The sequence below is a fragment of the Cobetia sp. 4B genome, from assembly GCF_018831605.1.
Taxonomy (GTDB): domain Bacteria; phylum Pseudomonadota; class Gammaproteobacteria; order Pseudomonadales; family Halomonadaceae; genus Cobetia; species Cobetia amphilecti.
Genome location: NZ_CP059843.1, coordinates 3,680,472 through 3,795,814, shown reverse-complemented (window position 1 = coordinate 3,795,814; position 115,343 = coordinate 3,680,472). Strand labels below are relative to the sequence as shown.

The following is a 115,343-nucleotide window of genomic DNA, read 5'->3' as shown; positions in this document are numbered from 1 at the left end:
GGCCCGCTGACGATGTATTCCGGCAGCGGCCTGACCTCACAGAACCGCACCAGCGTCAGTGGGCTGGTGGCGTTGCTCGACAGCATGTATCACCGCCCGGCGCTGTTCCCCACCTTCGTGGCGGGCCTGCAGGCACCGGTCAATGGCCCGATGCGCTTCATCCGCCGTGGCAGCGAGACCTTCCGCAATCACGTGATGGTCAAGACGGGCACGCTCAACAACCCGGTGCCGGTGCGCGCCATCTCGGGATACTTCCGCACGCAAAGTGGCCGCTGGGGCGCCTTCGCGGTGATGGTCAACGGCCGGGCGGCGGTGCCTTATCTGTCCTGGCCGCAGGTGCTGGATCCGGTCGCCGAGGACCTGACCGCGATGATCGAGCGTAACTGAGCTCCTGATCGCGAGCGCATGACACGAAAGCCCCGCCAATCGGCGGGGCTTTCGTGTTCATGGCCTGAGTGACAGACACAAAAAACCCCGCCCGAAGGCGGGGTGGTCCTCCACACGCCCGGCATGGCTGAGGGGAGGGCACTCGGGACGCTCGACAGGGCGCAACGAGATAACAAGAGCATAGCGTTGTGTGACGGCGTTGGCTAACGCCAAAATCGCTATTGCACCGCAACAATCAAGGACTTGAAGCGTTTTTGGCGCTGCGAGGGCAAATTTTCCGTCGCGGGTCGTGCGTCGAGTGTCTTCAGCGCGTCGGGTCGAGCAGCACACGACCGCTGACGCGTCCGTCGATCATCGCCTCGGCGCGTTCGGCGAGGCCTTCCAGGCCAACCGTCTCGAGCTGCATCTGGGTGTGCATCTCGTCCGGCAGGTCGGCCAGACGCTGCCAGACCTGTTGGCGGCGCTCGGCATTGATCATGACGCTATCGACGCCCAGCAACGAGACACCGCGCAGGATGAACGGCATCACGCTGGTGGGCAGGTCGGCGCCCGCCGCGAGGCCCACGGCCGCCACCTTGCCATCGTAATTCATCTGCGCCAGCAGATTGGCCAGCACCTGGCCACCGGCGGTATCCACGGCGCCTGCCCAGCGGCTCTTTTCCAGCGGACGGCCCTTGTCCTCGAAATCACTGCGCAGATGGACTTCGCTCGCGCCCAGTGACTCGAGCCATTCGCGCTGTTCGGCCTTGCCGCTGACCGCGTGAACCTCGAAGCCTTGCCCGGCCAGCATCTGCACGGCCCAGCTGCCGACCCCACCGGTGGCGCCGGTGACGATCACCGGGCCCTGCTCGGGCGTCAGGCCGGCTTCCTCGAGACGCATCACGCACAGCATGGCGGTCAGGCCGGCGGTGCCGAAGGCCATGGCCTGCTCGGCGCTCAGATTGGCAGGACGCTTGACCAGCCACTCGGGCTTGGCGCGCATGCGCTCGGCCAGGCCGCCCCAATGGCGCTCACCCACGCCCCAGCCGGTCAGGAGGACCTCATCGCCCGGCTGATAGTCAGGCGAGTCGGAGGCCTCGACGCGTCCCGCGAAATCGATGCCCGGCACGAAGGGCAGCTCGCGAACGATCTTGCCACGGCCGGTGATGGCCAGCGCGTCCTTGTAGTTGAGTCCGGAACGCTCGATGACCACCGTGACAGGCAGGTCAGGTAGCTGATCATCGGAGAGGTCGACGACTCGGGCGCGAGGTGTCTCTTCGTGCAGCATCAGTGCGCGGGACATGGCTGTCTCCTTGTGGATGGCGTTGGTGTTGGCGGTCTTCCTGCTTGAAGGTGTCACGGCGTCTGATCGAGACGCGTCATTTCACAGTGCCTGCAAGCGACGCTGTGGGGAAGTCTCGCGATATCGACATTGGGATGAGACTGACGCAACCGGGGCCAGCCGGATGTGCGGCTGGCCCCAGGAACAGGAGGCGCTGGCTAGATGAAGCTGCGCACGGTGGCCAGCCCGACCAGCGTCATCAGCACCGTGTAGGGCAGCGCCATCCACACCATGCGCCCGTAGGAGAGCCTGACCAGTGGCGCGATGGCAGAGGTGAGCAGAAAGAGGAACGCCGCCTGGCCATTGGGAGTCGCAACGCTGGGCAGGTTGGTGCCGGTGTTCACCGCGACCGCCAGCGCATGGAAGTGCTCGCGGCTGATATTGCCGGCCACGAACTCGTTCTTGACCTGGGTGATGTACACCGTGGCCACGAAGACATTGTCCGAGATGGCCGAGAGCAGCCCGTTGGCCAGAAACAGCGCGCCGGCCTGTTCCTCGATGGGCAGACTGAGTACCCACTGGATGAACGGCTGGAACAGATGCTGCTCGTGGATGACCGCGACGATGGTGAAGAACACCACCAGCAGCGAGGTGAAGGGCAGCGATTCCTGGAAGGCGCGGCCGATCTGATGCTCATCAGTGATGCCGTTGCCGGCGGTCAGCAGGATGATCACCGCCAGCCCGATCAGCCCGACCTCTGCCATGTGCAGTGCCAGCGCCAGGACCAGCAGCACGGCCACCACGGCCTGCACGATCAGCGCGGCGCGCTCCCGCGGCGTGCGCCGTGAATCCTGATGATGATCATAATCCTCGAGAATGCGTCGTACGCTGGCGGGCAGGCGTTGGCCGTAGCCGAACCAGCGGCCACGCTCAAGCAGCACGCACAGGGCGAGGCCGGCGAAGAAGGTCGGCACGGTGACCGGCGCCATGGCGAGGAAGAAGTCGATGAAGTCCCATTCGGCGGCCTTGGCGATCACCAGATTCTGCGGCTCGCCGATCATGGTGCTGACGCCTCCCAGCGCGGTCCCCACCGCGCCATGCATCAGCAGCGAGCGCAGAAAGCCGCGGAAATCCTCGAGGTCTTCACTGTGCACGGCCTCGACGCTGACATCGTTGGCATGGTCATGCTGGGTATCGAAATGCTTGCCCGAGGCCACCTTGTGATAGACGGAGTAGAAGCCCACCGCGATGCCGATGATCACCGCCGTCACCGTCAAGGCATCGAGAAAGGCGGACAGCAGGGCGCTGGAGAGACAGAACATCAGCGACAGCCAGGTCTTGGAGCGCACGCCGAGGATGATCTTGGTGAAGGCATACAGCAGCAGCGGCTTCATGAAGTAGATGCCGGCCACCATGAACATCAGCAGCAGGATCACCGGCAGGTTGCGCTCCACCTCCTGCATGATGGCCTCCGGCGAGGCCATGCCGATGACGACGGCCTCCAGCGCCAGCAGACCGCCCGGCTGGAGGGGATAGCACTTGAGTGCCATCGCCAGCGTGAAGATGAATTCCCCCAGCAGCAGCCAGCCGACGATCACGCCACCTTGCGGACCGCTGAACCACAGCAACAGCGGATTGGTGATCAGAAACAGGCACATCAGCTGCTTGTACCAGCGTGGCGACTGGCCGAGGAAGTTGCGCGCCAGTCCGCGGCTGAGCGTCTGGCGTGTGTCGTGTGATAGCGAAGGCATGGGCAGTTCCCGGCGTTGATTTGTTGTTGTTGGAGGACGGGATCGGCAATGCCGCTTCAGCGCGTGCTTTGCTATCATCGCCGCCGTCATCGAGCGCCTGGCGGTATTAGAGCACGCCCGTCGATGAGGTCTCGGGTAGCCTTTGGTCGTGAAAATCGCGCAGGCAGCGCTGCGCTGTCGCTGGCCGGTGTGCTGCGAGCTCTCCCGAGGCGTGTTGCTGGCAGACGTCGTCCGATTGAAAGATCGGCCTTTGCAGCCTCCGTGCTGCTTCTGTACGAGACCCGAAGATGAAATCACGGCATACCGGCTTGACCCACCTCAAGCATTCCGCGCGTTACTCGCTCAAGGGCCTCAAGGCCGCCTGGAGCAACGAAGAGGCCTTCCGCCAGGAGATCGTGCTGTGCGCCTTGCTGCTGCCGTTTGCCTGGTGGATCGGCGACTCGCATGTCGAGTGGCTGCTGCTGGTCGGCTCCACGCTGATCGTGCTGATGGTCGAACTGCTCAACTCGGCGGTGGAATCCGCGATTGACCGCATCGGCCCGGAATTCCATGAACTGTCCGGGCGCGCCAAGGACATGGGCTCGGCGGCGGTGATGATCAGCCTGATCTTCGCTGGCCTGACCTGGGGTACCTTGCTCTACGACAAGCTGTTCGGCTGAGCGCCCAAGCCCCGACCACATCAATGAAAGGGGTCGGCGGGCAGGCCGTGTCATGTGCCTGCGGCCTCCGTTATGCTGAGGGCTGGATCGAAGGAGACGACCATGCCCCAGCCATCCCCCGCGCAGTCCCGCCCACTGTTGCCCGCTGATTTCCTTGCGCCGTCATCGCTGCTCGCCGAGCAGTCGGCTGACAGCCGTGCCACGCTCGAGAGCGCCCTGCACGCCGCTCAGGAGCGCCTCGAAGAGAGCCTGACCCAGGCTGAGAACCTCAGCGAGATGCGTGGCGATGACAGCTCACCGCTGGCGAGCTTTCTGGCCCTCGATGAGCGTCAGCGCAGCCAGCTTGGGCGTCTTATCACGCTGTCCGACTTCGCGCTGGAGACGTTGTGCCGCCGCCCTGAACTGCTGTCCGAGCTGCTCGAGAGCGGCGAGCTGGAGCGCGCCTTGCCGGTCGCGCAGCTCACTGAGCGCCTCGCCGCCGGTCTCGCCAGCGCCGATGATGAGAAGGCGATGCAGCAGGTGCTGCGGCGCTTCCGCCAGCTGCGCATGCTGGGCATCGTGTGGCGCGACCTCAACGGCGCCGACATGTGGCAGACCGCGGCGGCAGTCTCGCACCTCGCCGAAGTCACTCTCGAGGGCGCGCTTGGCTGGTTGGAAGCCTCGCTTGAGCCGCGTTACGGCCGCCCCGCGCCGGACCGCTTCGGCGAGCCGCAGCGGCTGGTGGTGCTCGGCATGGGCAAGCTGGGCGCCGGCGAGCTCAACCTCTCCTCCGATATCGACCTGATCTTCGCCTTCCCCGACAAGGGCGAGACATCGGGCGGTCGCAAGTCATTGGATCATCAGGAATATTTCACGCGTCTCGGCCAGAAGCTGATTGCCGCGCTGGACGCGATGACCGCCGATGGCTTCGTGTTTCGCGTCGACATGCGGCTGCGTCCGCTGGGGGACGGCGGGCCACTGGTCGGCAGTTTCTCGATGCTGGCCAGCTACTATCAGGATCAGGGCCGCGAGTGGGAGCGTTACGCGATGCTCAAGGCGCGCCCGGTGGCGGGCAGCGTCGCTGCCGGCGAGCGCCTGATCGCGCACCTGCGGCCCTTCGTCTATCGCAAGTATCTGGATTTCGGCGCCATCGAGTCGCTGCGCGAGATGAAGGCGATGATCAATCGCGAGGTCAAGCGGCGCGGGCTGTCCGACAACATCAAGCTCGGCTCCGGCGGCATTCGCGAGGTGGAGTTCGTCGCCCAGGCCTTCCAGCTGATTCGGGGCGGACGTGAGTCGGAATTGCAGGTCACCTCGCTCAAGCAGGCCTTTGCGCGCCTGCCAGCCCTGGGCTTGCTGCCGCAGGCGGTCGTGGATGAGCTGGTGCCGGACTACGTCTTCCTGCGCGATCTCGAACACGCCCTGCAGGCGCAGGCCGACCGCCAGACCCAGACACTGCCGCTGGACCCGCTGGGCCGCGAGCGTCTCGCGCTGGCCATGAAACTGCCCGACTGGGAGGCGCTCACCGCGCGTCTGGAAGAGGTGCGCACGCGCATCCGCCATCATTTCGACAACGTGATCGCCGCGCCGGAAGACGACGAGGCCGAGCAGGGTGAAGGCCAGCAGGCGCTGGATGAGTGGCGAGCACTGTGGCGTGGCGAGCTGACGGCGGATGAGGGCGAGGCACTGCTCGCCGAGAGCGGCTTCGAGAGTGCAGCCGAGAGCTTCCGGCGTCTCGACAGCCTGCGGCGGTCACGTGCGGTGCAGGGCATGCAGCGCATCGGCTTTGATCGTCTCGATGCGCTGATGCCGCCATTGCTGCAGGCGCTGGGCTCGGCGGCGGGCGACCCCGAGAAGCCCGGCGAGCACGATGCCAGCCGAGTGCTGGAGCGCGTCTTGCCGCTGATCGAGGCGGTGCTACGCCGGACGGCCTATCTGGCGCTGCTGCGCGAGAATCCGGATGCGCTGGCGCAGTTGATGCGCCTGTGTGCGGCCAGCCCGTGGATCGCCGAGCAGCTGGCGCGCTATCCGGTGCTGCTCGATGAGTTGCTGCACCCGCATAACCTGTACTCACCCGCCGACAAGACGCGCCTCGCCGATGAGCTGCGCACCGCGCTGTCGCGCATTCCCGAAGATGATGAAGAGGCGTTGCTCGAGGCCTTGCGGGTGTTCCGCCATGCCCAGGTGCTGCACGTGGCGGCCTCCGATATCGCCGGTGCCCGCCCGTTGATGAAGGTCAGTGACTATCTGACCTTCATCGCCGAGGTGGTGCTGGAACAGGTGCTGGCGATGGCGTGGAAGACCCTGACCCGCAAGCATGGCTTCCCCATCGGGCGCGATGGCCAGCCGATCACCGGCGACAGCCTGAGTGGCAGCTTCGTGATCGTCGGCTACGGCAAGCTGGGTGGCATCGAGCTGGGCTATGGCTCGGACCTGGATCTCGTCTTCCTGCATGATGCGGCCAGCAAGGGCCAGACGGACGGCCCGCGGCCGCTGGACAACCCGCTGTTCTTCACGCGTCTGGGGCAGCGCATCATCCACCTGCTGACGGCGGTGACGCCGGCCGGTGCGCTCTACGAGGTCGACATGCGCCTGCGCCCGTCGGGCAATTCGGGGCTGCTGGTCTCGAGTCTGGCGGCCTTCCGGGACTATCAGCTCACGCAAGCCTGGACCTGGGAGCATCAGGCGCTGGTGCGCGCGCGGGCCGTGGCGGGAGACCCGGCGCTGGCGCTGGCCTTCGAGGAGGTGCGCCGTGAGGTGCTCGGTCAGCAGCGGGACGAGAAGGCGCTGCGTCAGGAGGTGATCGCCATGCGCCACAAGATGCGTGATCACCTGGGCAGCAGCGCCAAGGACCGCGAGGCCGGCCAGTTCCATCTCAAGCAGGACGCCGGCGGCATCGTCGACATCGAGTTTCTCGCCCAGTACTGCGTGCTGGCGCTGAGTCATCAGGTGCCTGCTCTGCTCGAGTGGAGCGACAACATGCGGCTGCTGGAAACCCTCGAGTCCTGCGGGCGGCTGCCGGGCGAGCAGGCCGGTGAGCTGCGCGAGGCCTATCTGGCCTACCGCGATGTCAGCCATCGGCTGGCGCTGGAGAAGCACGGCAGCCTGATGCGGCTGGAGCAGCACCCGATGATTGCCGCCCACCGTGAGCGGGTCATCATCCTCTGGCAGGCACTGCTGGGCGAGGTTCAGGTCAGTCACGAGGAGGTTTAACGCCAAATCAATGCTCGCAATCCCCTGTCGCTGTCCCCAGAAAGGGTGCACCAGACAACGTTGACAGGGGAGGTCAGCATGATGGAGTGGATTGCGAATCACTCGAAAACCATCTCGGCGATAGCCAGTATCGGCTCGTTCTTTATCTGGCTGGTCTACGCGCAGCTGCTGTATCACAACTTCCGTCGCCAGCGTCGCCCGCGAGTGCTGATCAATCGCGGCAAGTCCAAGGGTATCGACAGTCTGTGCATCGTCAGCAACATGAGTGCCGAATCGATCTTCATCGAGCACATCATCGCCCGTCTGGATACCAGTCATGGCAGCCTGCTGATGGATGTCACCGAGTTCGAACGCAGCTATCAGGAAGGTGACGAGCAGCGCAAGGATGCGCAGGACGGTGACAGTGAACAGCTCGCGCAGGAGGCTTCCAGCAGCAGTGAATGGCGTATCTCCGATACCACGCGTCAGGGGCCGCTGGGCTCGGGCGACTTCCTGCATATCGGGACTTTCTCTGAAGTCATCGAGCGCATGGCGCGCCGCAATGGCATCTCGCTCGACGGTCACTGGCCCAGCAATGAGCAGCTGAAATTCCAGCGCCTGACACTGCGCATCATCGGCATCTACGGCAGTGAGGACCATCCGATCGGCGTCGAGCGTGCCTTCCGCCTGCACGATGCCAATGGAGAATGTGCGCTGGTACCGGAGCGCTGGGATTCCAATCGCCTGTCATCACGCAGGCAGCGTCACAAGTTGCGCAAGCTTTTGAATCGCATCAGTGGGGAGGACATCAGCAAGCAGTCCACCTTCCAGCCCCCGAGTGACGAGGAGTCGCGCAACAAGGCTTGATGAGCGCGGGCGCCTGAGCCCAGAAATCCATGAACCATCGGACAGATGAGTGCTCGGGCGCACGCCAGCGGTGGCTTCACACTGTCAGGGCGACGAGGATGGGGTAGGCTTTCCAGAGCCCCACTCACGGAGAGTCTTCGGATGCAGGAACGCGTCACGCCCTTTCAGCTGTTCATCCTGGTGCTGTCGATCTATGTGATCGGCGCCATGGTGGTGGACCTTGTCTTTGTGTTGTCACCGCAGGTCCAGCGGTTGCTGGAATACATGGACTATGTGGTCTGTCTGTTCTTCTTCATCGATTTCTGCAAGCGCTTCGCCAGTGCCAAGAGCAAGCGTGAGTACATGAAGTGGGGCTGGATCGACCTGCTGGCCTGTATTCCGGCGGGACTCTTCCAGGGCGCGAGGCTGTTTCGTGTGGTGCAGGTGCTGCGGGTGCTGCGCGCCATCAAGTCGATGGAAATGATCTGGAAGCTGCTGTTCCGCAACCGGGCCGAGGGGGTCTTCGCCTCGGCGGCCACCGCCACGGTGCTGCTGGTGGTGTTCGGTGCCCTGACCATGCTGATGGTGGAGACACCCAATCCCGACAGCCCCATCAATACCGCCGAGGAGGCGCTGTGGTGGGCAGTGGTGACGGTGACCACCGTCGGCTATGGCGACTACTATCCCATCACGACGCTCGGTCGCGTGGTGGCGGTGCTGCTGATGGTCGGGGGCGTGGGGCTGTTCGGGAGTTTCGCCGCCTATATCAGCTCGATCTTCATCGAGGATGACAGCGAGCAGGAGGCCCGGGCGGCGCGTGCCCAGCGCGACATGACGCGGGCGCTCTATCATCAGATCAGCGAGCTGACGACGGAGGTGCGCGAGCTGCGTGAGCGGCTGGATCAGGTCGCGCAGGAGCGGGGCGAGTCACTGGCTGAGCGCGAGCGCCACCGCGAGGCGCTGCATCGCCAGGTGAATGAGGAGATGGAACAGCGTCTTGGGGATGCCGCTCCGCCAGACAGGGAGGACCCCGCCGGCGATCGTTGAGCCGGCAGGCAGGCAACAAAAAGCCCCTGACACCGTGAGGTGTCAGGGGCTTTTTTCGGACTGTCATCAGGCCTCAGGCAAGCAGGCACAGGCGCTGCGACTGCCGTGCATGACGCGGGGGATGATCAGTCGAAGTTGCGCGAGTAGAAGATCTCGAGCATTTCACGACGCAGACGGCCTTCGATGTTGGTGGCTTCCTCGAAGGTCAGCTCGCGACGCGAGGTGCCGAAGAGGTAGTTGTCCAGCTCGAAGTCCTTGAGCAGCATCTTGGTGTGGAACATGTTCTCTTGATACACGTTCACATCGACCATCTGGTAGGCACGCTTGGTGTCTTCCGCCAGGTAATCCTGGATGGAGGTGATGTCGTGATCGATGAACAGCTTCTTGCCATCCACGTCGCGCGTGAAGCCACGTACGCGGTAGTCCATGGTCACGATATCGGAATCGAAACTGTGGATCAGATAGTTCAGCGCCTTCAGCGGGCTGATCATGCCACAGGTCGAGACATCGATATCGAGACGGAAGGTGCTGATGCCGTTGTCCGGGTGGGACTCGGGATAGGTGTGCACCGTGACGTGAGACTTGTCCAGATGGCCGACGACCGTTTCCGGCAGCGGGCCCGGGCCCGGCGCGGTCTGGGACACGTCCTGCTCTTCCAGCTCGTGCTCGGCGATCAGGATGGTCACGCTGGCACCATGCGGCTCATAATCCTGGCGTGCGATGTTCAGCACGTGGGCACCGATGATGTTGGTGACATCCTTGAGGATCTGGGTAAGACGCTCGGCATTGTAGAGCTCATCGATATAATCGATATACGCCGTGCGCTGCTCTTCGGTCTGCGCGTAGCAGATGTCGTAGATATTGAAGCTCAACGAACTGGTGAGGTTGTTGAACCCGTGAAGGCGGAGTTGATCGCTCACGTCCAGGCCTCCTTGAAATGGGAGGGTGGTATGACATCCGATGCGCCATTGCAATGGGGCAGAGGCAGGCATCGGGCCGAAGAGGACATCTCGAAAGGCCCGTCCCGAGCGCTGGCAGCATGACTCACCGGGAGCATTGCGTACCATCTTTGCCACGAGACGACCGGTGAGACGACCGGTTTGAGGGGCGTATTATGCACAGGCAGGGCTGACACGCCAGCGACAATTCCCGCCGATCCTGGCGAGACGTCGTCAGTGGTGCGCTCCCTCCCGCCGTCGGCGGGGCCTTGAGCGGCGGGAGGGCGAGGCGTGATCATGCCGCGATGTCGATGACTTCGTAGGAGTGAGTGATCTCGACACCCCCGGCGCTCAGCATCAGGGAGGCGCTGCAGTACTTCTCGGCGGACAGCTCGACGGCACGCTTGACCTGGGATTCCTTGAGGTTGCGACCGGTGACCACGAACTTGACGTGAATCTTCGTGAACACGCTCGGCACGCTATCGGCGCGCTCGGCGCTCAGTTCGGCGTGACAGTCGGTGACCTGCTGGCGGGCCTTTTCCAGAATCTGGATGACATCGAAGCTGGTGCAGCCGCCCAGCCCCATCAACAGCATTTCCATCGGACGCGGACCAGTGTTGCGACCGCCGTTGTCCGGATTGCCGTCCATGACCACGCTGTGGCCGCTGCCGGATTCGGCGAGGAACTGGCGACCATCGGTCCATTTGATGCTGGCGTTCATTGCCATGTCGGAACTTCTCCTTCTGATAAGTCGTTGATGCGCCACCGGCCCGGAGCTAGTGGCTATAAAGGCCAGGAGCTACAGGAATAAGGGCGCGGTGAGCACGATGGCGCACAGGGTAGCATTGTCATCGGCGTGCCCGGAGGAACGTCCAGCGCTGAGCTTATATCGCGCTGGCTCAGGCCCTGGCGTGGCTCAGCAACTCATCCAGCTCGGCCAGACGCTGTGGGGTGCCGACATCGATCCAGGCGCCGCGATGATGCAGGCCGCGCACCTCGCCATGCTGCATGGCCTCACGCAGCAGCGGCGCCAGCTTGAAGACGCTGTCAGGGCCCTGGTAGGCCGGCGTCTCGGCGATGGCGCGGCGGATCAGGCGTGGTGACAGCCACGACACGCCGGAGAAGGTCAGCCGGCTGCCGGCCTGCTCTTCCTGCTCATCTTTCTCGTTCTTCTCGTCCTGTTCGTCACTCTCGGCGCCGGCTTCATCCTTCACTATCCCCGTCGGGGTGAGTAGGAAGTCCCCCCGGGGATGATGTGGCGGGTTATCCACCAGCACCAGCCCCGCCAGCGCCTGGGGTTGATCGGCAAGCGGGGCCAGTGAATGGCTCGCCAGCGCCTGGATGGTCAGCAGCGTGAGGTCGACGTCACACCAGACATCGCCATTGATCAGCAGGAAGGGCGTGTCATCGCCTGCGTCCTGCGCCAGCGCATCGGAGAGTGACAGGGCGCGAGCGATGCCGCCGCCGGTTTCCAGCGGCGTCTCCTCGCGCGAGAAGATCAGCGTCAGGGAGCGCTTGCGGCCCTGCCAGCAAGCCTCGAGCTGGCCCTGGGCATTCGGCTTCGCGGCGAAGTGGCTCAGAATCCTGTCGGCCAGGTGGCCGACATTGATGACGACCTTGTCCACATCGATCGCTTCCAGGCGCAGCAGATGGTGCTCCAGCAACGGCAGCCCGGCGACTTCCAGCAACGGCTTGGGAGTGTGGTCGGTCAGCGGGCGCATGCGCGTGCCGAAACCGGCCGCCAGAATCATCGCGCGCATCAGTGGCTCCCTGACTCGTTGTCGGCATTTGCTGCGTTTTCCTTGCTTTCCCCACTTGCCGCAGCGCTCTTCGCGGTGTCAGCGGCGGCCGCATTGCGCTGCAGGCGGGCAGCGCGATCGGCGAGGGCTGCCAGCTCATCGTAATCATCGAGGTTGATTTCGGGGCGCTCGCCATTGGCGAGACGCAGATCGCGCGCCTCGCATTCCTCGGCCAGGCGCAGCGACAGCGCCGGCGTCAGCACCTCATCCAGCCAGTGGGTGAAGGAGATCAGTTCCGGGCAGAAGGCCAGGCCTTCGCGCAGGTGGCCGAGGAAACGCGGCATCAGCGTCAGGTAACGGGGCTTGGCGTCCCGCAGCGTCAGACGCGCGAAGATGCCGAGAATCTTGAGATTGCGCTGCACGCCCATGCGCTCGACGCTCTGGCGGTATTCCAGCGGGCTCGGTGCCGGCAGTCCGGCCGCGGCGTAGCGTGGCAAGGCGGCCAGACGCGCCTGCTCGATCCAGCGCGCCATGGCGGGTTCCGGCCAGCGCCAGTGACGGTCGCGCAGCAGCGAGATCAGATCGTAGTTCTCGGGGCCGCTGACGGCGTCCTGGAAGTCGATGATCCACAGCCGGGACTGATGCTGGGATGCCGACTGATGCAGGAACAGGTTCTGGGCATGGAAGTCGCGGTGCACGGTCACCACCGGTTGCGCGCTGGCGGCCGCGAGCAGTTGGTCAGTCAGCTTGCCCCAGGCGGCGTAGCGGCGGTCATGCGGCATGTCGAGCAGCTGGCCGAGACACCACTCCGGAAACAGCTCCATTTCTGCGGACAGGCGGGCGTCGTCATAGGCCGGCAGGTTGCCGGGCGGCAGCTGATGCAGCTGCTCGAGCAGCCCGATGGCTTCGCCATAGTAGTGGTCGGCGTGCTCGGTGCTGGTCAGGGCGGTCATCAGCGGGGTGTCGCCGAGGTCTTCCAGCTCCAGAAAGCCGAGTGACTCGTCGAAGGCGAAGACCTCGGGCAGCGGCAGGCCGGCGTCGCGCCATTGGCGGGCGATGGCGACGAAGCCGTGGCTGTCTTCCTTCTCGGGCGGGGCGTCCATCAGGATGCGCGCCGGCGTGGCCGGGTCGAGTTCCTCGAGGTGCAGGCGGAAATAGCGGCGGAAGCTGGCGTCGTCAGCCACGGCGCTCATGCGCACGGCCTCTGGCGTGAGGTCGTGGCGGGCGGCGGCCCAGGCGTGCAGCGCCTGGCGGCGGGCGTCGGATGTCATGGGGCTTGGGCTCCTGTCGGCGTGTGCGGGGCCGGCTGTCAGTTGACGCCTGTGCCGCGGCCCCGCATGCTGTCGTGTGGTGACGAGAAGGCAGGCGGAACCGGCAAGCAGGAAGGCCGGTTGCTGGGCCTGTATAATACCGATTCCCCCAGCCAAGGACACAGAGCAGCCATGGCCCAGCGCAGCCATTCATCCCATCCGGGCAAGCCGACGACCGCTCCCGGGCGACGTCAGCGTCGCTTCGCGACTCCCTCTCTGTCTGCTCATTCCCGGCAGGCACCGATAGCCCGATTGGGCGATGACCGCCCGGTCTGGCAGCTCAAGCCACTGGTTTTCCGTCTGTTGTGGACCCTGGCGCCTCTGGCCGCCGGCGCCCCTCTGATGGCACAGGCCGCTCCGCCCGAGCCCCTGTCAGCCAGTCAGCTCGACTGGCAGCCCTATGATGAGGTGCCGCAGGGCAAGCTGTGCTCCGGGCGCTATGTCACGCCGGCCTACCGTATCGAGGCGGGCGACACGCCGGAGCAGGTCACGACCTCGGCCGACAAGGCCAACTACGGCAACGATGGCGTCGCCACCCTGATGGGGGAGGTGGTGCTGCGCCGCGGCGATTCCCAGCTGGAATCGCCCGAGGTCAGCGTCAACGAGGCACGTGACACCGCCACCGCCAAGGGGCCTGTCACCTATCGCCAGCCCGGGGTCCTGCTGCGTGGCGACGACGCGCGGGTCTCGCTCAACAGCGATGCGGCCAGCGTCGACAACGGCCACTACGTCTTTCACGAGCAGCACGTGCGTGGCGACGCGGTGCAGCTGGCGCGTCTCGAGGATGGTCGCTACCGCCTGAAGGATGCCAGCTTCACCTCCTGTGAGCCGGGCAACAGCCTGTGGCGTCTGGTCGGCAGCGACATCACCATCGATCAGGACTCCGGCTGGGGAACGGCCAAGCATGCGCGCATGGAAATGGGCGGCGTGCCGGTCTTCTACTGGCCCTACGTGCGCTTCCCGGTCGATGACCGTCGCCACACGGGCCTGCTGTGGCCGCAGTTCAGCTACACCAGCTCCAGCGGCTTCGATTACGCCCAGCCGATCTACCTGAACCTGGCCCCCAATTACGACGCTACCCTCACGCCGCGTTACATCTCCGAGCGTGGCGAGATGCTGGAAGGCGAATTCCGCTATCTATTGCCGCGTGGCGATGAAGGCAGCATCGAGGGCGCCTGGCTCGCCGATGACGATGGCGGCAGCGACCCCGACGATGACGAGGAAGACCTGATCGGCGAGGACCGCTGGTACATCAACTACCAGCATGCTGGCCGCTATGATGCCCGTACCGACTACCAGTTGAAGTACGGCGCCGCCTCCGATGGCAATTATTTCGACGACTTCGGGCGCAACTTCGGGGAAACGGAAACCGATAGCCTCGAGCGTCTGGCACAGCTCGATTACCACGGCGATGTCTGGGACCTGCAGTTCAAGGCGCAGGGCTACCAGCGCATGGACTACCCGCTGGATAACGATGACAAGCCGTTCTACCGTCTGCCGAGCCTGACCGCGGATGGCCGCTGGAGTCAGTCCAACGGCTTCTACGAAGAGTGGAATTCCAACGCGACCTACTTCTGGCGTGATGTCGATGAGACGGATACCGACATCGACGAAGACCAGGCCGCCAATGGTTCGCGCCTGCGTCTGGCGCCGGCGCTGGGCTGGCGCAGCGATCAGAGCTGGAGCTTCATCGAGCCGCGCGCGCAGCTGGTCAGCCTGTCGTACAGCCTGGATTACGGTGACCGCGAGACGGACCGCAGCACCAGTCCGTCCGCCACCATCCCGGTACTGTCGCTGGACAGCGGCCTGATCTTCGATCGCGAGACCGAATGGTTCGGTGACGGCTATACCCAGACGCTGGAACCGCGCCTCTATTACGCCTACGTGCCGGAGGTCGACCAGTCCGATCTGCCCGACTTCGACACCTCGGAAGATGCCTTCAGCTGGAATCAGCTGTGGTCTCCGTACCGCTTCAGCGGGGGTGACCGCGTCGGCGATACCAACAAGGTCTCCTACGGCGTGTCGTCACGCTTCATCAGCGATGAAAGCGGCCGTGAACGTCTCAAGCTGGGCGTCGGCCAGTCGAGCTACCTGTCGGGCCGCAACATCGACATGGACGGTGATCCGGACAAGACCTCACGCTCCGACTTCGACAGCTACTCCGATTACTATCGTGCGACGCGTGACCGCTCGCCGGTGGTCTTCCAGGCCGATGTGGTGCTCAACGACCAGTGGACCGCCTCCCAGGCCGTGTTCCAGGATTTCGATCGTGGCGTGACCGAAAGTGCCCAGACCTCGCTGCGTTATCGTGCGGAACAAGGCACGGTACTGAACTTTGGCTTCAATCGTGAGATCGAAGGCTTCGTGCCTTACGACGATGAGGACGCGGATGACGTGCTGGGCTATACCCGCAACGAGTGGGATTTCTCCTTCGCGACGCCGATGAGCGAGAGCTGGTCGCTGCTGGGCCGCTACATGTATGACAGCACCAATTCCCGTTCACTGGAGAAGGTGTTGGGCGTGCAGTACAACGATTGCTGCTACGGCGTGCAGGTCACCTGGCGTGAATGGCAGGATGACAACGACACCGCCAACACCATCTCGGATGACGAAGAGAAGAATGGCATCTTCCTGACCTTTGAATTCAAGGGCTTGGGAGGCGTCGGCCAGAGTGCTGACAGCTACCTGGAACAGGCCGTGCCGGGCTATCGCAACGCGGGCTTCTGAGTCGCCGCGCCAGGCCGTGAATGACGCCAAGGCGCCGCCGCAGGGCGGCGCCATCAACATTTTTACGCCGAGAGAACATGTGATGCGCAAGACCCTGATTGCCCCGCTGGGGCTGGCATTTGTGCTGGCGAGTCTGCCGGCCGGTGCCGCCGAGTTGCTCGACCGCGTGGTTGCCGTGGTCAACAAGGACGCCATCATGCAAAGCGACATGGAGCAGCGCGTCACCCAGGCGAGTCAGCAGTTGCAGAGCCGTGGCATCAACCTGCCGCCGCGCGACGTGCTGGAGCGTCAGGTTCTTGATCGTATGGTCAACGAGCAGATTCAGCTGCAGCTGGCGGAACAGGCCAACCTCAGCATCGACGATACTCAGCTCAACGCCACCCTGCGCGGCATCGCCAAGGACAACGGCATGAGCCTGGAAGCCTTCGCGGACAAGCTCGAGCAGGACGGCATGTCACTGGCCCAGGTGCGCGATCAGGTGCGTCGTGAGCTGCTGGTGCAGCAGATCCAGCAGCGCAGCGTCGCCAGCCGGGTGCGGATCTCCGATCGTGAGATAGACCGTTATCTCAATCAGCAGAATGTCGGCAGCGACGTCCAGTACCATCTGGCGCACCTGCTGGTGGCACTGCCCCAGGAGCCGACGCCGGACCAGGTCAAGGCCGCGCGCGCCAAGGCCGACAGCCTGCGTCAGCAGATCGAGCAGGGCACCGATTTCGCTCAGCTGGCTGCCGCCGAATCCGCCGGCAGTCAGGCACTGAGCGGCGGCGATCTCGGCTGGCGCTCCGGCGGTGAGCTGCCGACGGTGTTCGCCGATGTCATCCCGAACATGCAGGCCGGTCAGGTCTCCGAGCCGCTGCGCAGTGCCAGTGGCTATCACCTCGTCAAGCTGATCGAGAAGCGTGGCGCGGGCAAGGCGTTGATTTCCCAGACGCGCGCACGCCACATCCTGATTCAGCCCAACCCGAACCTCAGCGATCAACAGGCGCTTGAGCGTGCCGAGTCCATTCGCCGCCGTCTGCTGGGGGGCGAGGACTTCGCCGCGCTGGCTCAGGAGTTCAGCGACGACAAGGGCAGCTCCCTCAAGGGTGGCGAGCTGGGTTGGGTCAGCCCGGGCCAGACGGTCTCCTCCTTCGAGACGGCCATGAATGGCCTGGACGTGGGCGAGATCAGCCAGCCGGTCAAGAGCCGCTTCGGCTACCACATCATCGAAGTCGAGGAGCGTCGCCAGCAGGATGTGACCAACTCCAGCCAGCGTGACAAGGTGCGCAAGACCCTGTTCCAGCGCAAGCTCAATGATGAGCTCGAAGCCTGGCAGCAGCAGGTGCGTGCCGAGGCCTACGTCGACAACCGTCTCGATGAGCAGTAAGTCCGTGTGGAGCAGCGAGACACCGTCATGAATCGTCGCGAAGAGACTGCGCCCGCCATCATCGCCCTGACCGCCGGTGAGCCGGCGGGCATCGGCCCGGAACTGCTGGTCATGCTCGCCGGTCAGGCGGAAGCGTTCCCCGCGCAGCTGGTCGCGGTGGCAGACCCCGCCTTGCTGGTCAGTCGTGCCCGCCTGCTGGGACTGCCGCTGGTGGTGCATGAGCTGGCGCCGGGTGACCCGCTGCCGCCGACCCGCAATGGTGAGCTGGCCGTGTGGCCGGTGCCGCTGGCAGTGCCCAGCGAGCCGGGCGTGATTGATGCGCGCAATGGCGATCATGTGCTGGCGATGCTGGATGTCGCCATCGCCGCCTGCCAGGCCGGTCATGCCAGTGCGATGGTGACGGCGCCGTTGTCCAAGGCCGCCGTGATCGAGGCCGGGCATGCGGGCTTCACCGGCCACACCGAATACCTGCGCGATGTCTGCGGGGTCGAGGAAGTGGTCATGATGCTGGCGTGCCCCGGGCTGCGGGTGGCGCTGGCCACCACGCACCTGCCGCTGCGCGAGGTGGCCGATGCCATCACGCCCGAGGGCCTGACGCGGGTGATGAAGATCCTCGCCAAGGACCTGACGCGCTACTTCGGCTGTGCCGCACCGCGCATCGCGGTATGCGGGCTCAACCCGCATGCCGGCGAGGGCGGGCACCTGGGGCATGAGGAGATCGAGGTGATCTCCCCGACGCTCGACGCCCTGCGCGCGACCGGCATGCAGCTGGATGGCCCGCTGCCGGCTGATACCCTGTTCACGCCGCGGCATCTGGAGGGCGTGGATGCGGTACTGGCGATGTACCACGACCAGGGCCTGCCGGTGCTCAAGTATGCCGGCTTCGGTGAAGCCGCCAACATCACGCTGGGCCTGCCGATCGTGCGTACCTCCGTGGATCACGGCACGGCGCTGGACCTTGCCGGCAGCGGACGTGCCGATGTCGGCAGCCTGTTGCAGGCCGTGCGTGTCGCCATCGAGATGGCAGCCGCCGCGCGAGCCTGAGATAATCCCCGCATCACTCGGGCGTGACCGCATGGCGGCACGTCAGGCGTGCGCCACAGCGTGGCGTCTCGCTACCCCAGTCATTCGACCATCGAGGATGGTCTCGCCGCCCCGGTCTGCCTGTGTCCCTGCAGGCCATGGCGGCGTCTTGTTGTCGGGAATCCCGACGGATTCCCAGGAGGAAGGTCAGTCCCATGTCCCAACATTTCCCCGCGCATCGCGCTCGCAAGCGTTTCGGTCAGAACTTTCTGCAGGACCTTGGCGTCATCTCTCGCATCGTGAATGCCATTCGTCCCGCGGAAGGCGAGCGCCTGGTCGAGATCGGCCCGGGGCAGGGTGCCTTGACCGGCCCGCTGCTGGAAGCGGCAGGCAAGCTGGAAGTCATCGAGCTGGACCGTGACCTCATCCCGGGTCTGCGCGTGCAGTTCTTCAACTACCCGGACTTCGTCATCCACGAAGGCGATGCCCTGCGCTTCGATTTCCCGGAGCTGGTCGGTGATGGCCCGGCACTGCGCGTGGTCGGCAACCTGCCGTACAACATCTCCACCCCGCTGATCTTCCACCTGCTGGAAGCACGCGGCGCGATCTCCGACATGCACTTCATGCTGCAGAAGGAAGTCGTCGAGCGTCTGGCCGCGGAGCCGGGTGGCACCGACTGGGGCCGCCTGTCGGTGATGACCCAGTATTACTGCGCAGTGGAAAATCTGTTCCTGGTGCCGCCGAGCGCCTTCTTCCCGGCGCCGAAGGTGGATTCCGCCATCGTGCGTCTGGTGCCGCACCGTGAACTGCCGCATCCGGCCAAGGACGAGAAGCTGCTCGCCGTCATCGTGCGCGAAGCCTTCTCCCAGCGCCGCAAGACGCTGCGCAACAACTTCAAGGGCCGCATCGATGCCGACCAGCTGACCGCGCTGGGCATCGATCCCTCGCGTCGTCCGCAGACGCTGACCGTCGCTGAACTGGTGATGATCAGCAACCACCTCAGTGAGCAGGGCATGACGGTGGACAAGGCCGACAAGGCTCCGAAGAAGCGTCCGCGCAGCAATGTCGGTCACGGTGCGCCGGCAGCCGACAGTGCCAGTGATAGTCATCGCGATAGCGACAGTGGCGAACGTCTCGATGCCGAGAGCGATGCCAAGGGCGACGCCCGCAACGCCAGCGACCACGACGCATGAGTAGCGTGGCGGACATCCGTATCGACGCCGTACCCGAGTACTGCGCCGACGAGAGTCGTCCGAGCGAGAACCGACACGTGTTCCGCTACACCATCACCGTGCACAACGGGACGGATGAGACCGTGCAGCTGCTGGCGCGCTACTGGAAGATCACCCAGGGCAGCGGCGATGAGCAGGAAGTGCGTGGCAAGGGCGTGGTCGGCAAGCAGCCGCTGATCGCGCCCGGCGAGAGCTTTCGCTATACCTCGCGCGCCGTGCTCGACATGCCGGTCGGCGTGATGCAGGGGGCCTATACCTTCTGTGACGCGACCCATGCGCGCACCTTCGAGGTCGCCATCGCACCGTTCCGTCTCGCCGGTCCGCATCAGGTTCACTAGGGTGGCCGCGTGACGCAGCGTTTCGTATTCAAGACAGCAAGTCAGGCCGCCACGGCGGTCAGGGAGTGGGCATGACGCAGTGGGCGATTGGCGATTTGCAGGGCTGCCATCAAGAGTTCGAACTTCTGTTGCAGCGCCTCGATTTCACGCCGGGGCGCGATGTGCTGTGGCTGGCGGGAGACCTGGTCAATCGCGGGCCGGGCTCGCTGGAGTGCCTGCGTCTGGTCAAGTCGCTGGGCGATGATGCGCGGGTGGTGCTGGGCAACCATGACCTCCACCTGCTGGCGGTGGCCGAAGGTTTCAGCCGCCACAAGCGCTCCGATACGCTGACGCCGATTCTCGAGGCGCCGGACCGTGAGGAGCTGCTGGACTGGCTGCGTCGTCAGCCGCTGATGGTGGATGCGCTGGTCGGCAATCGCCGCACGGTGATGAGCCATGCCGGCGTGTTGCCGAGCTGGACGCTGGACCAGGCGGCCGGATATGCCCGTGAAGCGCACGCCGTGCTGGCGGGCGACGACTATCGAGGCTTTCTCGGCGAGATGTACGGCAATACGCCGGACCGCTGGCAGGAGGATCTCGAAGGCACGCCGCGCCTGCGCTGCATCGTCAATGTCTTCACGCGCATGCGCTTTCTGTACAGTGATGGCCGACTGGATTTCGCGGCCAAGGAAGGGCTGGATAGCGCGCCGGAGGGGAGCCGTCCCTGGTTCCAGTACCCGCGTCCCGAAGGGGCCTGGGATGACTCACCGCGCCTGCTGTTCGGTCACTGGGCTGCTCTGGAAGGCGAGACACCGGCGGCGCGTCAGGATGTCGAGGCGCTGGACACCGGCTGCGTGTGGGGCGGTGGCCTGACGGCGCTCAATCTCGAGACGGAAGAGCGCGTCTTCGAGCCGGCGCTGACCTCGCGCTGAGCGCCCTCCCGTCGTCAGTGACAGCAGGTCTGCCGTCGCTGGCGAATGCCTTTCCCTTACTCAACAAGCGGAGTCCGCATGAGTTTCGAACATCTTGATCTCGCAACCCTCAGTGACTGGCGCCAACGCGACCCGTCGCTCGTGGTACTCGATATCCGCGATCCGCTCAGCTTCACGCAAGGGCGTATCCCGGGTAGCCGTCATCTGGACAACGCCAGTGCCGGTGCCATCCTGGAAGACACCCCGCGCGACAAGCCGCTGGTGGTGGTCTGCTATCACGGCCATTCCAGTCAGCAGGCCGCCGCCTGGCTGGCGGGGCAGGGCTTCGAGAAGGTCTATTCCCTCGATGGTGGCTTTACCCAGTACCAACTGACGCATGGCGATGACGTCGAGAGCGGTAGCTGACGCCGCCTGCACGTGACTGCCATCACTGGCCTTACTTCCTCGCTTTCCTCATTCAGCTTTGTATCTCGTGCCGCAGGGCAAGGACATTCGCATGACTCAGACGACGCCTTCTTCACTGACCGATTCGCGTGACCGCCTGTTGAGCGGGCTTGAGGTCTATCGCGTGGGCGGCGCGGTGCGTGATGCGCGCCTGGATTGGCCGTGGCACGAGTGTGACTTCGTGGTGGTGGGCGCGACGGTGGAAGACATGCAGGCGCGTGGCTTCCGACCGGTCGGGCGGGACTTCCCGGTCTTCCTGCATCCGCAGACCCAGGAGGAGTACGCGCTGGCGCGTACCGAGCGCAAGTCCGGCCACGGGTATGTCGGCTTCAGCGTGCATGCCAGCCCCGATGTGACGCTGGAAGAGGACCTCATTCGTCGCGACCTGACCATCAATGCCATGGCCGAGCCGCTCGATAGCACGCCGGGGCAGGGCGAGGTGATCGACCCCTACGGTGGCCTGGCGGATCTCGAGGCGCGTGTGTTGCGTCATGTCTCGAGCGCTTTCAGCGAAGACCCGCTGCGCGTATTGCGCGTGGCACGCTTTCTGGCGCGCTATCAGGGGCTCGGCTTCACGGTCGCGGAGGAGACACGGCAGATGATGGTCGCCATGGTCGAGAGCGGCGAGGTCTCGCATCTGGTGGCCGAGCGGGTCTGGAAGGAGACCGAGAAGGCGCTGGGCGAGGCCAGTCCCGAAGCCTATTTCCAGCTGCTCGATGAGTTGGGAGCGCTGACGGTGCTGATGCCGCCACTGACCCGCGATGCCGAACAGCTCACAGCGGCACTGGCGCGGCTGGACCGCCTGCCGCGTCAGCTGGTCGATGAGGCGGAGATGGTCTGCTGGCGCATGGCGCGCCTGGTGGAGCACCTGTCACGCGACGAGATCGATGCCCTGGCGCAGGACTTGCGCCTGCCCAGCGCCGTGCGTGACACCGCCCAGCAGGCGCGTCTGTGCCGGGAATTGAACGAGGCCTCGCGGCGTGAAGGTGGCGTGAGCGCAGCCGATCTCAAGGCCTGGCTGGATGGTGTCGATGCCTGGCGGCGTAGCGAGCGCCAGTCGGTGCTGGTGGCCCTGCTGGCCGTCGAGGACAAGGGGTTGGCACGGTTGGGCAATGCCGTCTGGCAAGCCGCGACGGCGGTGTCGCCGCAGTCTCTGGTCGAACAGGGCCTGAAAGGGGCGGAGATCGGGCGTGCGCTCAGTGAGCAGCGTCAGCAGGCCATCGAGCAGGCGCTGAGCGAATGGCAGGCCATGCCGGAAGTGCACGCGCCTCATTGCGGCTGCGGACACAGTCACTGATCACCTGACCTGGGCAAATGACCCCGAAAGCCCCGGCCCTGCGCCGGGGCTTTTGCGTCTTGGCCGCAGGAAGGGTTTTGTGAGGGAGAGCGTGCTGTTTATGGGCAGAGCGTGTTTTTCATGAGCGGAGCGCAGCGTGTGAGCAGAGCATGCTTACAGACGTGGCTCGCTGCCATCGCTCAGGCGGCGCAGATTCAGTGCATGACGAATCACGATCAGACTGGCGAAGACCAGAATCACGCCGCTCATCTGCGGCGCCAGCCACAGGCTGAACAGGGGCGCCGCCAGTCCGGCCACCAGCGAGGCGATGGCCGCCGTACGCAATCGCCAGGCCAGCCCGACCCACAGCGCGGCGCAGCTCAAGGCGACGCCAGGCGCCAGCATCAGCAGCACGCCAAAGGCAGCGGCCACGGCCTTGCCACCGCGATGGCCACGGTGCCACAGCGGCAGGCTGTGGCCGATCAGCACGGCCAGCCCGATCAATCCCAGTGCCCAGGGCGGCAGCGAGAGCGCCAGCCCCAGCCAGAGTGCCGGCATGCCCTTGGCGGCATCGAAGACCAGCACCAGGGCGGCGGGCAGCGCGCCATGCAGCCGCAGCACATTGGAGAAGCCCGGATTGAAGGAGCCCGCCAGGCGTGGGTCGGGCAGCCCCAGTCGCTGACAGATCCACACCGCGCCCAGCACCGAACCGCTGGCATAGGCCACGGCCATCAGCAGGCTCAACTGTTGCCAGCTGGCCAGTTGCGCGGCCCACTCGATCAGGCCCGTCAGCATGATGTCGACTCGCTGCGTGTCCGAGGTGTCGCACACAGGCAGGGAGAGAGGGGCAGGCAGCTTGGCCAAGCAGGGGCCGGGTGCAGTAGAATCAGTCGCATGATGGCGGGGCCTTGGGCGTCGTTTTTATTCGTTCATTCGACAAGCATAGAGGTAACGCCGTGGATCGTGTGCTGATCGAGGCTCTGGCCGTGGAAACCGTGATTGGTGTCTATGACTGGGAGCGTACCATTCGCCAGCGTCTGGTGATGGATCTGGAAATGGCCACGGATATTCGTGCCGCAGCTGCCGACGATGACCTGACGCACACCCTGGACTACGCCGCCATCAGCGCGCGCATCCAGACCTTCGCCGAAGAAAGCCGCTTCGAGCTGGTGGAAACCTTCGCCGAGCGCCTGGCAGCGCTGCTGCGTGAAGAATTCGGCATTCCCTGGCTGACCATGACGGTGCGCAAGCCGGGCGCCGTGCCGGAAGCCGCCGCCGTTGGCGTGCGCATCGTGCGCGGCAGCCTCGAGACCACCTCGGATGCGCCGGCATGAGTCTGGTACTGATCTCCATCGGTAGCAATATCGAGCGCGAGCATCATGTACGGGTCTGCCTGGATGCGCTGGAGGCGACCTTCGGCAACCTGACGCTGTCCTCCGTCTACGAGAGCGAGCCGGTGGGCTTCGTCGACGGGCGCAACTTCCTCAATCTGGTCGCGGGTTTCGAGAGCGACTGGAGCGTCGGCGAGTTGCAGGCCTGGTGCAAGCAGCTCGAGCTGGCCAATGGTCGCCTCAAGAACAGCGCCAAATTCAGCCCGCGTACCCTGGATCTGGACCTGCTGACCGTCGGTACCCTGACCGGGGAGGTCGATGGCGTGATGCTGCCGCGCGATGAGGTCGATCGCAATGCCTTCGTGCTGCTGCCGCTGGCCGAGTCGTTCGGCGAAGAGCGCCACCCCGTCACCGGCGAGGATTACGCTTCGCTTTGGAAGGCGTTCGTGGCCGCCGGGCGCGCCGAACAGCAGCCGCTATGGCCGGTGGACTTCAGCTGGCGCTGCCGGATGATCTCGCGCGCCGATGCCACGGTCTGACACTGCTCTCTGATGTCTCGGTCTGACACCATCAGGCGCCACGTCGCCGGTGTCAGTGTCCGGCGGTGAGCATGACTGGCCCCTCAATGACAACGCCCTGCCGATTCTCATCGGCAGGGCGTTGTCGTCTGGCAGGGCGCTGGCGTCTGGCAGGACTGAGCCTCAGTCCTGCGCTGTGCTCGGGGCCGCCAGGCTGTCCAGCGGCCAGCGCGGCACGGCCTTCATCGGGCCGGTGTCCTGCTCACCGGCATTCAGGCGCTGCGCGCCCACGTAGGCGATCATCGCGCCGTTGTCGGTGCAGAAGCGGCCACGCGGGTAGTAGGCGCGAGCGTTGCGCTTGGTCAGCTCATGGCTCAGGCGCTCACGCAGGCGGGTGTTGGCGCTCACGCCACCGGCGACGACCAGACGCTTGAGGCCGGTCTGGTCCAGCGCGCGACGACACTTGATGACCAGGGTGTCGACCACGGCTTCCTCGAAGGCGCGTGCGATATCGGCGCAGTGCTGCTCATCCAGATCATCCGCGGCCTTGGCCTTCTTGAGCGTGACCATGGTGTGGGTCTTGAGGCCGGAGAAGCTGAAGTCTAGGCCCGGGCGGTCTGTCATCGGGCGCGGGAAGCGATAGCGTTTGGGGTCGCCCTGTTCGGCCAGCTTCGCGACCTGCGGGCCACCGGGGTAGGGCAGTTCCAGCATCTTGGCGGCCTTGTCGAAGGCTTCGCCGGCGGCGTCATCCACGGACTCGCCGAGCAGCTCGTATTCGCCCAGTCCGCGCACCGCGACCAGCTGGGTGTGCCCGCCGGAGACCAGCAGCGCCACGAAGGGGAATTCGGGCGCGTCGTCTTCCAGCATCGGCGCCAGCAGGTGGCCTTCCATGTGGTGGACGCCGAGCACCGGCACTCCCCATGCCTTGGCGAGCCCATGCGCGGTGGACGCGCCGACCATCAGCGCGCCGACCAGGCCCGGGCCTGCGGTATAGGTGATGGCATCGATGTCAGCGGCCTTCAGCTGCGCCTCATCCATCACCTGCTGGATCAGCGGCAGCAGCTTGCGAGTGTGATCACGCGACGCCAGTTCCGGCACCACGCCGCCGAACTCGGCGTGCATGGCGATCTGGCTGTAGAGGGCATCTGCAAGCAGGCCCTGGTCCGTGTCGTAGATGGCGACGCCGGTCTCGTCGCAGGAAGTCTCGATGCCGAGCACACGCATGGCTGACTCTCAGGAAATATCAGAAGTAGAGGGCGGCACGACCAGCGAGGCTGCCTGAGCGAGCCCGAGAGGCGTGTGTGCCGTGAATGCGCGACATTCTACTGGCTGTGAGCACGGGTGTCGCGCCAGCTGGCGTTGAGGCAGAGAGGATTTCCGGTTTCCGCGTTTGCAAAGCCGGGGGCGGGTGTCTAGAATATGGCACTCTGCAAGACTGGGTCGTGCATCCGACCACCCCGCAAAAGCTCCCCGAATCATGATTCCAGCCAGCGACGGCTACCCTCACCGGTGGTGTCGCAGGCGACTGATTGATGCTGGATCGACCTGCAGGTGGCGGTTTACCGTCGCTGGCTGGTGGCTCCTGAGGAGTGGCTGCACCGGATGTGCGTTCAAACCGAACTCATGATCTCAAGGTAGGTGAGTGTTTAATGCCTTCAGTTAAAGTACGTGACAACGAGCCGTTCGACGTCGCCCTGCGCCGTTTCAAGCGCTCCTGCGAAAAAGCCGGTGTTCTTTCCGAAGTGCGTCGTCGTGAGCACTACGAGAAGCCGACAGCTGTTCGCAAGCGTCAGCAGGCGGCCGCTGTAAAGCGCCACGCCAAGAAGGTTCAGCGTGAGCGCAAGCGTTTCGAGCGTCTCTACTGATCCGTACTTTTGGGGAGTGATATTCTGCTCTCTGGAAGGACACCAAGCGGCTGCCTCACGGTGGCCGCTTGTTTTTGTCTCTAGTGGTCCGTTTGTTCTCGAGCCGTGTGCCGTTGCCTGGCGCATGTCGCTAACTCGAGGAATGGCCTGACCCGAAGGTAGCCGCTCACTTTGCTGAGCCGACACTATCTTGCGGTCAGTCCGTTTTTCCACGACTTCTGGCGAATCATGGCTGGTCTCATCCCCCAAGGCTTCATTGACGATCTGCTGGCCCGCACCGACGTGGTCGAGGTGGTGGGTGAGCGCGTCCAGCTGAAGAAGGCCGGCAAGAGCTATGTCGGCCTCTGCCCGTTCCATCAGGAAAACTCTCCCTCGTTCAACGTCATCCCGGACAAGCAGTTCTATCACTGCTTCGGGTGCGGGGCGAGCGGCAGTGCCCTCAAGTTCCTGATGGAGTTCGATCGCCTGCCGTTCCCCGAGGCCGTGGAGCAGCTGGCCTCGCGGCTGGCGCTTGAAGTGCCGCGCGAAGGCGGCAACCAGAGTCCGCACGAGCGCCGTGAGCGCCAGCGTCGCGAGCAGGCCCGCGAAGAGGGCGTCAATCTGCTCGAGGCGGCCGCGGACTTCTATCGTCAGCGCTTGACGGAACCGGCCGCGCAGCCGGCGCGTGAGTATCTGGAAGGCCGTGGTCTGTCGCGTGAGGTCATGCGTGATTTCGGCATCGGCTTCGCGCCGGAAGGCTGGGAGCACCTCAAGCATCACCTGAGCAAGCTGGGTGTCAGCGAGGATGTGCAGATCGAATACGGTCTGCTGATCCATCATGAGGAAAGCGGTCGCCGCTATGACCGCTTCCGCGATCGCGTGATGTTCCCGATCCGTGACTGGAAAGGCCGCACCATCGCCTTCGGCGGTCGCGTGATGGGCGACGCCAAGCCCAAATACCTGAATTCTCCCGAGACTCCCGTCTTCCACAAGGGACGCGAGCTCTACGGTCTGTTTGAAGCCCGTGAGGCGAATCGCAAGCTGGAACGCATGCTGATCGTCGAAGGCTACATGGACGTGGTGGCATTGGCGCAGTACGGCATTCGCAATGCCTGCGCGACCCTGGGTACCGCGACCAGTGAGGAGCACCTCAAGCGCCTCTATCGCCTGGTCGATGAGGTGGTGTTCTGCTTCGACGGCGACAAGGCCGGTCGGCAGGCGGCGCGCCGCGCGCTGGAGACCGTGCTCGAGGTCATGATCGATGGGCGTCAGGCGCGCTTCCTGTTCCTGCCGGAAGGCGAGGACCCGGATTCCCTGGTGCGCAGCGAGGGTCAGGAGGCATTCGAGAAGCGTGTCACCTGCGCCTCCGGGCTCTCCGAGTTCCTGTTCGAGCAGGCCGCGGAAGGACGCGACCTCAAGCGCATGGAGCAGCTCGAGCGGTTCGTGACCCAGGCGCTGGAGTGGATCTCGCGCGTGCCCGAAGGGGTGCTGCGCTCGCTGCTGCTCAAGGAGCTGGAGCGGCGCAGTGGTCTGGAGCGTGAGCGGCTGGATGCCATGCTGGTGGAACGCGCCGCGGCGCGTGAAGCCCAGCAGGCACGGCTGCGTCAGCACCAGCAGCTACGTCAGCACCCTCAGCAACAGCAGCGTTCGCAACCGCAACAACGTCAGTCCGGCGCGACACACTCGGCACCGCGCTCAACGTCCGCTGCCAGTCCTCAGGACGGTGCGACGCTGAGTGACGCGCAGGACGAGTGGTCGTCGCTGGAGGCGATGGCAGATGCCGGTTTCGGCGACAGCGAGCCCGATGGCTGGCAGCCCGATGGCTGGCAGCCGGATGACTGGCAGTCGCATGGCGAGTTGCCTGCGGGGCAGGGCGCTCAAGCTTCGCGCGCGACGCCGGCCAGGTCTCAGAAGCGCACCTCGGTCAGCATGCTGACGCGCCTGTTGCATCTTCTGGTGCACGAGCCGCAGCTGGTCGCCGAGCTGCCTGACTCCAATGAGTGGATCGAAGGCGCGGGCGAGCCGGCCGACAGCGAGGATGCGCAGCTGTTGAACGATGTGGTGCGTCTCTTGAAGGCGGGGCAGTATCGTTCGCCACAGGTGCTGTTGGCGCACTTCCTCGGCACCGCACAGGGACCGAGGCTTGAGCAGCTGGCAGCCCGGGAATTGCTGATTCCGCGTGACGTGCGCAGCGAAGAGCTGAAGGGGCTGGTGGAGCATTGCCAGCATCAGCAGGCGCGCACCACGCCGGAAGCGGAATATCAGGCCTTGCTGGCCAAGGAAAAGCGTGGCGAGAAGTTGTCGGCAGAAGAGAAGCAGCGGCTGATGGCCCTGCTGATGGAGCTGGCAACACGGCGCTGACGCAGTCTCGGTGCCAGGAAGGCCGACAATGGTGGAAATGCCGTGAGAGCTGAGGCGATGGCGCAGGAAAATACGCCCCATGGCCTTGAAAGACGCACTCATGCCCACTATTTAATGAGGTAGCTCCCGATGCGGACTGCCGCAACGTAACCGATAACGCTAACACACCTGGATGGTCCGGCAAATACGCCGCTGGCAGCATCTCCTGATGGCACGCTATACTGGTGCGCTTGATGCTCTCTTCGTCCCTATACCGGCGCCATGCTCACTCGCTGAGCCGCGTCGCGTCCAGGTGCTTCATTCTTCTTCGTCGAGATAGGGGTTCTATGGCTGGTAATGCGCAGCAGCAGTCGCGTCTCAAGGAGTTGATCGCGCGCGGCAAGGAACAGGGTTACCTGACCTATGCCGAGGTCAACGATCACCTGCCCGAGGATATCGCTGATCCCGAACAGGTGGAAGACATCATCAGCATGATCAACGATATGGGCATCAAGGTCGCGGAAGAAGCGCCCGATGCCGATACCTTGATGATGTCTGATTCCTCCACTGACGAGTCTGCCGCCGAAGAGGCCGTTGCCGCCCTCGCCGCGGTGGAAAGCGATGTGGGACGCACCACCGACCCCGTCCGCATGTACATGCGTGAGATGGGCACCGTGGAACTCCTGACCCGCGAAGGCGAAATCAAGATCGCCAAGCGGATCGAGGAGGGCACGCGTGAGGTGATGTCGTCGCTGGCATTCTTGCCGGGGGCAGTCGACTCCATCCTGGAAGCCTACGACGGCACTCTGGGCGAAGACGGCGGACGTCTGTCCGATCTCTTCTCCGGTTTCATCGACCCTGACGAAGGCGTGCCGGGTGTCGCTGAAGTCGAAGTCGAGGAAGTCGAAGAGATTCCCGAGGGCGAAGAGTCCGAAGGCGACGAAGACGAAGACGACGATTCCGCCTCTGAAGGTGGCCCGGACCCCGAGCTGGCCCGCGTCCGCTTCGAGCAGATCCGTGAGCAGAACGAGGCGACCAAGGCCGCCATCGAGAAGTACGGTTCCGGCTCTGCCGAGGCGAAAGCCGAACAGGACCGTCTTGCCGAGCTGTTCTCGCCGATCAAGCTGGTGCCCAAGCACTTCGAGCGTCTGGTCGGTCAGGTTCGCGTGTCCGTCGAGCAGGTGCGCGAGCAGGAAAAGGTCATCCTGCAGATCTTCGTCAAGCGCGGCAAGGTGCCTCGCAAGAGCTTCATCAAGGCCTTCCCGGGCCACGAGTCCGACATGGACTGGTTCGACAGCTTCATCGGTGGCAGCAAGAAGTACGCCGACAAGCTCGAGCCGTTCCGTGCCGACGTGCTCCGTGCCCAGCGCAAGATCGCCTTCGAGCAGGACATGGTCCAGCTGCCGGTCAGCGAGCTCAAGGAAGTGAACCGTCGCCTGTCGATCGGTGAAGCCAAGGCGCGTCGTGCCAAGAAGGAAATGGTCGAGGCCAACCTGCGTCTGGTCATCTCCATCGCCAAGAAGTACACCAACCGTGGTCTGCAGTTCCTGGATCTCATCCAGGAAGGTAACATCGGTCTGATGAAGGCCGTGGACAAGTTCGAGTACCGTCGTGGTTACAAGTTCTCGACCTACGCCACCTGGTGGATCCGTCAGGCGATCACTCGCTCCATCGCGGACCAGGCGCGCACCATCCGTATTCCGGTGCACATGATCGAGACCATCAACAAGCTGAACCGTGTCTCGCGTCAGATGCTGCAGGAAATGGGTCGCGAGCCGACGCCGGAAGAGTTGGGCGAGCGTCTCGAGATGCCGGAAGACAAGGTGCGTCGCGTGCTCAAGATCGCCAAGGAGCCCATCTCCATGGAGACGCCGATCGGTGACGATGATGATTCGCACCTGGGTGACTTCATCGAGGACGGCACCATGGTCTCGCCGATCGACTCCGCCACCGGCGAAGGTCTGATCGAAGCGACCCGCGGTATCCTGTCCGGCCTGACCGCACGTGAAGCCAAGGTGCTGCGCATGCGCTTCGGTATCGACATGAACACCGACCATACCCTCGAGGAAGTCGGCAAGCAGTTCGATGTCACCCGTGAGCGTATCCGTCAGATCGAAGCGAAAGCGCTGCGCAAGCTGCGTCACCCGTCACGTTCCGAGTCACTGCGTTCCTTCATGGAAGAGTGATCTGAAGCGCTCGGGGCCACACCTCGACTGCTGGCCCCGCTGACAAGACAACGCCCGCCCCCATGCGAATGGGGGCGGGCGTTGTCGTTTGTGGGCTTTACGTTACGGGTCTTTCTCTACGGGATGTGTCGCCTTCAGGTTTGTCTTTACGGACCTTGCCACCTTCGAGCTGTGTCGTTCCAGAGCTGCGTGATGTGCCCTGGGGGTTATCAGGCGCCGTGGCGCAACTGGTGAGACGAAGGCGTTGCCGCCACGCTGAAGACGACACGGCCCTTGATGCACTGACGGGAGACCGGCCCCATCTGCTCGCTGCTCAAGCCGTCGGGGTGCTCGCCACGTAGCCACAGGCGGCCGTTGTCGTCGATGCGATGCAGGCGCTTGACCAGCTGGCCGAGCCTGGGATGTTCCACCACGACGGTGGCGCCGGGCGTCAATCGCCAGCGACTGGGCCAGCGCATGCTGATGATGAGGCTGTGCTGCGGGAGACTGGGGGCAAGACTATGACCGTGCAAGCGGTAGCTACTGAACCAGCGCATGTGAGGCTCCTTGAGAATGAGGGCATGACACGGTCAAGATCCTGTCGGTGCTTTCCTGTGGCAGTGGCGATAGTTGAATTGTATCCACTGCTTAGTAAAATATAATCATTCTCATTTGATGTCCAGCCGTTTTCCGTCAGTGCCTCGCGCAATGGCTATCGAGAGACGGTTGTCTAGCGCAGCGTGTCGAGCAGAGACTGTTGAGAGAAGACTGTCGAGCAGAGACTGTCTCGCGAAGCCTGTTGAGAGTAGAAACGAAAAAAAGCCGCGGCTCTGGTGAGCAGCGGCTTCTGGGAGAGTCACGGGTCTGTCTGTCTCTTGCGCTTCGTGCTGTGCTTCATGTCATGTCACGTCACTTCGCGTTGTTTCATGGGGCAGGGCGAAGTGACGGTCGTGCGACAGGTCATGCGCGCAGCTCGGCAAGAGGGTTTTGCTGCCGGGCTCAGTCGTTGGCGTTGAGCTCACGCAGCAGGGCGCGGCGCTGGCGGCCCATGCGGATCGCCAGCAGCACGATCTCGATCACGGCGATGGCCATCAGGGTGTAGCCGAACAGTTCGGTGACTTCCTCGGCGGCATTCTTGACCGAACGCAGGTAGGAGTCCCCCATCAGGGTTTCCCAGAATTCCGAACGACCGTAGAGGCGTGAGAAGACGTAGGTCGCCAGGAAGCCGGCGCCGAACAGGCCGAACGCGAAGCTGCGTCCGAAGTGCTCGAACTCGGCAATGAAGCGGCTGCGGTTGCGCCATACGCCGATGATGACCGGGATCGCGACCACGCTGACCAGGAACTGCCAGCTGCCATCGCCGATCATGCCGTCGAGCAGGGCGTCCTGTTCACGGATCAGGGACGCCGCGAACAGGCCGAACAGCAGCAGGCTGATGGTGCGCAGGTCCGGCAGGCGTGAATGCACCAGCCACATGGTGGCTGCGCTCAAGGCCAGCAGAGTGCTCTGCATGTGTTCTGTCCAGCTGGCTTCGCTGAAGCCGACATCACCGAAGTGGTGGGCATCATGCATGACCAGCGACATCATCGCGGCCACCAGCGGCGCATAGATGGCCAGGCGCAGGCAGGCTTGCATGAAGAGCGAAGTGGGCTTGCGCCCATACAGCGGCTGTTCGGCGCTGATGGGGAGCGGGACAGCGTTATGGTGCTGGGTATGCGAAGTCAGGCGAGACAAGGGACTCTCCGGACAGTCCATGGACTGCCTGTCAGGGTGAGGGTGTTGTTTGCCTGCTCATTATAACGATGCAAAGGTGCTCAGTTAATATTCTGGTAAGAAAACTGTGAGATTCCATTTCAGCATCGATGTTGCGCCGAGCGGAAATGTTCGTCAGCTCTGACGTAACCGATCCCGCTCGGCTTCCTCGACGATCCAGTCATGCACGGCCTGGATGCGGCCATCATCCAGGGTGCCGTGGGGATGGACGATGACGTAGCGCTTGCCGGTCAGTACCCGTTGCGCGAAGGGCGCGATCAGCGTGCCGCGCGACAGCTCGTCGGTGATCAGCGTGCGCCTTGCCATCGCGACTCCCATGCCGGCGATGGCAGCCTCCATCGACAGGTGGTTGCGGTTGAAGGTATAGCCACGCTGAACGTTGATCTCGGGCGCGCCGATGCTGGCCAGATAGAATTCCCACTCGGCGTGATCGTGGCTGCCGCGCCAGGCGGTGATGTCGTGCAGCAGCGGATACCAGGCGAGGTCCTCTGCGCTGCGCAGTGGCGGGCGGCCGCGCATCAGGCCGGGATGGCAGACGGGGAAGATCTCCTCTTCCATCAGATCGGTGACCTGCATGCCCGGGTAGTGGCCGTCGTTGAGGTCGACCGCCAGCTCGAAGTCACCCTCGCGCAGCGGTGAGTCACTGTCCTCGGCGCGCACGTGCAGCTCGATATCCGGAAAGCGTGCCTGCAGGCGCGGCAGTCGGGGCGCCAGCCATTTGGAGAGAAATGACGGCACCGAACGCAACCTGAGCACACCGCTCATCAAGCCGCTGCGCAGCCGTTTGACCTCCAGTCCCACCGCGCTATAGGACTGCTCCACCACGCGCGCCAGTCGCGCGCCTTCCCCTGTCAGCTCGAGTCCGCGTGAACGACGCAGAAACAGCTTGAAGCCCAGCCGCTCCTCCAGCTGCTTGATCTGCTGACTCACCGCGCCGGTGGTGACGTGCAGTTCTTCTGCCGCGCGCGTGAAGGAGCCATGACGCGCGGCGCAGGCGAAGACCTGCAGCCAGGCATGGGTCTGACCATTCAGGTGGCGCAGGCTCGGTGTGGTGGCGGGCGTGCCGGTCGCCGTCGGCGGCACGACGGGGCCAGTACCAGGCGTGTTGTCGAGGGAAGACGTCATGGGCGGGTCTCATGCAAGCGCTGGAGGCAGATAGTGAGGGAGAAGCCGCGATGGCCAGACGCAGATGGCGGTGATAGCTAAAGGCATCAGGGCACAAGGTGGCGCGAAGAGCATAGTTTACGCCGTTTTTGATGCATAGAGTTTAGTCAGGCTAAACCCACGACCAATTTTTATGGTTTGTCGCGTCCCGCCCCCATCCATCATCATTGCCTCATCCACTGGCAGGCGCTCAGGCGCGGCGAGTTTCCGAGATGAGGTGTTGTCATGTCCATCAGTGTATTTGATCTCTTCAAGGTCGGTGTCGGCCCCTCCAGCTCGCACACCGTCGGCCCGATGCGTGCTGCCGCGCAGTTCGTCGAGACCCTGCGCTCGCGTGACCAGCTGGAGCGCGTGGCGCGCATCGAGGTGCAGTTGCATGGTTCGCTGTCTGCCACCGGCGTGGGCCACGGTACCGACAAGGCGACCATCCTCGGCCTGATGGGCGAGCTGCCGGAAACGATCGACCCTGCGATCATCGACCCCTGCATCGAAGAGCTGCTGGAGTCTCAGACACTGCTGCTCGACAACCGCATCGCGGTGCCCTTCGTGTGGGTGCGTGACATGCAGTGGCACGATGCGCCGCTGCCGTATCACCCCAATGCCATGCGTCTGATCGCCTACGGCCACCGCGATGAGCTGTATCGCAATGTCTATTACTCGGTGGGTGGCGGTTTCGTGGTCGACGAAGTCGAGGCCGCGCGTGACCCGCTGCTGGAAGACGAAAGCCTGCGTCTGCCGTATGAATTCAACACCGCCAATGAGCTGCTGGCGCTGTGTCGCATGCACAAGATGCGCATCAGCGAGCTGATGATGGCCAACGAATGTGCGCTGCGCAGTGAGACCCAGGTACGGCGTGGGCTATGGCGCATCTGGGAAGTGATGAACGAGTGCATCGACAACGGCCTGACGCACGAAGGCGTGCTGCCCGGCGGGCTCAACGTCAAGCGCCGTGCCAAGCGTCTGCATGCACGTCTGCTGGATGTGGAATCCAGCAAGTCGATCATCACCTCGACCTTCTCGGCGATGGACTGGGTCAACCTGTTCGCGCTGGCGGTCAATGAAGAGAACGCGGCCGGCGGTCGCATGGTGACGGCGCCGACCAATGGCGCGGCCGGCATCATCCCAGCGGTGCTCAGCTATTACATGAAATTCCAGGAAGATGCTCGCGAGGAGGACGTGGTCGACTTCCTGCTCACGGCAGCCTCGGTGGGCATCCTGTGCAAGAAGAACGCCTCCATCTCCGGCGCGGAAGTCGGCTGTCAGGGCGAGGTGGGCTCCGCCTGCGCCATGGCGGCTGCCGGGCTTGCCGAGCTGATGGGCGCGACGCCGGAGCAGGTCGAGAACGCGGCGGAAATCGGTCTCGAGCACAATCTGGGACTGACCTGTGACCCGATCGGCGGCCTGGTGCAGATTCCCTGCATCGAGCGCAATGCGATTGCCTCGGTCAAGGCGATCAATGCCGCCCAGATGGCGATGTGTGGCGATGGCGATCACTTCGTCTCGCTGGACAAGGCGATCCGCACCATGCGTGACACCGGCCGCGACATGCAGGACAAGTACAAGGAGACCTCCAAGGGCGGTCTCGCGGTCAACGCCATCGAATGCTGATACGACCGCTAGCCACTGGCAGGTTCCGTGACCTGGACTGGATTGAGTCTGACTGAATTGAGTCTGCGTGACTTGAACCGGCGCGATGTGAACCTGTGTGATGTGAGCCTGAGTCGAACTGCCATGACTTTCCGCCGGAGGCCTGCCGCCTCCGGCCAAACCCGTTGTCTCTTGTCAGGTACATGATCTCCGGCCAGAGGTCATGATCTCGGCAACCCTCGTTGACGCCTCTTCGGCGCGGTATTCCGCGACGGACAGGCGTCTTTTTTATGGCGGGAATTGCGCTCATCTCGACTGTTCGGCTCGGTTTGGCGGGGGAATCTGCCAGCCTTGAGATGTCTCGGGAGGGCTGCGTTGTAAAGAAGTCGCTGATATATCGGCTATTGGTCGAGTGAGCGCGCTTGCCGCTGGCAGCGCGCCTCTCGCTGTTCTAGTTTACGTTAACGTCAGTTGCGCTGATCGCAACGATGGAGCGTATCGAGGGCCTGTCGTTGGCGCCTGTTGATGCTGCGTATCGATGACGAGCCGCGATGTTGCGGGCATCCGCGCTGACGAACAGCCCTCATGTCTCTTGGAAGACACAGACCACCGGCTTGCCGGTCAGGACGGAGTACTGACATGCCATCACCGCCCATTCAGGGGCCGCGTGCCAGCGGGGGCGCATCAGCGACGGCCCCGATTCTCGAGACGCGTGGCTTGAGCAAGGATTTTCGGGGTTTCACGGCCGTCGACGACGTCAATCTCCAGGTGCAGGAAGGGCATATCCATGCCCTGATCGGCCCCAATGGCGCCGGCAAGACGACAGTCTTCAATCTGTTGACGCGCTTTCTACCGGCCACCCGCGGCGAGATTCTCTATCGCGGCAAATCCATCACTCGCATGAAGTCGCATGAGATCGCGCGCCTGGGGTTGGTGCGTTCCTTCCAGATATCGGCAGTGTTTTCCCAGATGACGGTGCTCGAGAACGTGCGGGTCGCCCTGCAACGCCCCCAGGGCACCTCGTTTCATTTCTGGAAGCCGGAACGCAGCCTCGACAGCCTGAACGAGCAGGCATTGCATCTGCTGGAGCAGGTAGGGCTGCGCGATGACGCTCACCGTGTGACCGCCAGTCTGCCCTATGGCCGCAAGCGCGCGCTGGAGCTGGCGACCACGCTGGCGCTTGAGCCCACGCTGATGCTGCTGGATGAGCCGACCCAGGGCATGGGCGCCGAGGATGTGGACCGTGTGGTCGAGCTGATCCGTGTCGCGGCGCGGGGCCGTACGGTGCTGATGGTCGAGCACAACCTGAGCGTGGTCAGCCGCCTGTGCGATCGCATCAGCGTGCTGGCGCGCGGGCGGGTGCTGGCGGAGGGCGACTACGCCAGCGTATCGGCCAATCCCGAGGTTCGTGAAGCGTATCTGGGCAGTGAAGCGCCCGAGTCCACGGCGGATGAGCACAAGGAGGTTTCATGACGGTGGTTATGGAGCAGGCGACGGACAGGCAAGCCTCGGCGGCCGACTCGCCGCTGGGGGAAGAGCAGCTCTGCCTGCGCGAGCTGAACGCCTGGTACGGCGAGTCCCATGTGCTGCATGGCGTCAACATGACGGTGCGGCGCGGCGAGCTGGTGACCTTGCTGGGTCGCAACGGGGCCGGACGCAGCAGCACGCTGCGCGCGATCATGAACATGGTCGGCCGGCGTAGCGGCGACATCCTCATCAAGGGGCAGGACAGCATGGGGCTGGCGCCGCATCGCATCGCTCATCTCGGTGTCGGCTTCTGCCCCGAGGAGCGTGGCATCTTCGCCAGCCTGAGCGTCGAGGAGAATCTGCTGCTGCCACCGCTGGTCAAGAGCACAGGACATGACCAGGGCCGGAGCCAGGGCCAGGGCCAGGGCATGTCGCTGGATGAGCTCTATGCGCTGTTCCCCAATCTGCATGAGCGACGCACCAGTCAGGGCACGCGCCTCTCCGGTGGCGAGCAGCAGATGCTGGCGCTGGCGCGCATCCTGCGCACCGGGGCGGACCTGCTGCTGTTGGATGAGATCACCGAGGGGCTGGCGCCGGTCATCAACCAGAAGCTGGCCGAAGTGCTGATGATGCTGAAGGCGCGCGGCATGACCATCGTGCTGGTGGAGCAGAACTTCCGCTTTGCCGCACCGCTGGCCGACCGTCATTACCTGATGGAGCACGGCACCATTCTGGAAGAGATCAGTGCGGCCGAGTTACCGGCCCGCCACGAATATCTGCACAAGGTACTGGGGGTCTGAGCTCCCGCTCGGGCTGAGCTGCACAGGGCTGGCCGCCATGCACGGCCTTGCACTCGCCAATCTGAAGTCCGTACGTCTCGCCACAACAATCACAATATTGCCGGGTAATCCGGTCTGGAGATGTCATGCACGCCACCGCTTCATCCAACGCCACCGTTTCATCCAACGCCACCCCTGTCGCGTCACCGTTGTCACGCCGCATCACGGCGGCCACACGCCGGCGCCTGTTGCCGCTGTCCGCGCTCATGATGGGGTCCCTGCTGTCGGCGGGAATCGCGCAGGCCGACATCAGCGACGGCGTGATCAAGATCGGCTATCTGGCCGACATGTCGGGCACCTATCGTGACCTGGCCGGCCCGGGCGGTCTCGATGCGCTCAAGATGGCCGTCGAGGACTTCGGCGGCAGCGTCAACGGCATGCCGATCGAGGTATTGAGTGCCGATGACCGCAACAGCGCCGATGTCGGTGCCAATACGGTGCGCGGCTGGATCGATCAGCAGAATGTCGACATGGTCGCCGGGCTGGTGGCCTCATCGGTGAGCATCGCGGTGACGCGGATTCTCGCCGAACAGGACACGCTGGGTATCGTTTCCGGCTCGGCGGCTTCCAGCATCACCAATGAGCATTGCACGCCCAATCATGTCCACTGGGTGTATGACACCTATCCGCTGGCGCACGGCACGGCCAAGGCGATCGTCGATGAAGGCGGCGACAGCTGGTTCCTTTTGACCGCGGACTACGCCTTCGGTCATGCCCTGGAAGGCGATGTGGAAAAGGTGGTGAACGAGAACGGCGGCACCATCGTCGGCAAGGTACGTCATCCATTCCCGACCAGTGATTTCTCCTCCTACATCCTGCAGGCGCAGGGTTCCGGGGCCAAGATCGTCGGGCTGGCCAATGCCGGGTCGGACACCGTCAATGCGTTGACCACGGCGAGTCAGTTCGGCGTGGTGCAGGCCGGGCAGTCGCTGGCGGGGCTATTGATCTTCCTCAATGACGTGCATGCCCTGGGGCTTGAGGTCGCGCAGGGGCTGCAGCTCACCACCGGCTGGTACTGGGACCTCAATGACGAGACACGTGCCTGGTCCCAGCGCTATCACGAGCGCAATGAACGCATGCCGACCATGGTGCAGGCCGGCATCTACTCCAGCACCCTGCATTACCTGAATGCGGTCGCGGCCACCGGCAGCGATGACACCGCCACCGTGCGCGCCAGAATGGGCGAGACGCCGGTCAACGACATGTTCGCCAACAACGGCACCATCCGTGCCGATGGGCGCATGGTGCATGACATGTATCTGGTCAAGGTCAAGGCGCCCTCCGAATCCCAAGGCGAGTGGGATGTCTATGACGTGATCCGCACCATTCCCGGCGCTGAAGCCTACCGACCGCTGGCGGACAGCCAGTGCGAGCTGGTCAAGGGCTGAAGCCGAACGTCAGTCGAGTCGCTGAGGCGTATGACATGGCGCTGCCGGTCGGATGATCGGCAGCGCCGAGCGGCTGACGCGAATGGGTGCTGAAAAGGAATGTGCGGATGACCATGATTTTTGGAATACCCCTGATGGTGCTGTTCGGTCAGCTGATGCTGGGGCTGATCAACGGTGCCTTCTATGCATTGCTGAGCCTTGGGCTGGCGGTGATCTTCGGTCTGTTGCGCATCATCAACTTCGCGCATGGTGCCCAGTACATGCTGGGCGCCTTTGCGGCGCTGCTGGGAGCGCAATATCTGGGGCTCAACTACTGGACGGCGCTGATCGTGGTGCCGCTGGTGGTGGGTGCCCTGGGCATCGTGGTCGAGCGTCTGCTGCTGCGGCGCATCCAGCACCTTGATCACCTCTATGGCCTGTTGCTGACCTTCGGGCTGGCGCTGATCTTCGAGGGCACGCTGGTGAATCTATTCGGTGTCTCGGGGTCGAGCTATCCGATCCCCGAGGCGCTGAGTGGCGGCTTCAAGCTGAGCTTCATGTTCCTGCCCACCTACCGCGCCTGGGTGCTGGTGGCGGCGTTGGTGGTCTGCTTCGGAGTCTGGTTCCTGATCGAGCGCACGCGCCTCGGTGCCTATCTGCGCGCGGGAACCGAGAACCCGGAGCTGGTGCAGGCCTTCGGCATCAATGTGCCCTTGATGGTGTCGCTGATCTACGGACTCGGTGTGGCGCTTGCCGCCTTCGCCGGCGTGCTGGCCGCGCCCTTGTATCCCGTCTCGCCGACCATGGGCTCGAGCCTGCTGATCGTGGTGTTCGCGGTGGTGGTCATCGGCGGGATGGGCTCGATTCTCGGCGCCATCCTCACCGGGCTCGCGATGGGGCTGATCGAGGGGCTGACCAAGGTGTTCTATCCCGAGGCCGCCAATACCGTGATCTTCGTCGTGATGGTGATGGTGTTGATGCTTCGCCCTGCCGGGCTGTTCGGAAAGGAGGCCTGACATGGCCGTACTGCAACAGGATCACCAGGCCGCGCGTGCAGGCAGCGCGCCGCGCAGAATCACCCCGCTGGGCGTGCTGTATCTCGTGCTGTTCCTGCTCGGGTTGCTGGCACCCTGGGTCGCCTATCCCGTCTTTCTGATGAAGATTCTGTGCTTTGCGCTGTTCGCCAGCGCCTTCAATCTGCTGCTCGGCTTCGTGGGGCTGCTGTCCTTCGGGCACGCCGCCTTCCTGGCCACGGGCGCCTATATCACCGGCTTCTTGCTCGCGGAATATCCGGGCCTGAGTCCGGCGCTGGGCATCGTGGCCGGTACGCTCGGCGCGGTAGTGCTGGGGACGCTGTTCGGGGCGCTGGCCATCCGGCGGCAGGGCATCTACTTCGCGATGATCACGCTGGCCCTGGCCCAGATGATGTTCTTCTTCTTCATCCAGGCGCCGTTCACCCACGGGGAAGATGGCCTGCATGGCGTGCCGCGCGGTGAGCTGTTCGGCGTGTTCGATCTGGCGAACAACCACACCCTCTATTACTTCGTGTTCGCGATCTTCGTGGCGGCCTTTGCCCTGATCCGGCGCGTGGTGCATTCCCCCTTCGGTCAGGTGCTGAAGGCCATCCGCGAGAATGAACCGCGCGCCATCTCGCTGGGCTATCACACCGATGCCTACAAGCTGGTGGCCTTCGTGCTGTCGGCGGGGCTGGCAGGCCTGGCGGGAGCGACCAAGACGCTGGTGTTCCAGCTCGCCTCGCTGGGTGATGCCAGCTGGCACATGTCGGGGGAGGTGATCCTGATGACGTTGCTGGGCGGCGTCGGCACGCTGCTCGGGCCACTGGTGGGCTCCGGGCTGGTCATCGGGCTGCAGCACCAGTTGGCGCAATCCGCGCTGGGCGATTGGGTCAGCGTGATTCTGGGCGCCATCTTCGTGGTCTGCGTGCTCAGCTTCCGCAGCGGCATCATCGGGGAATGTCAGCGCTGGATCGCGCGTCGTCAGCAGCGGGAAGAAAAATGAGTGGCGAGAAGCGAGAAGCGAGAAGCGAGAAGCGAGAGGGGGGAAGCAAGACAGTGTGAGTGGCCCATCGTGCTCTGAAGCAAAGACATCAATGACTTGTCGCTGTCTGCAGGCATAAAAAAAGTCCACCCCAAATAGGGTGGACTTAAATGCCATTGTATATCGAGGGGGATACGCCGGTCCCGGATCCTCGACTCAGCAATGAGCACGCCATGCGAGATAGCCGCCATTTGCCATCTCGTTGTATAGATTGCATGCCCGATGCCAGTTTTTCAGTATCATCAATAAAAACAATGGCTTGAGGTATTGATGCCTGTTTGCGGGCTGCCAGGTGGCGGTCAGATGAGTCGAAGCGTGCGCGCTGCTGGGCGATTCATGGTGCGTTGCAGCATGGTTATGCACCAAATATGTGCCGTTTTTCGAGCATATACGTACGTCATCAAGAACTTATGTGGCTTGCGGGTGTGGATAGCGGGTGTGGCTAGCAGGCATCGTCTGTCCGCTGGCACTGTATCTGTACCTCGCCGCCTGCTAGACGCACAGGCCACACCGTCAATGCGAGTGTGTCGTCGTCCAGACATTGGCCATCACTGAGTCGATAGCGCTGCTTGTAGAGTGGCGAGATCACCAGTGGCTCTCCGGCGTGATCGCCCAGCAGGCCGCGGGCAATCACGTTGGCGCCTGACACCGGATCATGATGGTCGATGGCGAACAGCGTGAGGTCGTCGCTATCGGCTGTGGCCGGCAGCGTGAACAGGGCGATCTGGCGGGCCTGGCCGTCCGCCTCAAGCCAGGCGGCCACGCCGGAGCCCGGCACCAGGTCCTCGCGCTGGCAGAGTGTCACCCAGCGTAGCGGCGTCTGTGCCGCGGCAGTGGTGTCCTGTGTTGCAGAGGACGGGCTGGAGAGCGGATCGGTAGATGTCGTGGCGAGTGCAGGCGATGTCATGAGCGTACCTCCGTGGCCAGGTGGGTCGTTGACTGAGGCTGATGTTCTGCCACTGCTTCGCGGGCACCACCGTCGCTGATGATCAGGTTGCCACTGGCCAGTTCATCGCGGCTGGCGGGGCGAATCTGGTCACGCTCGACGATATTGACCACGTCAGGGTCCGGGCGCTGGTCATTCACGTAGCTGCGGAAGCGCTTGAGTTTCTCGGGGCTCTTGAGCGCATTGGCCCATTCGCATTCGTAGCGGTCCACCACCTGCTGCATCTGCTCTTCGAGCGTCTCGCCGAGCCCCAGGCTGTCCTCGAGAATCACCTCTTTCAGATAGTCGAGGCCGCCTTCGAGGCCCTCGCGCCAGACGGAGGTGCGCTGCAGGCGGTCGGCGGTGCGGATGTAGAACATCAGGAAGCGGTCGATGGTGCGGATCAGACTCTCGTCATCCAGGTCGGTCGCGAACAGCTCGGCATGACGCGGGCGCATGCCGCCGTTGCCGCAGACGTAGAGGTTCCAGCCGTTCTCGGTGGCGATCACGCCGACATCCTTGCTCTGGGCCTCGGCGCATTCGCGGGTACAGCCGGAGACGGCGAACTTGAGCTTGTGCGGTGAACGCAGGCCCTTGTAGCGGTCTTCCAGCGTCAGCGCCATCGCCATGCTGTCCTGCACGCCATAGCGACACCAGGTGCTGCCGATGCAGGATTTCACCGTGCGGGTGGACTTGCCGTAGGCGTGGCCGGTCTCGAAGCCGGCGGCTATCAGCTCGCTCCAGATGTCCGGCAGTTCATGCAGCTGGGCACCGAAGAGGTCGATGCGCTGGCCGCCGGTGATCTTGGTATAGAGGTTGTAGCGCTTGCCGATCTCACCGATGGCGATCAGCTTGTCCGGCGTGATTTCGCCGCCGGGGATGCGCGGCACCACGGAATAGGTGCCGTTCTTCTGCATATTGGCCATGAAGGTGTCATTGGTGTCCTGCAGCGGAATGTGCGAGGACTCGGTGATCGGCGCGTTCCAGCACGAGGCCAGAATCGAGCCCACCGCCGGCTTGCAGATCTCGCAGCCCAGGGCATCCGGATGGCGGCCGTGGCTGGCCATCAGCTCGGCGAAGGTCTCGATGCCTTCGACGCGCACCAGCGAGTAGAGCTCCTGACGCGTGTGCGCGAAGTGCTCGCACAGTGAGCGGTCGACCTCGACGCCGCGACTTTCCAGCTCGGCATCCACTACCTTCTTGAGCAGCGCCGCACAGCCTCCGCAACCGGTGCTGGCCTTGGTGCAGGCCTTGATGGCGCCCAGATCACTGTTGCCGGCATCGATGGCGCTGCAGACATCGCCCTTGGAGACGTTGTGGCAGGAGCACAGCGTGGCGCTGTCGGGCAGGGCATCCGCGCCCAGCGTGATGGCTTCGCCACTGGCATCCGGCAGGATGAGTGCCGCCGGGTCCTTGGGCGCCGCGATGCCATTGGTGACGTACTGCAGCAGGGTGTCGTAGCGTGAGTTGTCGCCGATCAGCACCGCGCCCAGCACCTGCTTGCGGTCCTGCGAGACGATCAGGCGGCGATAGACGCCGTCGGCCTCGTCACAGTAGCGATAGCTGATCGCGCCCTCGGTCTTGCCGTGGGCGTCACCGATGGAGCCGACATCCACGCCCAGCAGCTTGAGCTTGGTGGACATGTCGGCGCCCTGGAAGCGGAAGCTCTCCTGAGAGGCGTTTGCCGCATCGCCAGCGCTGGCGGCCAGCAGGGACGCCACGCCGCGGGCCATCTGATAGCCCGGCGCGACCAGCCCGAAGATGCGCGATTGCCACAGAGCGCACTCGCCGATGGCGAAGATTTCCGGGTCCGAGGTGCGGCATTCGTCATCGATGATGATGCCGCCGCGCTCGCCGATCTCGAGGCTGGCGCTGCGTGCCAGCGCGTCCTGAGGACGGATGCCGGCGGAGAACACGATCAGGTCGGTCTCCAGATACTCGCCATCGGAGAAGTTCATCCGCCACTGATGGTGCTCGCCGGGCACGATGTCGGTGGTGGCGCGATTGAGGTGCACCCCCACGCCCAGCGCAGTGATGTGTTGCTTGAGCGCAAGGCCGCCATCCTCATCCAGCTGCACCGGCATCAGGCGTGGCGCGAATTCGACGACATGCGCTTCCAGGCCGAGTGACTTGAGGGCGTTGGCGGCTTCCAGCCCCAGCAGGCCACCGCCGACCACCACGCCGTGTGTCTTGCCATCGGCGGCAGCGCGAATCTGATCAAGATCTTCCAGGGTGCGGTAGACCAGACGATTGCTGGCGGCAGCCTCGCTTCCCGGCTCACCGAGGCCCTGGATGGGCGGCACGAAGGGGGTCGAGCCGGTCGCCAGCACCAGGCTGTCGTAGGGGTAGCGCCCGCGCGAGGTGATGACATGGCCGCCATCGCGGTCGATGGCGGTGACACACTCGTCGAGGTGCAGGGTGACGCCCGCCTTGCGGTAGTCGTCGGCGGTGCCGAGCGCGAGAGATTCGGCATCACGCCCGGTGAAATACTCCGAGAGATGCACGCGGTCGTAGGCGATGTGGCGTTCTTCGCCGAAGACATGAATCTGGTAGTGCGCGGTGGCACCCAGTGCGATCAGCTGCTCGACGCAGTGATGGCCAACCATGCCATTGCCGATGATGATCAGGTGTTTCATGCGGCCTCCTCGAAGGTGTCAGGGGTGTTGTCGTTCTTGTCTGTGGTGTCGCGATCACGATGCTGGTCTGTCATGTCTTGAATGCCCGGCTTCCCACTGGGGTCATCGGGCGCCGTCGGCGGGCCGTCCTGGGTCAGACGTGCGAGGGCTTCTGCCGGCATCAGCAGGAGGTCTTCGCGAATCCGGGCCAGTGGCGTGCCGGCCTTGAGCGCTTCGAACAGAGCGTTGCCGGCACTGACGTCGCCGTAGAGCACCACGCCGACCAGGCGCTCCTCGCGCAGCAGCAGTCGGCGGTAGTCGCCCAGGGCGTGGTCCTGATAGACCAGCACCTCGTCATTCGGCTGGGGGGCAAGCTCGCCGCAGCTGTAAAGGTCGATGCCGCTGACCTTGAGACGCGTCGCCAGTGGCGCATTGCGATAGGGCGGAGTCGGTTGCACGAGAAGCTGGCGGGCGAGCACTTCGATCTGCGCCCAGATGGGCTCGATCAGGCCGAAGGTCTCGCCATCCACCTCACAGCATTCGCCCAGCGCGTGAATGTGCGGATCGCTCGTGAGCAGATGGCCATCGACCTGGATGGCGCGCTGACAGGCCAGCCCCGCAGCACGCGCAAGCTCGATTTCGGGACGAATGCCGGTGGCGGCGATGGTCAGTCCGGCGCGCAGTTCGCGGCCATCCGTGAGGCGCACGCCGCTGATGCGGCCCGCCGGGGACTCGAGCCACTCTTCAAGGCGCGCGCCGGTGATGATGTCGAGGCCACGCTCGCGAAGCTCCTGCTCCAGCAGTCCGGCCGCGATCTGATCCAGCTGACGGTTCATCAGGCGCTCGCTGCGCTGCAGTAGCGTCACCTGAAGGCCACCCTTGCGCAGGCCCTCGGCGGCCTCGAGCCCGAGCAGCCCGCCGCCGATGACCAGTGCGCCGGCGCCCGCCTGCCGTCCGGCAAGGCAGGCGGCCTGCATCTGCTCGACATCCTTCAGATCGCGAAAGCCCATCAGTCCCGGCGGCCAGTCATTGGCGGACGACGCCTCTGGCAGGTGAGCGGGCAGAGGCAGGGGCAGCGCCGGACGTGAGCCGGTCGCGATCACCAGCCGCTGATAGGGGATGCGGCCACCGCTGGCGGTCTCGACACAGCGGGCGGCGCGATCGATCTGGCTGACGGGGTCGGCGCTGATCCGTGTGATGCCGTGCCGCGAGAACCAGTCGGCCTGCTGGCTGATCAGGCCGTCGGTTTGTGTCTCACCGGCCAATAGCGGCGAGAGCTGAATGCGGTTGTAGGGGAGGTGGGGCTCCTCGCCGATCACCGTGACCGGCCAGGGCAGCTGCTGATCAGGGCTCAGCGAGACCAGCTGTTCCAGCAGCTTCTGTGCCGCCATGCCGTGGCCGATGATGACCAGTGCTGGCGTAGGCTCGCGGGTGGTAGATGACGGATGCATTCTGCCTCCTTGCGCTGACGTTCTGGACGCATAAAAAAAGCGCCTGCTTGCCGCCGTGATGATCACGACGTCAAGCAGGCGCCTTTGCCTGGAAGATGAGGGCTAAGCATTGGATAGCGAGTTGCAGCGTCAGGTGACGATGTCGCTGTCACCCGCAACTGCGGCAGGTCTGGCGGACCGTTGGCTGCTGCATGTCACTCATCGGAGTGATGTACTGCGAGACCTGCGATTCGGGGTCGTCATTGACCCAACCTGCCGATACTCAGGCGAATTCGGTGCCGCTTCAGAGAAAGTCGCTATTTTTCATTCACTTGCAGTTGCAGAGGCTCGAGGCGAGGTCTTGGCATGGTCGAGCCGGTCGCGGTTGCGGGAGGCATCAAGGCAGGGATTGGTGCAGTCGCATGCGCTGATGCACATGGCTGGTGCGTCAGCGGTGCCTGGCGCTGGCCGTCTCGCGCTGTTCGCCTCCTGCATCGGTAGCTTATGACAGCCAAGTTGTTGTTATTTCTGATGATTGGTCAGGGTTGGTCTGTTAAGTGCGTCTGTCAGGTCATTGGTGTGATACCTGATTGAGGGTTCGCGACTCGGCAAGCTTCACTGTTGCGAGACTCGCGAACCGGCCAACGGCGGCTCTTCAATCATGCACGCCATGTCGACGTCTCGAAGACGAGATTGCGCACCCATCGGCATGACGAGACCGTATCCACCGTCAGTTTTCCTTGTCAGTCTGCAGGGCAGACCAGGACTGACAACGACAGGCAAAGGCGCCTGATGACCGCACATTACGTGGCGGGTCATCAGGCGCCTTTTTTCATGCTTACTGCACCAGGGAGTGATGTCGATGCAGGCCAGCAAGCCCCAGAGCACAAGTGAGTCTTCCACCTGCAGCACCTCGACGACCTGCCCGTATTGCGGTGTCGGGTGTGGCGTATCGCTTGAGCTGGAAACCCAGGTGCAGGAGGGCGGTGAGCTCAAGCGCAGCATCACCGCCGTCAGCGGCGACAACGACCATCCGGCCAATTACGGGCGTCTGTGCGTCAAGGGGTCTGCGCTTGCCGAGACACTGTCACCCAGCGGCCGCCTGACGCAGCCTCAGATACGCGACGCCGCAGGCGTGCTGCGAGAGGTGAGCTGGGATACGGCGCTGGAGCTGATCGCCGCTCGCTTCGGTGAGCTGCGCAGCACCCATGGTGGTGACAGCATCGCCGCCTATCTGTCGGGGCAGCTGTTGACCGAGGACTATTACCTCGCCAACAAGCTGTTCAAGGGCTTCATCGGTACGCCGCACCTGGATACCAATTCGCGGCTGTGCATGGCCTCGGCGGTCGTGGCGCACAAGCGTGCCTTCGGGGCAGACGCCGTGCCTTGCAGCTATGAGGATCTCGAGCGTGCCGAGCTGGTGGTGCTGGTCGGCAGCAATCTGGCCTGGAATCACCCGGTGCTGTTCCAGCGCCTCAAGCAGGCGCGTATCGACAATCCCTTGCTGCGTATCGTGGTGATCGACCCGCGCCTGACCGACAGCTGCGAGATCGCGGACCTGTATCTGGGCATTCGCCCCGGTAGCGATGCACGCCTCTTCAATGGCTTGCTGGCCTATATGGCCGAGCGCGGACGCACCGATCGCCTCTACCTGGAGGCCCACACCCAGGGTTTCGATGCGGCGCTCAAGCAGGCGAAGCGCGACGACTGCTCGCTTTCCGCAATTGCGCGGGATTGCGATATCGATGTGGAGCGTCTCGAGACCTTCTATTACTGGTTCGCCACCCAGCTGCACGTGGTCACGCTGTTCTCCCAGGGCGTGAATCAATCGACCAGTGGCACCGACAAGGGCAATGCGATCATCAATTGCCATCTGGCAGGCGGCAAGATCGGGCTGCCGGGGGCGGGGCCGTTCTCCATCACCGGCCAGCCCAATGCGATGGGCGGTCGCGAAGTCGGTGGGCTGGCGAACCAGCTGGCGGCACATATGGATTACGACACGCCGGGCGCGCGGGCGCTGGTCAGCGAGTTCTGGAAGGCGCCGAATCTGCCTGAGGGGCCTGGTCACAAGGCCGTCGAGCTGTTCGCGGCGCTGGGGCGTGGCGAGATCAAGGCGCTGTGGATCATGGCGACCAACCCGGCGGTGAGCCTGCCGGATAGCGCACGAGTGCGTGCGGCGCTGGCGGCCTGCCCGCTGGTGATCGTCTCCGAGTGCATGGCCGACAGCGACACCCTCGCTTACGCCGATGTGGTGCTGCCGGCCAGCAGCTGGAGCGAGAAGGATGGCACCGTCACCAACTCCGAGCGCTGCATCTCGCGTCAGCGTGGCCTGCTCGCTCCGCCGGGTGAGGCGCGTCATGACTGGTGGCAGCTGGCGGAGGTCGGCAAGCGCATGGGCTATCAGGAGGCTTTCGACTACTCGGGGCCCCACGCGATCTTTCGTGAGCACGCCCGCCTCTCGGGGTTTCGCAATTCTGCGCCGCGTCTCAAGGCCGGTCGTAAACCATCGGCGACTTCCTCGGTCAAGCGGCTGTTCAACATCGCGCCGTTGGCGGAGCTGGATCGCGCGGGCTACGACGCGCTCAAGCCGATCCAGTGGCCGGTGCGCCGTGGGGACAAGGGCGAGCTGATCGGCACGCCGCGCCTGTTCGAGGATGCCACCTTCAACACTCCCAATGGGCGCGCACGCCTGGTGACCGTGGTACCGCAATTGCCGCAACAGGCGCTGAGCGATGCGGCGCCGCTGCGCCTCAATACCGGGCGTATCCGTGACCAGTGGCACACCATGACGCGCACCGCGCGCAGTGCTCGCCTGATGAATCATCGTGCCGAGCCTTTCGTGGAGCTCCATCCGCAGGATGCGGCGGCTCGTGATTTGCAGGATGGCGGTCTCGCGCAGCTCAAGGGGCGTGATGAGCAGGGCGGGCTGCGTGGAGATTATCGGGCTCGCGTCCGCATCAGCAGTGGTCAGCGTCGCGGGGAGGTATTCATTCCGATGCACTGGAGCGACCACTTCGCGAGTCACGCTCGGGCCGGTGCGCTGCTGGCGGGTCTCGTCGATCCCTTCTCCGGTCAGCCGGAATCCAAGCATGGCGCGGTCGAGGTCGCGCCATTGCCATGCGAGTGGCAGGCCACTCTGTTGATTGCCCCCTCCATCCTGGCCGGGCGTGAGGATCTGGCAGATGCCGTGGCCCTGCTCGACGGGCGCTACTGGGCGCGTATTCCGCAATCGGCATTGGTGCGCTACCAGCTGGCAGGTCAGGGCCAGCCGGATTGGCAGCATTGGTGCGAAAGCCATCTGGGTGTCCCGGCGGGGCTCTGGGCACAGGACGTCGCCCAGGGTGGCATCAGCGCAGCGGGCTTTCGTGATGGGCGCCTTGTCTGGTGGCTGAAGGTGATGCCGGGTGACGCACACCTCGATCGCCAACCCAATATCGCCTGGCTGGGCGAGTGCTTTGCATCAGAGCAGCTCTCCGCGCATGAGCGGCGCAGCCTGCTGGCCGGCCGTCTCTCCGGGCAGGCGGATGTCGGGGCGATGGTCTGCGCCTGTCATCAGGTAGGTGAGCTGACCATTCGTCAGGCCATCCAGTCCGGTGACGGTTCCGTGGAAGCCTTGGGCGCGCGACTGGCCTGCGGCACTCGCTGCGGTTCCTGCCTGCCTGAACTCAAACGTCTTGTGGAAGAGGAGCGATCCGATGAGCGGACTGATTCGTTGGAAATGGCGTGACCTGATGTCGGTATCCAGCAGTGCAGAGTCTCTCGGGATTCTCATGGCGCGGCTGACTGACGGCCTGATGTCGCGACGCGAGTGGCGTGGCGAGAATCGGCATGCGCCAGCGCGCAGCGATGCCAACGGGATTTCTCCCGCCTGGGAGGCGTTTCTTCCGGGCCAGGTCGCGCTGGTGGGCGCGGGGCCGGGGGATCCGGACCTGATGACGCTCAAGGCATGGCGAATGCTGAATGCCGCGGATGCGGTGGTATATGACCGACTGGTCGGCGATGAGATTCTCGCTCAGCTACCGGTTCACTGTGAGCGCTATTACGTCGGTAAGGCCTGCGGCAATCATAGTGTGCCGCAGGATGAGATCGGCGCGCTGATGGTGCGCCTGGCAGGGGAGGGCATGCGGGTCGTGCGCCTCAAGGGCGGTGACCCCGGTGTCTTCGGCCGCATGGGGGAAGAGCTCGCGGCCCTCGATGATGCCGCCATCACGCGTCATATCGTGCCTGGCATCACCGCGGCTTCCGGTGCGGCCGCTGCCCTGGGAATGCCATTGACGGACAGGGCGCATGCACAGCGTCTGCGTTTCGTGACCGCTCAGCTCTGCAGCAAGAGCGAGCAGCCTGAATGGCAGCAGCTGGCGCGTCGCGATGAAACACTTCTCTTCTATATGGGGCTCAATCGTCTCGAGGTGATCTGTGATGAGTTGCAGCGTCATGGGCTGCCGGCGGACTGGCCGATGATGCTGGTCGCCAATGCCAGCCTTCCCGAGCAGCAGGCTATTCACGGTTCGCTCAGCAATATGGTGAGTCGTCTGGCCGAGCATCCATTGCCGACACCCTGCCTGATCATCGTGGGCAGTGTCTGTCAGATGGCGGCGGGGCGAGAGAGTGCATTGGCCGATGCCGTCGCGCATGCAGCGGCTCACATGTCTTGCAGGGAAGCATGTTGAGAAGCCCGCTTTGCACTCTTTTGGGCATTGCTGCCAAAAAGCCCTTGCCCTCACGCCGGTTCGTGCGTAAAGTACGCATCCGCTGCCGGGGACGCATGGCGTTGCCAGCGGTGAATGAGGTTTGCAGGTGATTGTTTTGGTTGATGTTTTTGAAGTCCGCTTCGACATCATCGATTGACAATCCCGGGCGATTCGCTAGAATACGCCGCACTCCTTACGGAACAGGTGATCGAGCAACGCTCCTCACCGCTTGATGATGCTTAGAGGCAGTCGACTGACTCATCATCAAGTGCTTGACTTCTCAAGCGTTCCAAGTAGAATATGCCTCCTCGCTTAACAGCGACGCTCTTTAAAAATTTGATCAGGTAATTCGTGTGAGCGCTTGCCGATGAGTGGTGACAAGGTCACCAAATATCGGAGCAAGCCTCTCACGAGAAGTTTGACTCTGAACCAAGTTTGGTCTGCTTAACAGACTATCAAGCTTTCAACTGAAGAGTTTGATCATGGCTCAGATTGAACGCTGGCGGCAGGCTTAACACATGCAAGTCGAGCGGAAACGATCCTAGCTTGCTAGGAGGCGTCGAGCGGCGGACGGGTGAGTAATGCATGGGAATCTGCCCGATAGTGGGGGACAACCTGGGGAAACTCAGGCTAATACCGCATACGTCCTACGGGAGAAAGCAGGGGATCTTCGGACCTTGCGCTATCGGATGAGCCCATGTCGGATTAGCTTGTTGGTGAGGTAATGGCTCACCAAGGCGACGATCCGTAGCTGGTCTGAGAGGATGATCAGCCACACTGGGACTGAGACACGGCCCAGACTCCTACGGGAGGCAGCAGTGGGGAATATTGGACAATGGGCGAAAGCCTGATCCAGCCATGCCGCGTGTGTGAAGAAGGCCTTCGGGTTGTAAAGCACTTTCAGCGAGGAAGAACGCCTTGGGACTAATACTCCCGAGGAAAGACATCACTCGCAGAAGAAGCACCGGCTAACTCCGTGCCAGCAGCCGCGGTAATACGGAGGGTGCAAGCGTTAATCGGAATTACTGGGCGTAAAGCGCGCGTAGGTGGCTAAGTCAGCCAGGTGTGAAAGCCCCGGGCTCAACCTGGGAACGGCATCTGGAACTGCTTGGCTAGAGTGCAGGAGAGGAAGGTAGAATTCCCGGTGTAGCGGTGAAATGCGTAGAGATCGGGAGGAATACCAGTGGCGAAGGCGGCCTTCTGGACTGACACTGACACTGAGGTGCGAAAGCGTGGGTAGCAAACAGGATTAGATACCCTGGTAGTCCACGCCGTAAACGATGTCAACTAGCCGTTGGGTCCCTTGAGGACTTAGTGGCGCAGCTAACGCAATAAGTTGACCGCCTGGGGAGTACGGCCGCAAGGTTAAAACTCAAATGAATTGACGGGGGCCCGCACAAGCGGTGGAGCATGTGGTTTAATTCGATGCAACGCGAAGAACCTTACCTACCCTTGACATCCAGAGGACTTTCCAGAGATGGATTGGTGCCTTCGGGAACTCTGAGACAGGTGCTGCATGGCTGTCGTCAGCTCGTGTTGTGAAATGTTGGGTTAAGTCCCGTAACGAGCGCAACCCCTATCCTTATTTGCCAGCGAGTAATGTCGGGAACTCTAAGGAGACTGCCGGTGACAAACCGGAGGAAGGTGGGGACGACGTCAAGTCATCATGGCCCTTACGGGTAGGGCTACACACGTGCTACAATGGCAAGTACAAAGGGTTGCAATACTGCGAAGTGGAGCCAATCCCATAAAGCTTGCCTCAGTCCGGATTGGAGTCTGCAACTCGACTCCATGAAGTCGGAATCGCTAGTAATCGTGGATCAGAATGCCACGGTGAATACGTTCCCGGGCCTTGTACACACCGCCCGTCACACCATGGGAGTGGACTGCACCAGAAGTGGTTAGCCTAACCTTCGGGAGGGCGATCACCACGGTGTGGTTCATGACTGGGGTGAAGTCGTAACAAGGTAGCCCTAGGGGAACCTGGGGCTGGATCACCTCCTTATCGACACTGTCTACTGCTCGCGGCAAGTGCTCACAACGAATTACCTGATCTTATTGCTGGCTTAGCCGGCAGTGGCAAGCGTGCTCAACAAAGCGCGCTTCTCACTGTTCTCTGAACAGCCGCTCTTTAACAATGTGAATCATGCTGACGATAGATATGTGCGCCAAGCGCATGTCTATCAAAACGATATGTCGGAGAGGTCCGACAGATTCGTAATCCTTGACAGACCCCTTGGGGTTATATGGTCAAGCGATTAAGCGCATACGGTGGATGCCTTGGCAGCCAGAGGCGATGAAGGACGTGATAGCCTGCGATAAGCGTTGGCGAGGTGGCAAATACCCTGCGACCCAACGATTTCCGAATGGGGAAACCCACTCACCATCAGGTGAGTATCTATAGGCCAATACATAACCTATAGAGGCAAACCCGGGGAACTGAAACATCTAAGTACCCGGAGGAAAAGAAATCAACCGAGATTCCCCAAGTAGCGGCGAGCGAACGGGGACCAGCCCTTAAGCGTGACAACTGACAGACGAACAAGCTGGGAAGCTTGACGATACAGGGTGATAGTCCCGTAGTCGAAGTCTGAGTCACGTGAAATCGAGTAGGTCGGGGCACGAGAAACCTTGACTGAACATGGGGGGACCATCCTCCAAGGCTAAATACTCCTGGCTGACCGATAGTGAACCAGTACCGTGAGGGAAAGGCGAAAAGAACCCCGGCGAGGGGAGTGAAATAGATCCTGAAACCGTATGCGTACAAGCAGTGGGAGCACCTTCGTGGTGTGACCGCGTACCTTTTGTATAATGGGTCAGCGACTTATATTCTGTGGCGAGCTTAACCGTATAGGGGAGGCGTAGGGAAACCGAGTCTTAACTGGGCGACCAGTCGCAGGGTATAGACCCGAAACCGGGCGATCTATCCATGGCCAGGGTGAAGATTGAGTAACATCAATTGGAGGCCCGAACCCAAGTATGTTGAAAAATGCTGGGATGAGCTGTGGATCGGAGTGAAAGGCTAATCAAGCCCGGAGATAGCTGGTTCTCCTCGAAAGCTATTTAGGTAGCGCCTCACGTATCACCGCTGGGGGTAGAGCACTGTTTCGGCTAGGGGGTCATCCCGACTTACCAACCCGAGGCAAACTCCGAATACCAGTGAGTGCAGCGTGGGAGACACACAGCGGGTGCTAACGTCCGTTGTGAAAAGGGAAACAACCCAGACCGTCAGCTAAGGTCCCAAAATCCTGATTAAGTGGGAAACGATGTGGGAAGGCTCAGACAGCTAGGAGGTTGGCTTAGAAGCAGCCATCCTTTAAAGAAAGCGTAATAGCTCACTAGTCGAGTCGGCCTGCGCGGAAGATATAACGGGGCTAAATCAGGTACCGAAGCTACGGGTTCATCCTTATGGATGAGCGGTAGAGGAGCGTCGTGTAAGCCAATGAAGGTGGATTGAGAAGTCTGCTGGAGGTATCACGAGTGCGAATGCTGACATGAGTAACGATAAGGGGAGTGAAAAACTCCCCCGCCGGAAGACCAAGGTTTTCTGTTCTACGTTAATCGGAGCAGAGTGAGTCGGCCCCTAAGGCGAGGCGGAAACGCGTAGTCGATGGGAAACGGGTTAATATTCCCGTACCGGATGTGGTTGCGATGGGGGGACGAAGAAGGCTAGGTGAGCCAGGCGTTGGTTGTCCTGGTGAAAGCATGTAGGCCGAGGAATCAGGCAAATCCGGTTCCTCTGAGGTCGAGATGCGAGACGAACTGACCACGGTCAGGAAGTCATCGATGCCACGCTTCCAGGAAAAGCCTCTAAGCTTCAGATCACATGCGACCGTACCCCAAACCGACACAGGTGGTCAGGTAGAGAATACCAAGGCGCTTGAGAGAACTCGGGTGAAGGAACTAGGCAAAATGGCACCGTAACTTCGGGAGAAGGTGCACCGGTTCGAGTGAAGGACTTGCTCCGTAAGCTCTTACCGGTCGAAGATACCAGGTGGCTGCAACTGTTTATTAAAAACACAGCACTCTGCAAACGCGCAAGCGGACGTATAGGGTGTGACGCCTGCCCGGTGCCGGAAGGTTAATTGATGGGGTTAGCTCACGCGAAGCTCTTGATCGAAGCCCCGGTAAACGGCGGCCGTAACTATAACGGTCCTAAGGTAGCGAAATTCCTTGTCGGGTAAGTTCCGACCTGCACGAATGGCGTAATGATGGCCACGCTGTCTCCACCCGAGACTCAGTGAAATTGAAATCGCAGTGAAGATGCTGTGTACCCGCGGCTAGACGGAAAGACCCCGTGAACCTTTACTATAGCTTTACACTGGATGCTGATGTTGTCTGTGTAGGATAGCTGGGAGGCTTTGAAACCACGTCGCCAGATGCGGTGGAGCCAACCTTGAAATACCAGCCTGACATCATTGGCGTTCTAACTCAGGTCCGTTATCCGGATCGAGGACAGTGTATGGTGGGTAGTTTGACTGGGGCGGTCTCCTCCTAAAGAGTAACGGAGGAGCACGAAGGTACCCTCAGCACGGTTGGAAATCGTGCATTGAGTGCAAGAGCATAAGGGTGCTTGACTGCGAGACAGACACGTCGAGCAGGTACGAAAGTAGGTTCTAGTGATCCGGTGGTTCTGTATGGAAGGGCCATCGCTCAACGGATAAAAGGTACTCCGGGGATAACAGGCTGATACCGCCCAAGAGTTCACATCGACGGCGGTGTTTGGCACCTCGATGTCGGCTCATCACATCCTGGGGCTGAAGTCGGTCCCAAGGGTATGGCTGTTCGCCATTTAAAGTGGTACGCGAGCTGGGTTTAGAACGTCGTGAGACAGTTCGGTCCCTATCTGCCGTGGGCGTCGGAAGTTTGAGAAGAGCTGCTCCTAGTACGAGAGGACCGGAGTGGACGAACCTCTGGTGTTCGGGTTGTCATGCCAATGGCATTGCCCGGTAGCTACGTTCGGACGGGATAACCGCTGAAAGCATCTAAGCGGGAAGCCCCCTTCAAGATGAGACTTCCCTGAGGCCTTGCGCCTCCTGAAGGGCCCTTGAAGACTACAAGGTTGATAGGCTGGGTGTGGAAGCACAGCAATGTGTTGAGCTAACCAGTACTAATTGCCCGTGAGGCTTGACCATATAACACCCAAGGGGTTTGCTTCGGCAAACGCCGGGATTGCGACAGGATCGAGACATATCGGTCAGCATGATTCATATTGCGAGTCGCGAGGCCAAAAGCCTCGAGACTCAGGCATCGCAAGATGCCACCGTTTCGCCTGACGACCATAGCGAGCGTGAACCACCCGATCCCATGCCGAACTCGGAAGTGAAACCGCTTAGCGCCGATGGTAGTGTGGAGTTTCTCCATGTGAGAGTAGGTCATCGTCAGGCACTTATACCGAACCGCCCCTGCAGCCTTGCTGCAGGGGCGGTTCTCTTTGTACGCAGGAAAATTGGCGCAATAGAAAAGTTGTGTGCAAGCAAAGTGTGCCGAGAATTGCTGATGAAAGCTGCTAGAGCATTGGTGTGATAGACCCGCCAGGTAGGGTTTCTCCCTGCAAGAGTCGCGGATGGCCGCCCCACGACAGTCATGAAAAGCTCGTCAGGCACTTATACTGAACCGCCCCTGTAGCCTTGCTGCAGGGGCGGTTCTCTTTGTGCGCAGGAAAAGTGGTGCTCAGGAAGCGTTGGCGCAAAAGAACTGCCGTGCTGGGGTAAATGCGCATAGCACAAGACATAGCTACATGAGCTATATGATACAAAGATGCCTCTATCACTTCTGTGATAGAGGCATCTTTGTTTATGGATCAGTATCACTGGGAAAGCGTTCTGACGCTCTATTGTGTGTACTTGATCGACAGGCATTCCACGCTGTTGAGAGATATCTTTATCGGGAGATATCTTTGCTGCTGCAGCACCTGCTCGGTGTCTGCGCTGTCATTGAATATCACTCATTGAAGCTATCCATGAACAGGCGCAAGGAGGCGACATGTCGAGGGGCTTTTCATATTCGTTATCAAGACTTCTAGTGGCAGGGATGATGACCCTTTTGATGGGGCTGATGTCATCAGAAATGGCATCTGCCGGGGAGCGAGAGAGGAAGATAGAGCGCTGTCAGTTCATCAAGGACAAGATCGAATATTATACCGATAGGCGTCGCGGCGGCGGGTCGTCGAGCCAGATGCGAAGTTGGCAGTCCCAGCGCAATGACTACAAGCAGCGCTATCGGGATGAAAACTGCACGCGCGTCAGGACAGCACTGAAGTGACTCCCGTAATGACGTGATAATAGTGAGTCGCAGTGCGCTATTCTCAGTGCTGTAGGTTGTAGATAGACGCAGCCAAAAATGACAATGCCCCTCCTGAGAATGTCTCAGGAGGGGCATTGTTGTTCAGGACGATTCGCTCAGGACAATTCGCACAGGGCGATTCGTTCAGGGACGTTTGCGCAGGCGTGTCAGGCCTTCCTGGGCGCTGGATGCCACCAGTTCGCCGTGCCGGTTGTAGAGACTGCCGCGAGCGAAGCTGCGTGCGCCTCCTGCCCATGGGCTATCCATCTCGTAGAGCAGCCAATCATTGACGCGTACATCGCGGTGGAACCATAGCGAGTGATCTAGGCTCGCCATTTGCAGTTCGAGCGAACCGAACCGCACGCCATGTCCGCCGAGGCCTGTCGCCAGCAGATTGAAGTCGGAGCTGTATGTCAGCAGGTAGCGATGTAGGGCATCATCTTCCGGCAGCTCGCCTGCCAGTCGGAACCATAGCCGCTGGCGTGGCGGTGGGCAGGCGTCATCATCACTCGCCGGGCTAGGCGCCTTCAGGCGCAGGAACTCGATGGGATGGCCTTCGTAGCGCTCGATGCGTGCCCCCTGTTCGATCAACTGCTCTGGGGATTCGATATCGGGCATGGCGAGCTGATGCTCGAAGCCTGCCTCCTTGCCATGGAAGGAGGCGCTGCAGAAGAAGATGGTCTTGCCATTCTGGATGGCACTGATGCGTCGGGTCGTGAAGCTGCCGCCATCACGCACGCCATCAACCTGATAGATGACAGGCTTGTGGGCATCGCCCGGGCGCAGGAAGTAGCCATGCAGAGAGTGAACCTGGCGTTCGACCGGTACCGTGCGTGTCGCTGCGGACAGCGCTTGTCCGAGTACCTGGCCGCCAAACAGCTGAGGGAAGCCGAGGTCCTGACTGTGCCCTCTGAACAGGCTCTCTTCCAGGGTCTCAAGACCCAGCAGGGTGACCAGTGCCTCAAGAGGCGCAGTGGCTGTTTGGGTCATGGATCTATCCTTGTGCTGAGGGGCAGGCGCTCGGAGCAGTGCCAGACCGCGCGCGGTGGCAATGCAGGAGGAAGCGCGAGCGCCAAGCCGTTATCATGGTGAGCGAAACAATGGCCTCAGGATACCGGAGAACAACGGTGAGTGACGAGTTGGCGATAGCGCCGCAGGCCCGGAGTGGGCCACGTGGGGATCATTACTATATGCACCGGGCGCTGGACCAGGCGCGGCTGGCATTCGAGGCTGGCGAGGTGCCTGTCGGCGCGGTGGTGGTCAATCCTCAGGGCGACATCATCGGCACTGGCTACAATGCGCCGGTCAGCACCCCGGACCCGACGGCACATGCCGAGGTGCAGGCCTTGCGCGCGGCGGCGGCCCGACTCGGCAACTATCGTCTCGACGATTGCACGCTGTATGTGACGCTGGAACCCTGCATGATGTGCAGTGGCGCCTTGATCCACGCGCGGGTGAAGCGGGTCGTCTACGCGGTAGCAGAGCCGAAGACCGGTATGGTGGAATCGCGTGCCAATCTGTTTGCACAGCCCTGGCATAACCATCACGTCGAGGTGGAAGGGGGGCTGTTGGCCGCACAGGCCAAGCGCTTGCTCAAGTCCTTCTTCGCTGAGCGGCGCGGTGAGCTTCCGCGCTGAACCTTTCGCGCTGAATCTTCAGCTCAGATCCTCCTGCGCTGAACCTTCCGCCCAGATCTCTCCGCATTGCCATCGTGTTGGCTTCAGCATGGACCGTCAAGCGGCGACCTGGACCTGATTACGACCACTGGACTTGGCGCGATACAGCGCCTCATCCGCTGCCTGAAGGAGCGCATCCAGCCGCAGCGGAGCGCGCGCCACGCATGCCATGCCCACGGATACCGTGACGACGCTGTCCGTGGCGGGCTGCGGCAATCCTGCGGCCTGCACGGCACGCCGCAGCTCTTCCGCCAGAGTGCGGCCTACCGCGCGCGGGCATTCCGGAATGCACACCACGAACTCCTCGCCACCGAAGCGCGCCAGTATGCCGCCGGCAGACTCCACAGGCGCCCGTGAGACGGCGGCAATCTTCTGCAGGTAGCGATCTCCCTCCAAGTGTCCCAGTTTGTCGTTGATCGTCTTGAAGAAGTCGATATCCAGAATCATGACCGTCAGAGGCATCTTGCCACTGAAGCTCTGCACCTGCTCGAGGAAATAGCGACGATTGGGCAGCTGGGTCAGCTCGTCGTGACGCGCCAGCCACTGGATCTCGTTCTGCAGTCGCTCCCGCCGTACCATCTCTTCGCGAAGTGCATCATTGGCATTCTTGACGATGCCGTGCTCCTGCGAGACGCGGCGATACATGTAGATCACGAGGAAGAGCAGGTAGGCCAGCAGCATGCCGGTCAGCAACGTCACTTCCGGCAGACGGCCACGAGTGGCCGCCAGGAACTGCTGTGTCGGCTGCAGACCCAGTGTCAGGTCGGTGGCGGGCAGCTCGATGGGGATGCGATGGCCCCAGGGCGCCAGACGGCTTTCCGGGCCAACATGGATATAGATGTTGCCGCGCTCTGACAGGGTGACCGCAAATGCCTCATTGCGTGCCGTGTCCATGGCCCTGTCGAGCAGAGGGGCCAGGTCCACCACCATGGCGATCGCCCCCAGGATGGTGCCATCACGAGGATCGCGCACCGGCAGGTAGGACACCATGCCCTTGCCGCCCTGAATCAGGTCGATGATGCCGGTATGGCCCTCGATGCCGAGTTCCAGCGGGTTGCGCAGCGGCGTGTCCGGCTGAGCATCCAGCAGGCGTACGCCCAGCACATCATGATTGCGGCCCTTGTCCGGGAAGACGCGCGTTATCACGCTGTCCGGGTCGATGAAGGCGATGTTCTGGAAGTAATCGAAATCCTTGTAATAGCTGCGTGCCAGGCGTTGCCACTCTCCGCGTGACGGTGTCTGCCCCATCAAGCTCCAGAAACCGGCGAAACGTCGCATCGCATTGAGCTGGTCGTTGATCTCGCGAGACAGCTCCGTGGCGATCTTGTCGCCCAGTACGTAGGTCGACTGGTTGATGCGATTGTTCTCGTCCTGGCTCTGCTGCTGCCAGGCGAGCAGACAGACCAGGGTGATCGAGGAGGAAATGATCAGCGGTATGAGATTGCGGCGCCACATCTGCATGAATGCCGGCTGTAGATCGATCCATTGAGCGATCAACAGCAGACTGACGAAGCTGGTCAGCGTGATGCGTTCCGGGCCTGCCAGCACCATGCTGGCGACGGAAAGACTGGCGTCGGACATCATGGCAAACAGCAACAGCAGCGTGACTTGCGTCAGCTGGATGGCAGAGCCGAATCCCAGTCGCATGCGCAACAGGGCGCAGGTCGTGAGGCCGAAACAGGCGAACAGGATCAGGATAGGCGGGCGGATATTGGCGATGTGCCAATCGCCCGGCAGATTGATCAGCAGGTCTCCCCAGTGGTCCACCCCCACCCAGCTTTCCGGTAGCAGGAAGGTACAGATCAGTAGGATATTGAGGATCAATGAGGCGCTGAGGAACAGCTGACTGAGGGAGGTATTGCGCCAATGCCAGGCAGCCTGGCCGGCGGCTTGCAGGGTCAACATCATCAGCAGCAGCGCATTGGCTTCATTGCCGGCAGACGGCCAGAGCCCCAGCAAGGCGATGCCGAACGCGATCAGGCTTAGCGACATCAAGACGAGTCTGCGTGTCATTCCCTGTCCTTAGAGGCTCTTGATGCGTGGTGAAGATGCGTGCACTTGAGGCACCGGAGTGCTGACGGTCCGAACTCCATCCTCAGAGAATCGGAGGCACTGTATCGAAGGGATTGCTGTCGCCTTCGTCGTCGGTAATCGGACGCTCATCCAGCTGATAGAACTGCTGCTGGCTACGGTAAACATAATTCAGTATTTCATAATAACGACGGATATTGCGGACATAGATGACAGGTTCTCCGCCGCGTGCATAACCATAACGGACTTTCTGGTACCACTCACGATTCTGAAGCAAGGGCAGGGCTTCGCGGACATCCTTCCAGCGATTCGGGTCGCCGCCCTTCATCTTCACGATCCGTCTGGCGTCAAACAGGTGACCCAGGCCGACATTGTAGGCTGCCAGCGTCATCCAGGTACGATCCGGTTCCTTGATCTCGTCCGGCAAGCGTCCCTTTATACTCACAAGATAGCGTGAGCCACCATCGATGCTCTGAACGGGGTCCAAACGGTTGGCGATCTTCATTTCGCGCGCCGTCACATTGGTCAGCATCATCAGGCCGCGCACCCCCGTGGGAGAGGTGGCCTTGGGCTGCCAGTGCGATTCCTGATAGCCCGTGGCGGCCAGCAGTTTCCAGTCGATACCGGTTTCGCGTGCGGCTTCCTTGAAGGTATCGATATAGCGCGGCAGGCGGTCGCGTGCCTGGCGGATGAAGGTGCGTGCGCCGACATACTCGAGATAGTCATCATGGCCGAAATAGCGCTCGACCAATTGATCGAGGGTGCCATCCTGGCGGCGTGTCTCGAGAAAATCATTGGCGGCGGTCAGCAATGAGATGTCGCCATGCGCGGGGAAGGCCCAGGCCAGCGTCAGCGGATCGCCCACGTCGAAGCCGTTCTCCACATTTGGGAAGAACAGGCGATTGAGCTTGAATTGATGGGCATAGACGACCGCCGCATCCAGCTTGTCTTCCTCGATGCGTTGCAGCAGGTCCGCCACCTCAAGCTCGCCGGTTTCCTTCCAGCTGAGCTCGGGGATGTCCTGCTGGACTTCGCGCAGTACCAGGCTGGTGCCGGCGCCCTTGATGACGCCGATGCGCTTGCCGACCAGGTCCTTCAATTCCTTGGGTGGATGCATGCCACGTCGATAGACCACCATCGCCTGCAATTCGAGGATGGGGCGCGAGAAGCGCAGGTCCTGTTCGGAGAGATCCAGCGGCAGGGTCGCGGCCGCAAGATCGGCCTGATCATTGAGCACGCTCTGGGTCAGGCTCTCGATATTGTGCTCGGAATCCATCGACAGACTCACGCCAAGATAATCGGCGAAGTCCCGTGCCAGCTCGTATTCGAAACCGGTAGGCCCCTGACGGCCACGATAGAAGGTCGTGGGGGTATTGCGCGTGGCGACCTGAATGAAGTCGCGCGCGCGGACATCGTCCAGCCGCGTGGGCATCTCGATGAGGGTGCGCTCGGGCAGTATCAGCAAGGCGAGGGCCAGCGCCGCGACGAGGAAACGCCGCGCGTGGCGCAGCAGCTGTCGCACGGGCGGAATGAGAGAAGAGGGCGAAGTCTTGAGCATGCGTCAGCATCATTCACGGCAGGGCTTCCACCATACCGGCAGCTCAACACACTGTCATCCAACGCATGTCGCCTGCGGGCTTCGTTAAGGCTCGCCTTTCACGTATGATATGCGCTTGCTGCCGCCGTTTGGCGGTTGTCCGTTCACGCTGCTTCAGAGGCTTTCCCTGACCATGCTCGAACTGCGAGGCGCGCCTGCCCTTTCCGCCTTCCGTCACACCCGTCTACTGGCTGCCTTACGCGAGCTGGTGCCGGAGGTGGAATCTCTTCATGCCGAGTACCTTCATCTGGCCGAGGTCGATGGTGAACTGAGCAGTTCCGATCGGACAACACTGGAGCGCCTGCTGGACTACGGCCCCAGTCGTGACGAGAGCACTCCGGCAGGACATCTCTTCCTCGTCATCCCCCGTCTCGGCACGCTGTCTCCCTGGTCTTCCAAGGCCACGGATATCGCCGCCAACTGCGGCCTGCCGCAAGTCCGCCGCCTCGAGCGTGGCATCGCTTACCGCATCAAGCTGGACGCGCCCCTGAGCGAAGAGCTCTTCGCCACGCTGTCCTCCCGACTGCACGACCGCATGACCGAGACGGTATTGACCCGTACTCAGGACGCGGCACGTCTGTTCCAGCATCAGGCACCTGCCAAGCTTGCCCATGTCGACATCCTCGGCGGTGGCCGCGAAGCCCTGGCCAAGGCCAACGGTAGCCTGGGTCTGGCACTGGCCGATGACGAGATCGATTATCTGGTCGAGTCCTTCAAGACTCTGGGCCGCAATCCTGCCGACATCGAACTGATGATGTTCGCTCAGGCGAACTCCGAGCATTGCCGCCACAAGATCTTCAATGCGGACTGGACCATCGACGGCGAGGCGCAGTCGCACTCGCTGTTCAAGATGATCAAGAACACCTACCAGCATCATCCGGATGGCGTGCTGTCCGCCTACAGTGACAACGCCGCCGTGATGGAAGGTCCGACTGCCGGGCGTTACTTCCCGACAGGCGAAGGCCACATCTATACCTATCATCAGGAACCGATCAACATCCTGATGAAGGTCGAGACCCACAACCACCCGACCGCCATCGCCCCTTATCCGGGCGCCGCGACCGGTGCCGGTGGCGAGATTCGTGATGAAGGCGCGACCGGTGTCGGCTCCAAGCCGAAAGCGGGTCTGACCGGCTTCAGCGTCTCCAACCTGCGTATTCCGGGCTTCGAACAGCCGTGGGAGCACGACTACGGCAAGCCGGAGCGCATCAAGACCGCCTACGACATCATGCTCGAAGGCCCGATCGGTGGCGCTGCGTTCAACAACGAATTCGGTCGTCCCAACCTCAACGGCTACTTCCGTACCTACGAGCAGGATGCCTTCGGTGCCGGCGGCATCGAGCGTCGTGGCTATCACAAGCCGATCATGCTCGCCGGCGGTTACGGCAACATCCGCAGCCAGCACGTCGAGAAGGGCGATATTCCGGTCGGCGCCAAGCTGATCGTGATGGGCGGCCCGGCGATGCTGATCGGTCTGGGCGGCGGTGCTGCCTCTTCCATGGCCTCCGGCAGCTCCAGCGAAGACCTCGACTTCGCCTCCGTGCAGCGTGACAACGCCGAGATGGAGCGTCGCGTGCAGGAAGTCATCGATCGCTGCTGGGCGCTGGATGACAAGAATCCGATCTGCTTCATCCACGACGTCGGCGCGGGCGGTCTGTCCAACGCACTGCCGGAGCTGGTCAAGGATGGCGGTCGCGGCGGCCTGTTCGACCTGCGCGCCGTGCCGAGCGCTGAATCCGGCATGAGCCCGCTGGAAATCTGGTGCAACGAATCCCAGGAGCGCTACGTGCTGGCGGTGGCACCGGAGAATCTGGCCACCTTCGAAGCCCTGTGCGAGCGTGAGCGTTGCCTGTACGCCGTGGTCGGTGAAGCCCTCGAGGAGCACGAACTGGTCGTCAAGGATGGCCACTTCGATACGCGTCCGGTCGATCTGCCGATGGATGTGCTGTTCGGCAAGCCGCCCAAGATGTCACGCAGCTTCGAGCGCCAGACGCTGGAACTGCCGGCGCTGGGTCTCGACAACCTCGACCCGCGCGAAGCGATGACCCGTGTGCTGCAGCTGCCCACCGTCGCCTCCAAGAAATTCCTGATCACCATCGGCGACCGCTCGATCACCGGCATGGTCGCGCGCGACCAGATGGTCGGTCCGTGGCAGGTACCGGTGGCTGATTGCGCCGTCACCACCAGCTCCCTCGACAGCCATGTCGGTGAAGCGATGGCGATGGGCGAGCGTACGCCGGTCGCGCTGATCTCGCCGGCGGCGTCCGCGCGTCTGGCCGTGGCCGAGGTGATCACCAACCTGGCCGCCGCGCCGATCGCCAAGCTGTCTGACATCAAGCTGTCCGCCAACTGGATGAGCGCTGCCGATCACACCGGCGAGAATCAGGCGCTCTACGAGGCCGTCCACGCCGTCGGCATGGAACTGTGCCCGGCGCTGGACCTGACCATTCCGGTCGGCAAGGACTCCATGTCCATGCGCACCGCCTGGCAGGACGAGAACGGCGAAGACAAGTCGATCACCGCGCCGCTGTCGCTGGTGATGACAGGCTTCGCGCCGGTCACCGATGCCATGCGTACCCTCACGCCGCAGCTGCGTCGCACGCTGAATGGCGAGGCCGTGGAAACGGACCTGATCCTGATCGATCTCGGCCATGGTGCTCACCGCCTCGGTGGCTCCGCGCTGGCGCAGGTCTATGGTCAGGTCGGCAACGAAGCGCCGGATCTTGCCAAGCCCGAAGACCTCAAGCACTTCTTCGAGGCCATCCAGCGCTTCAACGTCGAAGGCAAGCTGCTGGCCTATCACGACCGCAGCGACGGTGGTCTGTTGACCACCTTGATGGAAATGTCCTTCGCGGGACGTGTCGGTCTCGACATCTCTCTAGACTGGACCGCCGCCGAGCCGGGTCAGGCCACCGGCGCGCTGTTCGCCGAAGAACTGGGTGCCGTGGTGCAGGTGCGTCGCGAGCATACCGAGTCCATCCTCGCCGAGCTCAAGGCCGTGGGCCTCGAGCACAGTGGCGTGATCGCCACGCCGCGTGCCGATGAGCAGATCAACATCACGCTGCTGGGCCAGAACCTGCTCTCCACCACCCGCGCCAGCGCCGAGCGTCTGTGGGCCGAGACCAGCTATCGCATGCAGGCCGCGCGTGACAACGCCGATTGCGCCAAGAGCGAATTCGAGTCTATCAACGACGTGCGTGACCCGGGCCTGACCGCTCAGGCCACCTTCGACGTCAATGAGGATATCGCGGCGCCGTACCTGAACACCGGTGCACGTCCGCGCATGGCGATCCTGCGCGAGCAGGGCGTCAATGGTCAGCTCGAGATGGCGGCAAGCTTCGACCGTGCCGGTTTCGAGGCCGTCGATGTCCACATGAGCGACATCCTCGAAGGGCGTGTCGATCTGGACACCATGCGGGGCCTGGTCGCCTGTGGCGGCTTCTCCTACGGTGACGTGCTGGGCGCCGGCGGTGGCTGGGCCAAGTCGGTGCTGTTCAATGCGCGTGCGCGTGAACAGTTCGAGCGCTTCTTCAACCGTGATGACAGCTTCGCGCTGGGCGTCTGCAACGGTTGCCAGATGCTCTCCCAGCTCAAGGAGCTGATTCCGGGTGCCGAGGCCTGGCCGCGCTTCGTGCGCAACGAGTCCGAGCAGTTCGAGGCCCGTGTCGCGATGGTCGAAGTCGAGAAGAGCGCCTCGCTGTTCCTCGATGGCATGGAAGGCTCGCGCCTGCCGATCGCCATCGCGCATGGCGAAGGGCGTGCCGAGTTCCGCGACAGCGCTCACCTGCGCAAGATGCAGAGCAGCGGCCAGGTCGCGCTGCGTTACGTCGACAACTACGGCCAGACCACCACGCGTTATCCGGCCAACCCGAACGGCTCGCCGTCCGGCATCACCGGCCTGACCACCGATGATGGTCGCGTGACCATCATGATGCCGCACCCGGAGCGCGTGGCGCGTGCCGTCACCAACTCCTGGCGTCCGGACGACTGGCAGCAGGATGGCGCCTGGTTGCGCATGTTCCGCAATGCCCGTCGCTGGGTTGACTGAGCGACGTGACGCGCCAGCGACTCGGCCTCCTCGGTCGATGAGGCTGGCGCACGCCACCAGTGGCGAAATGCAGTAACGGGAGACGCCTTCGTGGTTCACGCCACGAAGGCGTCTTCTTGTTTACAGGCATGCCGAGAGCATCGTGGTGCGACTGGCTCAACAGCGGGTTCCACCGTTGGGCAGGACAGTCGGCCCGGCATGCGGCAGGCTGGCGTCATCGTGATGTCGCCATCGCCATCGCCATCGCCATCGCTATCGATGATGCCTGCCTGACAGGCATGGCGTGTTCCGTGGCCGCCGCACTGGACGCAGCCCGTGGTCGCAACTCTTGATCACAACCCCTGGCCGCAACCCCAGACCCTCCCACAACGACAGCCCTGACATTGCTGTTCGCTGGCAAAGGAAGCTTTGATGAAACTGAAATGGTCGCTGTTACCTCGCTACTCCGTCTTCGGGCTCTGTGTCCTCGGCTTGCTGGTCTGCCTGGGGCTGTCGGAGCTGACGCCCTGGATATGGCCGCTGACGCTGCTGATGGCCTTTCTGGTCGCCGTCGGCATCTACGACATGCAGCAGCCGGATTACGCCGTGCGTCGCAACTATCCGGTGATCGGCAACATGCGCTACCTGTTCAAGGCGCTGCGTCCGGAAATGCGTCAGTACCTGTTCGAGTCGGACACCGATCAGCTGCCGTTTTCCCACAAGCAGCGCGAACTGGTCTATGCGCGTGGCCGTCAGCACAATTCCTCCCAGCCGTTCGGTACCTTGCTCGATGTCTATTCCGACAGCTATGAGTTCATCGGCCACTCCATGCAGACCTCGAGCGTGCCGGACCCCAAGGGCTTTCGCCTCAACGTCGGCAACTCCCAGTGCTCGCATCCCTACAATGCCTCGCTGTTCAATATCTCGGCGATGAGCTTCGGCTCCTTGAGTGCCAATGCCATCCGCGCCCTGAACAAGGGCGCCAGGCTGGGCAACTTCGCCCATGACACCGGCGAAGGCAGCATCAGCCCCTATCACCGCGAATTCGGGGGCGATCTGATCTGGGAGCTGGGCAGTGGCTACTTCGGCTGCCGCGACGAGGAAGGGCGCTTCGATGGCGAGAAGTTCGCCCGTCAGGCAGCCAGCGAGCAGGTCAAGATGATCGAGATCAAGCTCAGCCAGGGTGCCAAACCCGGCCACGGGGGCGTCTTGCCGGCCAGCAAGATCAGCGAGGAGATCGCCGAGACGCGCGGGATTCCGATGGGCAAGGACTGCATCTCGCCCTCCAACCACGGTGAGTTCTCCACACCCCTTGAGCTGTTGAGCTTCATCCAGCGCCTGCGCGAGCTGTCAGGTGGCAAGCCGGTGGGCTTCAAGCTGTGCCTCGGTCAGCCGTGGGAGTTCATGGCCATCGTCAAGGCGATGCTCGAGACCGGGATCGTGCCCGATTTCATCGTCGTCGATGGCAGTGAGGGCGGTACCGGCGCCGCACCGACCGAATTCACCGACCACCTCGGCACCCCGCTGCGCGAAGGGCTGCAGTTCGTACACAACTCGCTGGTGGGCGCAGGGCTGCGTGATGAGGTGCGCATCGGGGTCAGCGGCAAGATCATCAGTGCCTTCGATATCGCCTGCGTGATGGCGTTGGGCGCGGACTGGGTCAATGCCGCACGCGGTTACATGTTCGCGCTGGGCTGCATCCAGTCACTGAGCTGTCACACCAACAAGTGCCCGACGGGGATCGCCACCCAGGATGATCTGCGCCAGAAATCGCTGGTCGTGGAAGACAAGGCTGATCAGGTGCGTCACTTCCATCACAACACCCTGCATGCGCTGGCCGAGATCCTGTCGGCGGCGGGCCTGCACACGCCCTGGCAGATCACCCCGGACCACCTGGTGCATCGTGTCTCCGAGAATGAGGTCAAGCTGTTCTCGCACCTGCATCCCTTCCTGACCAAGGGCGCACTGCTGGCGCAAGGGGATGACTATCCCTTCTATCGTCGTGTCTGGGCGATGGCCCAGGCCGAGAGCTTCCAGCCGCGATCGCTGTCAGAAGTGTCGGGGGCCAAGCGCGAGTAGACAATCGTCACCTCTGCGACCAAACGACCGTTCAACAACCGGGCGCAGGCAGTCACACTGAGACGTAGCGAGTCATGCCCGTGGGCAGCTCGACGAACGCAGTGTGGTTGCCTGCGCCTTTTGGGTTTATCACTGGATGAGTGCCATCGCTCGGCACTGTCGTGAAATCGTTCGAGCGCGTGCTTGCTCGTTATCCGTCGCAGGGAGACCGCCATGTCTGACGCTACCCACCTCACGCCTGAACGTTATGTGACCCTCTCGATCAGTGAGCATGTCGCCGACGTGCGTCTCAATCGCCCTGACAAGCACAACGGCATCGACTGGAAGATGATCGATGCCCTGCTGGCGGTACAGCAGGAGTTGCATGCCCGCGCCCGGGAATCAGGCCTGCGCGCCATCGTGCTGTCCGGCGAGGGGCCCAGTTTCTGTGCGGGGCTGGATATCGCCGCCATCATGGGCGACGCCGCCCGCGTGCCGCAGTTGCTGGTCGCGGGGGCCAATGGCTGTGCGCCGCAGCGCAATACCGTGCAGCAGCTGGCGCTGGGCTGGCGAGATGTCGGGGTGCCGGTCATCGCCGCCTTGCATGGCAATGTCTTCGGTGGCGGCCTGCAGATCGCGCTGGGGGCGGACATCCGCCTGTGTGATCCTGATGCGCGTCTGGCGGTGCTCGAGATCGACTGGGGCATCATTCCGGACATGGGCATCAGCGTCACTGCGCGTGGCGTGCGACCGGACTGGCTGCACGAGTTGACGTGGAGCGGGCGCAAGGTCGAGGCCAACGAGGCGCAGAGTGCCGGCCTGGTCACGCGCATCATCTCCAGCCCGCAGGAGGAGGCATTGGCCCTGGCGCGCCAGATTGCCGGGCGCTCTCCCAGCGCCATCCGCGCCATCACGCGTCTCTATGACGAGGCCCTCGCTGCGCCAGAGGCCGAGGCACTGGCGCTTGAGGCAGAACTGCAGTCCTCGCTGCTGGGGCGCGCGGAGCAGACCGAGTGCATCAAGGCCAAGCTCGAGGGACGCGCGCCGCGCTTCTGATCCTGACGGGCCAAGACTGACGGGCTCAGGTTATCCACACCCACTTTGCCGCTGCAGTCGCTGATGCGGATAATGGGGGCATTGTCCCTTCCTGCGATTCGGCGGCCTCTTGATGTCAATGTTCCTGTCAGCCCTCACGTCCCTGGGCCTGCCTGCCGGCAGCGCTCCCACTCATGTGTCTTGCTGGACGGCGCTGCATGTTTGAGCTGCGTCCGTATCAGCAGGAGGCCGTGCGGCGTACCGTCGAGCACTTTCGCCGCAGTGATGAGGCGGCGGTGATCGTGCTGCCCACCGGCAGCGGCAAGTCACTGGTGATCGCGGAGCTTGCGCGTATCGCGCGTGGCCGTGTGCTGGTGCTGGCGCATGTGCGCGAGCTGGTCGAGCAGAACCACGCCAAGTATGAATCCTATGGCAAGGACGCCGACATCTTCAGTGCCGGCCTCAAGCGCAAGCAGGCCTCGCGTCAGGTGGTGTTCGGCTCGGTGCAGTCAGTGGTGCGCAATCTTGATGCCTTCACGCCGGCTGAGCCGACGACTGATGCACAGGCGGCGCCCTTCACGCTGCTGGTGATCGATGAGTGTCACCGGGTCTCGCTGGAGAAGGACGCCAGCTATCGCAAGGTCATCAATCATCTGCGCGAGCACAATCCGCGCCTCAAGGTGCTGGGGCTGACGGCGACGCCGTATCGCCTCGGTCAGGGCTTCATCTTCCACCGTCACTATCACGGCATGGTGCGCGGGGATGACGACTGCTTCTTCCGTGATTGCGTCTTCGAGCAGCCGCTGCGCCTGATGGTGCGGCAGGGTTTTCTGAGTGAGCCGCGGCGTGTCGATGTCGCGGTGGCGCGCTATGACTTCTCGCAGCTGGCACCCGGCATCGGCGGCAGCTTCCAGGAGGCGGAGCTCAACGAGGTGGTGCAGGGCTCGCGCGCGACGCCGGGCATCGTGCTGGATATCGTCGCCCAGGCACGCGAGCGGCACGGCGTGATGGTGTTCTGTTCCACCGTCGAGCATGCCGAGGAAGTCACCGCGCTCCTGCCTGACGGCGAGGCGGCGCTGATCACCGGCGAGACGCCCGGCGAGGAACGCGAGCGGCTGATCAATGCCTTCAAGGCCCAGCAGCTCAAGTATCTGGTCAATGTCGCGGTGCTCACCACCGGCTTCGATGCGCCGCATGTCGACCTGATCGCCATCCTGCGGCCTACGGAATCCGTCAGTCTCTATCAGCAGATCGTCGGGCGCGGCCTGCGTCTGAGCCCCGGCAAGACGGACTGTCTGATTCTCGACTACGCCGGCAATCCCTGGGATCTCTACGCGCCGGAGGTGGCGACGCCGAAACCGGCCGGCGACACCGAGATCGTGCAGGTCGAGTGCCCGGTATGCGGCAATGCCAACCTGTTCTGGGGACGCAAGGATGGCGAGCTGGTGGTCGAGCACTTCGGGCGTCGCTGTCAGGGACTGGTCGAGTCCCCGGAGGGCGAGGGCAGGCCGCTGGTGCAGTGCGACTTTCGCTATCGCGCCAAGGCCTGTCCGCAGTGTGGCGAGGCCAATGACATCGCCGCCCGCCATTGTCATGCCTGTCAGGCACGGCTGGTCGACCCGGATGACAAGCTGCGCGATGCGCTCAAGCTGCGTGATGCACGGGTGCTGCGCGTCAGCGGCTGGCAGCTGGAGGAGGCGCGCAACGGGCGCGGCCTGCCACGCTTGAAGGTGACCTATTACGACGAGGATGGCACCGATCTGTCCGAGTGGTTCGCGCTCGAGACCTCCGCCCAGCGCCACGCCTTCCGCTTGAGCTTCCTCGCGCGTCATCTGCGCGCGCCGGGCAGTGACTGGGCGCCGAAGGACATCGCCGAGGTGCTGGCGGGCGAGGAGCGCCTCAAGGCGCCGGACTTCGTCATCGGGCGCAAGAGCGGGCGTTACTGGCAGATCCGCGACAAGCTGTTCGACTACGCCGGGCACTATCGCACCGGCATCGCCGCCGGCTGACAGGTGCGCTGGCCGCTGCGTGATCCGGTCGCGTGGCGCATGTTGTCAGGGACACGACGTCGCGGGGATGCTGATCGGGGCCTCGGGTTGCTAGACTGGCGGCTTCATACGCCTCAGGGAGAACTCACAAGGTGAGTGCCACCGATACCTCGGCCAGGCTGGTGTCCGGCTTACGCCCCACCGGACACCTGCAACTCGGACACTATCAATCAGTGATCCGGCGCTGGACCGAGCTGCAATACCATCACGATGCCTATTTTCTGGTCGCCGACTGGAACGCGCTGGCGGTCAGCGGTCACGCGCCTCACGAGATCGAGCAATACAGCTGGGCGATGGTGATCGACTGTCTCGCCTGTGGGGTCAACCCCAAGGTCGCTACCCTGTTCATCCAGTCGTGGGTGCCGGAGCTGACCGACGTGCACATGATCCTGGCCAGCGTCACGCCCAAGGCCTGGCTGGAGCGTCTGCCCAGCTACCGCGAGATGGTCGCCGGGCTCGGTGAGCAGCAGGGTGCCAGTCTGGCCATGCTCGGTGCGCCCCTGATGCAGGCGGCCGACATTCTGGCGCTGCGGGGGCAGGTGGTGCCCGCCGGCCCCGAGCAGCGTGCGCATATCGAGTTCACCCGTGAGGTCGCCCGGCGCTTCAATCATCGCTATGGCCGCGATGCCGGCTTCGAGGAGCAGGCTGAACGCGCCATCGCGCGCCTGGGTAAGAAGAGTGGTCGCCTGTATCGCGAATGGTTGAGCGACTATCAGGAAGAGGGCGATCTCGAGGCCTTCGAGCGTGCGCGCGGCCTGCTGGCCGAGACCAGCAAGCTCAACCGCAACCAGCAGGAGCGCCTGCTCGGCTATCTGGAAGGTGGCGGGCGGCGCATCCTCGGCGAGCCGGAACACTGGCAGGGCGAGGTCGAGCCGCTGCTGGGCATGGAGCTCAAGACACACAAGGCCGCACGGGAAGACGCCATCTTCCTGCGCAGCGGGCGCGACGATATCGCGGCCTGCGTGCGCGAGATGCCCACCGACCCTGCGCGCGTGCGCCGCAAGGACCCCGGCGACCCGCAGCGCTGCCCGCTGTGGACGTTGCATGAAAGCTTCACGCCCGCCTCGGACCGCCAGTGGGCGGAGGAGGGCTGCCGTGATGCCAGCATCGGCTGCCTGGACTGCAAGGGCTGTCTGATCGAGCATGTCGACGCGGCGCTGACGCCGATTCGTGAGCGTGCCGAGGCGCTGGAAGGGGAGCATGGCAAGGTGCGCACCATGATGACAGAAGGCGCCGAGCGGGCCCGTGACACCGTGCGTGACACCCTGGATGAGCTGCGGCGCGTGATCGGCCTGACCTATCGCTAGACGCGGGCGGCGCCGAGCGCGGCCCCGGCGTATCACCGGCGGCGTAAAGACTTGGGGGATGGGGCGCGAGCCGCTAGAATGCCCCTCCCCCAGACCCACCTTCACCCGCCTCCTGCAGGAGATGTCATGAGCGACCTGCTCGATGGCGCCAGTTTTGCCCTCACCGATGGGCATCAGCCCGCACCTCTCGTCACGCCCCCGACGGCGGCGTCGACGGTGCTGGCGCGCGTCAACGACACCGCGCTCACCGAGATGCCGCAGGATCTGTACATCCCGCCAGAGGCGCTGCGTGTCTTTCTCGAGACCTTCGAGGGGCCGCTGGATCTGCTGCTCTACCTCATACGTCGCCAGAATCTCGATATCCTCGCCATCAATGTCGCGGCCATCACCCATCAGTACATCGAGTATGTCGAGCTGATGCACGCCATGCAGATCGACCTGGCCGGAGAATACCTGTTGATGGCCGCGATGCTGGCGGAGATAAAATCGCGCAGCCTGCTGCCGCGTCAGCCCAAGGCGAGTGATGACGACGAGGAAGAGGACCCGCGCGCCGAGCTGATTCGCCGCCTGCAGGAATACGAGCAGACCAAGCTGGCCGCCGAAGGGCTGGATGAGATGCCGCGTCAGGGCCGCGACTGGTTCGTGGCCACGGCAGACCTGCCCGAGCTCGAGACGCGGGTGGTGCACCCTGATGTCGACCTGTCGGAATTGCTCGGCGCGTTGTCCGGTCTCCTGCGTCAGGCGGACCTCGTCCAGGCGCACACCATCTCGCGTGAGGTGATGTCGACCCGCGAGCGCATGCTGGCGATCATGAATCTGTTGACCCATGAGCACTTCACGCCCTTCGAGAAGCTGTTCACGCTCGAGGAAGGGCGTGCCGGGGTGGTGGTCAGCTTCATGGCGATTCTGGAGCTGGCCAAGGAGTCGATGATCGAGATCGTCCAGAATGCGCCGCTGTCACCGATTCACGTGCGCGCCCGCACGCCGGAACCGGACCCCGAGGATGACGAGGACTGGCTGGCGCTGGAATTCGCCGACGAAGACGAGGTGGCGGCCGATCAGGGGGCGTTCGATGACGCAGCGTACGATGACGCAGCGTCCGATGATGCGCAGACGTCACCTTCCTTACCCCCATCCGACGAGCAGGAGAACGCGGCGTCATGAGTTTGCGCGATGTCCCGCTGGACCAGATCATCGAAGCGGCCCTGCTGGCCGCCGGCGAGCCGCTGACGCTAGAGCGCCTGGCTGGTCTGTTCGATGAATATTCAAGCCCGACCCGGCCTGCGCTGCGCGAGGCGTTGGGCAAGCTGGAAGCGCGTCACCCGGCCGACAAGAGCGCGCTGGAGCTGATCGAGACCGCCAGTGGCTGGCGGCTGCGCGTTCGCCAGCAGTATTCCCCCTGGGTATCGCGGCTGTGGGAAGAGCGCCCGCAACGTTATTCACGCGCCTTGCTGGAGACCCTGGCGCTGGTGGCCTATCGTCAACCGGTGACCCGTGGCGATATCGAGCAGGTGCGTGGCGTGACGGTCAGTTCCTCGATCATGCGCACCCTGGTCGAGCGCGGCTGGGTGAGAGTGGTCGGTCACCGTGATGTGCCGGGGCGTCCGGCGGTATTCGCCACTACGCGTCAGTTCCTCGATGACTTCGGTCTCAAGACGCTGGAAGAGCTGCCGCCGGTGCATGAACTGAAAGGCTTCGAAGGACTCGAACAGCTCGAGGCAGACCTGTATGATGTGCCGCCCTCTCAGACCTTGCCGCTGCCGGATGACCCGGACGGCGAGACGGAGGAGGCACCGGCAGACAGCGTTGATGCGGGGGCTGATCCAGAGCATGAGACAGCGCCTGAGTCAGCACCTGACGCAGAGACTGGGGGAAAGACTGGGGAAAAGACTGAACCAGGCGCTGAGACAGGGCTTGAATCAGGTCTTGAGACAGGTCTTGAGACCGACACCGGCACCCCGGTGCCCGACGACTGGCAGCCGCCGGACGTCACCGCCGAGCAGCTGGAAGAGGCGCTGAAGATGCGCGCACTCGATACCTCCGGCGCCTCGGCTGACACACCGAGCACAGCAGCACCCTCCGCTTCACAGGCGGAAAATGACCACGCCGGGATGGCGTCCACCGGCTCGGGGTTCGACTTCGCCACACTCGAAGCGCGCCTCAGCCAACGTTTGCGCGGTGCAGACGAGGATGACGACGCTGCCGATGCGCAGCCGCACGACTCCTCCGCTGCCGGGACCGTCGATGATGACGACCCTGCGTAGGCGAAACTCCTATAGATGAAATGGTTCATGTCATGAGCAAGACAGACTCTGATAAGCGCAAGACCTCTCGCCCCGGCAGCAGCCAGGCAGGCAACAAGCAGGCTGGCGGCAAGCACGCCGGTGGCAAGGCCGTGACCGGCAAGGCCTTCGCGGACAAGAACGTCGCGGACAAGAATGTCGCGGACAAGCGCGCGGCAGATTCTGCCGACAAGCGTGGCGAGCAGGCTCGCCCGACCCGTGATACCGGCAAGTCCACGCGCGGCAGCAAGGCCAATGTCGGCAAGAAGCCGGCCGCCGCCGACGCGCCGGAACTGCGTCCGCTGCCGCCGCAGGCCAAGGGCGACAAGCTGGTCGAGGACGAGAAACTGCAGAAGGTGCTGGCGCGCTCCGGTCTCGGCTCCCGCCGTGAGATGGAAGTCGCCATCAGCGCCGGTCGCGTCAAGGTCAACGGCAAGGTCGCCCAACTGGGTGATCGCGTCGGCCCGCGTGACCAGGTCAGCCTCGATGACCGCCCGCAGAGCCTGAAGGGCGCCGAAGAGACGGCGCGTCGCGTCATCATGTACAACAAGCCGGAAGGCGAGCTGTGCACGCGCAAGGACCCGGAAGGCCGCCGCACCGTCTTCGAGCGTCTGCCGCGCCTGAAGGGCGAGCGCTGGATCGCGATCGGTCGTCTCGACATCAACACCAGCGGTCTGTTGCTGTTCACCACCGATGGTGAGCTGGCCAACCGTCTGATGCACCCGTCGACCCAGATCGAGCGTGAGTACGCCGTGCGTGTCATGGGTGAGGTCAAGCGCGAGCACGTCGTCAACATGGTCAATGGCGTGATGCTCGAAGATGGCCCGGCGCGTTTCACCGATGTGCAGGAATTCGGTGGCGAAGGTATCAACAGCTGGTTCCACGTCGTGATCATGGAAGGCCGCAACCGTGAGGTTCGCCGTCTGTGGGACTCCCAGGGCCTGACCGTCAGCCGTCTGAAGCGCGTGCGCTACGGCAACATCTTCCTCGACAAGCGCGCTCGCGCCGGTGAGTGGGTGGAGATGGAGCAGAGCGAGATCGATGAACTGTCCACGCTGGCAGGTCTCGAGCATCGCAAGGCGCCGGCCCTGACGCCGGACGAGCAGAACCGCTGGAGCCGCGACAAGCAGAAGCGTCGTCCGGTGCGCGCCATGAAGAAGCCGCCGCAGCGTACACGCAAGCCGCGCTGATGGCGCAGTCGGTGAGGGCGGCGATGCGCCGTCATTCACTGACATGGCATAAGCTCGTGGACATGTCACAAGCTCGTGCGACCTAAGTGGTAACACGCAAGCCCGCGCCCATCGCGGGCTTGCGTGTCTTTGTCACAGGCGCTGGCGCGGGCGTTTCGCGAGGTGCCAGCGGACAAGCTGGTCATTTACTTGAAGTTTTTTTGCAAAAGGCTTGCGTCGAAACGGGATCGGCGGTATCTTACGTCCCGCTTCGCAAGGGTCGTTAGCTCAGTGGTAGAGCAGTTGGCTTTTAACCAATTGGTCGAAGGTTCGAATCCCTCACGACCCACCATTCTCTGGAATGGTCTCTTGCAAAGCACCCGGCGGCGGGTCGTTAGCTCAGTGGTAGAGCAGTTGGCTTTTAACCAATTGGTCGAAGGTTCGAATCCCTCACGACCCACCATCCGCCACCCAGTTTTGGGTCGTTAGCTCAGTGGTAGAGCAGTTGGCTTTTAACCAATTGGTCGAAGGTTCGAATCCCTCACGACCCACCAGATCTTGCCCCGTGCCTTCATTGGCGCGGGGCAATTTTTGTTACGCGAAAGGAAAGAGTCCGTTGCCCCCAAGTCGACTGGAGCCGCGATCGCGCCAGGCGTATCCTTGTGGGCGAGCCAAGGCTCTTGTCCGCCCAGTGCGGACGACGCTGCGGGCGATAGACGCCCAAGGCACACGCCGCAGTCTGGGGAGCCCAGCTGCAGCGCTGGCAGGGCCGCCACGGGCCGTTCGTGTCCGGGCCGAGTCCTGACCCACTCAGCACAGGGGGAGCCCCTGTGGGCTAGGTGAGAGACACATGAACAGCCTGACTAATGCCATGCCGGGTCGTGAGGCCCACAATGCCGTCCGTGAGCAGGTGCGCGAGCATCTGGCCCGCGCTTACTGCCCGACACGCCCCGCCGCCGAGGATGCCGCGCTGATCGACGAGATCAAGCAGCTGCTCATCGAGCGTGATGCCGCACTGGTCGCGCATTACTACTGTGACGACGCCATCCAGCAGCTGGCCGAGGAAACCGGCGGCTGCGTGGCCGACTCGCTCGAGATGGCACGTTTCGGGGCCCGCCATGATGCCTCGACACTGATCGTCGCCGGCGTGCGCTTCATGGGCGAGACCTCCAAGATCCTGTCGCCGGAGAAGCGCGTGCTGATGCCGACGCTGGAGGCGACCTGCTCGCTGGACCTCGGCTGCCCGGAAGACGAGTTCGCGGCCTTCTGTGATGCCCATCCCGACCGCACCGTGGTGGTGTACGCCAATACCTCGGCGGCCGTGAAGGCGCGCGCCGACTGGGTGGTGACCTCCTCGATCGCCGTCGATGTCATCGAGCACCTGCACGCCCGGGGCGAGAAGCTGATCTGGGCGCCGGACAAGCATCTGGGCGCCTACGTGCAGAAGCAGACCGGTGCCGACATGCTGCTGTGGGACGGCGCCTGTATCGTCCACGACGAGTTCCGCGCCCAGGGCATCAGTGACCTGCTCAAGGTCTACCCGGACGCCGCGGTGCTGGTGCACCCGGAATCACCGCAGTCGGTGGTCGAGCTGGCCGATGTGGTCGGTTCCACCTCGCAGCTGATCAAGGCTGCCGTCGAGCTCGACAATCAGCAGCTGATCGTCGCGACCGATCGTGGCATCTTCTTCAAGATGCAGCAGGCTGCGCCGCACAAGCAGCTGTACGAGGCGCCGACCGCCGGCAATGGCGCGACCTGCAAGAGCTGTGCGCACTGCCCGTGGATGGCGATGAACGGCCTGGAGAATCTGGCCGCTGTGCTGCGTCGCGATCCGGCGGAAGCCAATGCCGAGGAAGTCTTCGTCGATGATGGCCTGCGTGAGCGCGCCCTGAAGCCGTTGACGCGGATGCTGGAATTCAATCGCGGCTGAGCGCTGACGCTGATCGCCACCAATTGATGTCTGCATGAACCAGAACCGCCGCTCCCGATTTCCCGGGGCGGCGGTTTTTGTTTGCCTGGTGAAGCGAGCGGGGGCTGCCTCAGAACTCCTCGATGGCGTTGCGGTAGCGCTTGAAGTCCTCCCGGCGTGAACTGATACGGTTGGCCATGCTGAAGTCGCCGTTCTTGCGCGCGGCCTCGTCGGCCAGCTTGAGCTGCGCGAAGGCCTTGTCCATGCGGCCCTCCAGCTGGTCGAATTCGGCGCGATACAGGAAGGCCTCGGCGGTGTGGCCGCTGCGCCCACTGGCTTCGGAGGCCAGACTCCAGACCTTGGGGTCATCGGGATGATCGCGGCGCATGTCCTCCAGCTGCTGGCGCGCGGCGGCGGGGTCCTGTTGCAGCGCGACTTCCGCCATGGCCAGCCGGGTCGGCAAGTAGTCGGGTTGCAGGCGCAGCAGGCGTCTGGCGCGGCGGGTCGCCTCGTCATAACGCCGGGCATCCCGCGCGACCTCGACCGCACTGGCGCTGATCAGGGTCAGGTCAGGGTGCCTGTCGTGCAGGCGATCCAGCGCGGCCAGTGCCTTGTCGACCTGGTTGTGCTCCGCCGCGGCCAGCGCCTGGTAGTAGGCAATCGCGTCGGGGTCGGGGTTGTCTTCGCGCAGTGTCGTCAGCCCCTGTTCGGGCTGGCGCAGGTTGAGCGCCAGCAGGGCGCGGGCACGGATCATCGCGTAGGCGAGCTGCGCGAGCGGGTCGGGAGTCACCTTCTGCATGGCGTCGGCACGCGCCTGGGTGTCGCCGATGCGCGCCTCGGTCACCGGGTGCGTGAGCAGAAATTCCGGTGCATTGCCGCCCTGCAGGCTGGCCATGCGTTGCATGGCGCGGAACATGCGCGGCATGGCCTCGGGGTCGAAGCCGGCGCGTGACAGCGCATCGATGCCGACGCGGTCGGCCTCCTGCTCGAAGCGGCGCGAATAGGCCAGCTGATCGGAAATGGCAGCGGCCTGGGTGCCGGCCATGGTCGCGATGCCCGCTGAACCGCCTCCTCCTGCCGCGATCACCATGCCGGCGAGGAAGCCGGCCAGTGTCGGCAGGCGTGTCTCGGCCTGGCGTTCCATGTTGCGCGCGAAGTGATGCTGGGAGAGGTGGCCCAGTTCGTGGGCGAGTACCGAGGCGAAGGCGTCGCGGTCCGGCGCGAAGGCGAACAGGCCCGTATTGACGCCGACCACGCCGCCGGGCACGGCGAAGGCATTCAGCTGGCTGCTGGCGACCAGCGTGATGATGAAATTGCGGTCATCCAGCTCGCTCCACGGCGCCAGTTGACGCACGATGCTACCGATCCAGTCCAGAGTGATGGGATCATCCCATTCACGCACATGGGCGCGGAACTGACGCAGCCAGGCGCGACCGATACGATATTCATCGTTGCTGGAGATGCCGCCACTCGCACTCCCCAGGTCAGGCAGTCCATAGTCGTTATGGGATGCGGCCGGCGCACTGGCGACCGGCGCGCCCATCAGCAACAGGCCGAGCAGGGCGCTCGACAGGGTGGCAAGCCCGCGGCGTCCGATGCGGACGCGTCCGCTCAAGGGGGGCAGCAACGACATGCAGGCAATCCTCTTCGATATGGCGCAAGGTGCGGTCGGCTCGCCGGATTGCCGGGCGCCGCACTGGCGTTGACGGCCCTGCGTGAGTCCGGGCAAGACGCAGCCGCGCAGGGCGGAAAGTTGCTTTGTCAGGCAAGGTGCCCTTAAATCGGGGCGTTTTCAAGCTGCACCCTCCATGGCGTGCGGCAGAACATCATAACGAGAACGGAAGGGCAGATGGCATTCGAACGACCTGGCGCTGAGACTGCGAATCCGATGGCTGACTCCACGGCCGATACCCACCTGCAGACGCTGGATGCGCGCGGCCTGCACTGTCCGTTGCCGCTGCTGCGCACCAAGCTCAAACTGGCTGGCATGAGTGCCGGCGAGCAACTCGAGGTCCTCGCCAGCGACGCCGGCGCCTGGGGCGACATCCCTGCCTATCTGGCGCTGAGCGATCACGCGCTGGTCTCGCGTGAAGAGACGCCAGAGGGCGATTATCGCTTCGTGATCAAGGCGCTGTGCGAGGAAGATCCGTCATGACCATGAAGACGTTGTTGCGTGGCTGGATCGAGCGCTATTTCTCCGACGAAGAAGCGGTGGTGCTGTTTCTGGTGCTGGTGCTGGTGTTCGCCGCCGTCATTCTGCTCGGCAGCATGCTGGCGCCATTCTTCACCGCCCTGATCGTCGCCTTCCTGCTGCAGAGTGGCGTGAGCTGGATGGAGCGCCGTGGCCTGCCGCGCCTGGCGGCGGTCAGCCTGATGACGCTGGTGTTCATGGGCATCATGCTGGCCAGTGCGCTGATCCTGCTGCCGCTGGTCTGGCATCAGCTGGCCAATCTGATCCAGGAGATTCCCGGCATGTTCGCCTCCGGGCAGCGCTGGCTGGGCGAGCTTCAGGAGCGCTTCCCCGGCCTGATCACCCCGGAGCAGGTCCAGCAGTGGGTCGGCGCCGCCGGGCGAGAGCTGACCCAGTTCGGGCAGCGCGCGGTATCGCTGTCGCTGGCGTCGCTGGGCAACCTGATGGGCGTGGTGATCTATCTGGTGCTGGTGCCGATCCTGGTGTTCTTCATGCTCAAGGACCGCGAGCGGCTGGTGGACTTCACGCTGGCGCTGCTGCCGCGCAAGCGTCTGCTGATGAGCCGGGTCTGGAACGAGATGGATGACCAGATCGCCAACTTCGTGCGCGGCAAGGTGATCGAGATTGTCATCGTCGGCGGCGTCAGCTACGTCACCTTCGTCGCCTTCGGGCTGCCGTATTCGGCGCTGCTGGCGATCGTGGTCGGCTTCTCGGTGCTGATTCCCTACATCGGCGCGGCAGGGGCGACCTTGCCGGTCGCCGCCGTCGCCGGTTTCCATTACGGGCTGGGCGATACCTTCATGTACGTGATGATCGCCTACGGCATCATCCAGGCGCTGGATGGCAACGTGCTGGTGCCGCTGCTGTTCTCGGAGGCGGTCAATCTGCATCCGGTGGCGATCATCCTCGCGGTGCTGTTCTTCGGCGGCATCTGGGGCTTCTGGGGGGTGTTCTTCGCCATCCCGCTGGCGACCCTGATGAAGTCGCTGCTCTACGCCTGGCCGCGCCGGGCGCGCGCCGAGGAGAATCGGGTCGTGGACAAGAGCGCCTGATCGAAAAAGCCCCGCCAATCGGCGGGGCTTTTTTCATGGCTGAGGCGGCTGGCGCACAGGCGCTCTCTGCTCAGCTGTTTCTCCACGAGCTGCTGTCACACGTGCTGCTGCCACTCGAGCCGCTGCCATTCGAGACTAGCGGTCAGCGTTGAGCTCGCGGGCGGCTTCCAGCACTTCCTCGACATGGCCCTTGACCTTCACGCCACGCCATTCGCGCGCCAGATTGCCGTCGGCGTCGATCAGGAAGGTGGAGCGCACCACGCCGAGACTTTCCTTGCCCATGAATTTCTTCATGTGAATGACGTCAAAGATCTTGCACAGGGTCTCGTCCGGATCGCTGATCAGCTCGAACGGATAGCCCTGTTTCGCGCGGAAGTTCTCGTGGGTGCGCAGGCTGTCGCGGGAAACGCCGAGAATCACGGTGTTGGCCGCTTCGAATTCCTCAAGGTTGTCGCGGAAGTCACCGCCTTCGGTGGTGCAGCCCGGCGTGTGGTCCTTCGGGTAGAAATAGATGACGGCTTGCTTGCCCTTGAGGCTGGCCGGAGTGACTTCGGTGTCACTGGTGGCCTGGGCGGTAAAGTCGGGAATTGGCTGACCGAGGCTGACGCTCATCGTGCTCTCCTGGCGATGACTGACGGCCATGTGGCGGCTGACAGTGCTGAATGATGAAAAAAACCGGCAGTGATGGGCATCGCGCTTGCCCGCTTCTGCGGTGTGTCCTGCATTACACGCAGGGCGTCCTGACTTGTCAAAGACAGGGCAGAACTCTTGTGTTTCACCGTCTTGGCGACCAACGCCATCGCGCCCATCCACCGTGCATCTGCCCCGTGGAAAGGCGAGGGAATCCACCGCTTTGCACAACCGGTGCAGATGGCGTCTGTACAGGCTTCGATGGTCTTTGTAACATCATCACCCTTGACGCGACTCGCGTGTCGGCGTGCCCACGCAATCAGAGTCCTGCGTCAACCAATTTATGTCAGATGTCTGTCCCCGAGCTCCGTTGTTTCAACAGCGCAGGGACACGCCTGGCGCATCAGGCACCAGAGGAGAATTCGAGGGATGATCACAGGTAGCATTGTCGCACTGGCGACCCCGATGAAGGCCACCGGCGAGATCGACTGGGACGCCCTGCGCCAGCTGGTCGCCTTCCACCTCGAAAATGGCACCGATGCCATCGTCGCCGCCGGCACCACCGGCGAGCCGACCACCATGTCCTTCGCGGAGCACTTCGATGTCATCCGCTGTGTGGTCGAGACGGTCGCCGGCAAGATTCCGGTCATCGCCGGCACGGGCGCCAACGCCACCTCCGAAGCGGTCGAGCTGGCTCGCTACGCCAAGGAAGTCGGTGCGGATTACTGCCTCTCCGTGGCGCCGTACTACAACAAGCCGACCCAGGAAGGGCTCTACCAGCACTTCAAGGCCGTCGCCGAGCAGGCCGGTATCCCGGTCATTCTCTACAACGTGCCGGGTCGTACCTGCTCCGATATCTACAACGAGACGGTCTTCCGTCTCGCCGAGCTCGACAACATCGTCGGCCTCAAGGATGCCACCGGCAACCTGGAGCGTGGTCAGGAACTGATCGACCGCCTCAAGGGCACTGACTTCGCGCTCTACTCCGGCGATGACCCCACGGCCTGTGACTTCATCCTGATGGGCGGCCACGGCGATATCTCCGTGACGGCCAACGTCGCGCCGCGCCTGATGCACGAGATGTGTGAAGCCGCCGTGGCCGGCGATGCCGAGCGCGCTCACCAGATCAACACGCGCCTGATGCCGCTGCACTCCGCGATGGGCGTCGAGTCCAACCCGATCCCGGTCAAGTTCGCCATGCATCGCATGGGCCTGTCGCCGGAATCCGGCGTGCGTCTGCCGCTGACCTGGCTGTCCGAGCAGTATCACTCCACGGTCGAGGAAGCACTGCAACTGGCCGAGGTGCTCAACTGATGAGTCAGCGTTTCGTGCCACTGGCCCTGCTGACGGCGCTCGCGGTCGCAGGTTGTTCCAGTGATGGCTACTACTACGATCGCGACAGCGAGTATGCCGATGCCAGCATCGCGCCGCCGCTGGAGCTGCCGGACACGATCAATCGTGGTGATTACCAGGATTCCATGCCGGTGCCGCAGGCCAGCAGTGACTTCCTGGCCAGCGACGACTTCGAGGCACCGCGTCCCCAGCCACTGGCGACCAGCGAGCAGGGCGGGCGTGAGTTCGTCGCCATGCGTCAGAGTGGCGATGCCCGCTGGCTGGCCGTGAACGCCGCGCCGGCGGCGGTATGGACACGTCTGCAGTCCTTCGTGCGCGACCAGGGCCTTGATGTGCAGAGCATCGATGCCGGCAAGGGCGAGATCACCACGGCCCAGGGCATCATCAGCGTCAGCCAGGGGCTGCGTGCCGATGCCTCCGAAGTGCGTTGTCAGCAGGGCGGCGATGTCGCCGGCAGCTGCCTGAACGCGCTGAGCGGCTATCTGGCCGCGTCTTCCGCCGATAGTGGTGTCTCGCTGGCGGCCCAGTCGCTCAGTCGTGATGACCGCGTGCGCCTGGAAGGCCGCGATGGCACCTGGCAGGTCGACCTGGCGCTGGACACCGAGCGCAGCTGGGCCGAGCTGCTCTATCAGCTGCAGAAGAACTTCAATACCGACTACCAGACGCTGACCGATCAGGACCGCTCGCGTGGCGAGTTCATGGTCGATTACATCCCGCGTGAAGAGCGTGATGGCGGCTGGTTGGGTATCGGTGGCGATGGTGATCCGGTACCGATGGTACTCAAGCTGCGCGCCGAGAATGACCACACCCTGGTCACGGCGACCCGTGCCGATGGTGAAGAGACCACGCCGGCACTGGCGCGTGAGCTGCTCGACGCCGTGGCGTCGACACTGCGCTGAGCATGTGGCTCGACACGCCTTGCGCCGCCTCATCTGACGACTCGTCGGGTGAGGCGGCTGCGTCGTTTCAGATCCCCCTCCCGGTGGCAGGCAGTGGGGCGCTGGCGGCTGGCCTGACGGCCGCCCGTGGGCCGGGTGACGACGCCCAGGGCGTGATGGCGATGGCTTCGCTGGGCAGCGGCAGCAAGGGCAACGGCACGCTGATCCGCACTCGCGAGGCACTGGTGCTGGTCGATTGCGGCTTCACCCTCAAGGAGACCGAGGCCCGCCTGGCGCGCCTCGGCGTGCACCCCTCGCAGCTGGACGCCGTGCTGGTCACGCATGAACATGGTGATCACCTGAGCGGCGTGGGGCCGCTGGCGCGTCGCCATGCTGTGCCGGTGCATCTGACCACCGGCACCTGGCTTGCCGGGCGTGCCAAGAAGCTCGGCGCGCTGCCGAGTCGCCATCTGATCACGCCGCAGCAGGAGTTCGCGATCAAGGATCTCGAGATTCTGCCGGTCACGGTGCCCCACGATGCGCGCGAGCCGGTGCAGTTCGTCTTCAACCGGCGCGGAGAGACGGCCACGCGTCGTCTCGGCGTGCTGACCGATCTCGGTCACGTCAGTGAGCATGTGCTGCAGTGCTTTGCCGATTGCGACGCACTGGTGATGGAGTTCAACCACGATCCGCAGATGCTGGCCAGCGGGCCGTATCCGCCAAGCCTCAAGCGGCGGGTCGGGGGGCGGCTCGGCCACCTGGCCAATGCCCAGGCGTGCGCCGCCTTGCCCTATCTGGGGCTGGCGCGCCTGCAGCGGCTGGTGGCCTCGCACCTGTCGGAGAGCAACAACCATCCGTCATTGGCCCGGGAGGCACTGGCCCCCTGGCTTGCGGATGACGATAGTCGCCTGATCATCGCCGCGCAGGACAGCGGCTTTGGCTGGCAGGCCATCGCCTGATATTCATGACGCCCGGTCGCTTCGCGATCGGGCGTTTGTGATTCTGGATGAGCTGACCAGATGGACAGCTCTCGAATCACGCCTTACACCAACGCCACAGTCCTTCTCGACTGGGCGTGACAGACTCAAGCGTGATCGATTCATCGTCGACCGCCTCAACACTCGACGCGTCTAGCGTCATCAGGGGGAATCTCATGGAAAAGCGTGAAGAGCTCTACGCTGGCAAGGCCAAATCCGTCTTCGTCACTGACGACCCGGATCTTCTGCTGCTGGAATTCCGCGACGATACCAGCGCCTTCGACGGCAAGCGTATCGAGCAGCTGGATCGCAAGGGCATGGTCAACAACAAGTTCAATGCCTTCATCATGGAGAAACTCAAGGCGGCCGGTATCCCGACCCACTTCGAGCGTCTGGTCAGCGACAACGAATGTCTGGTCAAGCGTCTCGACATGATGGCGGTGGAGTGCGTGGTGCGTAACATCTCCGCCGGTTCACTGGTGCGTCGTCTGGGTGTCGAGGAAGGCATCGAGCTCAATCCGCCGACCTTCGAGCTGTTCCTCAAGAACGACGAGAAGGGCGACCCGATGATCAACGAGTCACTGGTCGAGACCTTCGGCTGGGCAGAGCCCAAGCACCTGGCGCGCGCCAAGGAACTGACCTTCCAGGTCAACGACATCCTCAAGCAGCTGTTCCTCGACGGCGGCATCCTGCTGGTCGACTACAAGCTCGAGTTCGGCGTCTTCAAGGGCGAAGTCGTGCTGGGTGACGAATTCTCGCCGGATGGCTGCCGTCTGTGGGATGCCGAGACGCGCGAGAAGCTCGACAAGGACCGCTTCCGTCAGGGCCTGGGCGGCGTGATCGAAGCCTACGAGGAAGTCGGTCGCCGTATCGGTATCGATTTCTCGGCCTGAGCCTGAGCTTGGGTGACGCACTGGGGCCCTGAGGCTCTGACGTCACAGACAGCGCATCAAGGAACGGCCCCCTGCCAATGGCAGGGGGCCGTTCCTGTTTGGCAGGCGCCAAGTGTCTGGCCGGGAACGTAGCTGTGAGGAAAGAGGCGTGGCGCTTCAGGAGGCGCGCAGGCTGGCCAGGTCGATCACCTGGCGGGCGACAGCCGCGAGAGCGTGGTCCTGGCCTTCGTCATCCAGGCTGCCATCCTCGTGGAAGGCGCTGGCGGCACGCGAGACCGCGATCTGTTGGGGCGCGACCAACATGCCGAGGTTGTTCAGGTACAGGCGCACGAAGGGCAGCGCCCGCATGCCGCCCATGGCACCGGGTGAGGCCGAGACGATGCCGACCGGCATGCCGCGCAGGGCGTCCATGCCGCTCTGGCCATCCGCCGCCGGGCGTGACAGCCAGTCGAAGGTGTTCTTGAGCAGCGGACTGAAGAAGCCGTTGTATTCCGGTGTCGCCAGCAACAGCCCCTGATGGCTGGCCAGCATCTCCTGCAGGCGGTCGGCGCTGGCGGGACGGCCATTGGCCTCTTCGCTGTCGCCATCGTAGAGCGGCATCGGGAAGTCGTTGAGGTCGAGCAGACTGACCTCGGCACCTTCCTGCCGGGCGTGGTGCGACAGGCGCTCGATCAGGCGTCGATTGACGGAGGCCTTGCGGGTACTGGCGGCAAAGGCAAGCAGACGGATACTCATGCGGCGGACTCCCGGTGAAGCGAGTGGAGATGAAGGAACGCACGCCCAGTATGGTCAGGTCTCGTGACGGTTTGCCAATCCAATCTGGCATTGTCTTGATCTGGCGCGCGCAATCCTTCGATCCGCTTCATGCACGGCGTGGACCCCCACTGGGCAAGGCGTTGCTCTGGCTCGCGCAGGGGCTTGATCAGACGGCCACGATGGCCGCGACTTCCATCGTCAAGGAGCCATCGGGTTGCGTGCGGGCCGTGAAGCGCACATCCACGTCCACCAGCCGTACGCCATACTGGCGCTTGCCATCAGCGGACCTGGCGGCGTGATAGGCGGGGCGCGGGTCCTGGGCGAGCACTTCCTCGATCAGGGCGCGCAGCGTGGCGCTGTCGGCCCGGGTCGCCAGTGTCTGCTCGGCCTGTGCGCTGAAGTCGACGGCGTGACGCGGCGGTGGCGCAGGCGCATAGCCGGCACGCGCCTCGGGCACGGCATCGACCCACGGCAGATACGGCTTGATGTCCATCACTGGCGTGCCATCGAGCAGGTCATGGCTGCGCAGCAGCAGGCGCACGCCGTTGCGCTTGCCCGACTGCTTGCCATCCGGCGCGGTATTGGCCGCCGTCTCGACGCCTGCCAGTTCGACCACCGACTGCCCCAGTCGGTTGGGGCGGTGGGTGCTGCGTGAGGCGAAGACGCCGGTGCGCGCATTGCCCCCCAGGCGCGGCGGGCGGATCAAGGGCGTCCAGCGTGTGGGGCTGGCGTGGAACAGGAAGTGGATCCACAGATGGCTGAAGCCCTCAATGTCGCGCACGCAGTCCGGGTCATCGAAAGGTGGCAGCAGGTGCAGGATGGCGGTGGCGTGGCGCGCCAGCCCCGGCTGGCGGGGAATGCCGAACTTGTCCGGGTAGCAGCTTTCGATGATGCCCACCGGCTGCATGGCCTGTTGCCCCAGCGTCGCGGCCTGCTCACGCAGATGAGGGGGCAGCAGCGGCAGTCGCCTGGCCAGTGCGGCATCGTTCATCGGGCGCTCGGCCGTGTCGGCGGTCGGGTGGGGGCTGGCGGGCTGATCGGAAGAGGACATGGCAAGACCGTGGCAGAGGCTGAAGTGATGATGGGGCAGAATGTCGTGTGACATTCCAGGCCGCCATGATGCCATGCTCGTCGTCGCACGGCATGACTGGTCTCACTGGGTCGGCTTGTGTAGTCTGCCGCGAGAGCAGCGCCGCGTGGCGCTGAATCGTGATGCTGGCGACGGGGCGTGAATGCCCCGCGCGACTCTTGAGGGCAACTTTGATCATGTCAGACCCTATCGCCATTGCCGCTGCCGACGGCCTGCCGTCGACACTGGACCTCGACCGCCTTGCACTGGCGAGCCAACAGTTGATCGAGGCCGGTCAGGCGCTGGACGCTGCCGGGCAGGTACCGGCCACCGGTGGCAACTTCTCCTGTCGTCTCAGCGATCGCCTGATGGCGGTCACCGCCTCGGGTTGCCACAAGGGCCGCCTGACCAGTGGCGACATTCTGGTCAGCGATTTTGCCGTCAGGCTGCAGGGCACTTCCCGCAAGGCCTCTGACGAGGCGCGCCTGCATGGTCAGCTCTACGAAGACCTGCCCCACGCGCAGGCGATCCTGCATACCCACTCCAGGGCCGCCACCGTGCTGTCGCTGTGCCATGAGGGCGACACCCTGAGCCTGGAGGGTTTCGAGCTCAACAAGGCGCTGGAAGGCGTCAAGAGTCATGAGACGGCGGTACGTCTGGCCGTCTTCGACAATACTCAGGATATCGATGCGCTGGCGCTGGACGTGCGCGCCCGCCTGGCCGCCGATGCCGGTCTGCACGGCTACCTGATTCGCGGCCATGGCCTCTATACCTGGGCCAGCAGCATGACGGCCTGTCGCCGCCATGTCGAAGCGCTCGATTTCCTGATGGGTTGTGAACTGGAACTGAGGAGACAGCGATGAGCTTTCTGGCCATCTACGCCGAGCAGGACGCCTCGCGTCCGCAGTTGATCACCAATGATGGCGCGCAGATCGCCAGCGAACTCGAGGCCGAAGGCATTCGCTTCGAGCGCTGGACGGCGGGCTGCGAGATGAGTGATCCCACCGATCAGGCACAGGTGCTGGCGGCCTACGCCGACGATGTCGCGCGTCTCAAGTCCGAGAACGGCTTCGTCACTGCCGACGTGATCGGCCTGACGCCGGATCACCCTGACCGCGACGCCCTGCGCGGCAAGTTTCTCGATGAGCACCGCCACGCGGAGCATGAGGTGCGCTTCTTCGTGCGCGGCAGCGGCATCTTCTATCTGCACCTGGGCGAGCGCGTGCTGGCGGTCGGTTGCGAGAAGGATGACCTGATCGCCGTGCCGGCCGGCACGCCGCACTGGTTCGACATGGGGCCGACGCCGGACTTCACCGCCATCCGCCTGTTCACCAATCCGGAAGGCTGGATCGCCAACTTCACCGACAATGACATCGCCGCCCGCTTCCCGCGTCATGAAGCGCTGGCCGAGCACTTTACCCAGACCGCAGCCCCGCATTCCCAGGAGTCCGCATGATTCGCGCCATCGTCACCGACATCGAGGGCACGACCGGCTCGATTCGCTTCGTGCATCAGGTGCTGTTCCCCTATGCGCGCGCCAATCTGGGCGATTTCGTGCGCGCCAACGCCGAGCGTGAGGACGTCGCCGAGCAGCTGGCCGCCACCCGCGAGCTGGCCGAGGCGCCCGCGGCCGATCTCGAGGCCGTGATCGCCATTCTGGAAGGCTGGATCGATGCCGACCGCAAGGCCACGCCGCTCAAGGCGCTGCAGGGCATGGTCTGGGCACAGGGCTACGCGGACGGCGACTTCACCGGCCATGTCTATCCCGATGCCGTGAAGGGATTGCGTGACTGGAAGGAACGCGGACTGTCCTTGTATGTCTACTCTTCAGGCTCCATCCAGGCCCAGAAGCTGCTGTTCGGGCATTCCGATGTCGGCGATCTGACTCCGCTGTTTGCCGGCTACTTCGACACCACCACGGGCCCCAAGCAGGAAGCCGAGAGCTATCGCCGCATCGCCGGTCAGCTGGGCATTCCGGGCGCGGAGATCCTGTTCCTGTCGGATGTCGTCGCCGAGCTGGACGCCGCCGCTGCCGCCGGCTTCCATACCTGGCAGCTGGTGCGGGAGCCGGACATGGTCACGGGAGATCACCCCCGGGCCAGCCGCTTCGATGAGATTTCCTTCAGCGGCTGAACAGGGCGCTTCAGTGACAGGTGACAGCCGTGAGCCTGTCAGATTTTCCATGAATACATCGTCCTCGTTCGAGGACACAAGGAGGACGAACGATTGCACAGCCAGACCGATAGCCGTGAAGTGGCCAGGGATCGTGTTCATATCGTGGCGGCGCAGCCGCAGCATGCCGCGGATCAGGCCGAGGTGTTCTACCAGGCCGTCATGCAGGGCGCTGCCGGTCATTATGATCTGGCGCAGCGCCAGCAGTGGGCCGCCCGTGTCCCGCGCGACGCCGAACGCTGGGCCGCGCGTCAGCATCGCTTCGAGGTGCTGGTCGCGGAGCGTGATGGTCGCTGCATCGGCTTCTGCGAGTACGCCCCCGAATGGCCGCTGGCGCGTATCGAGATGCTTTACGTCTATCCGAGTCTGATGGGGCAGGGCATCGGCAGCCAGTTGCTGGCGGCGGCCGAGCGCGACCTGCGTGAGCGCAAGGTGCGCGTGATGAGCCTGGAAGCCAGCCTGACGCTGTCACCGGGCCTGGCCCGCCGTGGCTGGCACAGTCTGGGGCTTGAGCACGTCAAGCGCGATGGCGTCTGTCTCAAGCGCGAGCGCTTCGAGAAACGTCTCGACGAGTGAAGCGCCTGGACGAGTGAAGCGCACAGCACTGTGATGCTGAACATGAAGAAGCCCCCACCGGTCGCCCGGTGGGGGCTTCTTGTGTCTGGCATGGTGTCAGTCATGCCGCGTGATCAGATCGATCACGCCATGGTATCGACGATGCCGCCTTCCACGCGCAGTGCGGCGCCGGTGGTGGCGCTGGCCTGCTCGGAGGCAGCGTAGACGCTCATGTTGGCGACTTCCTCGGGGCTTGCCAGGCGCTGCAGAATGGAGGTCGGACGGGCCTGCTTGACGAAGTCGGCCTCGACCTCTTCCAGTGACCTGCCTTGCTCCTCGGCATTCTGCTTGAGCATCTCGAGCACGCCCTCGGAGCGGGTCGGCCCCGGCAGGATGGCGTTGACGGTCACCCGGGAGCCGGACAGCACCTTGGCGAGCCCGCGCGAGACGGACTGAACCGCCGACTTGGTCATGCCGTAGTGGACCATCTCGCTGGGGATGTTGAGCGCCGATTCGCTGGACAGGAACTGGATGCGGCCCCAGTCGCGCTCCTTCATGCCGCGCGCATAATGGCGGGACAGGCGTACCGCCGACATCACGTTGACCTGGAAGAACTGCTCCCAGGTGTCGTCGTCGGTGTCGAAGAAGTCCTGCGGGGCGAAGATGCCGACATTGTTGATCAGGATGTCAGTGTCCGGCACGGCGTGAATCAGCGTGTCGCAGCCTTCGCGTGTGCCCAGGTCCGCGGCCACGCCCTGTACCTCGCTGCCGGGCGCCTTGTCTCTGAGGCTGGTGACGGCCTCATCGACACGCGCCTGGGTGCGGCCGGTCAAGGTGACGCTGGCGCCTGCGCGGGCAAGCCCTGTGGCGATGGCGAAGCCGATACCGGCAGTGGAACCACTGATGATGGCGCTGCGGCCGCGTAGATCAATCTGCATGCAAACCTCCTTGCAGGGAGCGACGGCGACGAGAGCCCAGGCAGGTGCCTCGAGCCGTGTCGCTTTCGTCATCCGGGTGTGCTCATTGCGTGGCGATGCCGAACGCGCAATGCAAGGGGGAGCGGCAGTGCAGATCAGATCTTGCGCAGATGCATGTGGCGCAACGCCCCGCCGGGGCCGAGGTCGCGGTCCTCGAGTCGCTGCACCGCATGGCCCTCCAGCAGGTTGTCCAGCGGCACATTGAGGTTGGTCGCCACCAGCCGGGCCAGTGGATTGAGCAGACGACGCAGCCGTCCAGCCGGGCGATTGCCGCGCAGGCCCTTGTCGAGCAACGACAGCTCGCCATCGCTGGCCAGAACGCGCAGCGCTTCATCGAAGGCGCGCTGGGGCTCGGGCACCACGGCGATGATCAGGTGGGCGATGACGACATCGAAATAGCCATCGGGGAAGTCGAGCGCCATGGCGTCGCCCGGCTTGACGTTGGCATCGAAGCCCAGCGTCTCGGCGCGCTCGCGACAGCGGCGCAGCATGGCGGGGGAGGCGTCGATCACCTCGAGTTCGATGTCGCGGGGCAGGAAGGGCAGGTCGAGCCCGGTGCCACCGCCGAGCAGCAGCACGCGGGTGCCCGCCTGGATATCGAGGGTCGCGATGGCATCGCGCCGCGCGGAGCGCAGGATGCGAGCGGCCACACGGTCATAGATCGGCGCGTAGAGACTCCAGCGGCGCGTCTGCCAGCATCCGCCTGATGCCCTGGGGGCTTCAGGCGGATGCTGATGAGGAGATGGCGGGGACATGGGGCGCCTCCCTGGCGGCATGGCAATGTGTCGTGACAGATGGGCCGGCGTCAGCGGCGACCTCTGCAGGACAGGAGCTGGCCAGCAGGAAGGCATTCACCTGTCGTTGGCTAGCGGGTCTCGACAGTGTAGATGCGCATCGACAGGTCGATGGAGGTCACGTCCTTGGTCAGCGCGCCGATCGAGATGCAATCCACGCCGGTGGCGGCGATACCCGGCAGGGTCGCCTCGCTGACGTTGCCGGAGGCTTCCAGCACGGCCGGCTTGGCATGCGCCTTGTTGCGCGCCACGGCCTCGATGAGCTGATCGTTGTCGAAGTTGTCGAGCATGATGACGTCGGCACCGGCATCCAGCGCCTGGGCCAGCTCCTCGAAATTCTCGACTTCCACTTCGCAGGTGACGTCGGAGGCGATGTCGCGCGCCTCACGTACCGCCGCCGCGATGCTGCCACAGGCGGCGATATGGTTTTCCTTGATCAGGAAGGCGTCATAGAGGCCGATGCGATGATTGTGGCCACCGCCGCAGCTGACGGCGTACTTCTGGGCGACACGCATGCCCGGCAGGGTCTTGCGGGTATCGAGCAGGCGCACGCCACTGCCCTCGACCAGCGAGGCATAGTGGCTGGCGCGGGTCGCGGTGCCGGAGAGCGTCTGCAGCAGGTTGAGCGCCGCGCGCTCGCCGGTCAGCAGCGAGCGTGCCGGGCCTTCCAGCTCCAGGAAGGGCGCGTCGGCCTCGAGGCGATCACCGTCGCTGGCCAGCCACTTGAGGCTGACGCGCGGATCGAGGCGACGAAACAGCTCATCGACCCAGGGCACACCGCACAGGATGGCCGGTTCGCGGCTGATCACGCGCGCCTTGGCCCACTGGCGCTCCGGAATCAATTCGGCGGTGATATCGCCACCGCCGACATCCTCGGCGAGCAGGCGGGCGGCGCTGGTACGGATATCCTCGGCGAGGGCGTCGTGGAAGTTCATGCGCGTCTGATCCTTGTACGAAGAGTGCTGCCGGAGCCGGGGTCTGTGCGTGTGCCGGGGCAGTGGCACAGACCCGTGGCTGCCGAGCATGCCATAATGTGCGCCATTATAGGAAAAGCCACGCGAGCGGTCAGTCCCCGCGTGCGACGACCTTCCCGTCTGGAGTCTTCGATGCCCCCCATGTCCTCTTCCCCGCGGTCGGGCCACCTGACGCGTCTGGCGGTCACCCCTGAGCACTGGCTGGAGAGCGCCCGTCAGGTGCCGTCTCCCAATCATAATGCTCGTCCCGAGGGAGAAGTCTCGGCGCTGGTGCTGCATTCCATCAGCCTGCCGCCCGGACGCTTCGGCGGCCCGGCCATCGAGCAGCTGTTCACCAACCAGCTCGACCCCGGCGCCCATCCCTACTTTGCCGATATCCATCAGCTGCGCGTCTCGGCGCATGTGCTGATCCAGCGCGACGGTCGCCTGGTGCAGTTCGTACCCTTCGATCGTCGTGCCTGGCACGCCGGTCGCTCGCGCTGGCATGACGGTCAGCGTGAACGTGTCGAGCTCAATGACTTCACCATCGGCATCGAACTCGAGGGCGATGAGGTGCATCCCTATCGCGATGTCCAATATCGCACCCTGGCACGCACCGTGGCCGGCCTGATGGCGAGCTATCCCGCGCTGACGCGCGAGCGCATCACCTCGCATGCGCGGATTGCGCCGTTGCGCAAGACGGATCCTGGCCCGGCCTTCGATTGGGCTTACTTCGATCGCCTGCTGGACGACATTCAGGACTAAGGTCGCAGGCGCCTCGCGATGGTGCATTGCAGCATTGTGTGGCGTCTCCAGGCAGGAAACGCCCAGTGGCGGGGCGCGTTGGTAGTTTTACTACATCACGGCTATCGAGGGCGGCTCAGTCTGGCGTATGAGTCCCGACCGCAAGGCGCATGAGGCCAGTGCTGCCGCGGGGCAGCCAAGCATTGCACCAGCCCGGTGAGTCTTGCCGCCCTGAATTGGCACGCGGGGGTGTTTGCGGTATCTTTCACGCCAAATGACTGCATCTTGTGCCCTGCTTTGGCGCAGGATGCGCGTCGAGATTGACGGCCGGCAAGACCCGGTCACGACAGGTCTATCGGAGATGCGACCCACTCAGAAGGTCGTGCCCACACTGAAGAGCGCCACTGGTTTCGATATCGCTGTTCGTCGAAACGTTTGACAAAAAATTTCTTCACTCGGAGAGACGTCTATGAGTCTGGAGGCAAGAGAAGATCTCGATCCGATCGAAACCACGGAATGGTTGGACTCCCTGGAATCGGTTCTGGATCGTGAGGGTGAGGATCGTGCCCAGTACCTGATGTCACGCCTGGCCGACCGCCTGCGTCGTGATGGCCATCAGGTGCCCTTCTCGGTGACCACGCCCCATCGCAACAGTATCCCCGTGCACCGCGAAGCGCGCATGCCGGGCGACCTGTTCATGGAGCGTCGTATCCGTTCGCTTATCCGTTACAACGCCATCGCTCAGGTGATCCGCAACAACCGTGCCCACAAGGGCCTGGGCGGTCACATCTCGAGCTTCATGTCCAGTGCGACGCTTTACGACGTAGGCTTCAACCACTTCTTCCGTGCACCGGAAGGAGATTTCGAAGGCGATCTGCTTTACATCCAGGGTCACGTGGCGCCGGGCATCTACGCCCGTTCCTTCCTGGAAGGTCGTCTCAGCCAGGAGCAGATGGACAGCTTCCGTCAGGAAGTCGACGGCAACGGCCTGTCTTCCTATCCGCACCCGTGGCTGATGCCGGATTACTGGCAGTTCCCGACTGTCTCCATGGGTCTGGGCCCGATCCAGGCGATCTACCAGGCGCACGTCATGAAGTACCTCAACTCGCGTGAGTTGAAGTCCATGTACGACCGCAAGGTGTGGTGCTTCATGGGTGACGGCGAGTGTGACGAGCCGGAATCCCTGGGTGCCATCTCGCTGGCGGGTCGCGAGAATCTCGACAACCTGATCTTCGTCATCAACTGCAACCTGCAGCGTCTTGACGGTCCGGTGCGCGGCAACGGCCGCATCATGGACGAGCTGGAAGGCGTCTTCCGTGGTGCCGACTGGAACGTGCTCAAGGTCACCTGGGGTCGCTTCTGGGATCCGCTCTTCGAACAGGACAAGAAAGGCATCCTGCAGAAGCGCATGGACGAAGCGGTCGACGGCGACTACCAGAACTACAAGGCCAATGGCGGCGCGTACACGCGTGAGCACTTCTTCGGCAAGTACCCGGAGACGGCCGATCTGGTCAAGGACATGTCAGACGACGATATCTGGCGTCTGAACCGTGGTGGCCACGACCCGTACAAGGTCTACGCGGCGTATCACGAGGCGGTCAACAACGCCAACGGTCGTCCGACCGTCATCCTGGCGCACACCGTCAAGGGTTACGGCATGGGCATGGGCGATGGCGAAGCGGCCAACGAAGCCCACCAGGTCAAGACCATGGAACACGAAGCGCTGAAGACATTCCGCGATCGCTTCGGTATTCCGCTGACCGACGAGCAGCTCGAGGAAGTGCCGTACTACAAGCCGGCGGACGACAGCCCGGAAATGAAGTACATGCACCTCATGCGCGAACGTCTGAACGGCTACCTGCCGCAGCGTCGCACCGAGTACGAAACGCTGGAAATCCCGCCGCTGGACGACAAGATCTTCGCGTCCCAGCTCAAGGGCTCCAACGGCCGCGAAGTGTCCACCACCATGGCCTTCGTGCGCGTGCTCAACGGTCTGGTCAAGCACAAGACCCTCGGCGAGCGTGTCGTGCCGATCATTCCTGACGAAGCGCGTACCTTCGGCATGGAAGGCATGTTCCGTCAGCTGGGTATCTACACCGCGGCAGGCCAGAAGTACGAGCCGGTCGACAAGGGTCAGATCATGTATTACCGCGAGGACCAGAAAGGTCAGGTCCTCGAGGAAGGTATCTCCGAAGCAGGCGCCATGTCTGCGTGGGTGGCGGCGGCAACGTCCTACGCCAACCACAACCTGCCGCTGATGCCGTTCTACGTCTACTACTCGATGTTCGGCTTCCAGCGCATCGGTGACCTGGCGTGGGCCGCAGGCGACCTCCAGGCACGTGGCTTCCTGGTCGGCGGCACTGCCGGTCGTACCACCCTGAACGGTGAAGGTCTGCAGCACCAGGATGGCCACAGCCATATCCTGGCCTCGACCATCCCGAACTGCCGCACCTACGACCCGACCTACGCTCACGAAGTGGCGGTCATCGTGCAGGACGGCATGAAGCGCATGTTCGAGCAGCACGAGCCGGTCTTCTACTACCTGGCGGTGATGAACGAGAACTACGAGCAGCCAGCACTCGAGACGGTGCCCGCAGAGGACATCATCAAGGGGATGTACCTGCTCAAGGAAGGCGGCAAGGACGGCAAGGCACGCGTTCAGCTGCTGGGTTCCGGCACCATCCTGCGTGAAGTCGAGGCAGCCGCCGAGATGCTCAAGCAGGACTACGGTGTCGACGCCGACATCTGGAGCGTCACCAGCTTCAACGAGCTGCGTCGCGAAGCGCTGGAACTGGATCGTCAGGCCTTCCTCAAGCCGGAAGAGACCCCGGCCAAGCCGCACATTACTCAGTGTCTGGAAGGACGTGACGGCCCGGTCGTGGCTGCCACTGACTACATGAAGCTGTTTGCTGACCAGGTTCGTGCCTGGGTGCCGGCTGACTATCACGTGCTCGGTACCGACGGTTTCGGTCGTTCCGATACCCGCGAGAAGCTGCGTCACTTCTTCGAAGTCGACCGCAACTTCGTCACCGTCCAGGCCCTGAAGGCGCTGGCGGATCGTGGTGAGATCGACCGCAAGGTGGTCGCGGAAGCGATCAAGACCTACGGCATCGACCCCAACAAGCCGAATCCGCTGAACGTCTGAGCGGAGATCGCGGAACAGGCGAGCGGCACTCCCTCCTCGACATCATGATGATGCGCAGGTGATTCGGGTGTCGCTCCCCGTGCACGTTTTGGAAGGAGCACGATCTTGAGCAGCGAAATCATCAAGGTTCCCGACATTGGCGGTAGTTCCGATGTCGAGATCATCGAGATAGCGGTGGCGGTGGGAGATGTCATCTCCGCCGAAGACACCATGATCACTCTTGAGTCCGACAAGGCCAGCATGGATGTGCCGGCACCGAAGGGCGGCAAGGTGGTGAAGATTCTCGTCAAGGAAGGCGACACAGTCTCCGAAGGCGACGATATCCTGGAGCTGGAAGCCGAAGGCGGTGGTGACACCTCCTCTGACGCTTCTGACGAGCAGGAAGCGCCGAAGGAAGAGGCTCCCAAGCAGGAAGCCTCTGAGCAGCAAGCGCCGAAAGAGTCCGCTTCTGCACCGAAGGCCGCTTCCGGTGGCACCCAGACCGTCGACATCGTCGTGCCGGACCTGGGCGACTCCGAAGCCGTGCCGATCATCGAGATGGCCGTCTCCGAAGGCGATGAAGTCGACGCCGAAGATGCGCTGATCACGCTGGAATCCGACAAGGCCAGCATGGACGTCCCGAGCCCGCACAAGGGCAAGATCGTCAAGCTGACCGTCAAGGAAGGCGACAGCGTCTCTTCCGGTGATGTCATCGGTCAGATGGAAATCGCCGGTGAAGGCGGTGACAGCGCGTCTGATTCCGCGCCGGCCGAGCAGGCTTCTTCCTCCGAGTCCACCTCTGAAGACACGTCTTCCGAGGCACCGGCTGCTGAAGAAGCGCCGGCCTCCGGTGAGCCGGAGCGCAAGGAATTGCGTGTCCCGGATCTCTCCGGCAGCGACAGCGTACCGATCATCGAGATGGCCGTGGCCGTCGGTGACGAGGTCAACGAGGAAGACGCGCTGATCACGCTCGAGTCCGACAAGGCGACCATGGACATCCCGAGCCCCTACAAGGGCAAGGTGGTGGAGCTTTCCGTCAAGGAAGGTGACACCGTCTCCGAGGATGACCTGATCGGTTACATCGAGGTCGCGGGTGCCGCGCCTGCGCCGAAGGCTGCCAAGTCCGAAGCGCCGGCTGCTCCCAAGGCGGAGAAGAGCGAGCAGAAGCCGTCTCCGACACCGGCCGGTGCGCCGAGTCCGGAAGCCCAGATGGCCGCTCACAAGCCGAGCAAGGGTGCCAAGGTCCACGCAGGGCCTGCGGTTCGCCTGCTGGCACGTGAGTTCGGTGTCGACCTGGCGGACGTCTCCGGCAGCGGTCCGAAGGGCCGTGTGGTGAAGGAAGATGTCCAGGCCTACGTCAAGCAGATGATGCAGAAGGCCAAGTCCGCACCGGCAGCCCCTGCCGCGCAGGCCACCGGCGGTGCCGGTATCCCGCAGGTGCCGGATCAGGACTTCAGCCAGTTCGGTGAGATCGAAGAGAAGAAGATGGGCCGCCTGATGAAGGCCGGTGCCACCAACCTGCATCGCAGCTGGCTCAACGTCCCGCACGTGACCCAGTTCGATGAAGCCGATATCACCGAGCTCGAGGCCTTCCGCAAGTCCATGAAGGCCGAGGCGGAAGCGGCAGGTGCCAAGCTCACGCCGCTGCCGTTCATGATCAAGGCGGCGGCTCACGCGCTGGCCAAGTATCCGCAGTTCAACGTCAGCCTCAAGGCCGACGGCGAGACCCTGGTGCACAAGAAGTACGTGCACATCGGTATCGCGGTGGATACGCCGGACGGCCTGATGGTGCCGGTGATCCGCAATGCGGATCAGAAGAGCCTGCTGGACCTGGCCAAGGAGTCCGTGGAACTGGCCAAGAAGGCGCAGACCAAGAAGCTCAAGCGCGAAGAGATGACCGGTGGTTGCTTCACCATCTCGAGCCTTGGCTCCATTGGCGGTACTGCCTTCACACCGATCGTCAACACGCCGGAAGTCGCCATCCTGGGCGTCTCCAAGGCGCAGATGAAGCCGGTGTGGGACGGCGCTGCCTTCCAGCCGCGTCTGATGATGCCGCTGTCACTGTCCTACGATCACCGTGCGGTGAACGGGGCGGATGCAGCACGCTTCACGGCGTATCTGGCTCAGGTGCTGACCGACGTGCGTCGCATGCTGCTCTGATGATGCCTGTGGCATGAAGCGCGGGTGCCGTGACCTTCCTGGAAGGTTTCGGCATCCGTCGCTGACAGGTCTGGCTGACAGGCCTGGCTGACAGAACGGCCTCCTTCGGGAGGCCGTTTTTTTGTGCATGTCCGTTGGCGTGGCAGGGCGGCGACCGCTGTTGCTGCCCTGCACAACATGCGATGCTTCACGCCAACCTGCCGCGATCTGTCGCATCGTGCTGGCACGACCCGGGAAGGCCGGTTCTCGCAACACACAAGGAGCAAGACAATGGAATGGTTGATGGACCCTTCGGCATGGGTGGCCCTGGCGACCCTGACCGCGCTTGAGATCGTGCTGGGCATCGACAACATCATCTTCCTGTCGATTCTGGTCGCGCGGCTACCCGAGTCCCAGCGTCAGCGCGGGCGCATGATCGGCCTGGGCCTGGCGATGGGCATGCGCATCGTGCTGCTGATGTCGCTGTCGTGGCTGATGTCGCTGACCGCGCCCCTGTTCAGCGTGGCCGACTTCAGCTTCTCGGGACGTGATCTGATTCTGGTCTTCGGGGGCCTGTTCCTGCTCGGCAAGAGCACCCACGAGATCCACGCCAACCTGGAAGGCGAAGACCCCGCCGAAGAGGGCGCGAAGAAAGGCAGCGCCAGCTTCATGGCAATCATGGTCCAGATCGCCTTGATCGATATCGTCTTCTCGCTGGATTCGGTGATCACGGCGGTGGGCATGGTCGATCACCTGATGGTGATGGTCATCGCCATTGTCATCTCGGTGGGCATCATGATGGTGGCCGCCAAGCCCATCGGCGATTTCGTCGATCGTCACCCGACCATCAAGATGCTGGCGCTGTCCTTCCTGATCATGGTCGGCATGATGCTGATGGTCGAAGGCTTCGGTGTCCACGTGCCCAAGGGCTACATCTACGTGGCGATGGCCTTCTCGCTGGCGGTGGAAATGCTCAACATCCGTCTGCGCAGCAAGCGCGCCAAGGCAGTGCGTCTGCGTCGCAGTAGCCAGGCGGAAGACGTCACCGAGTGAGACATTGGCACAGCAACGGCTGACATGACTCAGCCTGATCACGCCACGGCGACTGAGCAAGGTGGCCCGGCGTGAGTGGAAAGACGCCCTCTGCGACCGCGTGCCGCAGGGGGCGTTTCGTATCATGACAGCCGTGTATGGCAGGTCGGCAACCGGCGAGGAGGGCGACAGGCCCTCCTGCGCGCCAAAACAGTGCCAAAGGGCGGCATACGCGCCTTTGGTGTGCTTGTGCCGGCGTCGTGTGAACGGTATCGTCAGCTCTACATTGCATGGCGATGACATAATGAGATCATCCGTGCGCGCCGTCGTTTTGCGCAGCACATATTGGTCCGCTGCCCATATTCATCCTGGTCATCGATACGCTCGCTGCGTTCGGCCCTCATGAGGTAGTCGAGCGTCTCGACGCCGCGAGTTTCGCCGCTTCACCTCGATCGTGTCGACGACCAGAGCGCCTTGGATGGCTATCTGCCGCCGAGGGCAAGGTGCACCAGCGCCAGATGACCCTTTACACCCGTTTGATGCTTTTCATTTGCACACTCAAGGAGCAGTACCGATGCGTTTGATCCTGTTGGGCGCCCCCGGCGCCGGCAAGGGCACCCAGGCCCAGTTCATCTGCGAGCGTTTCAACATCCCGCAGATCTCTACCGGAGATATGCTGCGCGCCGCGGTCAAGGCCGGCAGCGAGCTGGGACTCAAGGTCAAGGAGATCATGAATACCGGCGGACTGGTGTCCGACGAGATCATCATCGCCCTGGTCAAGGAGCGCATCAGCCAGGCCGATTGCGAGAACGGCTTCCTGTTCGACGGCTTCCCGCGCACCATTCCGCAGGCTGACGCCATGAAGGAAGCCGGCGTGAAGCTGGACCACGTGGTCGAGATCGCCGTCGCTGACGAAGAGATCGTCAAGCGTCTGTCCGGTCGTCGTGTGCACCCGGATTCCGGTCGTGTCTACCACATCGAGTACAACCCGCCGCGCGAAGAAGGCAAGGACGACGTCACTGGCGAAGCCCTGATCCAGCGTGAAGACGACCGCGAAGCCACCGTGCGCAACCGCCTGTCCGTCTATCACGAGCAGACGGAACCGTTGGTCGAGTACTACTCCAGCTGGTCTGCCACTGGCGATGCCCAGGCACCGGCCTACCACCGCATCGAAGGCGTCGGCTCCGTCGACGACATTCGTGCTCAGCTGGTCAGCGCGCTGGAGCACTGATTGCCTGGCACGCCTCAGGTGGCTCAGCTGGAACAGATCTGATCGCGCTGGTGAAGCCGGTCGCCTGACGAAGAACGCCCGTAGACATTGTCTGCGGGCGTTTTTTTGTTCTTCGCATACTGGCGCGAATCAGGAATCAGGCGTTGCGGCAGGCCGCTTGCCGGCGTGGGCTCGGGGGTTGCAGCAGGAGTGACGCCCGCGGCCGACACCAGCCGTGGACAGCCTGCGTCTTTTGCTGCCCGCGGGGGACGGGTAGAATCGCGTCACATTTTTCTGACGACGAACCGCCCATGACCACGCTTCTGGCCATCGATGCATCCTCTTCCGCCTGTTCCGTTGCCCTGTGGCAAGACGGCGTTGTTACTGCCGAGCGCTGTGAGGCTCCCCGTCAGCACACCCAGCGCATGATGCCGATGATCGAGGCGCTGCTGGCCGCTGCCGATCTGACCCTCAACGACCTCGACGCCCTGGCCTACGGCCACGGACCGGGCTCGTTCACCGGGTTGCGCATCGCCGCTGGCACCATCCAGGGCCTCGCCTTCGGTCTCGATGTGCCGGTGATCGGCGTCTCGACGCTGGCGGCCCTGTCACTGCAGGCCCACCGCCTGCATCACGCGCGTTTCGTGCTGCCGATGCTGGATGCACGCATGGGCGAGCTCTACACCGGCGCCTATCGCGTCGTGACGCGCGCTGACGGCGAGATCGAGGTCGAGCAGGTGCTACCCGAGCAGGTCTGCGCTCCGGGCCTGCTGGAGTTGCCTGCGGCGCTGCGTGAGCATGACTGGCTGGCGGTCGGCTCGGGACTGGTGATGCACGACGAGCTGCCCCAGAGCGTGCGTGCCAGCCTGGCACTGCAACTTCCCGAGCCGCAACCGGATGCCGAGGCCATGGTGATGCTGGCCGCCCAGGCGTATGCCCGCGGTGAAGCCGTGTCGGCGGTCGAGGCCCAGCCGGTCTATCTGCGCAATGAGGTGGCATGGCGCTGATGGCACCAGGGATTGCCATCTCGTTGCGTCATCGTGGGTTCAGCCAAGGCTGACATAAGGTTCGCGCATCATCATGTCTCGCCCGACACTCGCGGCGCGGCTTGACGCAAAGCGTTGTTCTGTCACTACGGCACGTGCAGTGCCACAGACGATGTCTGTCGTCCGTGTGGGCCACTGAGGCCCGTCTCTCTTAAAAGGATGTTTCATGGAACTCATGCATGTGGTGGCGTTGGCCGTCATTCAAGGTCTGACGGAATTTCTGCCGATTTCCTCCTCCGCCCACCTGATTCTGCCCTCCCAGGTGTTCGGCTGGCCGGACCAGGGGCTGGCGTTTGATGTCGCGGTACACGTCGGTACCTTGCTGGCCGTGGTGATGGCCTTCCGCAAGGATGTCGCCAATATTCTCGCTGGCTGGTTTGGTCAGTTCAGCGGCAGCGGCACGCTGGCGGCGCGCCAGACCGAAGACAGCCGTCTGGGCTGGGCGGTGTTGCTGGCGACGCTGCCGGCCGTGATCTTCGGCGGCCTGCTGGGCGATGTGGTGGAAACGGCCGGGCGCTCGATCGCGGTGATCGGTACCACCACCATCGTCTTCGGTCTGCTGCTGTGGTGGGCGGACGTCAAGGGCGCACGCACGCGTGACCTGGCGACGCTGACGCTCAAGGGTGCGCTGATCATCGGCCTGTTCCAGGCGCTGGCCCTGATTCCCGGCACCTCGCGTTCGGGCATCACCATCACCGCCGCGCTGCTGCTGGGCTTCGAGCGTCAGAGCGCCGCACGTTTCTCCTTCCTGCTGTCGATTCCGCTGATCGTCGCGGCCGGCCTGCTCAAGGGCCTGGAGCTGATCGAGACCGGCAGTGAGGCGCAGCTGTTCGATGTCGCCCTCGGCGTGGTGCTGTCCTTCGTCTCCGCGCTGGTGTGCATCAAGCTGTTCCTCAAGGCCATCGACAGCATCGGCATGCTGCCCTTCGTCATCTACCGCCTGCTGCTGGGCATGATGCTGTTCGGCATGCTGTTGCTGCTGTAAGCCATGCGCGCGATGACGTAAGCTTGTCTCCTGACGGCGTCGCTCTTGCGGCGCCGTCAGCGTTTGTCAGCCTGATCGCATGCCATGCGAGTTTCCCTTTTCCTGCGTTCACCGTTTCTCTTCACCGTTTCTCATAGAGCCCATCCATGCTGCCACCCGAAGACTCCCTTGCTGCCCATGATGCAGCGGCCGATGCCGCTCCCGTGATCGCCATTGCCCGTTCACGGCTGCAGGCGCGCCCGGAACTCGCCATGCTGGCGGCACATTTCGGCATCGCGCTGCGGGAAGATGACGAGATGCCGGCGCTCAAGCTCGAGGTGGCGCTGGACGAGCAGGGCGCACCGCGCCTGGTGATCGCCGGAGACGAGCGCGAATACGGCAAGCCGCTGTGCGTCGATTTCGTCGCCGGTCGTGCCGATCATCGCCGTCGTTTCGGCGGGGGGCGCAACCAGCTGATCGCACGCGCCTGTGGTCTGAACCGAGGCGCACTGCCGAGCATCGTCGATGCCACCGCAGGGCTCGGGCGTGATGCCTTCGTGCTGGCGAGTCTCGGGGCACCGGTATTGATGATCGAACGCGTGGCGGCCACGGCGGCGATCCTGGTCGATGGCCTGACCCGGGCACAGGGCTGCGCGGATGACGAGATTCGTGAGATCGCGCTGCGCATGCAGGCGCTGCACGGTGATGCCACGCGGGAGCTCGGGGAGCTGGTGACGCAGTGGGACCAGCCGCCTCAGGTGGTGCATCTCGACCCGATGTACCCGCACCGTGACAAGTCGGCCCTGGTCAAGAAGGAGATGCGTGTCTTCCGCGCTCTGGCCGGCGATGATGCGGATGCCCCGGCGCTGCTCGAGGCGGCGCTGGAGGTCGCGACGCATCGCGTGGTGGTCAAGCGCCCCCGCAAGGCCGAACCGATCGGCGGGCTCGCGCCGAGTCATGTGGTCGAGGAGAAGACCAGCCGCTACGACGTCTATGTGAAGCAGGCGCTGCGCTGATAGCGCTGACGCCTGACGATGGCGTCAGCGATGTAAAAGCCTCCGCCAAACGCAAAAGCCCCCGCTCGCGATCAGATCGCGAGCGGGGGCTTTTTTTGCTCCAGGGGCCTCGGCCCATCATCTCATTCGCGCTGAGAAGAGGTGTCGGACGCCTTGTGGTCTGCTGACACGGGTTCGTCAGCTCGCTCGCTGTCGCTGAGGGCAGGATGCTGCTCCTCGTCCATGCCTTCAGTCGGGGCGTCGCTCTCTTTCTCTTTCTCGTTCTCGTTCTCGCTGTCGCGCAGGCGCACATGCTGCAGGCGGTGGCGCAGGGCGGGATCGAACAGGTCGCGGCCGTGCACCTGCAGGTCTTCCAGCGCTTCACCGAAGCATAGCTGACCGCTCTCCAGCCAGATGAACTCCAGCTCCAGCAGCGTATCGAGCAGGCCGCTGAACAGACGCTTGTCGAAGAACTCCGGTGCATTGAGGCCCGACAGCAGGGTCAGGCGCTCGGCCAGGGCGCCGGAATGGCTTTCGAGGGACTCGCGGTCCAGCGTGCCACTGCCGTGCTGCAACAGGGCGGCGATCAACAGGTAGCCGCGTTCCAGCGTCGGTTGTACCGGCTGAGCCAGCAGGCGCAGCTGCTCGGAAGGCTCCTGACTGGCCACCGGACGTGACCAGCGCTCCGGAGTGTCGCCAGTCGCGGCTTGATGCTCCAGCAGGCCTTCCTCGCTCATCAGAGCCAGCGTGGCGGCGATATCCGCCTTCAGCTCAGGGGCCTCGGGGACGAACAGCTCGCGCACCAGCAACGGCCAGGCGGGACTGATCTGGTCTTCCAGTGCCTCGAGGGTGTACTGGGCCGTATTGCGGAAGGCGAAGGCGATCAGCGCCGGCAGCGCCAGCAGGTGCAGCACGTTGTTGCGATACCAGGTCAGCAGACTGGCCTGTTCCGGGGTGGCGATCACCAGCTCGCCAAGACTCTGTGGGCGCAGGGTGACCAGCCCCAGATGGGCGCAGTGTGCGACCCACTCATCCGGCGTGCCCTCGGGCAGACTGTGGTCATGGCGGCCCGGCAGCTTGTCGGCGAGACGCACCAGCATCGCCAGCTGGCGTTGCAGCAGGCTGGCCTCGATGGCGTGGTGGGCGGTGGACAGCAGCACCAGCGCCGTCAGCGAGACCGGATTGAGCGCGGCGGCGGCATTGATGCGCGTGGCGATTTCATGCCCCAGTTGTGGCACCGCCTGGGTCAGCCATTCTGGGCGACGCTGATGACGGCTGGCCTTCCAGTCCGGCGCGGTCTCATCCAGCCATTCGCCCAGCTTGAGCGGCTCGCCGATGTTCAGGTAGACCTTGCCGAAGGGCTGCTTGAGCTGGCCGAGCACACGTATGAGGTCCAGCGGTGATTCCTTCTTCTTGCTGGCCCCTGACAGTTCGCGCTGATAGCTCAGGCTCTCGAAGACCTTCTCGTAGCCGATGTAGACCGGTACGAAGGCCACCTCGCGGCGGGTATCACGCAGGAAGGAGCGCAGGGTCATCGCCAGCATGCCTGGGCGCGGGGGCAGCATGCGGCCGGTGCGTGAACGGCCCCCCTCGATGAAGTACTCCAGCGGGTGGCCACGGGTGATCAGCTGGTGCACGTACTCGTCGAAGACGGTGGCATACAGGCGATTGCCGCGGAAGCTTCTGCGCAGGAAGAAGGCGCCGCCACGGCGCAGGATCGGGCCGATGATCGGCATGTCGAGATTCTTGCCTGCGGCGACGTGGGGCGTCATCAGGCCCTCGTGGAACAGCACGTAGGACAGCAGCAGGTAGTCGATATGGCTGCGATGACAGGGCACGTAGATCAGCTCGCAGTCGCCGGCGATGGCCTTGACCTGCGACATTCCACGCACCTCGACGCCGTCGTAGAGCTTGTGCCACAGCCGCTTGAGGGCATGCGCCAGAAAGCGCTGCACCGGATAGCCCATGTTGGAGGCGATCTCGCGACCATACTGCAGGGCGCGCTTCTCCAGGCGTGCCGGCGGCTGATTCTGCTCGCGTGCCAGCTCGCTGATCACGTCCTGCACGGCGGGCGCCTTCTGCAGGTTGCGAATCATGGTGTGGCGGTGGGAGAGGTCTGGCCCCAGCAGGCGGGTACGCACGCGCCGGAAGTGCACGCGCAGCAGGCGCGAGATGCGGCGATGCGCCAGCGCCGAGTCCTGCGGGCCTTCCCTGAGCGCTTCATGCAGCCTGAGCGGCTGACCGAAATGCACATCCACCGAGCGCCCATGCGCCAGAATCGCGATGGCGCGGCGCAGCACGCCCGTCACCCGCCAGCTATCGGCGGAGATGAACTTCCAGAAGCCGAACTCCTTGCCCGGGGCACGCCCCCAGAACACGCTGACCGGCACCAGCTGCACCTCGACATCACTCGGGGCGTCTTCCAGTGCGGCGATCAACTTGGCCAGTCGGCGTGACAGCAGGCTCCTGTCGCTGCGCGAGCGCCGCAACAGACGGAGACGGGAGTGGCTCAGGCGCAGGTCGCCTATGCTCAGAGGCAGGGTCGGAGAGGGCAGGCCACGTGCCTCGCACAGCTGCTCGACCACCAGCTCGTCGGACAATGCCTGGTAGGGGAAGACGTAGACCACCGGCAGCGTCGGGTCGAGGTTCAAGGCGCTGTGGTCCAACGCATTGATGTCGGGCTCCACCGCGCGCAGCTCCACCCACTTGTCCAGCAGACGGCGACTGACATTGCGCAATGGGCGCAAGACTAAGGTGACTGGCGACATGGTGAGGCTCTCGCAGGTGTGGACAAGGACGGACTACCGGAAACGACAATCTGTCGGCGTTCACGAATAAAGCATCGGGACGATGAATGAGGGTTGATTGCGACGTTTTCATGGTCTGGCTGGTAGCGCTCAGCGCGAGCATGATATTGAACATTATACGCATTCTGCCCGCAGACGCCGTGCAGAGTACTTGGTGACTGAGTACGTAGCGACAGAGTACTTGGTGACTGAGTGCGTAGTGACGAAGCGCACAGTGGCAGCATCTGGCGGTGAACCGTCATGGGCATCGCCATCTGTATCGTGCCGTGCAGGGAAATGACGGGAGGCAAGGCATGCTGGGAATGTGGCGATCAGGCAATCGATTCACCTTGCTGCCGGAAGGCGCGCGTTTTCTGCCCAGCATGCTGGAGGCGGTGGAATCCGCGCGCCATTCCATCCTGCTCGAGCTGTATCTGGCCGAGAGCGGCCACCTCAGTCGCGTCCTGATCGATGCGCTGTGTGGCGCGCGTCGCCGCGGCGTGACGGTGCTGGTGCTGCTGGACGGCTTCGGCTCGCTGGGCCTCGAGGAAGCTGACCGCCAGCGCATGATCGAGGCCGATATCCAGCTCAGGATCTACAACCCGCTTTCCTGGTGGCGGCTGGGGCGCAATCTGACGCGTGACCATCGCAAGCTTTTGGTGGTCGATGGGGAGGTGGGCTTTACCGGCGGCTTCGGTGCGGTGGATGTCTTCGCCGAGGCCTGGTCGGAAGTCGCGATACGCATCGAGGGGCCGTGCATCAGTGACTGGGTGCGCCTGTTCGCACGCGTGTGGGACTCCGCGGCCAGTCGTGGCCATGGCAGTCGGCTGGCGGTGCGCAGCATCAATGTGCGGGCGTGCCGGGTCGAGGGCTATCTGAGCATGCGTGGGCGGGTGGTCTGGGGGCATGGTTTCCGCTATCAGGCCATTCGTCATTCCCTGCAGCATCAGGCCAGTAGCTCACGCAAGCGGCTGTGGATCTGCACGCCATACTTCGTGCCGACCTTCAGCATGCGGCGGCGTCTCAAGCGCGCGGCGCGCCGGGGTGTCGATGTCCGATTGCTGATCGCCGGCCAGCATCATGATCACCCGGGCGTGCGTTCGGCGGGGCAGCGCTTCTATGCCGGGCTGCTCAAGGCGGGCGTGCGTATCCATGAATTCCAGCCCCGCTTTCTGCATGCCAAGTTCTCGCTGGCGGATGACTGGGTGACGTTGGGGTCGTGCAACTTCGATCATTGGAGCCTGCAGTGGAATCTGGAGGCCAATCAGGAGGTGCAGGACCATCGCTTCGCCGCCGACGTCGCCACGCTGTTCGAGCATCACTTCGCCCACAGCGTCGAGATCACCCAGGCCGCCTGGCAGCGTCGGCCGCTGATGCAGCGCTGTCGCGAGTGGGGCTATGGCACCCTGGATAGCCTGGTGACGCGGCTGCGCTGAGCGGCTCGCAGCTCTCAGACATTGCTTCAACTGGCATTGCCTGAACAGACACGGCTGCGTGGAACCAAAACGCCGGACGACCCATGAGGTCGCCCGGCGTTGTCGTTTTCAAGGCTGCACGGCGTTAAGAGCGCCATGGCAAGCTCAGCGCTTCTTGCCGCCGCCCTTGCCACCGTTCTTGTTGCCACCCTTGCCAGCGCCCTTGTTGCCGGCGTGCTTGCTGCGCGGAATGCCGGCTGCGCCCGGTGCGGCGGAACCCTTGCGACGCGGTGACGGCTTGGGGCTCTCCGGCGGGACACGGTAGAGCAGGTAGAGATCCAGCAGCAGTTCCGGCAGCTGGTTGACGAAGCGCTGGGCACCGATCGGGTCGGCGATCAGCTCGCCGATCTCCGGGTCTTCATCGTCGAAGACGCCGGAGATGGCCATGAACGGCAGCAGCAGTTCGGCGGCCGCCTCTTCCTGGGTGCCGAACCAGGCCTCCTCGTCCATGAACACGCCTTCCATGAAGCCGGCGCACCAGTCGCCGATCGGTGTCTCGACCGGGTCGGCACCGCCCAGTTCCAGCTCGAACAGCAGTTCCGGCAGCACGCCGTGCTCGAGGGCATCGATGGCGTTGGCGCGCATCTGCTCGAACAGGGAGACGACTTCTGCTTCCTGCTGCGGGCTTTCGTAGCTTGGCTGCCCCTGGAAGAGTTCCGGCAGCCACAGGCTGGAGGGCACTTCGCGCGGTGCGATGGCCAGTGCCAGCATGAAGCCATGCGCACTGATGATATCGAGAGCTTCCGGGCCGACGATGTCGGACTCGAGGAATTCGTCGAGGATGTCGAGGGATTCATCATCCAGCAGCGGCTGGGTCTGGACAGGCTCGGCCATGGGGGAGTCTCACGTGCGATAAGGGGAGAAGTCGAACAGTGCCGCCTGGCTACCTGGGTGAACCAAGGGGAACCGGGCAGGCGTGAATGGCGCTAGTGTATCATTTCACGCCTCGAGGAGTGGTACGCTCGCTCGTCATCAGCTCATCCGTTCTTTCGCTCTGCTGTCTGGTCATCGTGTCATGTCATCATCCACTCGTCGTGTCGTCAGTCGTCACCGCTTTGCGCCCGATCATGCTCTGGCCTGCCTGGGGGAGACCCCCGCGGCGCCACTGCCGCTGGCCGATGCCGCGGAGCTCGAGGCGCTGACGGCGCCTGCCCTGCACGCGACGCTGGAGGCGCAGGTGCTGGCATGTCTGGCGCGCGCGCGTGTCCTGTTCCCCGAACTGCGCATGCCGTCGGTCTCCTGCCGTCTCAAGGGGCGCACGGCGGGCACGGCGGATTCGGCGCGCCAGCGGCTGCGCTTCAATTGGCAACTGCTCAGCGAGAATCGCCATCACTTCCTCAGCCAGACCGTCCCCCACGAGGTCGCGCACTGGGTGGTGATGGAGGTGGTCGAGCGCGCCGGCAAGACGCGCGTCAAACCGCATGGCCCCGAGTGGCAGCAGGTGATGACCAACCTCTACGGTATCCCGCCGGAGGTGACGCATCGCATGGATGTCTCGACTGCCAGCCCGACGCCCTGGGCCTATGGTTGTGGCTGCGATACCGCGCACTATTTCAGCTCGCGACGCCACGCCAATGCCCTGCGCGGTCACCGCTATCGCTGTCGGCGCTGTGGCCAGGAATTGAGCGGGCCCTTGAATGACCCGGCGCGCAATGCGTCGACTGCGCGTTGAGGCGCATTTCGCTCGCTGGCGCGTCATTGCAAAGTGCGAGTCGCGCCAGAAGGTGTCTTTTCAGGCGGTTTCTGTCCTCCGAACGTCGCTGTGACCTTGGTGTAATTTGTTGATAAATAGTTGAAATAATTAGTAAAAATTTATCTACCAAGGTCTAGTGTGTGGCCCCCCCATGCTTGGGTTTAAGCTGAAATGGACTTGCCTCGGCTCGCCTGCGCTTCACGCATGCCGCGTGGGACAGCGAGTCGCCAGCCAATCCGTCAGAGGTCACGCCACATGAGCGAACATGCCAAGGTTCATCCGGTCACTCCCGATGTCGCCGCCCACGCCTGGGCAGACCGCGAGCGCTATCAGGCCATGTATCAGCAGTCCGTCGAGGCGCCAGAGACATTCTGGGCCGAGCAGGCCCAGTCATTGGACTGGTTTGATGCGCCCTCGGTGATCCGCAATACCAACTTCGGCCCCGGTGATGTCGATGTGCGCTGGTTCGAGGACGGCAAGCTCAACGTGGCGCACAACTGCCTCGATCGCCACCTCGCCGAGCGTGGCGATCAGGTCGCCATCATCTGGGAAGGGGACGACCCGAACGAGTCCCAGTCGATCACCTATCGCGAGCTGCACGCGCGTGTCAGCCAGTTTGCCAATGGCCTCAAGGAACTGGGCGTCAAGCGGGGCGATGTGGTCACGCTGTACATGCCGATGATTCCCGAAGCCGCGATGGCGATGCTGGCCTGTACGCGCATCGGTGCCGTGCACTCGGTGGTGTTCGGTGGCTTCTCGCCGGACGCGCTGGCGGGGCGTATCGTCGATTCCAGCTCGCGCATCGTGATCACCGCCGATGAGTCACTGCGGGGTGGCAAGCGCGTGCCGCTCAAGGAGAACGTCGATGAGGCGCTGGAGCGTGATGGCACCGACTGTGTCGACCACGTGCTGGTGGTGCGGCGTACCGGCGGTGAGGTGAACTGGGGCAGCCGCGATGCCTGGTTCCATGAGCTGGTGGACCGTCAGTCCAGTGACTGCCCGGCCGAGGCGATGGGCGCCGAAGACCCGCTGTTCATCCTCTACACCTCCGGTTCCACCGGCACGCCCAAGGGCCTGAAGCACACCACGGGCGGTTATCTGCTCTATGCCGCGATGACCCATCGCTACGTGTTCGATTATCACGATGGCGATATCTACTGGTGCACGGCGGATGTCGGCTGGGTGACGGGCCACAGCTACATCGTCTACGGCCCGCTGGCCAATGGCGCGACCACGCTGATGTTCGAGGGTGTGCCCAGCTATCCGACCCACGGGCGTATCGGCGAGATCGTCGACAAGCACCAGGTCAACATTCTCTATACCGCCCCGACCGCCGTGCGTGCACTGATGGCACACGGTGACAGCGTGATGGACTCAAGCTCGCGCACGAGCCTGCGGCTGCTCGGCTCGGTGGGCGAGCCGATCAACCCCGAGGCCTGGGAGTGGTTCCACCGCGTGATCGGCAATGGCAATTGCCCGCTGGTGGACACCTGGTGGCAGACCGAAACCGGCGGCATCATGATCGCGCCGCTGCCGGGCGCGACCGACCTCAAGCCGGGCTCCGCCACGCTGCCGTTCTTCGGTGTGCAGCCGGCGCTGGTCGACAACGAGGGCAACATCCTCGAGGGCGCGACCGAAGGCAACCTGGTGATTCTCGACAGCTGGCCGGGGCAGGCACGTTCGATCTGGGGCAATCACGAACGCTACGTGCAGACCTACTTCTCCACCTATGCGGGCATGTACTTCACCGGTGACGGCTGTCGTCGCGACGAGGATGGCTACTACTGGATCACCGGGCGCGTCGATGATGTGCTCAACGTCTCTGGCCACCGCATGGGCACCGCCGAGATCGAGTCCTCGCTGGTCGCGCATGAGGCGGTTGCCGAGGCCGCCGTGGTCGGCTATCCCCATGACATCAAGGGCCAGGGCATCTACATCTACGTGACGCTCAACGACGGTATCGAAGCCAGTGATGAGCTCAAGAAGACGCTGACCCAGTGGGTGCGCAAGGATATCGGTCCGATCGCCTCGCCGGACGTCATCCAGTGGGCGCCGGGGCTGCCCAAGACGCGTTCCGGCAAGATCATGCGCCGCATCCTCAGGAAGATCGCCGCCAACGAGACCGACGGCCTCGGCGATACCTCGACCCTGGCGGACCCGTCAGTGGTGGATGACCTGATCGAGCAGCGCGCCAACCGCTGAACGCGTCGAGTGACGGTCATCGAGGCCTGACAAGACACGCAGCGACAGCGAAGCGCGGGAGCCTGGCTCCCGCGCTTTTTTGTGCGCCTGTCCATTCGAGCTGTTTATTCGAGCGGTCTATCCGCGGCTGTCGATAGGCGTCTGTCCGGGGACATCTGTCTGTTCGTATTCCTGGCCCGCGCTTTTGCACTGTGCGAGACGTGAAAGGTTGGCCATCGAGGAGGCGCTGGCTTGATAATGATGCGCCGGCGCATGTGCCCGCGGAGTCCGTTCGCGCCTCGCTGCGCATTTCCCCAATCAATTCATGATCAAGGCCGCCCCCATGTCAGCAGGCAAGTCGGATGCATCCTGCCCCGCCTCTCAGCCAGCCAGTTCTCCCGCCAGTTCTCCCGCCGCCGCGTCGTCCAATGAGGGCGAGAATCGTCCTCGCGCCGTCATCCTGATGTGCCTGTCGGCGATCTCGTTCGCGCTGATGGGAGCGATGGTCAAGCTGAGCGGCGACCTGCCGTTGTTCGAGAAGGTCTTCGTGCGCAACCTGGTCAGTCTCGGCGTGGCGGTGGTGATGGTGCGCATGGCGGGCGCGCGTCTGCTGGGCCATTGGCATCACCAGCCGATGCTGATGGCGCGGTCACTGATCGGACTCGGCGGCGTGATGAGCTTCTTCTACGCCATCGATCATCTTCTGCTGGCAGATGCGACTATTCTGAATAAGCTATCGCCGTTCTTCGTCAGCCTGTTCGCCGGTCTTTTCCTGGCCGAGCGCCTTGGTGGCTGGCGGCTGGTCGGCATGCTGGTCGCCTTCTCTGGTGCGGCGCTGGTCATCAAGCCGCAACTGGCATTTGCCGAGGGCGGAGTGGAAGCATTGTTGCCCGCCATGGTCGGGTTGGGTTCGGCAATGCTGGCGGGGGCGGCCTATACGCTCATCCGTGCGATGAGAGGGCGCGAGGCCTCGGCGACCATCGTGCTGCATTTCTCGCTGGTCTCTAGTGTGGTGACATTGGTGCCGATGTTGATGAATCCGGTGATGCCAAGCGGCCCCCAGGCGCTGTCCTTGCTGGGCATCGGCATCTTTGCGGCCGGCGGTCAGATTCTGATGACCACCGCCTATCGCCTCGCACCGGCGGGGGAAGTGTCGATCTATTCCTATCTCACCATCGTGTTTTCGGCACTGGCGGGCTGGGCCATCTGGGGGGAGGTGCCGGATATCGCCAGTCTGATCGGCTTCGTGCTGATTGCCGGTGTCGCATTGATCGGCTGGCATGCCAGTCGCGTTGCGGGTAGGGTTGTCTGACTCACCATCCCCAGGATGCTGTCAGAATCAGCGCACGGATTGTTCGCTCGCCGGGCATCAATCCGTGCGATACTCGTGTTCCCCGAGCGAAACATCAGTACATCTTCCGATGGTGGGCTGCTTTGTTAAACGCACGTTTTATGGGGTAACATGCCAGAAAATAACGGCGATTGTTGACCGGCCAGGAAGGTCGGTGATGATCACCATCGGGGTTTTGGAGGAGACTCAATGGCCTTTGCCCAGAAGTTCATCGTTGCAGACGATCACCCGCTCTTTCGTGCCGCACTGACCCAGGCGCTTAGACAAGTTGCCTCTCAGGCGGAGATCGTCGAGGCTGACAGCATGGAAGCGACCAACGAAGTCGTTGCCCGCCATCCCGATGCCGACCTGATCCTGTTGGACCTGCACATGCCGGGAGCCCACGGCTTCTCCGGTCTGATCCAGTTGCGTGGCCAGACACCGGACATCCCGGTGGCGGTCGTGTCCGGTAGCGAGGAGCCCTACGTGGTGCGTCGCGCCATCGATTATGGGGCCTCCGGCTTCATTCCCAAGTCCGCCAGCCTCGACGTCATCGCCGAAGCCATCGGCGAGATCCTCGAAGGTGAGGTCTGGCTGCCGACGGACATCGCCGAGGCCATGGGCGAGTCTTCCGAAGATGAATCGCGCTTCGCCGAGGCGATCGCGTCACTGACGCCGCAGCAGTTCCGCGTGCTCAACATGCTGACGGAAGGTCTGCTCAACAAGCAGATCGCCTATGAGCTGAATGTGTCCGAGGCCACCATCAAGGCCCACGTGACCGCCATTCTGCGCAAGCTGGGCGTGCATTCGCGTACCCAGGCCGTCATCGCGGCCCAGCGTCTGGAAGTCGAGCCGCCGAAAGTCCGCTCCTGATCCTGCGTCAGCGCTTGAGCTGAGGCTCTCTTCGAGAGTCTTGCCCTCAAGCCACAAAAAGCCCGCCCTGTCGCTGACAGGGCGGGCTTTTTGCGTCATGGATGAAAGAGCTAGAGGGCTAAAGAGCTAGAGGGTGAAGAGCTAAAGGACGAAAGAGCGACAGGTCAGCCCGCCTGATCAGGGGGCTGGGTCATCCGTCGCGGCGTCGGGGGCATCACTCGCGCCACTGGTGTGCTTCTCGGCGCGGTTGGCCTGCAGGGTGCGCGTCAGCAGCGCACGCAGCGCGGCGGGGCGCACCGGCTTGAGCAGCAGGTGATAGCCCGCACGGCGCACTTCCTCGGCGACCTCATCGGTGCGGTCGGCGGTGATCACGATGCCCGGCACCGAGCCCGCCAGACGCTCATCCAGTGCATCCAGCGCCATCAGGCCAGTCACCTCGTTGTCGAGGTGGTAGTCGGCGAGGATGGCATCCGGGTCACCATCCAGGTTGCGGATCACCGACTTGGCGCCGCCGATCGAGGTCGCCGTGAACACCTC

General features: G+C 63.5%; 86 protein-coding genes, 3 tRNA genes, 3 rRNA genes and 2 pseudogenes (2 of these 94 cut by a window edge). 67 read left to right on the top strand and 27 right to left on the bottom strand.

Translation table 11 applies throughout. From position 1 onward, the window contains the following. Positions 1–387, top strand: partial view of a D-alanyl-D-alanine carboxypeptidase/D-alanyl-D-alanine-endopeptidase gene (dacB, locus tag H2O77_RS15530; RefSeq protein ID WP_234368091.1) — the 3' end only. It extends 1,164 nt beyond the left edge of the window; only the last 387 of its 1,551 coding nucleotides appear in the window; the start codon falls outside the window, past its left edge; the stop codon is at positions 385–387. A gap of 304 nt (positions 388–691) precedes the next feature. Here the strand turns inward: dacB and H2O77_RS15525 are convergent, their stop codons facing one another. Then, on the bottom strand, positions 692–1,669 hold the full coding sequence (locus H2O77_RS15525; RefSeq protein ID WP_215823497.1) for an MDR family oxidoreductase: 978 nt from the start codon (positions 1,667–1,669) through the stop codon (positions 692–694). A 197-nt stretch (positions 1,670–1,866) separates the two neighbouring features. Next, positions 1,867–3,399 (bottom strand): sodium/proton antiporter NhaB, encoded by a 1,533-nt coding sequence (nhaB, locus tag H2O77_RS15520; RefSeq protein WP_215823496.1) that lies wholly within the window; start codon positions 3,397–3,399, stop codon positions 1,867–1,869. A 287-nt stretch (positions 3,400–3,686) separates the two neighbouring features. Here nhaB and H2O77_RS15515 point away from each other — a divergent pair, with 287 nt between their 5' ends. The 4 genes from H2O77_RS15515 (at position 3,687) to H2O77_RS18085 (ending at position 9,122) form a co-directional block, all read left to right on the top strand. Next, complete coding sequence (locus tag H2O77_RS15515) at positions 3,687–4,058, top strand: diacylglycerol kinase (protein ID WP_043334615.1); 372 nt, start codon at positions 3,687–3,689, stop codon at positions 4,056–4,058. A gap of 102 nt (positions 4,059–4,160) precedes the next feature. Continuing rightward, positions 4,161–7,250, top strand: coding sequence for a bifunctional [glutamate--ammonia ligase]-adenylyl-L-tyrosine phosphorylase/[glutamate--ammonia-ligase] adenylyltransferase (gene glnE, locus H2O77_RS15510; RefSeq protein ID WP_215823495.1), 3,090 nt, complete (start codon positions 4,161–4,163; stop codon positions 7,248–7,250). A 78-nt stretch (positions 7,251–7,328) separates the two neighbouring features. After that, entirely contained in the window at positions 7,329–8,096 is a 768-nt protein-coding gene (locus H2O77_RS15505; RefSeq protein ID WP_215823494.1) for a hypothetical protein, read from the top strand. A gap of 141 nt (positions 8,097–8,237) precedes the next feature. Continuing rightward, positions 8,238–9,122, top strand: a complete 885-nt coding sequence (locus tag H2O77_RS18085) for an ion transporter (RefSeq protein ID WP_215823493.1) — start codon at positions 8,238–8,240, stop codon at positions 9,120–9,122. Between the two features lie 125 nt (positions 9,123–9,247). On the opposite strand, the gene speD is transcribed toward H2O77_RS18085, so the two are convergent. The 4 genes from speD to H2O77_RS15480 all read right to left on the bottom strand — a co-directional run bounded on the left by speD (position 9,248) and on the right by H2O77_RS15480 (position 13,070). Continuing rightward, entirely contained in the window at positions 9,248–10,042 is a 795-nt protein-coding gene (speD, locus tag H2O77_RS15495) for an adenosylmethionine decarboxylase (RefSeq protein WP_043334620.1), read from the bottom strand. A gap of 313 nt (positions 10,043–10,355) precedes the next feature. Continuing rightward, a complete protein-coding gene (locus H2O77_RS15490; protein ID WP_054557233.1) occupies positions 10,356–10,781 on the bottom strand; it encodes an OsmC family protein in 426 nt (141 codons plus the stop codon). Positions 10,782–10,959: 178 nt separating this feature from the next. Then, a complete protein-coding gene (locus H2O77_RS15485; protein WP_215823492.1) occupies positions 10,960–11,820 on the bottom strand; it encodes a nucleotidyltransferase family protein in 861 nt (286 codons plus the stop codon). Further along, positions 11,820–13,070 carry a phosphotransferase gene (locus tag H2O77_RS15480; protein WP_215823491.1) on the bottom strand — a complete coding sequence of 417 codons (1,251 nt, stop codon included), beginning with the start codon at positions 13,068–13,070 and terminating at the stop codon, positions 11,820–11,822. The genes H2O77_RS15485 and H2O77_RS15480 overlap by 1 nt, the downstream gene beginning before the upstream one ends. A 171-nt stretch (positions 13,071–13,241) precedes the next feature. Here H2O77_RS15480 and H2O77_RS15475 point away from each other — a divergent pair, with 171 nt between their 5' ends. The 8 genes and pseudogenes from H2O77_RS15475 to H2O77_RS15440 all read left to right on the top strand — a co-directional run bounded on the left by H2O77_RS15475 (position 13,242) and on the right by H2O77_RS15440 (position 22,447). Beyond that, positions 13,242–15,836, top strand: coding sequence for an LPS-assembly protein LptD (locus H2O77_RS15475; protein ID WP_240548636.1), 2,595 nt, complete (start codon positions 13,242–13,244; stop codon positions 15,834–15,836). An 82-nt stretch (positions 15,837–15,918) separates the two neighbouring features. Further along, entirely contained in the window at positions 15,919–17,202 is a 1,284-nt protein-coding gene (locus H2O77_RS15470; protein WP_043334629.1) for a peptidylprolyl isomerase, read from the top strand. Positions 17,203–17,229: 27 nt separating this feature from the next. Beyond that, a complete protein-coding gene (pdxA, locus tag H2O77_RS15465) occupies positions 17,230–18,246 on the top strand; it encodes a 4-hydroxythreonine-4-phosphate dehydrogenase PdxA (protein ID WP_215823490.1) in 1,017 nt (338 codons plus the stop codon). A gap of 194 nt (positions 18,247–18,440) precedes the next feature. Next, positions 18,441–19,229, top strand: a pseudogene (gene rsmA / locus H2O77_RS15460) (16S rRNA (adenine(1518)-N(6)/adenine(1519)-N(6))-dimethyltransferase RsmA); the annotation flags it as partial. 185 nt (positions 19,230–19,414) lie between these two features. Continuing rightward, entirely contained in the window at positions 19,415–19,795 is a 381-nt protein-coding gene (gene apaG / locus H2O77_RS15455) for a Co2+/Mg2+ efflux protein ApaG (RefSeq protein ID WP_043334633.1), read from the top strand. Positions 19,796–19,866: 71 nt separating this feature from the next. Further along, positions 19,867–20,706 carry a symmetrical bis(5'-nucleosyl)-tetraphosphatase gene (locus tag H2O77_RS15450; protein ID WP_153636564.1) on the top strand — a complete coding sequence of 280 codons (840 nt, stop codon included), beginning with the start codon at positions 19,867–19,869 and terminating at the stop codon, positions 20,704–20,706. Positions 20,707–20,784: 78 nt separating this feature from the next. Beyond that, entirely contained in the window at positions 20,785–21,111 is a 327-nt protein-coding gene (gene glpE, locus H2O77_RS15445; protein WP_054557228.1) for a thiosulfate sulfurtransferase GlpE, read from the top strand. A 91-nt stretch (positions 21,112–21,202) separates the two neighbouring features. Further along, positions 21,203–22,447: a polynucleotide adenylyltransferase gene (locus H2O77_RS15440; protein WP_215823488.1), complete on the top strand. Its 1,245-nt coding sequence runs from the start codon at positions 21,203–21,205 to the stop codon at positions 22,445–22,447. Positions 22,448–22,600: 153 nt separating this feature from the next. Here the strand turns inward: H2O77_RS15440 and H2O77_RS15435 are convergent, their stop codons facing one another. Then, a complete protein-coding gene (locus H2O77_RS15435; RefSeq protein WP_215823487.1) occupies positions 22,601–23,221 on the bottom strand; it encodes a glycerol-3-phosphate acyltransferase in 621 nt (206 codons plus the stop codon). Positions 23,222–23,382: 161 nt separating this feature from the next. Between H2O77_RS15435 and folB the strand changes: the two genes are divergently transcribed. Both folB and folK read left to right on the top strand, forming a co-directional pair. Then, a complete protein-coding gene (gene folB, locus H2O77_RS15430) occupies positions 23,383–23,760 on the top strand; it encodes a dihydroneopterin aldolase (protein ID WP_215823486.1) in 378 nt (125 codons plus the stop codon). Continuing rightward, positions 23,757–24,296: a 2-amino-4-hydroxy-6-hydroxymethyldihydropteridine diphosphokinase gene (gene folK / locus H2O77_RS15425; protein WP_043334642.1), complete on the top strand. Its 540-nt coding sequence runs from the start codon at positions 23,757–23,759 to the stop codon at positions 24,294–24,296. The genes folB and folK overlap by 4 nt, the downstream gene beginning before the upstream one ends. Before the next feature lie 162 nt (positions 24,297–24,458). On the opposite strand, the gene tsaD is transcribed toward folK, so the two are convergent. Then, positions 24,459–25,499, bottom strand: a complete 1,041-nt coding sequence (gene tsaD / locus H2O77_RS15420; protein ID WP_054557225.1) for a tRNA (adenosine(37)-N6)-threonylcarbamoyltransferase complex transferase subunit TsaD — start codon at positions 25,497–25,499, stop codon at positions 24,459–24,461. 425 nt (positions 25,500–25,924) lie between these two features. Between tsaD and rpsU the strand changes: the two genes are divergently transcribed. The 3 genes from rpsU (at position 25,925) to rpoD (ending at position 30,645) form a co-directional block, all read left to right on the top strand. Continuing rightward, the gene (gene rpsU, locus H2O77_RS15415; RefSeq protein ID WP_024951433.1) at positions 25,925–26,140 is read left to right on the top strand and encodes a 30S ribosomal protein S21; all 216 of its coding nucleotides are present in this window, start codon (positions 25,925–25,927) and stop codon (positions 26,138–26,140) included. A 228-nt stretch (positions 26,141–26,368) separates the two neighbouring features. Further along, complete coding sequence (dnaG, locus tag H2O77_RS15410) at positions 26,369–28,480, top strand: DNA primase (protein WP_215823485.1); 2,112 nt, start codon at positions 26,369–26,371, stop codon at positions 28,478–28,480. 326 nt (positions 28,481–28,806) lie between these two features. Continuing rightward, positions 28,807–30,645: an RNA polymerase sigma factor RpoD gene (gene rpoD, locus H2O77_RS15405; RefSeq protein ID WP_043334650.1), complete on the top strand. Its 1,839-nt coding sequence runs from the start codon at positions 28,807–28,809 to the stop codon at positions 30,643–30,645. A 209-nt stretch (positions 30,646–30,854) separates the two neighbouring features. Here rpoD and H2O77_RS15400 read toward each other — a convergent pair whose 3' ends face one another. From H2O77_RS15400 to H2O77_RS15390, 3 genes are all read right to left on the bottom strand, one after another. Beyond that, positions 30,855–31,181, bottom strand: a complete 327-nt coding sequence (locus H2O77_RS15400) for a hypothetical protein (RefSeq protein WP_054557224.1) — start codon at positions 31,179–31,181, stop codon at positions 30,855–30,857. A 442-nt stretch (positions 31,182–31,623) separates the two neighbouring features. Then, positions 31,624–32,358 (bottom strand): hypothetical protein, encoded by a 735-nt coding sequence (locus tag H2O77_RS15395; RefSeq protein ID WP_107335965.1) that lies wholly within the window; start codon positions 32,356–32,358, stop codon positions 31,624–31,626. A 153-nt stretch (positions 32,359–32,511) separates the two neighbouring features. After that, positions 32,512–33,522: a LysR substrate-binding domain-containing protein gene (locus tag H2O77_RS15390; protein ID WP_131432742.1), complete on the bottom strand. Its 1,011-nt coding sequence runs from the start codon at positions 33,520–33,522 to the stop codon at positions 32,512–32,514. Positions 33,523–33,786: 264 nt separating this feature from the next. Here H2O77_RS15390 and H2O77_RS15385 point away from each other — a divergent pair, with 264 nt between their 5' ends. The 6 genes from H2O77_RS15385 to H2O77_RS15360 all read left to right on the top strand — a co-directional run bounded on the left by H2O77_RS15385 (position 33,787) and on the right by H2O77_RS15360 (position 40,840). Next, a complete protein-coding gene (locus H2O77_RS15385; protein ID WP_043334655.1) occupies positions 33,787–35,169 on the top strand; it encodes an L-serine ammonia-lyase in 1,383 nt (460 codons plus the stop codon). Between the two features lie 618 nt (positions 35,170–35,787). Beyond that, a complete protein-coding gene (locus H2O77_RS15380; protein ID WP_052384708.1) occupies positions 35,788–36,621 on the top strand; it encodes an ABC transporter ATP-binding protein in 834 nt (277 codons plus the stop codon). Further along, positions 36,618–37,415 (top strand): ABC transporter ATP-binding protein, encoded by a 798-nt coding sequence (locus H2O77_RS15375; RefSeq protein WP_215823484.1) that lies wholly within the window; start codon positions 36,618–36,620, stop codon positions 37,413–37,415. Before H2O77_RS15380 ends, H2O77_RS15375 begins: the two co-directional genes overlap by 4 nt. A gap of 245 nt (positions 37,416–37,660) precedes the next feature. Then, on the top strand, positions 37,661–38,842 hold the full coding sequence (locus H2O77_RS15370) for an ABC transporter substrate-binding protein (RefSeq protein ID WP_052384712.1): 1,182 nt from the start codon (positions 37,661–37,663) through the stop codon (positions 38,840–38,842). Positions 38,843–38,949: 107 nt separating this feature from the next. Next, the gene (locus H2O77_RS15365; RefSeq protein WP_215823483.1) at positions 38,950–39,837 is read left to right on the top strand and encodes a branched-chain amino acid ABC transporter permease; all 888 of its coding nucleotides are present in this window, start codon (positions 38,950–38,952) and stop codon (positions 39,835–39,837) included. A gap of 1 nt (position 39,838) precedes the next feature. After that, positions 39,839–40,840, top strand: coding sequence for a branched-chain amino acid ABC transporter permease (locus tag H2O77_RS15360; protein ID WP_082388929.1), 1,002 nt, complete (start codon positions 39,839–39,841; stop codon positions 40,838–40,840). A gap of 481 nt (positions 40,841–41,321) precedes the next feature. On the opposite strand, the gene nirD is transcribed toward H2O77_RS15360, so the two are convergent. The 3 genes from nirD to H2O77_RS15345 are packed head-to-tail and all read right to left on the bottom strand — an operon-like array spanning position 41,322 to position 45,870. Continuing rightward, positions 41,322–41,786 carry a nitrite reductase small subunit NirD gene (nirD, locus tag H2O77_RS15355; RefSeq protein WP_215823482.1) on the bottom strand — a complete coding sequence of 155 codons (465 nt, stop codon included), beginning with the start codon at positions 41,784–41,786 and terminating at the stop codon, positions 41,322–41,324. Further along, positions 41,783–44,440: a nitrite reductase large subunit NirB gene (gene nirB / locus H2O77_RS15350; protein ID WP_215823481.1), complete on the bottom strand. Its 2,658-nt coding sequence runs from the start codon at positions 44,438–44,440 to the stop codon at positions 41,783–41,785. The genes nirD and nirB overlap by 4 nt, the downstream gene beginning before the upstream one ends. Further along, entirely contained in the window at positions 44,437–45,870 is a 1,434-nt protein-coding gene (locus H2O77_RS15345) for an FAD-dependent oxidoreductase (protein ID WP_215823480.1), read from the bottom strand. The genes nirB and H2O77_RS15345 overlap by 4 nt, the downstream gene beginning before the upstream one ends. Before the next feature lie 841 nt (positions 45,871–46,711). On the opposite strand from H2O77_RS15345, the gene H2O77_RS15340 reads away from it, so the two are divergent. The 6 genes from H2O77_RS15340 to H2O77_RS15315 all read left to right on the top strand — a co-directional run bounded on the left by H2O77_RS15340 (position 46,712) and on the right by H2O77_RS15315 (position 56,804). After that, the gene (locus H2O77_RS15340) at positions 46,712–49,576 is read left to right on the top strand and encodes a nitrate reductase (protein ID WP_215823479.1); all 2,865 of its coding nucleotides are present in this window, start codon (positions 46,712–46,714) and stop codon (positions 49,574–49,576) included. Next, positions 49,545–50,519 (top strand): uroporphyrinogen-III C-methyltransferase, encoded by a 975-nt coding sequence (cobA, locus tag H2O77_RS15335; RefSeq protein ID WP_240548635.1) that lies wholly within the window; start codon positions 49,545–49,547, stop codon positions 50,517–50,519. Before H2O77_RS15340 ends, cobA begins: the two co-directional genes overlap by 32 nt. Positions 50,520–51,004: 485 nt before the next feature. Further along, positions 51,005–52,545: ribosomal RNA gene (locus H2O77_RS15330) — 16S ribosomal RNA — on the top strand. Between the two features lie 243 nt (positions 52,546–52,788). Beyond that, positions 52,789–55,675, top strand: a 23S ribosomal RNA gene (locus tag H2O77_RS15325). 136 nt (positions 55,676–55,811) lie between these two features. Next, positions 55,812–55,927: ribosomal RNA gene (gene rrf, locus H2O77_RS15320) — 5S ribosomal RNA — on the top strand. The 16S, 23S and 5S rRNA genes sit together here, the layout of an rRNA operon. A gap of 598 nt (positions 55,928–56,525) precedes the next feature. Beyond that, positions 56,526–56,804 carry a hypothetical protein gene (locus H2O77_RS15315; protein WP_215823478.1) on the top strand — a complete coding sequence of 93 codons (279 nt, stop codon included), beginning with the start codon at positions 56,526–56,528 and terminating at the stop codon, positions 56,802–56,804. 165 nt (positions 56,805–56,969) lie between these two features. On the opposite strand, the gene H2O77_RS15310 is transcribed toward H2O77_RS15315, so the two are convergent. Then, complete coding sequence (locus tag H2O77_RS15310) at positions 56,970–57,815, bottom strand: acyl-CoA thioesterase II (RefSeq protein WP_215823477.1); 846 nt, start codon at positions 57,813–57,815, stop codon at positions 56,970–56,972. A gap of 200 nt (positions 57,816–58,015) precedes the next feature. Between H2O77_RS15310 and tadA the strand changes: the two genes are divergently transcribed. Then, positions 58,016–58,462 (top strand): tRNA adenosine(34) deaminase TadA, encoded by a 447-nt coding sequence (gene tadA / locus H2O77_RS15305; protein WP_215823476.1) that lies wholly within the window; start codon positions 58,016–58,018, stop codon positions 58,460–58,462. A 96-nt stretch (positions 58,463–58,558) separates the two neighbouring features. On the opposite strand, the gene H2O77_RS15300 is transcribed toward tadA, so the two are convergent. Further along, positions 58,559–60,514 (bottom strand): diguanylate cyclase, encoded by a 1,956-nt coding sequence (locus H2O77_RS15300; RefSeq protein WP_052384859.1) that lies wholly within the window; start codon positions 60,512–60,514, stop codon positions 58,559–58,561. 82 nt (positions 60,515–60,596) lie between these two features. Further along, positions 60,597–62,090, bottom strand: a complete 1,494-nt coding sequence (gene mltF / locus H2O77_RS15295) for a membrane-bound lytic murein transglycosylase MltF (RefSeq protein ID WP_082388806.1) — start codon at positions 62,088–62,090, stop codon at positions 60,597–60,599. 172 nt (positions 62,091–62,262) lie between these two features. Here mltF and purL point away from each other — a divergent pair, with 172 nt between their 5' ends. The 13 genes and pseudogenes from purL to nadA all read left to right on the top strand — a co-directional run bounded on the left by purL (position 62,263) and on the right by nadA (position 77,985). Then, positions 62,263–66,177, top strand: coding sequence for a phosphoribosylformylglycinamidine synthase (gene purL, locus H2O77_RS15290; RefSeq protein ID WP_215823475.1), 3,915 nt, complete (start codon positions 62,263–62,265; stop codon positions 66,175–66,177). Positions 66,178–66,305: 128 nt separating this feature from the next. Next, on the top strand, positions 66,306–66,509 hold the full coding sequence (locus tag H2O77_RS15285; protein ID WP_215823474.1) for a hypothetical protein: 204 nt from the start codon (positions 66,306–66,308) through the stop codon (positions 66,507–66,509). Positions 66,510–66,588: 79 nt separating this feature from the next. Next, positions 66,589–68,235 carry an FMN-binding glutamate synthase family protein gene (locus tag H2O77_RS15280; protein ID WP_215823473.1) on the top strand — a complete coding sequence of 549 codons (1,647 nt, stop codon included), beginning with the start codon at positions 66,589–66,591 and terminating at the stop codon, positions 68,233–68,235. Between the two features lie 213 nt (positions 68,236–68,448). Beyond that, entirely contained in the window at positions 68,449–69,270 is an 822-nt protein-coding gene (locus H2O77_RS15275) for a crotonase/enoyl-CoA hydratase family protein (protein WP_131432728.1), read from the top strand. Between the two features lie 197 nt (positions 69,271–69,467). Continuing rightward, entirely contained in the window at positions 69,468–71,258 is a 1,791-nt protein-coding gene (locus tag H2O77_RS15270) for a DEAD/DEAH box helicase (protein ID WP_215823472.1), read from the top strand. A gap of 131 nt (positions 71,259–71,389) precedes the next feature. Further along, positions 71,390–72,604, top strand: coding sequence for a hypothetical protein (locus tag H2O77_RS15265; RefSeq protein WP_043336371.1), 1,215 nt, complete (start codon positions 71,390–71,392; stop codon positions 72,602–72,604). Positions 72,605–72,730: 126 nt separating this feature from the next. Continuing rightward, positions 72,731–73,768 carry a ScpA family protein gene (locus H2O77_RS15260; protein ID WP_084589624.1) on the top strand — a complete coding sequence of 346 codons (1,038 nt, stop codon included), beginning with the start codon at positions 72,731–72,733 and terminating at the stop codon, positions 73,766–73,768. After that, positions 73,765–74,304: pseudogene (gene scpB, locus H2O77_RS17980) on the top strand (SMC-Scp complex subunit ScpB); the annotation flags it as partial. The gene H2O77_RS15260 and the pseudogene scpB, both read left to right, overlap by 4 nt. A gap of 911 nt (positions 74,305–75,215) precedes the next feature. Next, positions 75,216–76,076 carry a 23S rRNA pseudouridine(2605) synthase RluB gene (gene rluB, locus H2O77_RS15250; protein ID WP_043336411.1) on the top strand — a complete coding sequence of 287 codons (861 nt, stop codon included), beginning with the start codon at positions 75,216–75,218 and terminating at the stop codon, positions 76,074–76,076. A gap of 256 nt (positions 76,077–76,332) precedes the next feature. After that, positions 76,333–76,407, top strand: a tRNA-Lys gene (locus H2O77_RS15245). A gap of 36 nt (positions 76,408–76,443) precedes the next feature. Then, positions 76,444–76,518 (top strand) — tRNA-Lys (locus H2O77_RS15240). Positions 76,519–76,534: 16 nt separating this feature from the next. Beyond that, positions 76,535–76,609: transfer RNA gene (locus tag H2O77_RS15235), tRNA-Lys, on the top strand. 317 nt (positions 76,610–76,926) lie between these two features. Continuing rightward, complete coding sequence (nadA, locus tag H2O77_RS15230) at positions 76,927–77,985, top strand: quinolinate synthase NadA (protein ID WP_215824637.1); 1,059 nt, start codon at positions 76,927–76,929, stop codon at positions 77,983–77,985. Between the two features lie 109 nt (positions 77,986–78,094). Here the strand turns inward: nadA and H2O77_RS15225 are convergent, their stop codons facing one another. Next, complete coding sequence (locus H2O77_RS15225) at positions 78,095–79,597, bottom strand: M48 family metalloprotease (protein ID WP_215823470.1); 1,503 nt, start codon at positions 79,595–79,597, stop codon at positions 78,095–78,097. A 255-nt stretch (positions 79,598–79,852) separates the two neighbouring features. Between H2O77_RS15225 and H2O77_RS15220 the strand changes: the two genes are divergently transcribed. Both H2O77_RS15220 and H2O77_RS15215 read left to right on the top strand, forming a co-directional pair. Next, on the top strand, positions 79,853–80,119 hold the full coding sequence (locus H2O77_RS15220) for a sulfurtransferase TusA family protein (protein ID WP_043336423.1): 267 nt from the start codon (positions 79,853–79,855) through the stop codon (positions 80,117–80,119). Next, positions 80,116–81,207, top strand: coding sequence for an AI-2E family transporter (locus H2O77_RS15215; protein ID WP_215823469.1), 1,092 nt, complete (start codon positions 80,116–80,118; stop codon positions 81,205–81,207). Before H2O77_RS15220 ends, H2O77_RS15215 begins: the two co-directional genes overlap by 4 nt. 135 nt (positions 81,208–81,342) lie before the next feature. Here H2O77_RS15215 and H2O77_RS15210 read toward each other — a convergent pair whose 3' ends face one another. Continuing rightward, a complete protein-coding gene (locus tag H2O77_RS15210) occupies positions 81,343–81,819 on the bottom strand; it encodes a peroxiredoxin (RefSeq protein WP_054556838.1) in 477 nt (158 codons plus the stop codon). 447 nt (positions 81,820–82,266) lie between these two features. Between H2O77_RS15210 and dapA the strand changes: the two genes are divergently transcribed. The 4 genes from dapA (at position 82,267) to purC (ending at position 85,938) form a co-directional block, all read left to right on the top strand. Next, complete coding sequence (gene dapA, locus H2O77_RS15205; RefSeq protein ID WP_043336386.1) at positions 82,267–83,151, top strand: 4-hydroxy-tetrahydrodipicolinate synthase; 885 nt, start codon at positions 82,267–82,269, stop codon at positions 83,149–83,151. Then, positions 83,151–84,089, top strand: coding sequence for a hypothetical protein (locus tag H2O77_RS15200; protein WP_215823468.1), 939 nt, complete (start codon positions 83,151–83,153; stop codon positions 84,087–84,089). Before dapA ends, H2O77_RS15200 begins: the two co-directional genes overlap by 1 nt. 155 nt (positions 84,090–84,244) lie before the next feature. Beyond that, positions 84,245–85,027 (top strand): MBL fold metallo-hydrolase, encoded by a 783-nt coding sequence (locus tag H2O77_RS15195; protein ID WP_213114027.1) that lies wholly within the window; start codon positions 84,245–84,247, stop codon positions 85,025–85,027. A 194-nt stretch (positions 85,028–85,221) separates the two neighbouring features. Continuing rightward, positions 85,222–85,938, top strand: coding sequence for a phosphoribosylaminoimidazolesuccinocarboxamide synthase (gene purC / locus H2O77_RS15190; protein ID WP_043333774.1), 717 nt, complete (start codon positions 85,222–85,224; stop codon positions 85,936–85,938). Positions 85,939–86,094: 156 nt separating this feature from the next. Here purC and H2O77_RS15185 read toward each other — a convergent pair whose 3' ends face one another. Both H2O77_RS15185 and tsaA read right to left on the bottom strand, forming a co-directional pair. After that, entirely contained in the window at positions 86,095–86,673 is a 579-nt protein-coding gene (locus tag H2O77_RS15185; RefSeq protein WP_215823467.1) for an NAD(P)H-dependent oxidoreductase, read from the bottom strand. 187 nt (positions 86,674–86,860) lie between these two features. Then, positions 86,861–87,601 (bottom strand): tRNA (N6-threonylcarbamoyladenosine(37)-N6)-methyltransferase TrmO, encoded by a 741-nt coding sequence (gene tsaA / locus H2O77_RS15180; RefSeq protein WP_215824636.1) that lies wholly within the window; start codon positions 87,599–87,601, stop codon positions 86,861–86,863. A gap of 359 nt (positions 87,602–87,960) precedes the next feature. On the opposite strand from tsaA, the gene H2O77_RS15175 reads away from it, so the two are divergent. From H2O77_RS15175 to H2O77_RS15160, 4 genes are all read left to right on the top strand, one after another. Further along, entirely contained in the window at positions 87,961–88,626 is a 666-nt protein-coding gene (locus tag H2O77_RS15175; RefSeq protein WP_215823466.1) for a methylthioribulose 1-phosphate dehydratase, read from the top strand. Further along, on the top strand, positions 88,623–89,219 hold the full coding sequence (locus H2O77_RS15170) for a cupin (RefSeq protein WP_215823465.1): 597 nt from the start codon (positions 88,623–88,625) through the stop codon (positions 89,217–89,219). The genes H2O77_RS15175 and H2O77_RS15170 overlap by 4 nt, the downstream gene beginning before the upstream one ends. Continuing rightward, the gene (gene mtnC / locus H2O77_RS15165; RefSeq protein ID WP_215823464.1) at positions 89,216–89,896 is read left to right on the top strand and encodes an acireductone synthase; all 681 of its coding nucleotides are present in this window, start codon (positions 89,216–89,218) and stop codon (positions 89,894–89,896) included. The genes H2O77_RS15170 and mtnC overlap by 4 nt, the downstream gene beginning before the upstream one ends. Positions 89,897–89,989: 93 nt before the next feature. After that, positions 89,990–90,511, top strand: coding sequence for a GNAT family N-acetyltransferase (locus H2O77_RS15160; protein ID WP_240548634.1), 522 nt, complete (start codon positions 89,990–89,992; stop codon positions 90,509–90,511). Between the two features lie 122 nt (positions 90,512–90,633). Here H2O77_RS15160 and H2O77_RS15155 read toward each other — a convergent pair whose 3' ends face one another. From H2O77_RS15155 to nadC, 3 genes are all read right to left on the bottom strand, one after another. After that, positions 90,634–91,428, bottom strand: coding sequence for an SDR family oxidoreductase (locus H2O77_RS15155; protein WP_215823463.1), 795 nt, complete (start codon positions 91,426–91,428; stop codon positions 90,634–90,636). Positions 91,429–91,562: 134 nt separating this feature from the next. Next, positions 91,563–92,222: a class I SAM-dependent methyltransferase gene (locus H2O77_RS15150; protein WP_215823462.1), complete on the bottom strand. Its 660-nt coding sequence runs from the start codon at positions 92,220–92,222 to the stop codon at positions 91,563–91,565. A gap of 110 nt (positions 92,223–92,332) precedes the next feature. Beyond that, entirely contained in the window at positions 92,333–93,196 is an 864-nt protein-coding gene (nadC, locus tag H2O77_RS15145) for a carboxylating nicotinate-nucleotide diphosphorylase (protein WP_054556845.1), read from the bottom strand. 180 nt (positions 93,197–93,376) lie between these two features. Here nadC and ampD point away from each other — a divergent pair, with 180 nt between their 5' ends. The 8 genes from ampD (at position 93,377) to H2O77_RS15105 (ending at position 104,489) form a co-directional block, all read left to right on the top strand. Further along, positions 93,377–93,979, top strand: coding sequence for a 1,6-anhydro-N-acetylmuramyl-L-alanine amidase AmpD (gene ampD / locus H2O77_RS15140; protein WP_215824634.1), 603 nt, complete (start codon positions 93,377–93,379; stop codon positions 93,977–93,979). Positions 93,980–94,427: 448 nt separating this feature from the next. Beyond that, on the top strand, positions 94,428–97,103 hold the full coding sequence (gene aceE, locus H2O77_RS15135; protein ID WP_043333779.1) for a pyruvate dehydrogenase (acetyl-transferring), homodimeric type: 2,676 nt from the start codon (positions 94,428–94,430) through the stop codon (positions 97,101–97,103). 105 nt (positions 97,104–97,208) lie between these two features. Further along, entirely contained in the window at positions 97,209–99,242 is a 2,034-nt protein-coding gene (aceF, locus tag H2O77_RS15130; RefSeq protein WP_215823461.1) for a pyruvate dehydrogenase complex dihydrolipoyllysine-residue acetyltransferase, read from the top strand. 270 nt (positions 99,243–99,512) lie between these two features. Continuing rightward, on the top strand, positions 99,513–100,274 hold the full coding sequence (locus H2O77_RS15125) for a TerC family protein (RefSeq protein WP_043333781.1): 762 nt from the start codon (positions 99,513–99,515) through the stop codon (positions 100,272–100,274). A gap of 553 nt (positions 100,275–100,827) precedes the next feature. Beyond that, entirely contained in the window at positions 100,828–101,484 is a 657-nt protein-coding gene (adk, locus tag H2O77_RS15120; protein WP_215823460.1) for an adenylate kinase, read from the top strand. A 290-nt stretch (positions 101,485–101,774) separates the two neighbouring features. Next, the gene (tsaB, locus tag H2O77_RS15115; protein ID WP_215823459.1) at positions 101,775–102,470 is read left to right on the top strand and encodes a tRNA (adenosine(37)-N6)-threonylcarbamoyltransferase complex dimerization subunit type 1 TsaB; all 696 of its coding nucleotides are present in this window, start codon (positions 101,775–101,777) and stop codon (positions 102,468–102,470) included. A 205-nt stretch (positions 102,471–102,675) separates the two neighbouring features. Beyond that, positions 102,676–103,494 carry an undecaprenyl-diphosphate phosphatase gene (locus H2O77_RS15110; RefSeq protein WP_043333784.1) on the top strand — a complete coding sequence of 273 codons (819 nt, stop codon included), beginning with the start codon at positions 102,676–102,678 and terminating at the stop codon, positions 103,492–103,494. 296 nt (positions 103,495–103,790) lie between these two features. Beyond that, the gene (locus tag H2O77_RS15105) at positions 103,791–104,489 is read left to right on the top strand and encodes a class I SAM-dependent methyltransferase (RefSeq protein WP_225348174.1); all 699 of its coding nucleotides are present in this window, start codon (positions 103,791–103,793) and stop codon (positions 104,487–104,489) included. A gap of 122 nt (positions 104,490–104,611) precedes the next feature. Here the strand turns inward: H2O77_RS15105 and plsB are convergent, their stop codons facing one another. Continuing rightward, positions 104,612–107,236 carry a glycerol-3-phosphate 1-O-acyltransferase PlsB gene (gene plsB / locus H2O77_RS15100; protein ID WP_215823458.1) on the bottom strand — a complete coding sequence of 875 codons (2,625 nt, stop codon included), beginning with the start codon at positions 107,234–107,236 and terminating at the stop codon, positions 104,612–104,614. A 332-nt stretch (positions 107,237–107,568) separates the two neighbouring features. Here plsB and H2O77_RS15095 point away from each other — a divergent pair, with 332 nt between their 5' ends. After that, complete coding sequence (locus H2O77_RS15095) at positions 107,569–108,690, top strand: phospholipase D-like domain-containing protein (RefSeq protein ID WP_054556850.1); 1,122 nt, start codon at positions 107,569–107,571, stop codon at positions 108,688–108,690. Between the two features lie 144 nt (positions 108,691–108,834). On the opposite strand, the gene H2O77_RS15090 is transcribed toward H2O77_RS15095, so the two are convergent. Further along, positions 108,835–109,563, bottom strand: coding sequence for a YecA family protein (locus H2O77_RS15090; protein ID WP_064503292.1), 729 nt, complete (start codon positions 109,561–109,563; stop codon positions 108,835–108,837). A 181-nt stretch (positions 109,564–109,744) separates the two neighbouring features. Here H2O77_RS15090 and H2O77_RS15085 point away from each other — a divergent pair, with 181 nt between their 5' ends. The 4 genes from H2O77_RS15085 (at position 109,745) to H2O77_RS15070 (ending at position 114,806) form a co-directional block, all read left to right on the top strand. Then, on the top strand, positions 109,745–110,401 hold the full coding sequence (locus H2O77_RS15085; RefSeq protein ID WP_215823457.1) for a SprT-like domain-containing protein: 657 nt from the start codon (positions 109,745–109,747) through the stop codon (positions 110,399–110,401). 276 nt (positions 110,402–110,677) lie between these two features. Next, positions 110,678–112,624 carry an acetate--CoA ligase gene (acs, locus tag H2O77_RS15080; RefSeq protein ID WP_107335998.1) on the top strand — a complete coding sequence of 649 codons (1,947 nt, stop codon included), beginning with the start codon at positions 110,678–110,680 and terminating at the stop codon, positions 112,622–112,624. Positions 112,625–112,946: 322 nt separating this feature from the next. After that, positions 112,947–113,915, top strand: coding sequence for a DMT family transporter (locus H2O77_RS15075; RefSeq protein ID WP_240548633.1), 969 nt, complete (start codon positions 112,947–112,949; stop codon positions 113,913–113,915). A 228-nt stretch (positions 113,916–114,143) separates the two neighbouring features. After that, complete coding sequence (locus H2O77_RS15070; protein WP_043333788.1) at positions 114,144–114,806, top strand: response regulator transcription factor; 663 nt, start codon at positions 114,144–114,146, stop codon at positions 114,804–114,806. A gap of 177 nt (positions 114,807–114,983) precedes the next feature. Here the strand turns inward: H2O77_RS15070 and H2O77_RS15065 are convergent, their stop codons facing one another. Further along, on the bottom strand, positions 114,984–115,343 hold the 3' portion of the coding sequence (locus H2O77_RS15065) for a NahK/ErcS family hybrid sensor histidine kinase/response regulator (protein ID WP_215823456.1). Its footprint extends 3,639 nt past the window's final position; the window shows 360 of its 3,999 coding nt (coding positions 3,640–3,999); the start codon falls outside the window, past its right edge; the stop codon is at positions 114,984–114,986.

Bases quoted from the DNA above. Each gene is read 5' to 3' on its own strand.
- H2O77_RS15175 (WP_215823466.1), top strand. From the start codon at position 87,961: ATGTCAGACCCTATCGCCATTGCCGCTGCCGACGGCCTGCCGTCGACA.
- dnaG (WP_215823485.1), top strand. From the start codon at position 26,369: ATGGCTGGTCTCATCCCCCAAGGCTTCATTGACGATCTGCTGGCCCGC.
- nhaB (WP_215823496.1), bottom strand. From the start codon at position 3,399: ATGCCTTCGCTATCACACGACACACGCCAGACGCTCAGCCGCGGACTG.
- rpsU (WP_024951433.1), top strand. From the start codon at position 25,925: ATGCCTTCAGTTAAAGTACGTGACAACGAGCCGTTCGACGTCGCCCTG.
- H2O77_RS15480 (WP_215823491.1), bottom strand. From the start codon at position 13,070: ATGACATCCGACGCCCGCCGCCAGGCGCTGCACGCCTGGGCCGCCGCC.
- H2O77_RS15400 (WP_054557224.1), bottom strand. From the start codon at position 31,181: ATGCGCTGGTTCAGTAGCTACCGCTTGCACGGTCATAGTCTTGCCCCC.
- mltF (WP_082388806.1), bottom strand. From the start codon at position 62,090: ATGCTCAAGACTTCGCCCTCTTCTCTCATTCCGCCCGTGCGACAGCTG.
- H2O77_RS15365 (WP_215823483.1), top strand. From the start codon at position 38,950: ATGACCATGATTTTTGGAATACCCCTGATGGTGCTGTTCGGTCAGCTG.
- H2O77_RS15340 (WP_215823479.1), top strand. From the start codon at position 46,712: ATGCAGGCCAGCAAGCCCCAGAGCACAAGTGAGTCTTCCACCTGCAGC.
- adk (WP_215823460.1), top strand. From the start codon at position 100,828: ATGCGTTTGATCCTGTTGGGCGCCCCCGGCGCCGGCAAGGGCACCCAG.
- H2O77_RS15300 (WP_052384859.1), bottom strand. From the start codon at position 60,514: ATGACACGCAGACTCGTCTTGATGTCGCTAAGCCTGATCGCGTTCGGC.
- nadA (WP_215824637.1), top strand. From the start codon at position 76,927: ATGCCGGGTCGTGAGGCCCACAATGCCGTCCGTGAGCAGGTGCGCGAG.
- H2O77_RS15075 (WP_240548633.1), top strand. From the start codon at position 112,947: ATGTCAGCAGGCAAGTCGGATGCATCCTGCCCCGCCTCTCAGCCAGCC.
- acs (WP_107335998.1), top strand. From the start codon at position 110,678: ATGAGCGAACATGCCAAGGTTCATCCGGTCACTCCCGATGTCGCCGCC.
- H2O77_RS15185 (WP_215823467.1), bottom strand. From the start codon at position 86,673: ATGAGTATCCGTCTGCTTGCCTTTGCCGCCAGTACCCGCAAGGCCTCC.
- H2O77_RS15270 (WP_215823472.1), top strand. From the start codon at position 69,468: ATGTTTGAGCTGCGTCCGTATCAGCAGGAGGCCGTGCGGCGTACCGTC.
- H2O77_RS15215 (WP_215823469.1), top strand. From the start codon at position 80,116: ATGACCATGAAGACGTTGTTGCGTGGCTGGATCGAGCGCTATTTCTCC.
- H2O77_RS15220 (WP_043336423.1), top strand. From the start codon at position 79,853: ATGGCTGACTCCACGGCCGATACCCACCTGCAGACGCTGGATGCGCGC.
- nadC (WP_054556845.1), bottom strand. From the start codon at position 93,196: ATGAACTTCCACGACGCCCTCGCCGAGGATATCCGTACCAGCGCCGCC.
- H2O77_RS15525 (WP_215823497.1), bottom strand. From the start codon at position 1,669: ATGTCCCGCGCACTGATGCTGCACGAAGAGACACCTCGCGCCCGAGTC.
- H2O77_RS15095 (WP_054556850.1), top strand. From the start codon at position 107,569: ATGCTGGGAATGTGGCGATCAGGCAATCGATTCACCTTGCTGCCGGAA.
- tsaB (WP_215823459.1), top strand. From the start codon at position 101,775: ATGACCACGCTTCTGGCCATCGATGCATCCTCTTCCGCCTGTTCCGTT.
- H2O77_RS15170 (WP_215823465.1), top strand. From the start codon at position 88,623: ATGAGCTTTCTGGCCATCTACGCCGAGCAGGACGCCTCGCGTCCGCAG.
- H2O77_RS18085 (WP_215823493.1), top strand. From the start codon at position 8,238: ATGCAGGAACGCGTCACGCCCTTTCAGCTGTTCATCCTGGTGCTGTCG.
- dapA (WP_043336386.1), top strand. From the start codon at position 82,267: ATGATCACAGGTAGCATTGTCGCACTGGCGACCCCGATGAAGGCCACC.
- H2O77_RS15310 (WP_215823477.1), bottom strand. From the start codon at position 57,815: ATGACCCAAACAGCCACTGCGCCTCTTGAGGCACTGGTCACCCTGCTG.
- H2O77_RS15280 (WP_215823473.1), top strand. From the start codon at position 66,589: ATGAAACTGAAATGGTCGCTGTTACCTCGCTACTCCGTCTTCGGGCTC.
- H2O77_RS15370 (WP_052384712.1), top strand. From the start codon at position 37,661: ATGATGGGGTCCCTGCTGTCGGCGGGAATCGCGCAGGCCGACATCAGC.
- H2O77_RS15315 (WP_215823478.1), top strand. From the start codon at position 56,526: ATGTCGAGGGGCTTTTCATATTCGTTATCAAGACTTCTAGTGGCAGGG.
- H2O77_RS15435 (WP_215823487.1), bottom strand. From the start codon at position 23,221: ATGCTGACGGGCCTGATCGAGTGGGCCGCGCAACTGGCCAGCTGGCAA.
- tsaA (WP_215824636.1), bottom strand. From the start codon at position 87,601: ATGCAGCCGGTGGGCATCATCGAAAGCTGCTACCCGGACAAGTTCGGC.
- H2O77_RS15260 (WP_084589624.1), top strand. From the start codon at position 72,731: ATGAGCGACCTGCTCGATGGCGCCAGTTTTGCCCTCACCGATGGGCAT.
- H2O77_RS15195 (WP_213114027.1), top strand. From the start codon at position 84,245: ATGGCGATGGCTTCGCTGGGCAGCGGCAGCAAGGGCAACGGCACGCTG.
- H2O77_RS15200 (WP_215823468.1), top strand. From the start codon at position 83,151: ATGAGTCAGCGTTTCGTGCCACTGGCCCTGCTGACGGCGCTCGCGGTC.
- nirB (WP_215823481.1), bottom strand. From the start codon at position 44,440: ATGAAACACCTGATCATCATCGGCAATGGCATGGTTGGCCATCACTGC.
- H2O77_RS15345 (WP_215823480.1), bottom strand. From the start codon at position 45,870: ATGCATCCGTCATCTACCACCCGCGAGCCTACGCCAGCACTGGTCATC.
- pdxA (WP_215823490.1), top strand. From the start codon at position 17,230: ATGAATCGTCGCGAAGAGACTGCGCCCGCCATCATCGCCCTGACCGCC.
- H2O77_RS15440 (WP_215823488.1), top strand. From the start codon at position 21,203: ATGACTCAGACGACGCCTTCTTCACTGACCGATTCGCGTGACCGCCTG.
- rpoD (WP_043334650.1), top strand. From the start codon at position 28,807: ATGGCTGGTAATGCGCAGCAGCAGTCGCGTCTCAAGGAGTTGATCGCG.
- aceE (WP_043333779.1), top strand. From the start codon at position 94,428: ATGAGTCTGGAGGCAAGAGAAGATCTCGATCCGATCGAAACCACGGAA.
- H2O77_RS15225 (WP_215823470.1), bottom strand. From the start codon at position 79,597: ATGTCGTTGCTGCCCCCCTTGAGCGGACGCGTCCGCATCGGACGCCGC.
- glpE (WP_054557228.1), top strand. From the start codon at position 20,785: ATGAGTTTCGAACATCTTGATCTCGCAACCCTCAGTGACTGGCGCCAA.
- H2O77_RS15470 (WP_043334629.1), top strand. From the start codon at position 15,919: ATGCGCAAGACCCTGATTGCCCCGCTGGGGCTGGCATTTGTGCTGGCG.
- H2O77_RS15515 (WP_043334615.1), top strand. From the start codon at position 3,687: ATGAAATCACGGCATACCGGCTTGACCCACCTCAAGCATTCCGCGCGT.
- H2O77_RS15360 (WP_082388929.1), top strand. From the start codon at position 39,839: ATGGCCGTACTGCAACAGGATCACCAGGCCGCGCGTGCAGGCAGCGCG.
- H2O77_RS15390 (WP_131432742.1), bottom strand. From the start codon at position 33,522: ATGACGTCTTCCCTCGACAACACGCCTGGTACTGGCCCCGTCGTGCCG.
- H2O77_RS15210 (WP_054556838.1), bottom strand. From the start codon at position 81,819: ATGAGCGTCAGCCTCGGTCAGCCAATTCCCGACTTTACCGCCCAGGCC.
- ampD (WP_215824634.1), top strand. From the start codon at position 93,377: ATGTCCTCTTCCCCGCGGTCGGGCCACCTGACGCGTCTGGCGGTCACC.
- H2O77_RS15450 (WP_153636564.1), top strand. From the start codon at position 19,867: ATGACGCAGTGGGCGATTGGCGATTTGCAGGGCTGCCATCAAGAGTTC.
- H2O77_RS15070 (WP_043333788.1), top strand. From the start codon at position 114,144: ATGGCCTTTGCCCAGAAGTTCATCGTTGCAGACGATCACCCGCTCTTT.
- purC (WP_043333774.1), top strand. From the start codon at position 85,222: ATGGAAAAGCGTGAAGAGCTCTACGCTGGCAAGGCCAAATCCGTCTTC.
- H2O77_RS15375 (WP_215823484.1), top strand. From the start codon at position 36,618: ATGACGGTGGTTATGGAGCAGGCGACGGACAGGCAAGCCTCGGCGGCC.
- H2O77_RS15105 (WP_225348174.1), top strand. From the start codon at position 103,791: ATGCCGGCGCTCAAGCTCGAGGTGGCGCTGGACGAGCAGGGCGCACCG.
- cobA (WP_240548635.1), top strand. From the start codon at position 49,545: ATGAGCGGACTGATTCGTTGGAAATGGCGTGACCTGATGTCGGTATCC.
- H2O77_RS15490 (WP_054557233.1), bottom strand. From the start codon at position 10,781: ATGAACGCCAGCATCAAATGGACCGATGGTCGCCAGTTCCTCGCCGAA.
- tsaD (WP_054557225.1), bottom strand. From the start codon at position 25,499: ATGCGTGTGCTCGGCATCGAGACTTCCTGCGACGAGACCGGCGTCGCC.
- mtnC (WP_215823464.1), top strand. From the start codon at position 89,216: ATGATTCGCGCCATCGTCACCGACATCGAGGGCACGACCGGCTCGATT.
- H2O77_RS15150 (WP_215823462.1), bottom strand. From the start codon at position 92,222: ATGTCCCCGCCATCTCCTCATCAGCATCCGCCTGAAGCCCCCAGGGCA.
- H2O77_RS15125 (WP_043333781.1), top strand. From the start codon at position 99,513: ATGGAATGGTTGATGGACCCTTCGGCATGGGTGGCCCTGGCGACCCTG.
- H2O77_RS15110 (WP_043333784.1), top strand. From the start codon at position 102,676: ATGGAACTCATGCATGTGGTGGCGTTGGCCGTCATTCAAGGTCTGACG.
- H2O77_RS15155 (WP_215823463.1), bottom strand. From the start codon at position 91,428: ATGCAGATTGATCTACGCGGCCGCAGCGCCATCATCAGTGGTTCCACT.
- H2O77_RS15485 (WP_215823492.1), bottom strand. From the start codon at position 11,820: ATGCGCGCGATGATTCTGGCGGCCGGTTTCGGCACGCGCATGCGCCCG.
- folK (WP_043334642.1), top strand. From the start codon at position 23,757: ATGAGTCTGGTACTGATCTCCATCGGTAGCAATATCGAGCGCGAGCAT.
- H2O77_RS15275 (WP_131432728.1), top strand. From the start codon at position 68,449: ATGTCTGACGCTACCCACCTCACGCCTGAACGTTATGTGACCCTCTCG.
- plsB (WP_215823458.1), bottom strand. From the start codon at position 107,236: ATGTCGCCAGTCACCTTAGTCTTGCGCCCATTGCGCAATGTCAGTCGC.
- H2O77_RS15090 (WP_064503292.1), bottom strand. From the start codon at position 109,563: ATGGCCGAGCCTGTCCAGACCCAGCCGCTGCTGGATGATGAATCCCTC.
- tadA (WP_215823476.1), top strand. From the start codon at position 58,016: ATGCACCGGGCGCTGGACCAGGCGCGGCTGGCATTCGAGGCTGGCGAG.
- H2O77_RS15505 (WP_215823494.1), top strand. From the start codon at position 7,329: ATGATGGAGTGGATTGCGAATCACTCGAAAACCATCTCGGCGATAGCC.
- H2O77_RS15475 (WP_240548636.1), top strand. From the start codon at position 13,242: ATGGCCCAGCGCAGCCATTCATCCCATCCGGGCAAGCCGACGACCGCT.
- H2O77_RS15085 (WP_215823457.1), top strand. From the start codon at position 109,745: ATGTCATCATCCACTCGTCGTGTCGTCAGTCGTCACCGCTTTGCGCCC.
- apaG (WP_043334633.1), top strand. From the start codon at position 19,415: ATGAGTAGCGTGGCGGACATCCGTATCGACGCCGTACCCGAGTACTGC.
- H2O77_RS15380 (WP_052384708.1), top strand. From the start codon at position 35,788: ATGCCATCACCGCCCATTCAGGGGCCGCGTGCCAGCGGGGGCGCATCA.
- H2O77_RS15285 (WP_215823474.1), top strand. From the start codon at position 66,306: ATGCCGAGAGCATCGTGGTGCGACTGGCTCAACAGCGGGTTCCACCGT.
- purL (WP_215823475.1), top strand. From the start codon at position 62,263: ATGCTCGAACTGCGAGGCGCGCCTGCCCTTTCCGCCTTCCGTCACACC.
- glnE (WP_215823495.1), top strand. From the start codon at position 4,161: ATGCCCCAGCCATCCCCCGCGCAGTCCCGCCCACTGTTGCCCGCTGAT.
- nirD (WP_215823482.1), bottom strand. From the start codon at position 41,786: ATGACATCGCCTGCACTCGCCACGACATCTACCGATCCGCTCTCCAGC.
- H2O77_RS15385 (WP_043334655.1), top strand. From the start codon at position 33,787: ATGTCCATCAGTGTATTTGATCTCTTCAAGGTCGGTGTCGGCCCCTCC.